Source organism: Candidatus Pantoea soli, from assembly GCF_007833795.1.
In the GTDB taxonomy this organism is placed as follows: domain Bacteria; phylum Pseudomonadota; class Gammaproteobacteria; order Enterobacterales; family Enterobacteriaceae; genus Pantoea; species Pantoea soli.
Genome location: NZ_CP032703.1, coordinates 229453 through 344196, shown reverse-complemented (window position 1 = coordinate 344196; position 114744 = coordinate 229453). Strand labels below are relative to the sequence as shown.

Below are 114744 nucleotides of genomic sequence, written 5' to 3'. Positions count from 1 at the left end.
GCGTATCTGCGTGCAGGAGGAGTCCGCGCTGGCGCAGATGTTCATTACCATCACCCTGCAACTCTGCCAGGCCGCAGTGCTGGAGAGTCTGGCCGCGGCCGGGGTGCTGGAACGCGAAGCGGGCTACGCCACGCTGCGCCAGGCGCTGGAAAACACCCTGGATCGGCTGGCGCGCGAAGGGGTGGAGACCGCTTACGCCCGGCAGCAGCTGTTTGCGTCACCGACGCAGCCGGTGAAGTACCTGCTGCTGAGCGGCAGCCTGCTGAGTAAACAGGCCTCCGGCGCGGCAGACATCAACAAGTTTTACGGTCAGAGCGGCCCTAACTTCCTGCAGCGGGAGAGCAACTGATGCGCAGCACGCTGGTGGTGGTGCTGGCCTGTCACTTTCTGGCGGCATTTACCGTACTGGGCGTTCCGCTCTATCTGCCGCGGCTGCTGCAGGCGTTTGGCCTGGCTGAACAGAGCCCGTGGGCCGGCGTGCTGTTCAGCCTGCCAGCGGTGATGACGGCGCTTTCCGCCAGCGGGTGGGGACGCTTTGCCGATCGCTACGGCCGGCGGCTGTCGCTGCAGCGTGCGCTGGCCGGCCTGACGCTGGCGTTTCTGCTGGCGGGGGCCGCGCCCTCGCTGCCGTGGCTGGTGCTGGCACTGGCGCTGCAGGGGCTGGCCGGCGGCACGCTGGCGGCCGCCAATGGCTACCTGTCGCAGTATCTGCACGGCGATGCGCTGGCAAAAGCGCTGAACTGGACGCAGTTTTCTGCCCGTCTGGCGCTGCTCAGCGCACCGCCGCTGATGGGCGCCGTGCTGATGGTGCTGCCGCATATCGGCCAGCGCCTGTGGCTGGGGCTGGCGCTGCTGCCACTCGCCGGGCTGCTGCTGTCGTTACGGTTGCTGGATGAGGTGACGCCGTCACAAACACGGAGCTCTGCCCGGGGAGCACCGGCCGAAAAGGCCGCGCCGCTGTGGCCGCTGTGGCTGATGCAATTTTTGTTCAATTTCGCCATGGTGGTGACCTTTCCCTATTTCCTGCCTTATGCCGCGCACTGGCTGCATCAGCCGGTGATCGTTGGCGTGTTTTACAGCTGGCCGCATCTGATTTATCTGCTGCTGCTGCCGCTGTGGCATCGCCTGCCCGGACGCGGCCTGTGGTTTGCGCCGGGCATGCTGCTGCTGGCGCTGGCGGCGCTATGGCACACGCGGCTGGAGACGCCTGCCGCGCTGCTGGCGGCGCGCACCCTTTTTGGTCTCGGCATGCTGCTGGCCTATAGCGGTGCCAATCAGCTGCTGAGCAACGCCATCCGCCAGCACAGCGCCGGAAAGCAGTTCGGTCAAATTGACGCCGCCGGGAAATGGGCCGGCGTGGCGGCCGGACTCAGCGCGGGCTGGCTGGTGGCGCATACCACGTTGCAGACGCCGTATCTGGCGTCCGCCCTGGCCGCAGTGATGGCCGTTTTCATCTTTGTTACTTCATCTTTACGAGGATCAGGTTATGTCCGTATCACTCGCAGTTCGTGAACATCCGCTGACGGCCGCGAAACGGCCACTGCAGCGTGAGCAGGCAGAGTTTGCCGCGCTGACGGCGCTGCTCAACTGCTACATCCGCGAGTTTGCCCGCCCGGCAGGGCGCGTGCGCCTGGCGCGACAGGGCAATATTCCGCTGTCGCTCGCCAGCCGGGTGGTGAGTGGCGACGTGGTGCTGCTGTCGCTGGATGTCAACGGGGAGACGCTGCTGGCGCTGCGCGCCACCCGCTGGAGCCTGCTGGATCGCGGTGATTACAGCGGTTCGCCTTTTATCAAGCAGTTTGGCACGCCGTGGCGCGCTGTACCCTGCAGCGAAGCAATAGCGCTGCTGGTGCATGTGATGATGCGCGAAAGTGGCCAGCAGCCAAATCAGGAGCTGCAGCAGCAGATTGAAAACAGCGTGCAGGTGATGACCGCATTCCTGCAGCAGCTGCCGCCACCGGCCACCACGCACAGCTATATCCGCAGCGAAGAGAGTCTGCTGTGGGGCCATCCGATGCATCCCAGCCCGAAAAGCCGTCAGGGCGTGACGCCACAGGCGCTGCTGGCCTGCTCACCGGAGGTTTCTGCACGCTTTCCGCTGTTCTGGTTCCGCATCGATCCCTCGCTGTTGCAGGTGCGCGGCAGCGCACCGATCAAAGACATGCTGGCAGGATTGCAGGGCGAAAACTGCTATCCCTGCCACCCGTGGGAAGCGCGCCATATCATGGATTCGCCGCTGTATGCCCGCGCCCGTGACGCCGGGCTGATTACGCCGCTCGGCGAAACCGGGCCGGCGTTTGCCGCAACCTCGTCGGTACGCACGCTCTGGCGCGCCGATTTACCCTATTACCTGAAATGCTCCATTCACGTCCGGCTGACCAACTGCGTGCGTAAAAATGCCTGGTATGAACTGGAAAGCGCGGTTGCGCTGAATCAGCGACTGAAGGGGGCATTTACCCGGCTTGAAACGCAGACGCCAGGGTTCCGCATCATGCGTGAGCCGGCGGCCAGCAGCCTGGATTTCTCATCGCTGGCACGCGCTGATGAAGCCGAAGAAGTGCGCCATCTGCAGGAGTGCTTTGGCATTCTGTACCGTGAAAACCTGCACGATGCGCAACCGTGGCTGGCTGCCTCGCTGTTTGCTCTTGATCACGCGGGACACAGCCCACTGCAGGCGATAATCCGCCAGCTGGCGCAGGCGCGCGGGCTTACGCAAGCACAGGCCAGCCGGTTATGGCTGACGCACTATCTTGAGGTGCTGCTGCCTGGCGTACTGGAGGCCTTTTTCGCCGAAGGGCTGGTGTTTGAGCCGCATCTGCAGAATGTGCTGCTGGCGCTGGAGGATCATCTGCCGGTGGCCGTATGGGTGCGCGATCTGGAAGGCACCAAACTCACCACTGAACGCTGGCGCGAAGCGGATCTGGCCGGGATGTCAGACCGGGCACGGCAGTCGGTGTGGTACAGCCGCGAGCAGGGCTGGTGCCGGGTTGCCTACTGCCTGCTGGTTAACCATCTCTCCGAAACGCTGTTCCGCCTGGCGGATGGCGACCGGACGCTGGAACAGCAGCTGTGGGATGTGCTGGCACAGCAGCTGACACGCTGGCGGACGCAGCCGGAAATCGCTGCTGTGCTGGCGGGCGGCACGCTGCCTTCCAAAAATAACCTGAAAACCCGCCTGATGCAGAAAGCCGATCGGCATGCCGATTACACCCTGATGCAGCATCCGCTAAGGAGCCAGCCGTGACCCCGCAGGTATTACACAAACTTCAGCAGTTACAACAGCAGCGCACCGAACCTTTTTGTGCCTATGTTTACGATCTGACGGCGCTGCGCCAGCACACCCAGGCCATGCGCCGCGCCTTACCGCCGGGATGTGAACTCTTCTATGCCGCCAAAGCTAACCCGGAAGCGGCGATCCTGCGTACGCTGAGCGCCGACGTGGACGGCTTTGAAGCGGCATCCGGCGGGGAGCTGAACTGGCTGCGCCAGCAGGTAGCGGACAAGCCGCTGATTTTTGGCGGGCCGGGCAAGCTGGAGAGCGAACTGGCGCAGGCAATTGAGCAGGGCGTAGAAGTGCTGCACGTGGAAAGCCTGACGGAGCTGAACCGTCTGCAGGCGGTGGCCCGCCGCAGCGGCCAGCCGGTCGCGGTGCTGCTGCGGATGAATATTGCGCTGGAGGGCATCGGCGGCACGCGTCTGATGATGGGCGGGAAACCCACGCCTTTCGGGCTGGATGAACAGGAGCTGCCCGCCGCCCTGCGCGCCATAGCGGCATCGCCGCACATCAGGCTGCGTGGTTTTCATTTTCACCTGATGTCTCACCAGCTGGACGTCGATAACCACCTGGCGCTGATACGCCTTTACCTTGATAAAGTGCATGACTGGTGCCAGCGCTGGCAGCTGACCATTGATTTGATCAATGTTGGTGGCGGTATCGGTATCAACTACCAGCAGCCGGAATGTCACTTTGACTGGTCACAGTTCTGTCAGCGCTTACCCGATATCACCCAGCGCAGCCAGGCGCACGGCTGGACCCTGCGCTTTGAGTGCGGCCGGTTTATGACGGCCGCCTGCGGCTATTACGTGATGGAAGTGCTGGATGTGAAAAAGAATCTCGGCGAGTGGTTTGCCATCGGCCGCGGCGGTACGCACCATTTCCGCACGCCGGCGGCGCAGAGTCACAATCATCCGTTCAGCGTGCTGCGCCGCGCGCAGAATGAACCCTGGCTGCGCGACCAGCCGGTGACGCTGGTCGGACAGCTCTGTACGCCGAAAGATGTGCTGGCACGACAGCAGCCGGTCGCCGCGCTGGCACCGGGCGACTGGCTGGTGTTCAGTCTGGCCGGCGCCTATGCGTGGAATATTTCCCATCAGAACTTCCTGATGCACAGCCCGCCGGAGGTATTCTGGCTGGACGATGACGCGGCTTCTGCCTGAACGGCGCACCCCCAGGTTTAGGACTGCGCACCTGCCAGGCGCAGCAGTCCGGCACCCGCATCGTGTCAGGGACCGGATGACGCACATAGCCCGCGTGGTGAATACGCGCGGGCAGCGTGACTTTCTCGCACTCCGCCGCTTCATAAGGCACCTGCTGCAGCAGATGGGTAATGCAGTTGGTTCCGTTGAGTGTGAAGACATTTTTGTTATCCCTGTTGCAATCATCATTAAAGCGCGGAAAAAAGCCAGTAAAGCGTGGCGGAAAGCAGGGCCGCCGCCGGGAGCGTCAGCACCCAGGCCAGCACCATGTTACGCAGCGTGCTGAGCTGCAGGCCGCTGCGGTTCGCCGCCATGGTGCCGGCAATGCCGGAGGAGAGCACGTGAGTGGTCGATACCGGCAGGCCAAATCCACTGGCTGCGCCGATGGTGCCCATGGTCACCAGCTGAGCGCTGACGCCCTGGGCGTAGTTCAGCGGCGCTTTGCCAATTTTCTCGCCCAGTGTGCTGACGATGCGACGCCAGCCGACCAGCGTACCGAGCCCCAGCGCCAGCGCGACGGCGATTTTGACCCATGCCGGAATGAACCGGGTCGCACCTTCCAGCGCTTTGCGCAGCGCCTGCAGGGTTTGCGCGGTTGCCGCCGGCAGCTGCAACGTGTTGTCCGCCTGCAGACGTTTAATGGTTTCCGCGCTCAGGTACAGGGCATTACGCACGCCGGCGACCCGATCGGCAGGCAGCTGGCTCAGCGATCCGTAGCGGGCCAGGGTGTCGCCCGCTGTGCCAGTCAGCTGCGCCAGCGCAGGCAGCACGCGGGGATCGGGTTCACCGGTTTGCAGGTAGGTCGTCAGCACCGCCCGGGCATCCTCCACAACACCAACCGGTGCCAGTGCCTCCAGCTGCTGCTGTGCTTTGTGTGACAGCGTCACGATTTGTGCACTGTCGCCCTCCGTCAGCGTGCGGTTCAGTGAATAGGTCACCGGCAAGGCCGCTATCAGAATCAGCATGATTAAGCCCATGCCTTTCTGCCCGTCATTCGATCCGTGCGCAAAAGAGACGCCGCTGCAGGAGAGAATCATCAGGCCGCGAATCCAGCGGGAAGGCGCCGCCTGTGCGCTGGCGGTCTGGCAGAGCGCCGGGGATTTCACCAGTCGCTTGATCGCCAGCAGCAGCAGTGCCGCGCAGGCAAAGCCCACTACCGGTGAAAGCAGCAGCGCATTGCCGATGTTCAGTGCCTGACCCCAGTTAACCCCGCTCAGCGCACTGCGGCCCTGTGACACGGCATGTGCAACGCCGACGCCAATAATCGCGCCGATCAGCGTGTGGGATGAGGAGGCGGGCAGTCCACGCCACCAGGTCGCCAGATTCCAGAGGATGGCTGAAAACAGCAGGGCATAAATCATCACAAAACTTTCATGGCTGCCGGTCTGGACAATCAGCTCCACCGGCAGCAGCGACATCATGCCAAAGGCGACCGCACCGGAGGAGCATAAAACGCCGAGGAAGTTAAACAGGCCAGAGAGCACCACGGCCACCGTGGGCGAAAGGGAACGGGTATAGATAACGGTGGCGACCGCATTCGCGGTGTCGTGAAAACCATTGACGAACTCAAATCCCAGCGCGGCCAGCAGGGCCACCGCCAGCAACATCAGCGGCAGCAGACCGCTGAGGGTGAGGCCGGACTGCTGTATATCCTCCGCCAGTTTACTGCCGGCAAATACCAGCCCAAGCAGAATCAGCGCGATGAACAGCATAGGGGGGCGCAGACGGGATGTGTTGCGGGCGGTCATCCCGGACGCTACGCCCGGTGCAGAAACGTGAGCCGGCGGGACGTTGAGAGAGTCACTCATTAAAATTCTTCCTGTTGATCGCGAAGGCAGCATAAGCACAACGATTAGGGCGACTAACATATAAAGGATTTGTGAAAGATTTATGACAGCGTTGTCAAAAAAGCGTCATACGGCTGCAATCTGCTTGTGCAGCCCGCCGGATGAGTCGCAGCATTTGACTTAATCGCCTGATTGTTAAGACGAAGAAACGCCCGCTGGCAATTATCTTAAAACCGGTGGCGCACGGCGCTACGGCGGCCTGCAGGCTGCTGACAGCGCCCCAGCAGCGCCAGCCAGCGCCAGGAAACCCACCGTTGCGCTTATGCAGGTCACGCTGGCGTCACCGCGCGGCACGCTGACCGCCGTTAACGCGCCGCCACATTCTGCTCACACTTAAGCCTGATTTAATCTTTGCCGCGTAAGATGCGGCTGTAGTCAAACCATCTGTAAACGAAGAAACGATTGTGCTACGACGGGCGAACCTCTGCCCGTAACCGGCATCTACAGATGGCGTACTGCACTGTGCAATTTGTGTGGAGAGTTCCTTTGCTGCGATTACTGTTTTTGCTGATGGGCGGACCGGCGTTACGGGCCGGATGGGGCTATCTGCTGGCGCTGAGTGCCCTTTGCGCGGCGGCCAGCCTGGGCATTACCTGGGATTTACTGCAGCACGGACACTTATCTTTTCCGCTGCATGTGCTGGGGGCGCTGCTGGTACTGGAAGGGATCATGGAAGCGTTTCACGCTTTTCCGGTCAGACGCGGCATGGCCTGGGCTCTGCTGGCCAAAGCGGCCGGGCTGGTCCTGGCGGGCGTGGCGGTTTTTCTCGCCTCACACGACAACAGCGGCTGTGTTTCGTGGGGCTTTGCCCTGATTTTCTTACTGGATGGCGGCTTTCGCATTATCGCCTGCTGTCTGATGCGCTGCCGTCGCTGGACGCGCAAACTGCTGCTGGGCGGCGCGGAAATGCTGTTCAGCGTGATGATTGTGACGCACTGGCCGCTGGCGCCGCATGTGATTCTGCCGCTGTGCTTTGCTCTGCTGCTGGCGGGCTGGAGTCTCAACCTGCTGAGTATGGCACGGCAGATCCACGCGCTGCCGGAGAACAGCAGCGTGACCGGCTTACCGCTGTTTACCCGCAAGGGGCTGCGTGCGCCGCACGGACTGAACTATGCGCATCCGCCACTGGACAACGCGCTTCCGGCGGAGCCGCTGACAATCTATATCTGGACGCCGGTGGGCTCCGGGGATGTGGTGGGCCGCCGGCCGTGGTTTGATCGCTGGGTCGCGGCGATCGATCACCACGGCAAGGTGTCAACCGGCCATACCTCGCTGGAGATGGGCGAAGAGATCTATATCAGCCTTTATCCGGCGGACGATGTGTCACGGGATTTCCGCAGTTTCCTGCAAACCCTGCGCGCGAAAGAGGAGTTTGACGTAGAGGGCAGCTTCCTGCCTTCGCTGGAGCATGAGATTAAAGCCTGGTGCCGACCGGACAAGCGCCTGACGCTGACGCACTATAACCAGACCGCGCTGCGCAATTACTGGCGCCAGCATCATGCGCACACCCGGTATAACCTGACTTCACGTAACTGCTCGACCAGCGTGATCGAAGCGCTGGATGTGGCGACAGAAGGCTTGCTCGGCACGCGCGGCATGCTGGGCCTGCTGGTGTTGCTGAATCCGGATTTCTGGTTATTAAGCTTAGTGCGCAGTCGCGCGGAAGGCATGACGTGGACGCCGGGTCTGGTGATGGACTACTGCCTGCTGCTGCGGCGCGTGCTGGCACCGGCGCAGCGCTATCACCGCTATCGTACGCTGCTGCTTAGCCTTATTACCGCCTCTGCACGGAAAAAACCGGCGCCGGGCCGCTGAGTGCGCTCAGGAGGGTGGCTTCGCTCCGGCGGAATGTGCCTGGCGCGCTTCGCGCTTTTTCACCGCCGATCTCTGCCGCGTTATGCAGAGGTGGTGGTGAAATAAATCGATAAACAATAGTCTTACTGACGCTATATTAACCGCCACGCTAACGCGCTACCTTGCCTGAATTCCCTGCAGTCAACGAGGCTGGAAAGCGTGTTTTCATCGTCTGTAACCCCGACCCTGCGCGGGCTGCTGTTTTTGCTCTGCGCCGCGCTCACCGGCAGTAAGCTGAGTGTTGCAGCGATTTCTGCACGCGATAATCAGCAGTTCCCTGGCCTCATCCGTGAACCCCTGATGCTGCAAATCACGTTGCCAGACGGTCAGCCGGCGTTACTGGACGCCTTTGTCACCCGGCCTGACGGCCCTGAACGCTGGCCTGTGGCGCTGATCACGAACGGCACCACCGGCAACGCGGCATTCGATCGCTGGGAACTGAACCCGAATCGCATGTCCGGCACCGCCCTGGCTTTTGCCCGTCACGGCTATGCCGCAGTGGTGGTGTTGCGGGAAGGGTATGGCTATTCAAGCGGCGGCGCAGAGTACACAGGCGGAACCTGTACGCATCCGCAACATTCTCTGGCACGGCAAAAAGACACGGCGGATCTGCTGGGCGCGCTCAACGCCATCAGGCAGCAGCCCTGGGCCTCGCCCCATACCACCGTTCTTGCCGGGATGTCTGCCGGCGGATTTGGTGTGCTGGCCGCCGCTGCCGGGCATCCCGCCGGCGTTCAGGCGATTATCAATTTTGACGGGGGCAGAGGGGCCGCCGGCGGAGGCGCGTTGTGTGATGAAACCGGCCTGTTAGCTGCCTTTAGCGCGATGGGGCGCGCAACCCGTATTCCTTCACTGTGGCTCTATTCGCAAAATGACAAATTGTTCTCGCCGCAGACCGGCCAGGCTTTTGTTAAGGCGTATACATCGGCAGGTGGCCTGGCCCGTTTTATCGTGATGCCACCTTATGGTGACAATGGTCATGTGTTTATGGATTCTGCGCCGGAAGCATTCTGGTGGCCGCAGGTGGCAGACTTTCTGCGTAAACAGGGGCTGCCTGTTGAAGCGAAAGTGGCTGTCAGCATGAAGCCAATGCCGTTACCCCACACCATCAATAACGCGGCGGGGGCGGCAGCGTTCAGGGAATATGCCTCTGCGCAACGCGATGAGAAAGCCTTTGCAACGGATGATCACGGGGACTGGGGCATCGCTTACTGGGCACGCACCACCGGCGAAGCTGCGGCATTAGCACAACAACACTGCCTGAAGCATCAGCAGGATGCGCGGCAACCCTGCGCGGTTTACGCCATCAATAATAACGTTGTGGCGCGTTAGAACGCGGCCGGACAACATGACCTGAGCCACAGAGGGAAACCCTGAGCGGTCAGGTAAGCAGCCTCAACACCTCCGCCAGCATCCTGCCGCGCCGCCCGCGAAGCGAGCCGCATCGCGCCTGCCGCCGCAGGCCGGGCACCGTCTGTGCGCCCGGCAGTTTTTCTCTCCCTGACTAGGCGGGTTGCCCGCCTTTTTCATAAACTGATGTGCGACATGCTGTCATCCGCAGCTAACCGGCGAATAACGGTTACTGCGTTGTCACTCATCAGGCAACGGGAAGGGTTGCCTTAACATAAGGGAAAATGATGCCGTTAGTTATTAGTGAACTCTCTGGTGCACCGGTGTGGGTGCCCGCGGTATTGCTGGTCACGCTGTCATTCGCCGTGGGGTTTCTGGCGAGATTTATTATTCTGCGGTTTGTGCGCTATGAGCAGAGCCGTGACAAAAAACTGTTTAAATCGCTGGAAAAGCATCTGCGCGGTTCGCTGTTTCTGTTTCTGCCGCTGATATTGATTAACGCCGGGTTCAACTACATCAACATCCGCCCGAATGCGCTCTATTTCATCACCACAACGCTGAATATCTTTATTATTCTTTCCGTCTGTTCGGTGCTGATTCGTCTGATCAACGTCGCGCAGGATATGCTGTTTATCCGTTATGACATCAATCTTTCCAATAATCTGCGCGCGCGCAAAATCCGCACCCAGTTAATGTACGTGAAGAAGATCGCCATCGTGCTGATTGTGATTCTGGGCCTGTCGATGATTCTGCTGAGTTTTCCCGGCGTGCGGAAATTTGGGACCACTATTCTGGCCGGTGCGGGCGTGGCGGGTATCATCATTGGTTTTTCGCTGCAGAAAACCCTGGTTAACCTGTTTGCCGGTATCCAGATTGCCTTTACCCAGCCGATCAAAATTGACGATGCCGTGGTGGTGGAAAAGGAGTGGGGCTGGATCGAGGAGATCAACCTCACCTATGTGGTGGTGCGCCTCTGGGACTTGCGCCGGCTGGTGCTGCCCATTACCTACTTTACCGAAAACGCGTTTCAGAACTGGACGCGTAACAACGCGCAGATACTGGGCTCTGTGTTTCTCTATCTTGACTACTCGATGCCGCTGGCGCCGCTGCGTCAGCATTTTGAAACCGTGTTGAGTGAAACCAAACTCTGGGATCGCGAAACGCAGGTACTGCAGGTGACCGACACCAGTGAAAAAACCATGACCATTCGCCTGCTGATGACGGCGCAAAATTCACCCACCGCGTGGGATCTGCGCTGCTACGTGCGGGAAAAAATGATTGAGTTTGTGCAGCAGAACTACCCGCAGAGCCTGCCGCGCTTTCGGGCCAGCCTGGATGAGGCTGAACGACCGGAGGCACCGGCTGACCGCTAAAGCCGCGACAGCGGCCGGCAGGAGCTGCTATTATCTGCCGCGCCGCGCAGCGGGATGGCTGCGCGGACTTCGTTCATTTCCTTTATTAAGAATCAACGCTTTCCGGCCAGATACGGGCCGGAAGGGCATGGGGTAGAGCAGTAATGTTTCATGATGCCGGCATTATCAATTTGTGGACTTTCCTGGCGGGTGCGCTGGTGATTATTTTATTACCAGGCCCCAACAGCCTGTATGTGTTGCGCACCGGCATGGGCCGCGGCGCCAAAGCGGCGAGCCGCGCCATCGCAGGCGTGATGCTCGGTGACCTGGTGCTAATCTTTCTCGCCTGGGCGGGGGTGGCAACGCTGATCCGCACCAGCCCGCATATTTTTATGCTGGTGAAATACCTCGGCGCGATGTTCCTGCTCTATCTTGGCGCGAAAATTATTATTGGTTCGCTGCGCCAGCGCGGCAGCACATCCCCTGCTGAGCCGGTAAAACAGGAGAACTATTTTCTGCGCGCGCTGCTGCTTGGCGTCACTAATCCGAAAGCGATTCTATTCTACGTGTCGTTTTTCATTCAGTTTATTGACCCGGCGGTGACCCATACCGCGCCCGCGTTTGCACTGCTGGGTATGCTGATTCAGCTCATCAGCTTCAGCTATTACACGCTGCTGCTGCTGGCCGGTGCGATGATGGTACGCTTCCTGCGCAGCCGCACGCGACTGGTGAAACTGGCGAATGTGCTGACCGGCATGCTGTTCTTTGGCTTTGCCGTGCGGCTGGTCAGCGCGCAGGGCTGATGCGGTTAACCGGCGCTATTCAGGACAACCGGCGTCGCACTTCAGCCTTGCTGGACGAGCGGGAAAACAGAGGAGTTAACCTGATGGCATGGATTCTGCTGATTGCGGCCGGATTACTGGAAGTGGTGTGGGCCTTTACCATGAAAATGTCTGAGGGTTTCACCCGGCCGCTCTATGCCGCCATCACGCTGGTGGCGGTCGTGGCGAGTTTTGTCATGCTCGCCTGGGCGATGCGTTCGCTGCCGCTGGGCACGGCCTATCCCCTCTGGACCGGCATCGGGGCGGTGGGATCCTTTCTGGCCGGATGGTGGTGGCTGGGAGAATCCGCCAGCCCGCTGCGTATTGCTGCGGCAGTGTTTATCGTGGCCGGCCTGGTCATGATGAAACTGGCGCCGTAGCGCCGCTCGCCTTAGCCAGTCCGGCGTCAGCCCCTCCCGGCGCAGCACGACCGGGAGATTAACTGCCCGCGGCTGTCAATGCCCCACCGTTTTTGAAAACAGCTGCATCACCACCACACCCGCAATAATCAGCCCCATACCGGCCAGCGCGGCCAGATCCAGCTTTTGCCCGTAAAGCACATAGGACGCCACGCTCACCAGAACAATCCCCAGTCCAGCCCAGGTGGCGTAGGCAACGCCGACCGGCAACGTCTGGACCACCAGCGAGAGCATCCAGAAAGCCACCGCGTACCCGCCGATCACCAGAACCAATGGCAATGGTTTACTCAGGCCCGCCATCGCTTTCATTGAGGTGGTGGCGATCACCTCTGCCAGAATGGCAATTGCCAGAAAAAGATAGCCGTTCATGCCTGTCCCTTTTCGTTCACCAGGTTATCAGTCTGGCAGAGGAATGCTGCAGGCGAAAACTTTCCCGCCAGTCAGGCTGTGTGTGGCTGCTTTTCTGGAAAGGGTGTTTAGCACTTTCCAATAGTTTCTGGTGCAGCGCTGCGTCATTTTTGTGCACCGCTGCCGCAGGCCACGCCCGCGCACAGCCATAAGTATTCCATCTTGTATCCAGGCGCGTATCCCGTCTGGCCTGGCCATCTGCGCCGCACGGTGAGCCGATAACTGGCACGCATAGTGCAATGTTTCCGATACCTTTCAGAATCGGGAAAACGCCCATGTTTGATGCACTACTGGATGAAGATGCCACCACGCTGGCGGGATTAATCCGCTGCGGCGATCTCTCTGCCCGCGAACTGACGCAGGCGGCCATCGACCGCATGGCGCAGCGTGAACCGCTGATCAAGGCTTTCTGTACCGCCACACCGGAACGGGCGCTGGCACAGGCGCAGGCGGTTGACGCAAAACGCGCGCGCGGTGAGGCGCTGGGGGCGCTGGCCGGCGTGCCGCTGGCGGTAAAAGATTTAATCTGCACCGCAGGCGTAACAACCACGTCCGGATCGGCGGCTTATGCCGGATTTGTACCGCAGGAGGATGATATTACGGTTGAGCGCCTGCTGGCCGCCGACGCCATTCTGCTGGGCAAAACCACCGCGCCGGAATTTGGTTACAGCGGAGTCGGGCATAACCCACTGTTTCCCTCACCGCGCAATCCGTGGGACACCGATAAAACCCCCGGCGGGTCCAGCGCCGGTTCCGGTGCCGCACTGGCCGCGCGGCTGTGTCCGATCGCGCTGGGCAGCGACGGGGGCGGTTCAGTGCGTATTCCGGCCGCGCACTGCGGCGTATATGGTCTGAAAGCCTCGATGGGGCGCGTGCCGCTGTGGCCGGGCTGTCGCGATGAACGTTATCCCGGCGTCTCCAGCTGGGCATCGCTGGAGCACATTGGCCCCATGAGCCGCACCGTACGCGACAGCGCGCTGATGATGTCGGTGATGGCCGGACCGGACATGCGTGACCGGCAATCGATTCCGTGCAGCGACATTGACTGGCTGGGTAGTCTGGACAAACCGCTTAGCGGATTGCGTATCGCCTTCAGCGCGGATTTTGGCTATATCGCGGTCGACCCGGAAGTCCGCCAGCTGATCGCGGCAGCGGCGCGCCGCTTTGCCGCCGATATCGGGGCAGAGCTGGAAGAAGTGGATCCCGGCATCAGCGATGAAAGCGCCGCCTTTGCAGCGCTGGTGGCGCAGGAGAGCGACCTCAGCGGGATGCGGCAGCTGGCGCAACAGCTGGGGGCTCGCATGTCACCGCACCTGCGTGCGCTGCTGCAGCGCGACTGGCGGGCGGAGCAGTTTACCGATGCCAGCACCGTACGCAAAAAGGTGTGCAATCAGCTGTGGCGCTTTATGCAGCGTTATGACCTGCTGCTTTCACCCACCCTCTCTGTGCCACCGTTTGCCCTGCATATGCAGGGGCCGGAAGTCATTGATGGCCGGATGGTGAGTAGCGATCACTGGCTCTCTTTCTGCTTCCCGTTCAACTTCACCGGCCAGCCGGCTGCTTCGGTGCCGGCCGGTTTCACCGCCAGCGGCTTGCCGGTCGGTATGCAAATCGTCGGGCGTCATCTGGATGACGGCCTGGTGCTGGCGGCAAGTGCCGCGTTTGAGCACACCCAACCCTGGAATCACCGTTACCCCGCTGTTTTCGGAGGCGTTCATGCATAATACCCCATCACCTGCGCTGGAGCAGGAGTTTGAACACGAGCCGGTACCGCTCAGCCATCGTCATTCCACCGGCGCGGTTGCTGCGGTGTGGTTTGGTTTTCCGATGATCCTGACCAACGCGCTGTTTGGCGGCATTATCACCTGGCATCTCGGCTTCTGGCCTGCGCTGCTGGCGATTCTGCTGGGCAACCTGGTGCTGTTTGCCTATGTCGGTGCGCTGAGCTGGTTTGCCGGCCACACCGGCATGAACTTTGCGCTGCAGGCCAGACGAACCTTTGGCAGCAAAGGCTACATACTGGTTTCCGGCTTTCTCTCAACCGTGGTGATTGGCTGGTATGCCTTCCAGACCGGCTTGACCGGCACGGTGATCGAGCAGACCTTTGGCTGGAACGCGCTGGCCGTGACCGCCTTCGCCATGGTGCTGTATACCGGGGTCACTTTCCTCGGCGTGCGCGCGCTCTCCGTACTCGGGATGATCGCCGCGCCGCTGTTTGTGGTGCTGGGGCTGGTGGCGCTCTGGCTGGTGGCGCAGCAGCACGATCTAAGTGTGATTACGCACTGGCAGGGCAGTACCACCGCGGCGGGCGTGATGAGTATGGGAACCGCCGTTACCATGGTGATCGCCGGCTTTGCTGATTCCGGCACCATGACCGCCGATTTCACCCGCTGGTCGGGAAATGGTAAATCCGCGGTCATCGCCGCCTTTTCCGCGTTTCCGCTGGCAAACGTGATCGCCTACCTCTTTGGCGTGGTGATTGTTGCCGCCGGTGCGGCGGTGGACCCGCTGACCAACGGCGGTAACTTTCTGCCGCTGCTGATGGGTCATGGCACGCTGCTCTCGGTGGTGGCGTTTCTGTTTGTGTTTATCAACCTTGGATCGGTGTGTACGCACTGCCTGTATAACGGAGCCGTGGGTTTTAGCCACCTGTTCCAGAGCAGGATGCGTTTATGGACGGTGATCCTCGGGGCCATCGGCGGCGCGCTGGCGCTGGCCGGGGTGTGGTCGTACTTCCTTGAATGGCTTAGCCTGCTGGGCATTGTGGTACCGCCGTTTGGTGCAGTCATGATTGTCGATCTGATTTTCATGGCGCGCAGCAGTGAGCAGCGTCCGGCGCGCCGTCTGCGCGGCAGCGCCTTTGCCGGCTGGGCGATCGGCAGCCTCTGCGCAGTGATCGCGCATGTGGCCTTTCCACAGGCGGGTGAAGCGGTGATCGGGCTGCTGACCGCCGGACTGAGCTATACGCTGATCGTTAAACGAAAAGGTGAAAACCCCTTACCGCAGCTGGAGAAGAACAATGTCTGATTATCAGATCGATTCCACACCTTATGCCTGGCCGTTTGACGGCGGCTGCTCAGCAGACGACACCGCGCTGCTGATCATTGATATGCAGACTGATTTCTGCGGCAAAGGGGGATACGTTGACAGCATGGGCTACGATATTGCCCTGACGCGGGCACCGATCGAACCTCTGCAGCGGGTACTGGCCTGCCTGCGTGAGCGGGGCTTTCCGGTGATTCATACCCGCGAAGGGCATCGCCCGGATCTGAGTGACCTGCCTGCCAACAAGCGCTGGCGCTCCAGGCGCATGCACGCCGAGATCGGCGCAGCCGGGCCGTGCGGGCGAATACTGGTGCGCGGTGAACCGGGCTGGGAGATCATCCCGGAGCTGGCCCCATTACCGGGTGAGGTGATCATTGATAAACCGGGTAAAGGATCGTTTTACGCCACCGATCTGGAGCTGATTTTGCGGAGTCAGGGAATCCGCAACCTGATCATCACCGGGATAACCACGGATGTCTGCGTGCACACGACGCTGCGGGAAGCTAACGATCGCGGTTTCGAGTGTCTGGTGCTGTCCGATTGCTGCGCAGCCACCGAGCGGCATCATCATGAAGCCGCGCTCAGCATGATTCATATGCAGGGCGGCATTTTCGGTGCGGTTGCCTCGTCGGCAACGCTGCTGGCCGCGCTCAATCCGCAACCTGCGGTGCGGGTCGGGTAGAGACAGAGGCGGCCCGGGTGGGTCGCCTGCTTGCACTTGTCGGTAAGGTTAACTGACCTGATGCAGCGCTTCGCCCACGGCGTCAAACAGCCGATCCAGTTCGGCAGGCTGGGCATTGAACATCGGGCCGAACTGCAGCGTATCGCCACCAAAGCGTACGTAAAATCCGGCTTTCCACAGCGCCATACCGGCTTCAAACGGGCGTACCGTCGCGTCGTTGTCGCGCGGTGCCAGCTGAATGGCACCGACCAGGCCACAGTTGCGAATATCCACCACGTGCGGGCAGGAACGCAACCCATGCAGCGCGCGTTCAAACGGCGCGGCCAGCTCCGCCGAGCGGGCGATGAGCGCGTCCTGCTCCAGCACATCCAGCGTGGCCAGCGCGGCGGCGCAGGCCACCGGATGCGCTGAATAGGTATAACCATGCGCAAACTCAACCGCGTGTTCCGGCAGCGACTGTGACATAAAGGTGTGATAAATCTCCGCGCTGGCTACCACACCGCCCAGCGGAATCGCACCATTGGTGATCTGCTTGGCGAAGTTCAGCAGATCCGGCGTTACGCCGAAATAGTCCGCGCCGCTCCAGCGACCCATGCGGCCAAAACCGGTGATAACCTCATCAAAGATCAGCAGGATATTGTGCTGCGTACAAATCTCTCGCAGCCGCTGCAGATACCCTTTGGGCGGGACAATCGCGCCTGCTGAACCGGAGAGCGGTTCGACGATCAGCGCGGCGATGTTTGCCGCGTCGTGCAGCTCAATCAGTTTAAGCATCTCATCCGCCAGCGCCACGCCGCCGCTCTCCGCCTGACCTGGCGTAAAAGCAAGATGGCTTTGCAGCGTATGGGGCAGATGGTCAACTTCCATAAACTGACCGAACATTTTACGGTTACCGCCAATGCCGCCAAGACTGGTGCCGCCAATGTTCACGCCATGATAGCCACGCGCGCGGCCAATCAGCCGGGTTTTGGCAGGCAGGCCTTTGGCTCGCCAGTAGGCCCGCGCCATTTTTACGGCCGTATCCGCCGACTCTGAACCCGAACCGGTAAAAAATACGTGATTAAGATCGCCCGGCATCAGTTGAGCAATGCGATCTGCCAGACGAAAGGAGAGGGGATGGCCATACTGAAAGCCGGGTGAGTAATCCAGCGTGCCGAGTTGTTTTGCCACAGCGGCCTGAATTTCACTGCGCGTATGGCCTGCGCCGCAGGTCCACAGACCGGACAGGCTGTCATAAATCTGACGGCCTTTATCGTCCGTCAGCCAGCGGCCCTCTGCCGCCACGATAAAACGGGGATCGCGCTGGAATTGCCGGTTAGCACTGAACGGCATCCAGTGCGCCTGCAGGTTTAATGAAGCCGTGTTGACGGAATCAGACATGATGTTTTCTCCGGTAAGCCTGCGGGCAGTTTGCAATCAATGCTTAGTTGAGTTAAATCCTTAACAACTCATGTTCAGTTATGGATTAACTCACCTATATGAAAGCGAAATCGCTGGGGCAGATCACGGATTTTGACCTTCGGCTGCTGAGAATGTTTAAAACCGTTGTGGAGTGCGGCAGTTTCACAGCAGCGGAAAGCGTGCTGGGCATTACCCGATCGGCCATCAGCCTGCATATGAGCGATCTGGAAAAACGGCTGGGCATGCGTTTGTGTCAGCGCGGCCGCGCCGGCTTTGCGCTCACCGATGAAGGGCGGGAGATTCTGCGTCACAGCGAAAGCATGATGGCGGCGGTGGAAAATTTCCGCCAGCAGGTGAATCAGATGCACAAACATCTGCGTGGCGAGTTCAACATCGGCATTATCAACAATCTGGTCACGCAGCCGCGGATGCAAATTACCGATGCGCTGGATGCCCTGCGCGACGACGGTTCAGAAATTCATATCAACATCAGCATGTTGACGGCGGCTGAGATTGAGCGCGGGCTGATGGATGGCCGGCTGCACGCCGGCGCGCTGCCGCTGACCGCACCGGTTTCCGGGCTGGTTTATACGCCGCTGTATGAAGAAATTTCCCAGCTTTACTGCAGCCGTGAGCATGCGCTGTTCGGCACAGCGGCCACCGCAAAGGCAGAAGCGCTGAGCCATTATGATGCGGTTGCGCCAGCATTTCGCACGCCGGCAGAAGCCATGCAGCTGCAGCAATCGCTGACGTGCACGGCGACCGCTTCCGATCGCGAGGGGATCGCCTTCCTGATCCTGACCGGTCGCTTTATCGGTTTTCTGCCGGACCACTACGCTGCGCAGTGGGTGGAAAAAAAGCTGATGCGCGCTATTGCACCCGAACAGCTGCGATATAGCAGCACTATTGCACTGGTAAGGCGTCAGGGGCAGCGTCACAACGCCATTCTTGAACGATTTATGCAGGCGCTTACCTTACCGTCCACAAGCCTGACCGGCTGATCTGGTTTTTGTAGTTACAACATACTATTAATGTATCAATGAAACTCTGGGACAGTGCGGCCTGTGGGCTAGCCAGAAAACGCAGGGGCGGCGGGGCAGGATAGAAACAGTGAAGCAGGGCAGAGACAGCAGGCAGGGCAGAACAAAGCAGGTGCGAGCAGAGGCAGAAACAGCAGGCAGGGCAGAAGCAGCAAAGCAGGTACGAGCAGAGGCAGAAACAGTCAGGCAGGGCAGAAGCAGTAAAGCAGGTGCGAGCAGAAGCAGAAACAGCCGGGCAGGGCAGAAGCAGCAGAGCAGGGGCAGATTTTATAAAACAACAAGAAGCAGGTTGCATCACAGCGCTCGCTCAGCGTGAGGCTGGGGAAACATCCGGCTGAAAAAAAGCAGGGCAGCATAAAGCTGCCCTGAAATACGTTATGCCCGCATCGGCTCACCGCGTACCGGACGATCGCCGGCAACGAAGTAATCCGCCGTGCTGCGAGGCAGCGGCTGGCGCCCGCGGATGTTATCCGCAATCTTCTCGCCAATCATAATGGTGGTGGCGTTGAGATTACCGGTGATGATCAGCGGCATGATAGAGGCATCCACCACGCGCAGGCCTTCCACACCGTGCACCCGACCTTCGCCATCGACGACGGCCATCGCATCATTGCCCATTTTACAGGTGCCGCACGGATGATAGGCGGTTTCAGCGTGGTTACGGACAAACTCATCCAGCTGCTCGTCGGTCTGGCAATCAATGCCCGGGCTGATTTCGCGACCGCGATATTTGTCCAGCGCCGGCTGATTGATGATCTGGCGGGTGATGCGAATCGCATCACGGAATTCATGCCAGTCCTGCTCATGCGACATGTAGTTGAACAGAATCGCCGGATGACGGCGCGGATCGCGCGATTTAATCCGCACGTGGCCGCGGCTGGGTGAGCGCATTGAACCGACGTGGCACTGGAAACCGTGCGCTTCCACCGCATTGGAGCCGTTGTAGTTAATCGCCACCGGCAGGAAGTGGTACTGAATATTCGGCCAGGTAAACTCTTCCCGGCTGCGGATAAATCCACCGCCTTCGAACTGGTTGCTGGCACCAATACCGGTGCCTTTGAACAGCCACTCCGCACCGATTTTCGGCTGATTCCACCACTTCAGCGCCGGATAGAGGGACACCGGCTCTTTACATTCATACTGCAGGTACATTTCCAGGTGGTCCTGCAGGTTTTCACCCACGCCAGGCAGGTCGTGCACCAGCGGGATATCGAATTTTTTCAGCAGTGCAGCATCACCCACACCGGAACGCTGCAGGATCTGCGGCGAGGCGATAGCACCGGCGCACAGCAGCACTTCGCGACGCGCATGCACGGTATGTGAGGTGTCGCTGCCGCCCTGCAGATACTGAACGCCGACGGCGCGTTTGCCGTCGAACAGAATCCGATCGGTGGTGGCATGCGTAATAATTTTCAGATTCGGGCGCGTTTTTGCCATGTCCAGATAGCCACGCGCGGTGCTGGAGCGGCGACCCTGCGGCGTAACAAAGCGGTCCATCGGCCCAAACCCTTCCTGCTGATAGCCGTTCAGATCCTCGGTGCGCGGGTAACCCGCCTGAACACCGGCTTCAATCATGGCGGCAAACAGCGGGTTGTTGTCCGGTTTGCAGGTGGTAATGCTGACCGGACCGTCGCCGCCGTGATAATCGTTCGCGCCAATGTCGCGCGTTTCCGATTTACGGTAGTAGGGCAGGCAGTCGAGATAGCTCCAGCGCTCCAGCCCCGGCTGCTGCGCCCAGTTATCCAGATCCATCGCGTTGCCGCGGATGTAGCACATACCGTTGATCAGCGATGAGCCGCCCAGGCCTTTGCCGCGTCCGCACTCCATCCGGCGGTTATTCATGTAGGGCTCAGGTTCGGTTTCATACGCCCAGTTATAGCGTTTTCCCTGTAATGGGTAAGCCAGCGCCGCAGGCATCTGCGTGCGAAAATCGAAACGGTAATCCGGGCCGCCAGCTTCCAGCAGCAGCACATTAACGTTGCTGTCTTCGGTCAGTCGGGTAGCCAAAACGTTGCCTGCGGATCCGGCTCCGATAATGATGTAATCAAATTCCATTCGTCGCTCCTCAGGTTTAAGCGTGATTAAAATACTGACTGGAAACGGGTCATCTCGACCTGTACCGATTTCACCTGGGTATAGTTTTGCAGTGTCATTACGCCGTTTTCACGGCCGATGCCTGAATGCTTATAGCCGCCCACCGGCATTTCAGCTGCGGATTCACCCCAGGTGTTGATCCAGCAAATGCCGGCTTCCAGCTGATGAATCACGCGATGCGCGCGGTTAAGGTCGTTGGTCACAATGCCGGCGGCCAGTCCGTATTCGGTATCGTTGGCGCGGCGTACCACTTCGTCTTCGCTTTCGTAGGTCAGGATGGACATCACCGGGCCGAAGATCTCTTCACGCACAATGGTCATGTCGTCGCGGCAATCGGTGAACACGGTGGGTTCCACCCATGCGCCTTTGTCGAACGCGGCACCCTGCATGCGCTTGCCGCCGCACAGCAGGCGTGCACCTTCACTGATGCCGGTTTCGATATAGCGCATAACGTTATCCCGGTGCGGGAAGCTCACCAGCGGGCCGAAGTTGGTCGCCGGATCGTTCAGATCGCCCGCTTTGATACGCGCCACGCGAGCGGCAATTTTCTCTTCAAACACCGCCTGCCATTTTGCCGGCACAAACACGCGGGTGCCGTTGGTGCACACCTGGCCCGAACTGTAGAAGTTGGCCATCATCGCAATGTCTGCTGCCAGATCGAGATCGGCATCATCAAAAATAATCAGCGGTGATTTGCCGCCCAGCTCCATCGTGACCTCTTTCAGCGTCGAGCTGGCCGCATTTGCCATCACCTTTTTCCCGCTGGCCACGCCACCGGTGAAAGAGACTTTATCGATGCCCGGGTGATCCGTCAGCAGCTGGCCTGTCACCGCGCCGCGTCCGTTCAGCACGTTAAATACGCCGTCGGGAACGCCCGCTTCGCTGTAGATTTCCGCCAGCTTCAGCGCCGTCAGCGGTGTAACTTCGCTGGGTTTAAAGATCATCGCGTTACCGGCCGCCAGCGCAGGCGCAGATTTCCACAGGGCAATCTGAATCGGGTAGTTCCATGCGCCGATACCCGCCACCACGCCCAGCGGTTCACGGCGGGTATACACGAATGAGGTATCACGCAGCGGGATCTGCTGACCTTCCAGTGACGGAATCAGCCCGGCGTAGTACTCCAGCACGTCAGCGCCGGTGACAATATCCACTGCCTGGGTTTCGCTGAAGGGTTTACCGGTGTCCAGCGTTTCCAGCTCTGCCAGCTCATCGTTGCGCGCACGCAGGATGTCCACAGCGCGACGCAGAATGCGTGAACGCTCCATTGCCGTCATCGCCGCCCAGATTTTCTGGCCTTTTCTGGCTGCGGCAACCGCGCGATCAACATCCGTCTGTTCTGCTTCGTGCACCTCGGCCAGAACGTCGCCATTGGCCGGGTTGATGGTCTGAAAAGTGTTGCCCGCAGCGGACGGAACGTATTTACCATCAATGTACAGCTGCTGTTCGGTGAATCGGGACATGGTTTCTCCTTCCTCAGTGATTCGGTGTGCCAGCCAGTTGCTGACGAATGAATTGGGTGGTGAGCGTTCTGGCTATCGCCAGATTGAACGGCTTACCGCTCAGCGCGGCGCGCAGCCACAGGCCATCGATGAGTGAGGCCAGGCCGTGCGCCGCCAGCCGGGCCTGTTCGCGCGGGATTTCGCGGCGAAACTCTGCCACCAGCGTGGAAAACAAGCGGCGGCTGCTGACCCGTTCCAGGCGACCAAGCTGCGGCTGATGCATGCTGCTTGCCCAGAAGTCCAGCCAGGCCTTCATCGCGGCGCTGTGTACCTGGGTTTCATCAAAGTTACCCTCAACAATGGCCAGCAGGCGCGCTTCGGTGCTGGCGTTCGCCAGAGGTTTCAGTCGGGCGGCAACGGCATCACGCAGCTGACGCGTGACGTCACGCATGGTGGCCTCCAGCAGCCCGTTCTTATCCCTGAAATAGTGGCTGATGATGCCGGTCGAGACCCCGGCACGGCGCGCAATCTGCGCAATCGTCGCGTCGTTGATCCCCACCTCGTTAATCGTGCTCAGCGTTGCATCAATCAGCTGCCGACGACGAATCGGCTGCATTCCCACCTTTGGCATGACTCCAGCTCCACCTCAATGTTAGAACACTATTAAAACTTTTTTTGATTGCACGTTCAATATAAAAAAGAAAGTTGTTAGAGTACTGTGCTTCGTTTGTTACAAAAGCCAAACGGTGCGCTACGCTTGCTAGCGATTTATCACCGTGCTTAACCGCCCTGAGGAGAAAACAGGAAGTAAAACAACAAGGCCTGATGCACAGGTCGTCTTATTTTTATGTGTTATTACAGGAAATTAACCAGAGGTAACCGATGATTAATCCACCTGCCAGTGAAAAAGACAGAATCAATCCCGTGGTGTTTTTTACCTCGGCCGGACTGATTCTGACGTTTTCACTTGTCACCATTCTCTATAGCGATCTGGCCGCGGGCTGGATTCAGACGGCGGTCAACTGGGTGTCGTCCACCTTTGGCTGGTATTACATGCTGGCCGCCACGCTCTACATCGTCTTTGTGATTTACATGGCCTGTTCGCGCTATGGCGCGATCAAGCTCGGGCCGGAACAGTCCAAACCGGAGTTCAGCCTGCTGAGCTGGTCAGCGATGCTGTTCGCGGCCGGCATCGGTATCGATTTGATGTTTTTCTCCGTGGCAGAGCCGGTCACGCAGTATATGCAGCCGCCGGAAGGCGCCGGGCAGACGCTGGAAGCCGCCCGTCAGGCCATGGTGTGGACGCTGTTCCACTACGGCGTAACCGGCTGGTCAATGTACGCGCTGATGGGCATCGCGCTGGGTTATTTCAGCTACCGCTACAACCTGCCGCTGACGATTCGCTCCGCGCTTTACCCGATTTTTGGTAAGCGCATTAATGGGCCGATTGGTCACACGGTGGACATCGCCGCCGTGATTGGCACCATCTTCGGTATTGCCACCACGCTGGGTATTGGTGTGGTACAGCTTAACTACGGGCTGAAAGTGCTGTTTGACGTGCCGGAAGGGCTGACGGCGCAGATGGCGCTGATTGTGCTGTCGGTGGTCATCGCTACGATTTCCGTCACCTCGGGTGTGGATAAGGGCATCCGTATTTTATCGGAACTCAACGTCGCGCTGGCGCTCGGGCTGATTCTGTTTGTGCTGTTTATGGGCAAAACCGATTTTCTGCTCAATGCACTGGTGCTGAATGTCGGCGATTACATCAACCGTTTTATGGGTATGACGCTGAACACCTTTGCCTTTGATCGTCCGGTGCAGTGGATGAACAGCTGGACGCTGTTCTTCTGGGCCTGGTGGGTGGCATGGTCGCCGTTCGTGGGGCTGTTCCTGGCGCGTATCTCGCGTGGCCGTACCATTCGCGAATTTGTGCTGGGTACGCTGATCATTCCGTTTACTTTCACCCTGCTGTGGCTGTCGGTGTTTGGTAATGCCGCGCTGTACGAAATCATTCACGGCGACGCCGGTTTTGCTCAGGAAGTGATGGCGCATGCCGAACGTGGCTTCTACAGCCTGCTGGCGCAGTATCCGGCGTTTAAGTTCAGTGCATCGGTCGCCACGATTACCGGTATGCTGTTTTATGTCACCTCGGCGGATTCCGGTTCGCTGGTGCTGGGTAACTTCACGTCGAAACTCAAGGATATCAACAGCGACGCGCCCAACTGGCTGCGTATCTTCTGGTCCATCGCCATCGGGGTGCTGACCATGGGCATGCTGATGACCAACGGGATTTCGGCGCTGCAGAACACCACGGTGATCATGGGCCTGCCGTTCAGCTTTGTGATTTTCTTTGTCATGGCTGGACTGTATAAATCGCTGAAGGTGGAAGATCATCGCCGCGCCAGCGCCAGCCGCGAAACCGCGCCTTATATCGCCGCCAGTAACGACCGCCGCAGCTGGAAAAAACGGCTGTCGCGCCTGATGAACTATCCCGGCACGCGCTATACCCAGCAAATGATGGAGACGGTGATCTTCCCGGCGATGCAGGATGTGGCGAAGGAGCTGGAACTGCGCGGAGCCCGCGTTTCGCTGGAGAACGTAGCAGCCGCAGAGGGCCAGCCGCTGGGCCATCTGGACCTGCGCGTGGATCTGGGCGAGGAGCAGGACTTTGTCTATCAGGTCTGGCCGCAGCAGTACTCGGTACCGGGCTTTACCTATCGCGCCCGCAGCGGTAAATCGCATTATTTCCGTCTGGAAACCTTCCTGCTGGAGGGCAGCCAGGGCAATGATCTGATGGATTACAACAAAGAGCAGGTGATCATCGATATTCTCGACCAGTACGAGCGTCATCTGAACTTTATCCATCTGCACCGTGAAGCCCCGGGCAGCAATATTACTTATCCGGGCATCTGAACCTTCGGGCAGCCGCCAGCCGGCTGCCCGCGCTTTTTCCCGCGCCTTTCCGCGCACAATGCGCAACGGCAGCTAGACTAGTTAGTCAGTCTGAAGGGGAAAGAGATGAAATTAGGTTTCGCGTGTAAGTATTTCGATCACGAGGCTAAACAGCCTTATCCATTCAAAAGCACCACCCGCACGCGCTTTCTGGGCATGGAAACCGATGCCGCCACAACGCTGTTGTTTGAGCTGGCGCGTAATAACCTGCAAAACCTGTATCGCACGCTGGAACAGCTGGCCACGGAGCCGGAAGCGTTGCGAATGATGCGTATTGGCAGCGATCTGCTGCCGCTCTATACGGTGCCGCAGGCCACCCAGCTCTACGGCGACATGCTCAGCGATCTGCAACCGTTGCTGCAGCGCTGCGGTGAGTTTGCCCGGCAACACGCTATCCGGTTGTCCTTCCATCCCGGCCAGTACACGGTGCTGGCCTCTGATAATGACGGCGTCGTCGACAGAGCGATTGAGGATGTGGAGTATCATGCCACCTGCGCCGTGCTGATGGGCTACGGTCGGCAGTTCCAGGATTTCAAAATCAATATTCACATGAACGGCAAAAAAGGCATTGACGGCTTTACTGCGGCGTTTCAGCGCCTGAGCCCGGAAGCCCGTAACATGCTGACGGTGGAGAACGATGAGATCTCCTGTGCGCTGGATGATGTGCTGCAGGCGCGCCAGCTGTGTCCGGTGGTGCTGGATATCCATCATCACTGGGTAAAGGAGAATCAGCACATTATGCCGGATGACCCGCGTATCGCGCTGATCCTCGAATCCTGGCGCGGCGTCCGGCCGGTTCTGCACTACTCGATCCCGCAGGAGGGGTTGATTCCGGAAAGCGGCTTCCCTGACCAGAATGCGCTGAGTGCGTCAAAGCCGAAGCTGCGCGCCCATTCGGATTACTTCTTTAATCCGACGCTCAATGACTGGGCGCTGTCCTTTACGCCTTTCGATATCATGTGTGAAGTGAAAATGAAGAATCTGGCGCGCGACCAGCTGTATGCATACAGTCGCGCGCGGGCAGCGTAACGCGGCTCAGGGCGCGGTGATGACAATGGCAACGCGACGATTCTGCGCCCGTCCCTGTGCGGTGCTGTTACTGGCAACCGGTTCGCGCATGCCGAGGCCGCGCGTAACAATATTCGCGCGCGGAATGGCCGCGCCGTCGGCCCACTGGCGGGCGACCGCATCGGCGCGCTTCAGCGACAGCTGCTGATTGTAGTCAGGCTTACCGTAATTATCGGTGTGGCCGTCAATGCGCAGGTGGGTAATCCCCGTGGCGGCGAGGTTACGGGCCATCGTGCTGATGCTGACTTTACTGGAGGGCGTCAGGTCCGCTTCGTTAACGCCAAACAGAATTTTATCGGATAACCCCAGCCCCCAGCCTTCGGCATTCTGTGTGAAACCCGCCTGCTGCATAGCGGCAATTTGCGCCGCGTTAAAACGGCCTGATGACTGACAGCCGGCACACGCCAGCACCAGCATCAGCAGAGACATTTTCAGTTTCATATCCGCTCCTCTCGTATCCCTTTGTTTTTATACATATGCATATCGGCGCGCTCCAGAATGGAGGCCACCGAATCTCCCTGTTGCGACCAGGCATAGCCGATGGTCACTGACGTGGTAATTGGTTTCTCTTCCGCAATATGAATGGGCTGAGCGATGGCAGCGTGAATATCTTCGATTAACTGCTGTAATTCGCCCTGATCGGTGCGGCTGGTGATCAGCATGGCAAACTCATCGCCGCCCAGCCGTGCCACCACATCCTGCGGGTAGGTCAGCGCCAGCAGGCGTCCGGCGATAGCTTTCAGCACCTCATCACCGGCGGCATGGCCCCAGCTGTCATTGATACATTTAAAGCGATCGCCATCCAGAAACAGCAGCACAAAGCCGCGCGGCGCGTGCTGCTGCTCCAGCAGCTGCGCCAGACGGGCAATAAAAGCGGAACGGTTAGCCAGCCCGGTCAGCGGATCTTCCAGCGCTTTGGCGGCCAGGGAGCGGTTGTCACGCAGCAGCGAGGCTTTCAGCGTCTGCATCTCGCTCAGCAGGGAGTTCAGATCCTCCGAGAAAAGCTGGAACTCGCGCGTCGGATTGCGCGGAATGCGCTGCGAAAAGTCGCCGGTGCGAATCACGTAGTGGATGGCGCTGGTGATATTGCGCAGCGAGACCAGAATCCCCCGGTGCAGAAACTCGCTGATCAGGAAAGAGATCACCAGCACGCAGACCATGCCACAGCTCAGAATCAGCACGGAATAACGGATAAAATCGGCTGCGCCATTCACCGTGCCAGCCAGCGTTAAGGTGCCTACCTGATTCTCGGCGTGATTGATGGGCACCGACAGCGGCCGGACATAGATCCAGCGACGTAACTGATCCTGATACCAGCCGCTCGGCTCCTGACGGTCCTGCCAGTTGACCAGCACGGTATTCTCATCCGTCACCAGCCGGGCAGAGGCGAACATGCCCTGATCGCCCAGCAGCGCAATCTTGTTATGCGCGTCGTAGCTGTCTTCAAAGACGGTGGCGGCGGTCAGGCTGGTGCTCAGCGTGGTGGCGATCAGTTCGAGATTACGTTTTTCATAGCGCTTAATGAATAACAGCGACGTTGACGTCAGCAGCAGCCAGCACAGCAGTAAAATCACCGCGGCATTAATGGTGCTGATTTTACGCAGCTTGTTGCGGATTGACGTTTTATTGTTGGGGGTTATAGCGGAATTCATCTTATTTGCTTCCTTTACGGGACAGCAACAGCACATCCGGGCTGACTCTGACGCCACTGCGCGCCAGCGAATCCAGATTCACCGCAAAGCCGGTATGTCCACCGCTGAACAGCAGACAAAATGCGGCACCACGGGTACAGTCCGGATTCTGCTCGGCGAAGGTCAGCACCGCTTTACCCGGCAGGCTGGCGAGCAGCTCGGTTTGTTGCTGCGGCGACTCGTCGCCGAAATAGAGCGCATCGCAGCGGTGCTGTGCGGCCTCACGGCGGTCATTCAGCCAGACCACGCTAAAAGGAACGGCTGCGGTGCGGGTGTCGTGTGGAAACGAAAGATGCTGCGCAGACGGGAATACGCAGAGCTGAGGATCCTGCTGTAACGCAGGCCAGCGGGTAAAACTGATAATCCCGCTGACAATCCGGTTCGCCTGGTCGTCTTTTATTACCTGCTGTGCCGCTGCCGAAACCGGCAGGTACGAAAATAACCCCAGCAGGAAGAGGGTACGCACCAGCCGGCACAGGAGGTGAAAATACAACCGGAGGTCGGGTACAGGTGCGGAAAACGATTTACGTAACATAGCGCCATCTCTGAACAGCAGGGCGCAAATAGTACCATCACGGGGCTAAAAAGAGTATTGACGGGGCGGGGCGAGCGGCGCATCGCGCCAGCGATGACGGGCATTGCAGCCGCTTAACAGCATAAAAAGGCAGCGCAGTGCGCTGCCGGGATGTCACTCACTGTGCAGATTGCTGCCGTTGCTGGCAATCACCTGCTGATACCACCAGAAGGACTTTTTGCGGATGCGCTCAAGTGTGCCGCGACCCAGATCGTCGCGATCAACATAGACAAACCCGTAGCGCTTGCTCATCTCGCCCGTGGAGGCGGCCACCAGATCAATACAGCCCCAGGTGGTGTAGCCGATAACCGGAATGCCATCGGCAATGGCTTCGCCCATGGCCTGAATATGCTGTCGCAGATAATCAATACGGTAATCGTCATTGATCTGCCCGTCTGCCGTCAGCTCATCGCGGGCACCCAGGCCGTTTTCTACCAGAAACAGCGGCTTCTGATAGCGGTCATACATCATGTTCATGGTAATGCGCAGGCCGAGCGGGTCGATACCCCAGCCCCAGTCGCTGCGCGTAAGGTGCGGGTTAATCAGCGATTTCACGACGTTGGCGGCGCTGCTGTTCTGTGCCGTCATATCCGCAGATGCGCAGCGTGAGGCGTAGTAGCTGAAGGAGATAAAATCGACCGTATGGCGCAGGATATCCGCGTCTTCCGGCTGCATGGCTATCTCGATACCCTTTTCGCGGAACAGGCGCGCGGCATAAGCCGGGTAGCTGCCGCGCGCCTGCACATCAATAAAGAACAGATTTTCCCGATCCTTCTGCAGGGCGGCCCAGACATCCTCCGGCTTGCATGACCACGGATAGAAGTTGCCACCGGCCAGCATGCAGCCAACCTGGTTGGCCGGATTGACCTCGTGGGCGATTTTCGTTACCAGCGCACTGGCCACCAGCTCATGGTGCGCCGCCTGATATTTAACCTGTTCAGGATTTTCGTCCGCTTCAAACACCAGGCCGGCACCCGAGAACGGGCTGTGCAGCAGAATGTTAATCTCATTGAACGTCAGCCAGTATTTTACCAGCCCGTCAAAGGCTTCAAAGCAGGTGCGGGCGTAGCGGGCAAACAGCGCGATCATTTTGCGGTTACGCCATGAACCGTATTCCGTCACCAGATGCATCGGCACATCAAAATGACACAGCGTGACCAGCGGTTCGATGCCATATTTGCGGCACTCTTCAAATACGCTGCGGTAAAAGGCAATGCCTTCTGCATTCGGCTCCGCTTCATCGCCGTTGGGGTAAATTCGACTCCATGCGATAGAGGTGCGAAACACGGTAAACCCCATCTCTGCCATCAGCGCGATATCCTGTTTGTAGCGCTGATAAAATTCGATGGCGTCATGGCTGGGATAATATTCGTCGTCGCGCAGGGTGAAGCGCTTTTCCAGCCCCAGTTTCACCGGCATGCGGTGCGCGCCCAGCGGGATCATATCTACGGTGGTCAGGCCCTTACCGCCGGCGCGATAACTCCCCTCTGACTGATTGGCGGCCAGTGCGCCGCCCCATAAAAATCCCTCAGGAAATGTCACTTCAGACATACATCACCTCAATTGCCGTCCATAAATTGCGCGGGTGCTGACCGGCTTAGCCGCTTCGGCCGGCGTGGCCGGCTGCGCCACCGGAATATCTTCAAAACCAAGAATTAACGTCAGCACAAATGACAGCACCACCGAAAGCAGCATGACGCCGCCTACCCAGACAATGCTCATCGGGTTAGCCGGATCAAAAAACTGCACGCTGGTGAACAAACCGGGCGACGCCATAGAGTGGCTGGCAAGGCCGCCCACACCGGCCACCGCGCCGCAGATAAAACCGCTGATCAGGCTGGCAATCAGCGGACGTTTCAGCCGCACCGCGACGCCATACAGCGCCGGTTCTGAAATGCCCGCCACGATAGCCGATGCCGCCGCGGCAAAGGCGGTCTGACGCAGTTCCGGATTCTTAGTACGGATCGCCACTGCCAGCGATGAACCGCCCAGTGACAGATTGGCTCCAATTTCCGAAGGCATCACCATGCCCTCTTTGCCGGTTTCAGCGATGGTCTGAATAATGGTCGGCGTGAACACGCGATGCATCCCGGTCATCACCAGCAGCGGCCACAGGCCGCCCATAATTGCCACGGATAGCCAGCCGAGATAGCCGTGAATGGTATACACCAGCGCGGAAATCCCGCTGCCGATCCAGATCCCCAGCGGCCCAATCAGCACAATGGCAATCGGCGCGGCAATCAGCACGATTAACATCGGTTTCAGGAAATTTTTGGTCACGGCGGGCGTGAAGCGATCTACCCAGTATTCGATATGCGACAAAATCCATGTCATCACCAGCGCCGGAATCACGGTATAAGTGTACTTCACGGCGGTAACCGGAATGCCGGCAAAGGTCACGGCCTGGCCCTGCGCCGCTTTGGCCATCAGATCGATAAAGGCCGGATGCACCAGCACACCGGCGATGGCGATGGCCAGTGACAGGTTGGTTTTAAATTTCAGCGCGGCAGAGGCGGCCACCATCACCGGCAGGAAGAAAAAGGCACCGTCGCCGATGGCATTCAGAATAATCAGCGTGGAGGAGCTTTTTTCCAGCACGCCGCTCATCAGCAGCACCATTGCCAGCAGCTTCACCATCGACCCGCCAATGATCGCCGGAATCAGCGGAGACATGGTGCCCACCAGCGAATCCAGAATACCGGCACCGATGCTGCGCAGGGTGAGCTTGCGCTTTAGCGGTACATCAGGCGAGCCGCCGCTTTCCGGCATGCCAAGCTGCAGCACGGCCTGGTACGCCAGGTTAACGTTATTTCCGATAATCACCTGACACTGCGTATCAGTATGTACCACGCCCATCACGCCGGGGATGGCCTTCAGGCGGGCGTTATCAACACGCGCGCTATCTTTGAGCACAAAGCGTAACCGCGTCATGCAGTGGGTTACCGCCTCAATATTATCGAAACCGCCGAGTGCCGCCACGATCGCGGGCGCGGTCTGAGCATAGTTGTTCGCCATAAAGGGGTATCTCTTTTTGCAGGGGAGAGGCAACTGTTATGAGTTTATGAGAAACCGGTTTCACAAAATCATGAACAACACAGAGATGGCAGACAAGCAATTTAAAATGAAAATAACGAAATTGTGATCGAGGTCGAAAGTGGTCGCTGCGGCAAAAGCGAAAAAATTCCCGCCATTTTCATTGCTTAGGTACACTGACTGGCATTGCAGGTTAATCAGAGTGAAGCATGACAACCATACTTGAGGTGGCAAAACGGGCGGGCGTATCAAAAGCGACAGTGTCACGCGTCCTGTCCGGCAACGGTTATGTCAGTGAAGAGAAGCGTCAGCAGGTCTATCAGGCGATTGCTGAAACCGGCTTCCGGCCCAATCTGCTGGCACGCAATCTGGCCACCAAATCCAGTCAGACCATTGGACTGGTGATCACCAACACCCTGTATACCGGCAGCTATTTTACCGAGCTGATGCAGCACTCCGCGCGTATGCTGGAACAGCAGGGCCGCCAGCTGTTACTGGTGGATGGTAAACACAGCGCCGAAGAGGAAAAGGCGGCTATTCAGTTCCTGCTCGATCTCCGCTGCGACGGCGTAATCATCTATCCGCGCTTTCTCACCACCGATGAGATGGACAGCATTATTGCGCAGCACAAACACCCGATTCTGGTCATCAACCGTCGGCTGCGCCAGCATGACAGTTACTGTATTTATTCCGATCAGCAGCAGACCAGCACCGCTGCCGTTGCCGAACTGATCGCGCGCGGGCACCGTGATATTGCCTTTATCACCGGTTCACTTGATTCTCCGACCGGCCGCGAGCGGCTGGCGGGCTATCGCGCTGCGCTGACGCAGCATCAGATTCCGGTAAAGGAATCACTGATTATCGGCGGCAAATGGCAGGCACAGCAGGGCGTGGCGGCGGTGGAAACCTTACTGGCGCAGGGCAGTCGCTTCAGCGCCATCGTGGCGAGCAATGATGATATGGCGGTTGGCGCGCTGAAGGCGCTGGCTGCACACCACATCCGCGTGCCGCAGCAGGTATCGGTGCTGGGCTTTGACGATATTCCGCTGGCACCCTATACCGTGCCGGCGCTCTCCAGCGTGAAGATGCCGGTGACGGCCATGATTCAGGAAACCATAGAACGTCTGATCTCCATGCTGGACGGCGGTGAAATGCGCAACCGGAAAACCTTTACCGGCGAGCTGATCGTGCGGGAATCGATCGGACCGGGCCCGGCATCGGCGCCGGGCCCGCAGCCAATCAGTAGTTAAGCAATGCCTGCTTAAAAGACAAAATATGTGCGCGGGCTGCTGCCTCTGCCTGGGTACTCTCTCCCTGCTCCAGCGCCGCGATAATCGCTTCATGTTCCGCGATCACCGCCTGCATATGCTGCGCGCTGGAGAGCGTCGTGGCCCAGAAGCGCTGTGCCTGGGCATGAATGATGCTGAGGATATCAGACAGACGGCTGTTGCCGGCGATGTCGGCCAGCATCTGATGAAATTCCCGGTCCAGCAGCATCATTTGTTCGCGATCGCGCGCGTTGCCGGCGGCAGCAATGCGCTGGTTCAGCGCGCGCAAAGCGGTGATCTGCACCGGATTGACGCGCTGTGTCGCCAGTCGCACACACAATGCTTCATTTACCAGCCGCACTTCGGTTAACTCCAGCGCATCATCCATCGACAGCGGTGCCACCATCACCCCTTTGCGTGGAATAATGCGCAGCAATCCTTCCGTGGCCAGCCGATGCACCGCCTGATTCACCGGCGTGCGGCCCATCGCCAAATCCTCCATCACCTGTGCCGTATTGAGATACTCCCCTGGCTTATAGCGCAGCGTAATCAGACGGTGCCGGAAGGCCAGATAGGCCTGTTCATTCAGCGACACGTTTTTAGGCAAGGTTGTCTGGCTCACATTTTCAGCAATTGAATCACTCATCACGCAAATCCTTTGTGGGGTACTGAGACATCTTACACAAAAACCTGGCATGAAAATGGCTATCTTGAAATTGCAGTGAAATTTCACACGAATTTTTCAAACGGGAGCCCATGCTATGCATTTACGCTTTAACACCGACAGTAACGGCGCGGCCGTGCTGGATTTCGAGGTGACTCAACTGGTGATCGCCGGCTGGGTCGGGCGCGATCGGGACGCCGTGCTGCACCATATCAGGGAACTGGCAGCGCTGGGCGTGCCCGCGCCTGGTGCAGTACCGCTGTTCTACCGGGTTGCTGTTCAGCAGCTTAGCCAGCAAAGCGCGCTGGAAGTCGTGGGTGACCAGACGTCGGGTGAAGCCGAGCCGTTCGTCTTTTTTCATCGCGGTGAATACTGGGTTTCGCTGGTATCCGATCACACCGACCGCCATCTGGAAACCTTCAGCGTGGCGCTGTCGAAGCAGGCCTGCGTCAAGCCGGTGGCGCAGCAGGCGTGGCGGATGGCTGACGTGCGGGCGCACTGGGATCGGCTGGAGCTGCGCGCGTGGATTCATGTCAACGGCGACTGGGTAACTTATCAGCAGGGGACGCTGGCTGCACTGCTGACACTGGATGATTTACTGCAGCGCTATTTTGCCGGGCAGCCCGTCCCTGAAGGTTTCGCGATGTCATGCGGCACCCTGAGCGCGCTGGGCGGTATCCGGCCCGCCAGCCAGTTCCGGATGGCGCTGCACGATCCGGTGCTGAACCGCACGCTGGAACACGCTTACACCACAACCGCACTGCCGGTTGTTGCCTGAGGAGCGCGCGATGACAACTTTATGGCAGGCCAGCCAGCAGTTACGCGCCGGAGAAACCGATGCCCTGACCCTGACGCAGCAGGCGCTGCGGGCGATTGACGACGCCGCAGGCGAGGGCGTACGCGCCTTTACGCAGGTTTATGCCACGCAGGCACAACAGCAGGCGCAGCAGGCCAGCACCCGCTGGCAACAGCAGCACGCCCGCAGTGCGATAGACGGGCTGCCGATCAGCATCAAGGATCTCTTTGATGTGGCAGGCGAAACCACGCGGGCCGGTTCGCGCCTGCTGGAAGCGGCTCCCGCCGCGACCCAGGACGCCCATGTGATTATGCGGTTAAAGCAGGCCGGCGCGGCCATCGTCGGCAAAACCACGATGACAGAGTTTGCCTTCTCTGGCCTCGGTATCAATCCGCACTATGGCACCCCGGCGAATCCGTGGCGACGGGAGGAGGGGCGCATACCGGGCGGCTCTTCCTCGGGTGCGGCGGTGGCCGTCGCTGACGGCATGTGTCTGGGTGCGGTAGGCACGGACACCGGCGGTTCGGTGCGTATCCCGGCGGCACTGTGCGGGCTGACCGGCTTCAAACCCAGCGCCAGCCGGATTCTGCAGCACGGCACGCTGCCGCTGGCGACGTCGCTTGACAGCATTGGCGTCATTGCCCACGACGTGCGCAGCTGCGCACTACTGGACAGCGTGATTGCTGAGCAGCCGCTGAAGCTGCAAGGCCGCGATCTCCGACAGGCGCGTTTTGCGGTTCCGCAAACCCGGGTGCTGGATGGGCTGGACACCGATGTGCGCGCCGCATGGCAGCGGGCGCTGGCCATATTGCAGGCGCAGGGCGTCAGGCTGGAGGCACTGCCGCTGCCTGAGCTGGCAGAACTGGACACCCTGAACGCGCGCGGCGGCATTACCGCGTGGGAAGCCTGGCAGTGGCATCAGGCGCACGTGCAGCGCGCCGCTGCGCAGTACGATCCGCAGGTGCTGGTCCGCATCCAGCGTGGCAGCGCGCTGAGTGAGGCTGACGCACAGCAGTTGTACGCGCAGCGCGCGCACTGGCGACAGCGCGTGGAGCAGGCCATCGCCCCCTTTGACGGCGTGCTGATGCCGACCGTACCGATGGTGGCGCCGCGCATCGCCGAACTCGACGATAGCGAACGTTATCGTCAGGTCAACCTGCTGATGCTGCGCAACACCAGCGTGATCAACATGCTGGATGGCTGCGCCATCTCCTTACCCTGCCATCAACCCGGCTCTGCGCCGGTGGGGCTGATGCTGGCCGCCGCCCACGGCCATGATGCGGCGCTGCTGAGCTGGGCCGTTACCCTTGAATCCACCCTGCAACGGAGTCTCTGTTCATGACTATTCCTCACGGCATGTTATTTGTCGCTACGCATATCGCCGCCGAAGACGAAGCCGATTTCAATCTCTGGTATGACCATGAACACGTCGCGGAGCGCGTGGCGATCCCGGGGTTTCTCAGCGGGACGCGCTATCAGGCGCTGTCAGCGGAACGCCGCTATCTGGGGCTGTATGAAACGGAATCGCTGGACACCTTTACCGGGGCTGATTATTTCGCGGCCTTTACCCGACAGACCGCGTGGTCTGTGAATAACCTCGACAAGATGGTGAATCCGATGCGCCGCGTCTGCGCCATCAGCCATCAGCATGGCCAGGGCACCGGCAGCCATCTTGCCGTGCTGACGCTGCAGGCTGGCATGGAGCGTGCAGCGCTGCAGCAATGGCAAAGCGGGGTACAGCAGACGCCGGGCTATATTGCCTCGCGCCTGCTGACGCCGGATGTCACGCTCAGCACACCGCTGCCGCGTGAGCCCCGCGCGCCCCGCGCCATGCAGCCGATGCTGCTGCTGCACTGTTCGGATGCGCAGACGTGTCAGACGCTGGCTGCGCAGGCGGCAGACGCGCTGAACGGCGATGCGCAGCTGTATGCGCTGAGCTGGCAGTTAACCAAACAGGAGATGGCCCATGGCGAACACTGATTCTACGCTGCAGACCGCGGCACGCGGGCAGGTGAGCAGCAGCAAAACCGGCCGGCTGGCGGCGGCCAGTTCGATTGGTACCGCGCTGGAATGGTACGACTTCACCGTCTACAACATTATGGCGGCGCTGGTGTTCAACCACGTGTTTTTCCCCAGCTTTGATCCGCTGGTGGGGACTATTCTGGCGTTCTCTACTTATGCGGTCGGCTATGTGTCGCGCCCGGTGGGCGGCTTTGTCTTTGGCCATCTGGGGGATGTGGCGGGGCGCAAAGCGGTGCTGGTCACCACGCTGGTGATCATGGGGATTACCACGGCGCTGATGGGGCTGCTGCCGGGCTATGCGGTGTGGGGCATCTGGAGTCCGGTACTGCTGGTGGCGCTGCGCTTTATTCAGGGCATTGCGCTGGGCGGCGAGTGGGCAGGTGCGGTGTTGTTATCGATGGAGCATGGTGACGCCCGCAAGCGCGGCCGTAATGCCTCGTTCGCGCAGGTCGGGCCATCCTGCGGCACGCTGATCGGGACCGGTTTTATCACGTTAGTGACGGTGTCACTCAGTAGCGAGCAGTTTCAGGCATGGGGCTGGCGTATTCCCTTTCTGCTCAGCCTATTACTGGTAATGTTTGGACTCTGGCTGCGGCGTGGCGTGGAGGAAACCCCGACCTTTGTTGCCATGCAGCAGGCGGAAAAAACCACCCACACGCCGCTGAAAGAGGTGTTTTTACGCTATCCGCGCGAACTGCTGATTGCCGGCGGATCGCGCATCGGTTCCGATGTGCTGTATGCGCTGGTGGTGGTGTTTACGCTGACGTATGTGACCACGGTACTGCAGCTGCCGCGCCCGCTGGCGCTGATGGCCACCATGCTCGGTGCCATCGGTAATGCGCTGACGGTGCCGCTGTTTGGCGCGCTGTCGGACCGCCTCGGGCGTCGTCCGGTATACATCGCCGGTGCGCTGCTGGCGATTGTCTGGTCATTTGTCTTTTTCGTCTTGCTGGATAGCACGCAGCCGGCGCTGATTGTGCTGGCGGTGGTGGCGGGCCTGCTGATTCACGCCATGATGTACGGACCGCAGGCAGCCTTTGTGACTGAACAGTTTCCCAGCCACGTGCGTTACGCCGGTTCGTCGCTGGCCTATACGCTGGCGGGGATTATTGGTGGCGGTTTTGCGCCGCTGATTATCACCTCGCTCTACCGGGAACTGGGCAGCACGCTGTGGGTATCGCTGTATGTCAGCCTGGCGCTGGGCATTACCCTGTTTGCGCTGTGGAAGGCGCGCGAAACGGCGCATAAACCGCTGTAACCTCCGGTCATTACCTTTCAGCGTCAGTGTCTCAGGCGGCAGCGGCTGGCGGCCGCCTGAGAATATGCAAAATTGCGCTGCGTTTGTTTCAGCTGTCTGTGCCGCGTGCAGGGAGAAACCCGTTGCCATACATATACTGCAGCCGGCAGGTTACTGCGGGGAGGGAGGGGGTGAACCGGGACCAGCGGAACAAACCGGGAGAATGCGGACGCGCATGAAGGTAAACACAGGAACAGCGGACGGCGCAAAATGTTTATAACCTGCCGGCGACCCTTATGTCGCCGGAGAAATCGCCTCAGGCTGGAATGCGCTGCCATCACAGCGCATTCCGCGCAACAACCTGGCCGGGGATAATGGCGGAGTTAAAATTTTTCCCAGTTCACATCACTGACGCCGGCTGCCGTAGCCAACGTGCTGTTCGGAAGACGCGGCGTTCTGCCTGACGGCACGTTTACAGCAACCGCCGCCTGAGGCGCGCGCTCGTGTAAGGTAAAGGTTGCAACCAGCTGTGACAGCGTTACAGCCTGTTCCTGCAATGATTTCGATGCAGAAGAGGCTTCTTCGACCAGCGACGCGTTTTGCTGTGTCACTTCATCCATTTGTCCGATAGCCTGATGAACCTGCTCAATGCCTTTACTCTGTTCAGACGTAGCCGCAGCGATCTCATTCACTAAATCGGCAACCTGCCGGATGGCGTTGCTGACGTTTTCTGTATTGCCGCCCACGTGCGTGGCCTGCATCACACCCTGTTCAACCTGAGAAACAGACACGGAGATCAGCTCTTTTATCTCCCGGGCAGCAGAAGAAGAACGCTGCGCCAGATTGCGCACCTCTGACGCCACGACGGCAAACCCGCGCCCATGCTCGCCTGCGCGCGCTGCCTCTACGGCGGCGTTAAGCGCCAGGATATTCGTCTGGAAAGCAATACCTTCAATAAGCCCGGTGATCTCTGAAATCCTGGCGGAACTTCCGCGAATATCGGACATGGTTTCCAGCATCTCGCTGACTGCGCTGCCGTTCTGGCGGGACAGATGGTTCGCATTATTTGCCAGCTCGCTTGCCTGAACAGCACCCTCCGCATTCTGGCGCACGGTATCACTTAAGGTGGCCATACTGGCTGACGTCTGCTCAAGCGATGCTGCCTGCTCTTCGGTACGTGAAGAAAGGTCTTCGTTTCCTGCTGCAATCTGCGTCGAGCCGGTGCTGACGGACTGGGCTGCATGATTGACGGATAACAGCGTTGCTGAGACTCTGCTTAGCAGGTTATTAAAGGCGGTCGCTGTCTGGCCGATTTCATCATCTCTCAGCACGGAGGCGGTACGCGTCAGATCAAGGCTGTTACTGACTTCGGACATGGTTGCTCTCATGCCAGACAGGCTTCGCCGGATGCCAAGAATAATCCTTACTGAAAAAGCCCCCAGCAGAATAATAACCAGCGCCGAAGCAAGTGACATGATCCAGATAGTCTGCGAGAAGATGCCCGTATTTATTTTCCTTAAATCATCGCTGACTTTAATGTTTAAATCTATCTGATCGGTGAAGGCGGACTCCATATGACGGGTTGCGGCACCGACGCCTTCTTTACCTCTCAGTAAAGAGAGTGATAATCCGTTATCATGACTTTTAGCCGCGGCGTAAAAAGCGGGCAGTGCAGCACGAACCGCATCGATATTACGATATGCCTGTTCGGTCATACTTTTATCTTCGTCATTCGAGATATCATTCGCCATATAATAGTCAGTTAACGCTTTGAGCTTGCTCAGCAGGGCGTTGATTCTTTCTTCCGCTGCTTCCTGCTCAGCACTGTCTACTGCCGTCTGGTAACGATAAAGCGCAATGCCTAATTGATTAGTATCGCTGATTGATTTATTCAGGTCTTTGATACTCGGTATTGCATTAACCTGAACATATTCAAATCGCGACTGGAAACCTGAAATCACCGTAAGTGATACGGCGACAAGCGAGACCAGTGATAAAGCCAGCAAAGAGAATGCCAGCAACAAACGCTGTGTAATAGTCATAAGAAACCTGATGGGATGTTGAAATTAACGAAGTGACTATCGACGTTGTTACGGATGACTTTAATGTATCCCCAGCGAAATATATTTAGCTGACCACCTTGATAGATTGGAAATATGCACTACCCAATGTGGTGTGCTTATAATGTTATGGGTTTGTTGAATAGATAATATTTAAGTCTTTGAGGGACATGCGCATGGATTTGAGATAAAGGCATCAGGACTTTATCCTGGGATGTAACACAAAAACACATTTAAAACGCCGGCGTTGCGATTAACGTTAATCGTAAGCAAACGTGTCTGTGCCTGTTTATTTCCCGCCGGTCGGTCGGGTTTATACGCAGGTCAGACGTTGCCGTCGCAGCAGGCGCTGTAACGCTACAAGCGCCCCAGAAGGCCGGGGCGCTTATGACAGTTAATGTTGAAATGGCTGGCACCGTGCATGGCCCTGCGACCGCCCGGTTATCTGTCCTTTGTCAGCGCATCTTCCAGGAAACGTACCGCGTTGCGCAACGCCTGATCGGCTTCTGGTAGCGTGCCTGCCAGTAAATGCCATACGTGAAACATGCCAGGCCAGACCTCAAGTGTCGTCCGAACGCGTGCTTCGCCTAAATTCTCAGCAAGTTTTATTGCCCCGCTCAGCATGACCTCGTTTTCGCCAATCTGGATAAGGGTAGGTGCGAGCCCGTGCACATCTGCATAAACCGGAGAGGCATCAGGATGGGCAGGACGCTCACCCGCCAGAAACGTTTTAGCCAGTTTGTTGAGGAACGCGACGCTGCAAAGCGGATCAATTCCTTCACGGGTCGTTGCTGAAAAGCCACTGTGGGTGAGATCCGCCCACGGGGAAATGGCCACGGCCGCTGCAGGTAAAGCAATACCCGCATCGCGTGCTTTGCGCATTACCGTCACAACCAGCGCGCCGCCCGCTGAATCTCCCGCAAGAACAAGCTTTCCGGGTCAATACCGCTATCGAGAAGTGCCCGATAAGATGAAAAGACGTCATCAATTGGCAGCGGAAACGGAAACTCAGGTGCCTGCCTGTAATCGGGCGTATAAACACGGGCCTGTAAATCTCTGGCTATACGGCCTGTGAATCCTTTATAGGCTTCAACGCCGCCATGCACATAACCGCCACCATGGATATATAAAACGACTCTGCCTTCAATACCATCGCGCGTTTCGCTGATCATTGCCGGGGTATTACCTGCCGGGAGGTTTCTGTAAGTGACACCCTCGATGGGGGGGAAAATCGCTTCCATACCCTGCATATATTTTTTACGAACCTGCGGCCAGCTATCTTCAGACGCTGCAAACACTTTCTGAATAACCGGACCAGCAGCCTCTAACCATCCCGCTAAAGCGTTCTGTGCCTTTTGCGACAACATCGTTGAGCCCTCATCGATTGAAATTCTACAATGCGACTTTAAAAGATAAATTGACGAAAACGGTTCCCCAATGACTGGAAGGAAAATCGCTTCTCCGACATTCCCGGGATCGGCGCTGGATATGAATACGTTACGCATCTTTGTTGCTGTTGCCGATGCAGGGAGTTTTGTGGCGGGCGGTAAAGCCATGGGGTTAACGCGCTCTGCAGCAGGTAAGGCGCTGACGCGCCTGGAAACCTACCTGGAAACGCGGCTGTTCCAGCGCACTACACGTCGCTTATCACTTACCACGGAGGGGCTCGATTTTTACCATCGTTGCTGCAGGATTCTTGAGGATATCGAAGAGGCTGAAGCCGTTGTTCGTCAACATCACCCCCTGCCGGGAGGCATTCTGAGACTGACGGTGTCAGAGGGGTACGGCAAGATGGTAATATTGCCGTTTGTTGAGCAGTTTTTACAGCATTTCCCCGGCATTAACCTTGAAGTGAGCTTCAGCGACAGGATTGTCGACCTGACCGAAGAGGGGTTCGACCTGGCTATTCGGGTAGGCAATGGCATCACGAGCTACCAATACATCACCCAGGTGATTGACAGAACTTCGCCACTGCTTTTTGTCTCGCCTGACTATCTTAAACTCCGGGGATGGCCCGCCTCACTGGCAGACCTGAAAGATCATCGTCGCCTCGTTTATGGCCTGGGGCCCGCTTCTGCGGCATGGACATTTTCTGCTAAGGATCGCAGACCGGAGACGATAAACGGCAACAACCTTATACGGTTTGACAGTGGTGATGCGATTCGCCAGGCCGCCATAGCCGGACTGGGGGTAGGTTATTTGCCGTCGTTTATGGTTAAGAACGATATTTCAGCAGGCCGGCTGGTTCAGCTGTTCCCTGAGATACAGGGCGAGACCGTGGCTATTCATGCCATTTACCCCAGCCGCAGGCATCTCTCTTTGCGGGTACGCACCTTCATAGAGAAGCTTAAAACTTTTCTGGCTCCCCAGTAAGACGCGGAACCCGTCCCTGTTCCGCTGCAAAAGTCCGCTTTCCCGCGCAGCGCACCCTGGCCTGCGCCGCTGGCGATGTTATTGCTCAGGATGCATCGGGTGTTCGCGGTCCGCTGGCAGTGCCGCCCGGATTCTTTCTGCGCTTTTCCGAATACATCACAGTGTCACTCTCTTTGATCATCTCCATCAGTGAACCATAGGTGCCGGCGCTGCTGCTTAATACGCCGTAGGAGAAGTTGATGTTGTAGGGCTTACCTGAACTGGCGTTATAGGCATTTATGCTGTCGCGCAGTTTTTGCTGAAACGCCACCGCTTCATGGCTGTCGGCAATCAGCACGGCAAACTCATCGCCGCCAATGCGGCCGGCCACGTCCTGCGGCCCCTGCAGCTGGCGCAACTGGTCAGCAAACACCTTCAGCACCGCGTCGCCTTCCGCATGTCCCCAGAGATCGTTAATCGGCTTGAACTTATCGAGGTCAAAATAGAGGATGCTGAAAGCCGTACCGGCCTGCTGAAGCTCACGGAATCGCTTTTCACCGATATTATAAAAACCGCGCCGGTTACGAAGCTCCGTGAGACTGTCAGTCATCGCCATATTGATGACTTCAAATTCATCTTCAACAATGGAGGCAATGTCCTTCATCGCCGCGATATCCTCTGCGCTGAAATCGCGGGGTTCACTGCCCGCCAGGCATAATGTTCCGGCCACTTCGCCATCCGGCAGACGGACCGGATAGCCTGCGTAAAACCGGATAAATGGAGCCTGGGTGACCAGCGGATTATCGCTGAAACGCGCATCCTGACGCGCATCGTTCAGAATAAGCGGTTCATCCTGCAGAATGGCATGGGCGCAAAAAGAAATATCGCGCGGCAGCTCCCGCCCGGCCAGCCCCTGACAGGCCAGCGCCCATTGCCGCTCACGATCGATCAGGTTAATCACGGCGATGGGCACCTGAAACAGTTTCTGGCTGATACGCGTCAGTCTTTCAAACCGCTCATCATCCCGCGTATCAAGCAGATCGATCATATAAAGTGATTTCAGTCGCGCTTCTTCATTTTCCGGTAAACCTGGAAGTTTCATCTCTACCTCAGCATCAGCAGATACAAAATTATTGTCAGTAATGTCATTGCTTTTAAAAAATATAACCCTCTTTGCTTCCGCCTGCTGTGCAGAATGAAGCCAGTAACGCATGGTTATTACCTAAGAATTATGGGGGTAAGCGCGGGGCAAAAGGGGAGATCACCCCCGCTGACATTTTCTGTCGCTGCGCATCAGCATTATTCCGCTGAACAGGTGAGACGATATCCGCCCGCCATAGCGTTTTGCCACCAGCAGTAAAAGGTGATAGCACAGCAACACCGTGGGGCGTATTCTGGCGCCAGCGGGTTAATTTTTTAAGGATGAACAAAATGCCGTTACCAGAAAGGATGAGAGCGCCAGAAGTAAGTCTTAAAAAGATCAGCGAACTTGCCAAAAAGGCTGAAGGGATACTGGCGAAAATCGAACAAGGTTCAGCTGATGACGATCCCGCGCTGGTCGCTATGATCAACGAATGGAACAGTCAGACGGTAAACCCGTGGCATTTTGCGGATTTCAGGGATTTTCCTTCCTCGACAAGCGCCATTGATTTTACCCGGACGGCCCTGAATCAGGCGCGGCTGTATCCGGATTTTACGTGGGCAGAGTTAATTCAGACGGTCAACTTTATCTGCGACTGTGAAGGCGCTGAATCTGAGCAAGACTACGCCCTCTCATTGCTGGAGTGTAATTTTGACGCTAATGCATCCGATCTTATTTTCTGGCCAGATAGCTGGTTTGATAATCCGGAATTAGCCGATGACGAACTGAGTGCGGAAGAGATTGCCGGCTACCTGCTGGCCCGTTCGGGCCGGCACTTACCCGATGCACCGGCATTAACCTTAATGTATCCGATACCGGGTCATAAACGCTGATGCCAGCGCGGTGTCTTAAGGTTTACCGGCTGCGGCTTATTCCCCGCGGGTAAACAGTGACAGGCGTTGACCGCGCCAGACGGACATCGTGTCAGCAGTCTGACCCGCAGCGGGGTGGCGCTAACGGCCGGTGTCGTGCCGCCGCGACGCGTATGTCAGAATTTCTGTAACGGGTGCCGGCAGTCATGCCGGGCCCGATTTCTCCTCAGCGCCGCCTGCGATTTCAGACCGATAGAGGGTTTATTGTGAGCAGGCTAATTAATTTATTGCGCTGTTTAATTCCGCTGCGCGAATTAAGAATTAGTCTGATTGATTGTAAATCTATGTCAATGCTAATTTGGCTTTACTCATTCTGTTCATTATTCCTGAGGGAATTATGCAACCACGTATTACGCATCTTGACGGGATGCGCGGATTAGCGATCCTGATGGTCATTGCCTATCACGCTTATGCGCGCTGGCCGGAACTCTTACCCTTTGTTGCCGCAACGCAGCATATCCCCTTATTTTCATTTGGCTGGGTGGGCGTGCAGTTATTTTTTATGATCTCCGGCTTTGTTATTTTTATGACGCTGGACAAATCCCACAGCTACAGCAGTTTCCTGCAAAAGCGCTGGCTGCGGCTGTTTCCGGCGATGCTCATCGCCAGCGTCTTACTGTTTATTGCCGATGGCTTTTTCCCGGAATGGTCGCTGATGACGCCGTATGTAAAGAACCTGCTACCGGGGCTGATCTTTATTAATCCGGAAACGCTGACTCAGCTTACCGGTATTGAGTTTCACTCTATGGCGGGTTCATTCTGGTCACTTTACGTTGAGGCAATGTTTTATCTGATCGTCGGCGCAGTCTATTTCACCTGCGGGCGGAAATATTGCCTGCCCGCGCTGATTGTGCCAATGCTGGCGCTCTCAGCCTCCTCGGTATTAAAATCGCTGGGATATCCACTGCTGATTGACATTATTTCCAAGTTTGGATTTATTCATTATGCCTGGTTTATGGTGGGCTGTCTGGTATATGAACGGTTGCATGGCCGCGACAGGATTTATCATTATGCGCTGACGGCGCTCGCGGTGGTGATTAATCTGAGCTATTACGTCAAAAATACCGGCGCGCTGGCAATTGTCCCGCTGATGACAGTGATGCTGTTCTTTATTGTCAGCTTTTATTCAAAACGCATTGAATCCTTCCTTTCACTGCGCTTTTTCACCCTGGTCGGCTTTGTCAGTTATGCCCTGTATCTGATTCACGAAAATCTGATGATTGCGATGCTGATCAAAGTCAACCGCTACGTGAAGAGTGAGGCGCTGATGCTGCTGATGCCGGTGCTGATTGCCAGTGCGCTCTGTGCCGTGGCCTGGCTGATCACCCGCTATGCGGAACCGGCGGTGCGCGCTGCACTGAAGGGAAAACGCGCACCGGCGGTGCAGGCAAAACCAGAAGGGTAATGCCCGGCTTCCGCCAGCGCCTGTGCTGTCAGTTCCGGCACGGTGGCTGACGTGAGGCAAGGTGACAGCCCGGCAGGCTGCCGGGCTGTGCGTTACACATCCAGCCGGTGAATCACATTCACAAAATCGTGTACGCCGCTGTTAATCTCCTGCAGGCTGCGTGACAGTACGCTGATCTTCTCCTGTTCGGTCATCACAAACTGCCGTACCTCATCCATCTGCTGATACATCTGCTGAATCAGCGTGGTATTTTGCTCCACCACTTCGGATATCTGGCGGGTCGCGCTGGAGGTTGACGCCGCCAGACGGCGTACTTCTCCGGCTACCACGCTGAAGCCGCGTCCCGCTTCACCCGCACGCGCCGATTCAATCGCCGCGTTAAGCGCGAGGATGTTGGTCTGTGAGGCGATCAGGTTGATGGTTTCGACCACTTCACCGATGTTTTTGGCGGACGCCGTCAGCTGCGCACCGATCTGAGACGCGGCTTTAACCTGCTCAGCCACCAGTCCGGAGTTGCGAATGGTGTCTTCCAGCACTTCATTGGCATTGTCGGTGATTTGTGAGGTCTCTTCCGATGTCGTCAGCGCAATGTCGGCGACCCGTTTTGCTGCCTCGACGCGCGCGGTAATATCCGAAGCAATCTTAATGACCTTATACACGTTGCCATCGGCATCCAGCACCGGGTTATAGCTGGCCTCCAGCCAGATGCGTTCGCCGCTGGCCGTTTTGCGTTCAAAGCGCCCGACAAAGTGCTGACCACTGGCGATTTTGCGCCAGAAATCGGGATTCTCACGGTAAAAGTTATCGTAGCAAAACAGGCGGTGATGCTGGCCGGCAATCGCTGACAGGCTGTAACCCATGTGCGCCAGAAAGTTGGCATTGGCAGTGATAACATGGCCGTCCGGCATAAATTCAATCACCGCCATTGAGCGGTCCAGTGCGGTGATGACCGCTTCTTTGTGTTCCAGCTCCTGATGGCGTTGGGTGATATCGCTCGCCACTTTGATCACTTTAAACACTTTGCCTTTTTCATCGCGCACCGGGAAATAGGTGGCGCTGAGATAAAAGCGCTGATGCTGTTTATTAAAGCGCTCAAAGATGCCGGTCACGGATTCACCGGCCGCCAGCTTTTGCCAGAAGGTAAAATAGTCGGCCGATTTGCTGTAGGCCGGACTGCAGAAAATCCGGTGATGCTGTCCCTGAATCTCCTGTAGCTGATAACCCGTGACGTCGAGAAACAGCGGATTAGCGCTGAGTATTTCACCGCCCGGCGAAAACTCAATCCAGGCGACGTGCTGTTTAATGGCATGAATATCTTTGGCTGGATCTGCGGTTTTAGTAAACGGCAGAAAATGGCTGGATTTTTTCACCCCGAACATGAGAGACCTCAGGCGATGGTTGTATTTAACAAACGCGCGGGCACGCTGTGCTCCACGCAAACGGGTTAGCGCGTCTGATGACAGCGCGGATAGTTTCCCCTGTTGGCCATTCACCGGTGAAGATGGAGGCTCTCTGCCTGTCGCAACAGGCAGGTCGGAGTATTATGTAAATAACGAACCTGGTGGCGTCGCAGCAGGAGCGAAAATGCTGTTCGCTCTGCAAAAAGATTATCGACACCGGTGTAAGAAACATGAGTAACAATTATGTGATGTGCGCAGGGGTTTGGCGGAAAGCGCCGCAAGGCGGCACTCAGCGGTATCGTATCGGAGGGGAAGGGTTACTCAGTCAGCCGTGTGATGCACCCGAGGCGGGATGACGGACGTTGAAAGAGCTGGCCGGACGGAAAAGCGCCGCTGCCCGCGTGCAGGCGGGCAGCGGCGTGGCAGGCGACTTCAGACAATCCGGCTGCGGAACATTACAGCTCCAGCGCCCGCGTCACGGCTTCCGGCATGCTCGGGCGGCCGTTTTCCAGGCAAGTGGCGATAAAGGTCGCCTCCGCGTAGACCACGCCTTCTACCTTGATCTGTTGCACAAAATTAACGCGATTACGCTTTTCATTGCGTACCAGCTGACAGGTCACTTCAACCTTATCGCCTTTCACCAGGCTCTTACGGAAGCGCAGTGAATACTCCAGCACCATGTAAAGCCGGCCGTGGCGGAACTCCTCTTCGATATCAATACCGAGCGCTTCACGCATGTAAGCATGGCGCGTCCATTCCATATAAAACGGATAGTAGAGGCCGTCTACCACACCTTGAAAGTCGATATGGTTTTCATCTACATCATAATGCTTCGAGAACATCATCGGTTTCCTGTTGCGGAAAGGGGCTAAGGGATCAGAGCACTTCGTCAAACAGCTGGAACATCCGGCGGAAGGCGCGCTGGCTCACTTCCGGATGGTACTGCGCCACGCCTGCAGCGCTGGCGTGCGGGTCAGTGAATGAGTGCACCGCACCGGCGAAGCTCACCAGCTGCCAGTCCACGCCTTTGCCGTTCATCTCGCTGGCAAAGGCCGCAAGCTGCTCACGCGGCACCAGCGGGTCGTCAGCTCCGTCAAGCACCAGCAGCGAAGCGTAGATAGTGTTGCCAGCATACTGGCCTTTGCTATCCAGCGTGCCGTGGAACGAAACCGCGGCTTTGATATCTGCGCCCGCGCGCGCCAGCTCCAGTGCACAGTGACCGCCGAAGCAGAACCCCACGGCGGCGACGCGCTCTTTTGTCACGGCAGCGTTCGTTTGCGTGCGCAGCGCTGCCAGCGCCGCCTGCATGTGGGCCACTTCTTCAGGCGTATCTTTTACCGCCATCATCATGGCACCGGCTTCTTCAGCGCTGGCAGGACGCTGGCCCTGACCATACAGATCGGCCACCAGTACCACATATCCCTGGGCAGCAATGGCTTTCGCCTGTTCAGCGGCCGCCGCCGTTGCGCCCATCCAGTTCGGGGCGATCAGCACGCCAGGCAGCGCGTGTACGGTATCAGAAGGGTAAACCAGCGTGCCTTCGAAAACCGCCTCTCCGGCAGTGTAGTGTAAGGGTGAAGTGTGAATTGCGCTCATTTATCAGGCTCTTATCAGTATCAGGTGAACCTGAAAACTGACAGACTCGCGTCGGTGAGGCAATGCCCTTTATGTTACAGAGCATAAAATGTTTAGCCAGCCGGGGAGCGCAGCGGCGCGGATGGGTACGGTACCCGCTGGCAGGGACGTGGCGGGTATGCCTGAAGAAGCGGCCCTGGTGCGTCAGGGCGTTTGCAGCCGGTAGTGCCGGAAGGCGTGAGCCATTCAGCGTTACTCTCCTGACTCTCCCGGTCGCCGGCAGCACACCGCGGCCTTTATCGCCTTGCCGGAGGCAGGCAGCTACCGCGGCTGAGATAAAAAAACGGCCAGTGACAGGTCACTGGCCGTGAGTCAGAGCGTGTTACGGCAGATTAACCGCTTACAGCGCCATATCCTGTTTGGCTGACTCAGCGCGCGGCTTCGTCTGCGCCGGTGCGTCCTGCTGATCGCCCATGTTGATAACCGGCGGTTTGGTCAGCTGCAGCACCGATGCGGTGTTATCCCATACCTGCTGGGTCAGCGCGGTGTTACCGTTCAGCTTCTGACCAAAGCTGGGCACGATGGTGCGAATCTTCTGCTGCCATTCCGGCGACGCAAACTGCTCCGGGAACAGCTTCTGCATCACATTGAGGGTGATGGGCGCGGCCGTTGACGCACCCGGTGACGCACCCAGCAGGGCTGCCACGGTTTTCTGCTGATCGGTCACGATTTCGGTGCCCAGTTTCAGCACGCCACCTTTCTCAGCGTCTTTTTTGATGATCTGTACGCGCTGACCAGCCTGAATCAGTTTCCAGTCCTCTTTACGCGCGTTCGGATAATACTCTTTCAGCGCCGCAAAGCGGTCATCGTCGCTCAGCATCACCTGACCGATCAGGTATTTCACCAGGTCAAAGTTATCAATACCCACGTGCGTCATCGGCATGATGTTGCTGGTGGTGGTCGCGCTCAGCAGATCAAACAGCGAACCGTTTTTCAGGTATTTGGTGGAGAAGGTCGCGAACGGCCCGAACAGTACCACTTTTTTACCGTCGAGGTTACGCGCATCGATGTGCGGAACCGACATCGGTGGCGCGCCGACGGAAGCCTGACCGTACACTTTCTGCAGGTGACGGCTGGTGATTTCCGGGTTCTCGGTCATCAGGAAGGAGCCGCCGACCGGGAAGCCGCCGTAGTTGTCCGCTTCAGGAATGCCGGTTTTCTGCAGCAGTTTGATGGCTGCACCGCCAGCACCGATGAACACATATTTTGCGTCCACTTCGCGATCCGCGCCGGTTTTCACATCTTTAATCGTGACGTGCCACGAATTGTCGCTGTTGCGCTTGAAGTCAGTAACTTCTGACGAGGTTTCCAGCGTAAAGTTCTGATCTTTTTTCAGGCTGCCGATCAGCTGACGGGTAATTTCACCGTAGTTCACATCGGTGCCGACCGGTGTCCAGGTCGCGGCGACTTTCTGGTTTGGATCGCGGCCTTCCATTACCAGCGGTGCCCACTGCTCGATCTGCTTGTGATCGGTAGAGAACTTCATGCCCTGGAACAGGGTGGTTTTCTGCAGCGCAGCGTAGCGTTTGGTCAGGTATTCAACGTTTTTATCGCCCCAGACAAAACTCATGTGCGGGGTGGAATTGATAAAGGAGCGCGGGTCATGCAGCACGCCACGCTGAACCTGGCTGGTCAGGAACTGGCGCGTAATCATGAAGGCTTCGTTGATTTCCAGCGCTTTGCTGACATCAATGGAACCGTCTGCACGCTCTGGCGTGTAGTTCAGCTCCATGTTGGCCGAGTGACCGGTACCCGCATTGTTCCAGCCATTGGAAGATTCCAGCGCGACGCCGTCCAGACGCTCAACCATCAGCTGTTTCCAGCCCGGTTGCAGTTCCTGCAGCCAGGTGCCAAGCGAGGCGCTCATAATACCGCCGCCAATCAGCAGCACGTCGGTTTTTTCTGGTGCGTTTTCAGCGTGAACCGCTGAAGAAACAAGCAGTGCCGTCAGCGAAAGTGCGGACACCCATTTTTTGGTCTGATTCATGCCAGTCCTACTTTTATCAATCTTGTGCAGATGAACGTTAAAAATTCGCTGAGCAAATTAAAAGATTGTTACGAAAAGATTAACCTGTTTTTAGTTACTAAAGTATTGAAGCAGGTTAATTAACTTATATAACAGCAGGGTGGGCAAATAACAGGCAGTCAGGCAGGGGCAGAGGCGAAATAACCGTCACGCCAGCGCGGTTAATATTTATAACGGGCGGCTGTACTTAAAGCAAATAATTCCTGCAGGGAATGCGCTGACAGGATGCCGTGGCCGATCGCGGGCGATAAAACCTGGCTTCGCGTCATGCGGGCGCCGGCATTCTCTCTGCGGAAATGAGTCTGGCGCAGGCGCGGGGTTGACAGGTAATACACCGCCGGGTGGGCTGTATGGAAACCTGCCCGCAACGCCGGGCAGGTATCAGGAGCGCGACGGCACGGTATCACCCTCAGCCGAAGGCGACTTTGTCATTGATATGGTAAAGGGTGGCAGTGGCCGCCATAACCGGCTGACCATCATGGCCAGGCTCGTGGGATTCCACATCGGTAATGTGATAGCCCACCGCGCCGGCTGCCTGCGCCTTTTTCACAATCGCATCGGTCAGCTCATCCATGGAGGTGGCCCAGCTTACCGAGGTGACGCCCGCCGGATGCAGTGAGGATAATTCGCGATGCGTTAAGTCGGTGCGAATTAATACCGGTTTAACATTTTGCGGCGTAAATATAGAGATAACGTCATTAATTAAGGCTTTCATGGTCTGACTCCTCATAAATAAAATGCGCGATCTGCGAAAACACGGTCTGGATTATTAAGTGTGACCCCGGCGTGGCGTACAGGCGTGCCGCTGCGCTGGTAGCGTTAATAAACACCCTGCGGCGTTAATCGTTTTAGCTTTAATTGCTAATTAGTTGTTAAGAAAAACATCGCCACAACTGAGATAAGATTTCACGAGAGTTTTTGCATTTGCTTACATGCCTGACGAAATCCTGATAAAAAAGCCGCCACAAAGGGCGGCCGGAAAGAGGCAGTATCGCGGCTTGCGGCATCAGAATTCGCGCTGCCCGCCCAGTTCAATAACGCGATTGGGCGGGATATTAAACTGCTCATGCGCGCGCAGCGCGTTACGCTGGCAGAAGTGAAAAATACCGCCGCGAATACGTGCCAGCCCTTTGCGCTTTTTCATTACCAGCGTGTCATGCGACGTAAAGAAAGAGGCTTCGTTGACGGTGCAGCCAAAGCCCAGCAGGCCGCACAGGTGCAGGATTTCCGCCATTGGCGGCACTTCGCGCCAGCCATAAGCCGCCGTTACCTGCCAGAACGACGAAGAGAGCTGATTCAGGGTGATGCGCTGCTGATTATGGACGCGCGGCGTCTCGGTGGTGCGAATATGCAGCAGCATCACGCGCCGATGCAGGACGCGATTGTGTTTCAGGTTATGCAGCAGCGCCTGCGGAATTTCAAACTCCCGGCGCGCCAGGAAAATAGCGGTGCCGTCCACGCGATTGGGCGGATGTTTTTCCAGCGATTTGACCAGGGCATACAGGCTTTCCTGATCGTTATTAAGACGCCGGATCAAGCGGTTGCGCTCTGTGCTCCAGATCAGCATCAGCCCCATCATGGTCAGCGCCAGCAGCACCGGCACCCAACCGCCGGAGAGCAGCTTCATCAGGTTGGCGGCAAACAGCGGCACATCGATCACCAGCATACACAGCAGAAAAAGCAGCGCGAGCGGCAGCGGCCAGCGCCAGTTACGCAGCGCAACAACCCCGGCAAGGCAGGCGGTGATCACCATGGTGCCGGTGACCACGATACCGTAAGCCGAGGAGAGGGCGGACGACTGGCGAAACGCCAGCACAATCACGGTGACGGCAACAAACAGCAGCCAGTTAACCACCGGAATGTAAATCTGACCCGACTCGGTGTGTGAGGTAAAGATGATGCGCATCGGCGGCAGAAAGCCCTGACGAATGGCCTGATGCGTCAGGGTGTAAACGCCGGAAATCACCGACTGCGCCGCAATGACCGTCGCCAGCGTCGAGAGCACAATTAACGGGATCTGCCCCCAGCCCGGTGCCAGGTTAAAGAAGGGGTTGTTGAGCGCCTGCGCATCTGCCAGCACCAGCGCGCCCTGGCCAAAATAGTTCAGCACCAGAGCGGGCATTGCCATCACCAGCCAGGCCAGACGGATGGGGGTTTTGCCAAGGTGGCCCATATCCGCATAGAGCGCTTCGGCACCGGTGACCGCCAGCACCACCATGCCCAGCGCGGCGAACGCCAGCGCTTTGTGGCCAAGCAGAAACGTCACCGCCATGGCCGGGTTCAGCGCCTGTAACACCTGCGGATTCAGCAGGATGCCGCGCACGCCCAGCACGCCAATCGTCAGGAACCACAGGAACATGACCGGACCAAACACCCGGCTGACCTTCTCTGTACCGTGTTTCTGGATCATAAACAGCAGTGTCAGGATCACCACCGCCAGTGGCACCACGTATTTCTCCAGTTCCGGTGATACCACCTCAATCCCTTCAATGGCAGAAAGCACCGAGATCGCCGGCGTAATGATGCCGTCGCCATAGAAAAACGCGCCACCAATCAGGCCGGCCAGCATAATCACATGGCCGATGCGGGCACTGACGTGACGGCGCGCCAGCGACATCAGCGTCAGAATGCCGCCTTCACCGTCGTGGTCCGCTCGCATCACAAAACAGACATATTTCAGGGTGACGATCAGCGTCAGCGCCCAGAAGATCAGCGATAAAAAGCCCATCACCGCCACCGGTGAGGCGCCGTTGCCGGGCAGAATCGACAGGCACTCTTTCAGGGTATAAAGCGGGCTGGTGCCGATATCACCAAAAACGATCCCGGCAGCAGCCAGCATACCCGCGGGCAGCGACGGCTTCTCTGTTTGACTCATAACATTCCTGCTAAATGGCAAGTGAAGGGGGTGCCGGGCGGGCGAAAGGCGATGGCCTGCAGCACAGCGATAAATGCTGGCAAACATAGCGCTTTCACGGCGTTGCGCCTAGATTATGGCGTTTTTCTGACCACGATTTTTATACCAACCGCTGATATTTTTACACCATTTTTACACCGCTGCGCATTTTTGCTGCGGACGGCAGCCTGCACCTGGCGCGCTGCGCGGTTACACATTTACACAGAGTTAAACCGCGCCTCACCAACCTGCAAGAACCCGGGGTGTCCGCCGGGACGATTTAATCGTCATTTAAGCAGCGCCGCTTAGAGTCGATGCCAGCCATTACTGCTACTGCGGATCGCTCTATTAAGATGATGAAAACCATTCTGATCACCGGTGCCACCGGTTTCCTTGGCGGTGCCGTCACTGTCAATCTGTTAAAAAAAGAGGAAGCGCACACGCTGTTGCTGCTGGTGCGCAGCCGATCAGCGGAAGAGGGGTTAGCCCGCGTGCGCGCCAACCTGGCAAAATTTGGCCTGAGCGCGCAGCAGCTGGCGCAACTGACGCCGGAAAATATTTTGTCAGGCGATCTGGCCGCCCCGGCGCAGTTTCTGGACGATGCGCGCCTTGATAGCGTGACGCACGTGCTTAACTGTGCGGCGGTGGCCTCCTTTGGCAACAATCCGCTGATCTGGAAAGTGAATGTGGAAGGCACCTTCCGCCTCGCCAGCCGGATGAGCCGGGTTGCCGGTCTGCAGCGTTTTATTCATGTCGGCACCGCCATGTCCTGTGCGCCGCAGGCCAACACGCTGGTCACGGAAAACGAGCTGGATACGCTGCGCGATCAGCATATTGTCGAGTACACCTGGAGCAAGGCGACGGTAGAAAAGATGATGCTGGAATCGCTGCCAACGCTGCCGCTGGTGATTGCGCGGCCGTCGATTGTTGTGGGCCACTCCCGGCACGGCTGCTCGCCATCGCCCAGCATTTTCTGGGTGTTCCGCATGGCGCTGGCGCTGGGCGAATTTATGTGTGAACTGGAAGACCGTATAGACGTAGTACCGGTGGATTACTGCGCCGATGCACTGGAGCTGCTGCTGAACGCAGAGCAGATTGAAAAAACCATTATTCATATCTCAGCGGGTGAGAACAGCAGCGTCACTTTCGCGGAGATTGATCGGGCGATGGCGCGCGCGTCAGGCCAGCTGCCGCTCGGCGATCGCTATCAGAAGGTGAATTATCGCCAGCTGAGCGAAAGCAAAAGCCGTTTCCCGGCACTGTTCGGGCCGTGCAACGAGCGCATCGTGCTGCGGGCGATGAAGCTGTATGGCCATTTTTCCCGCCTGAATGTGGTGTTCAGCAACGAAAAGCTGCTGGCGCTGGGCATGCCGCCTTCGTCGAAATTCACCGATTATCTGCATCATTGTGTGGCGTCAACGCGTGACGCTACGCTGGCGGAACTGATGGAAGTGGATTTTAAATAGCGCACAGACCGTGCAAAACGGCCGCCTGCAGAGGCGGCCGGTGCGTGGGCGGCAGCGTCAATGCGCCGCCGCTCCAGACGATTACCAGCCTTTGATGATATCGCCTTTATAAAGCTCGTTGGCCTTATCCAGCACGGCCTGCGAACGGAATGCCTCTTTCAGCTTCTGCACGTTTGCGCTGTCTTTGTTGTCTTCACGCGCCACGATGGCGTTGACGTACGGCGACGCTTTGCCTTCCATAAACATGCCGTCACGCGAAGCGGAGAGGTTCACCAGCGCCGCGAAGTTGTTATTGATGATGGAAATATAGACCTGCGGATCGTCCAGCGTGCGCGCCAGCTGCGGCGTATCCACCTCGACAAATTTAAGCTTTTTCGGGTTGTCGGTGATATCCAGCGTCGTCGGCAGCAGGCCCGCCTCCGGTTTCACTTTGATCAGTCCCTGCGCCTGCAGCAGCAACAGGCTGCGTCCGAGCGTCGTCGCTTCGTTCGACAGGGTGATGGTTGCCCCGTCTGGCAACGCTTTCAGGGATTTGATTTTGCGCGAGTAGCCGGCAATCGGGAACACAAACGTATTGGTGATGACGGCGAATTTATAGCCGCGCTCTTTTGACTGCATCTCCAGATACGGCAGGCTCTGGAAGGCGTTGGCATCCACGTCTTTATTGAACAGCGCTTCGTTGGGCTGTACGTAATCGTTAAACGCAATGACATCCACATCCAGCTGATACTTGTCATGCGCAACCTGCTTCACCGTTTGCCACAGGGCTTCATCCGGCCCGGTGTTGATGGCCACTTTTATTTTACTGTCGTTATTCTGGTCGCACGCGCTGAGCAATGAAACAGAGGCAGCCAGCAGGGCAGTGAGCAGTATGTTCTTCATTGGGTCCGTGTCCTTTTTAAGCAGAGAACCGGACTATATTATACGTCTGGACGTCTGTACATCCGTTTGCGGTGCGACTGCTGCTTATTCAACCAGCGGCGGGGGTCAGCAGTGCGGATCTTCCAGACAGGCCAGATAGCGTTGCGCGGATGCGCGCACGCGTGATTGCGCGTTGCCGATGATTTCACGCCCGGCGAAAGCGCCATACAGGCGCTGATAAGACAGTGGCTCCAGCCGCGTCATCATGTCACGCACCGTTGCGGCCGCCAGCGGCAGCATATTGGGATAGCTCCACATAAACGAGACGCGATCGGCGCCGGGCGTGACCTGCAGGATATCGCCGGTCAGCAGCACGCCTTCGTCGCGCGCCCAGTGCAGCACGGTGCCACCGGCAAAATGCCCGCCAGCGCGCAGCAGCGTTACCTCCGGCATCAGCGCCATGCTATCGCCGTGCCAGAGCCGGATATGCGCGCCCGGAGACATAATCCACTGGCGATCGTCAGCGTGCAGCCAGACCGGCGCGTTAAAAGCCGCCGCCCACTCCCGCTGCGTGGTGTAATAATGCGGATGCGAGATAGCAATGGCGGCAATGCCACCCAGCGCCTGAATCAGGGTACAGGTGGCGTCATCAAGGTGGGCGATACAGTCCCACAGTACATTACCGTGCGCGGTCTGAAGCAGGAAGGCACGCTGGTCAATGGCGAAAGCCGGCACGGTCTGCAGGCTAAGCAAGCCCGGTTCCGGCTGCTGCCACATGTTGCGATGGGTCGCCCGCAGCGCGTCCGGAGAGGTCCACTGCTGGCCGCTGGCGGGGACAAACTGGCGCGCGTCTTCACAGATGGCGCAGTGTTCAATGATGCGATCCTGCTCTTCGTAAGCCGTCCCGCAGGCGGTGCAGATTTTAATCATGGCGTATCCTCAGGGTGATGAAGATAAGCGTAGAGGATTCAGCAGGATTCTGCGCTGCGCAGCGGTCAGGCGCTGCGCGGCTGCAGCTGGTAGATCCAGGCCGCGATGCGCTCACCGGCGGTGGTCGTAACCGTGACTTTGACGCGATCGTAACCCGCCTCAAACTCATCCAGCATTGGCCAGTGCTGCTCCAGCTGCGGTGAACTAAACAGATAGCCGCGCACGTCTGCTGCCTCGTCATCCAGCACAATACCGGGGAAATCTGCGGCGGCGCCCCAGCCGCGGGCATAATAGGTGCCGCGCACCGTGCCTGCCTGCCATTCGCCGCCCAGCTGTTCCAGAATATGCGCATTGGCATGTCCGGGTTGCAGGGTGCCGTAAACAAATAAGCGTTTCATTTTCCCTCGTATCACGTTGTAAAAGTCCAGTAAAAGCTGTGTAACCGTCAGCGAAATCGCCCGTATGGCGATGTTGTTGCGGTGCGGAGCGGCTATTCTGGACTACCCATCCCGTCAGGTAAAATAGCAATGTTTAATGATGCAGACACCGCCGCCGGCCAGCTGCCCGGTGATGCGCAGCCAGCGCATTTTGATGGCAAACGGTTTCACAATGCCAGGCCGCGGCAGCAGCCGGGACTGGCGGGCTTCAGCAGGATCATGTGGGATTTTTTCTTCAACAAGCCGGCCGATACCGTGCCGGACAGGGCGTTGCCGGTACAGCCCATTACCACGCAGGCGCTGGCTGACGCCGCCGCGCACAGCGTTTTCCGCCTGGGACACTCCTCGCTGCTGTTGAAACTCTCCGGTCGCTACTGGCTGGTTGACCCGGTATTTGCAGAGCGCGCGTCGCCGTTTCGCTGGCTGGGGCCGAAGCGCTTTCAGCCGGCACCGATTGCGCTGAGTGCGTTGCCGCCGCTGGAAGGCGTGATTCTGACGCACGATCATTACGATCATCTGGATCGCCATGCTCTGCTGCAGCTGAACGATCGGGTTAACCATATTATTACGCCGCTGGGTGTGGGCGATCTGCTGGTGAAGTGGGGCATCGCGGCGGCAAAAATCACGCAGCTGGCGTGGTGGCAGGCGCAGGACATTGCCGGGATTCGCTTCGTCTGTACGCCGACTCAGCACTTTTCCGGGCGGGGATTATTTGACGGCAATAAGCACCTCTGGTGTTCGTGGACGCTGCTGATGCCCGGGCTGAAACTGTTTTTAGGCGGCGACTCCGGCTACTTCGACGGGTTCAAAACCATTGGCCGCCGGTTTGGTCCATTTGATGCGGTGTTTCTGGAGAATGGTGCCTATGACCCGCGCTGGGCCGATATTCATATGCAGCCCGCCGATACGCTGCAGGCATCAGTGGATCTCAACGCCCGCTGGCTGTTTCCCATCCATAACGCCACGTTCGATCTGGCTTTTCATCGCTGGGACGATCCGCTGCAGCAGATTGTCCGGCTGGCCGCGGCGCGTAATGTTGCGCTCTGTCTGCCAATGCTGGGCCAGGGCATCGATTTGCTGCAGCCTCAGACACAGCCCGACTGGTGGTCAGCGCCGGATCTGACCGCGCGCGGCAGCGGTGACCCGGCAGGTTAAGGCTGCCGCCGGTTTATTGGCTAGAGTGGGGCGGCAAGCGATTGCGTTCTGGCTTCAGCAGGGCAGATATTCTCTCTGCCTGCAATACCGGTTTCTTTCGACACGCTCCCGGCGGTGAGGCCGCCATGCGGGAAGGGAAGCCGGTCAGCCGAACTTTTCTGCGCCATGCGGTACATCACCGCTGCGCACTGTCAGTTATCTTACTGTGAGCCTGTCTATGCATAACACTCCGCTGTCAACGCGCCAGCGATTAGTTCGTCTGGCGCTGGTTGGTCTGATTCCGCTGTTCGTTACTGTTTTTTTCCTGTGGGCCGGGGGCTGGTTAACCCCTCAGCGCCTGAGCGCCGATAAGCTGGTGGATGTGCTGCAGCAGTCGGGCGGCAAACATGCGGGTTTCCGGCGCAACCATGCCAAAGGGATATGCGTGGTCGGAGAATTTGACGCTAACGGTAACGCCAGCACGCTCTCTAAAGCTGCGGTGTTTGCCGCGGGACGGATACCGGTGACCGGGCGCTTTGCCATTGCCGGGGGAAATCCGCAGGCGCCGGATTATGCGGTGCCAGTCCGCAGCCTGGCGCTGGCTTTTCAGCAGCCGAATGGTGAGCAGTGGCGTACCGGCATGAACGCGATGCCGTTTTTCCCGGTGGCGACACCGGCAGGCTTTTATCAGTTACAAAGCGCCACCCGGCCCGATCCCGCCACCGGAAAACCGGACCCGCAAAAACTGCAGGCTTTTCTGGCTGCGCATCCGGAAGCACAGCCCTTTTTTGCCTGGGCAAAGCAGTTCGTGCCTTCCTCCAGCTGGGCCAGCGACCGGTATAACAGCTTAAACGCGTTTGTCCTGGAGGATGCAGCAGGCCATCAGCAACGCGTCCGCTGGAGCATGGTGCCGCACACGCCGGCCAGCGCCATCACGGCCGCTGACCGGCAGGATGCAGATTTTCTCCAGCATGATTTGCAGCAGCGTCTGGCGCACGGCCCGCTGAAGTGGGATTTAATCCTGACCCTTGCCGCCCCCGGCGATGCCAGCAATGATGCCAGCAAAGCCTGGCCTGCCGACAGACCCACGATCAATGCGGGAACGCTGGTGCTGAACCAGGCGGAAGCGCAGCAGCAGGGCCCCTGCAATGACATCAATTACGATCCGCTGATCCTGCCGAACGGCATCGCCGCGTCGGATGATCCGCTGCTCAATGCCCGATCGGCAGCCTATGCCAAATCCTATAATGCCCGCACCGCAGAACAGGCCCGTCAGGGAGAGCGCACACTATGAAATCCGTAACCACCTTTCATCCGGCGCTGCGTGCATTGCACTGGCTGATGGCCATCGCCATCATTGCCATGCTGTTTATCGGCGTGACGATGGTCTCCACCGTCTCTTCCTGGCACGGCCTGCTGGTCGCCATCCATAAACCGCTGGGTGTAATGATTCTGCTGCTGGTCGTGGTGCGCCTGTGGCTGCGCTTTACCACGGATCAGCCGGCGCTGCCTGCCTCGATTCCCGTCTGGCAGCGCGCTGCTGCGCATCTTTCGCACTGGGTGCTTTATCTGCTGATGCTGGCGCAACCGCTGATAGGCTGGGCCATGCTCTCTGCTGCCGGTTACCCTGTCACGCTGGGCGGTGGGCTGGTGCTGCCGCCGATTACCGCGGTCAACAACACGCTTTATGCGTTACTGCGACCGCTGCATACCTGGCTGGCGCTGCTGCTGTTTGTCACGGTCATGATGCATCTGGCCGCCGCGTTACTGCATGCGCTGGTGCGCCGGGATGGCGTATTCAGCAGCATGACAGGGGCCGGCAAGCGTTAATACTCAGCTGCGGCAGCGTAGCGAAGCCTGCAACGCTGCCGCACCGGATGCTGAAGGGAACCGCGCTGGCGCAGGGAAACGATGCCGGTGTTGGTATTCTGCGCATCTCTGCCTAACCTTGTTACAGCCTATTCGCATATCACTGATAACAGGGAGTCACGATGGATATCATTAAACGTACGATTCAGCTGGCGCTGGACAATGTCGAGCAGGGCGGCCGGCCGTTTGCCACGGTGATCGTGCGCGGCAATGAGGTGATTGCGGAAAGCGCCAACCAGGTGGCGCAAACCTGTGACCCGACCGCACACGCTGAAATCCTTGCGGTGCGCGCGGCCTGCCGTCATCTGGGGACCGAAAACCTCAGTGACTGTGATATTTACGTGCTCGCCAGTCCCTGTCCGATGTGTCTCGGCGCCCTCTATTACTGCAGCCCGCGCAAAGTGGTTTATCTCACCACGCGTGAAGCCTATGCGCCTTACTACCGCGACGATCGCCAGTATTTTGAACTGGAAACCTTTTACGACGAATATGCGAAGCCCATCGCCCGGCGGCGTTTACCGATGGAGCATCACGCCGATCCCGCAGCAATTGATGTCTATAAGCGCTGGCAGGCGCTGAATGCCTGATGGGTTGCCGGGGTGTGTTTGCTGCCGTTATCGCCTGGAAGCCCATCGCCTTAAATTCTCAGAGATTGGCTAACATCTTATAAGCCTGTTGATCGGCGCGCGGAAATAGGCCAAACGTGAGTGGCTGAATGCGTTTTACCGCTGCGAACACCCGCAGGTGAAAGATGGTTTATCTGACAGCCAGCGTAAACGGGTGCTGGCTGCGCCGCCTGACCGTAAAAGGCGCACTCCCCGTGCGGTTTGCGCGGTCAGCCGCCCGCAGCAGGATTAAAAATAATGGCGGAATAACAGCGAAAATAAGCCCGAAGACGAAATTAAGTAATTAAGCCAAATGTAAGGATTGCGTAGCGGTTTAGCGCCTTTTCGCGCAGCTAAAAAATATTTACTCTTTTTTTGAAATAAATACCTGTGCTTAATTCAGCCGGCATGCTAAATACTCTGGTAGTAATAGATTATCGATGCTGACTGGCCTGCTGAAACCGTTCTGTCTTCCGCTCCATTGATCAACGTTCTTCAATATCATCGTAACGGCATTCAGGCCGGGGCGGAGGATTTATGCTGTTTAACCTGAGCGGCGATAGCGATCGTCGCATTCGTGCGCTCCAGGCACTGCGCGAGCCGGATGAAAGTCGAGATGATGTTCTGCGCAAATTTACCCGCCTGACCAGCCAGGTGCTGGGCATACCCGGTTGTTTTGTTTCCGTACTGGATGATGATGCGCAATATATCCGCGCGTCCTGCAATTTCTCTCTGAAATATTCGTCGCGTGAAGATTCACTCTGCCGGCACGTGGTGGATGGTGAAACGGCGATGATTGTGCCCGACACCTGGATGGACGCGCGCTTTGTGACCCATCATTTTGTCACCGGCGATCCATTTATCCGCTTCTATGCCGGAGTGCCGCTGCGTAACCGGGAAAACGTGATCCTCGGTACGCTGTGCGTGACCGACAGCCAGCCGCATCCCTTCAGTGATATGCAGATTGCCACGTTGCAGCTGCTGGCTGAAATCGTCATGTCGTTTCTGGAAGCCTGGCATTCCGCAGGGGATACCGACCCGGTCACCGGCTTGCCGAACCGGCATCGTCTGCTGCGCGATCTCCAGACGCTGGCAACGCAGGGCGATACCACACCGCGCCGCCTGGTGCTGATTGACTGCATTGACATGCCACGTGCCTATGAGCTGGCACGCAGCATGGGCATGGGGCCGGTGGAAGAGTTACTGAAAGATGTCGCCACATTGCTGCCGCTGCGTCTGCGTCCCGGCATGGGCGAAATGCTCTATACCGTGGCCACCGGGCGGTTCGCCATACTGACGCCCGATCACAGCCGCCTCAGCGCGTCGTGGATCGCCGGACGGATGGAAGGCATCAGCGCGGATATGGGCGAGGGCCTTTCCGTGGCGCTGACGACCCATACCGGGCAGGCGGATTTTACCAGCGGCGCGTTCCCGGCCCCCGAAATCCTGCGCCGTGCCCTGAGCGCGGTCAACGAGGCCGTTGGCCGCGGCGTGCCGGCCGTCGCATTCAGCGAAACCGAAGACATTCGTCATACCCGCGATTTTACGCTGATGCATGAATTTGCCGCCGCGCTGAAAACCGGGGAGGGCTTATACCTGGTGTATCAGCCTAAAATCTGTCTGAAGACCGGGCAGCCGCTGGGGCTGGAGGCGCTGATTCGCTGGCGTCATCCGCTGCGTGGCGAACTGCCGCCTTCCGCGTTTGTGCCGCTGGTGGAACAGACAGAATTGCTGCATGTCATGACAGAGTGGGTCATCGATACCACCCTGGCGCGCATGGTGCGGCTGCGCAATCAGCCGATCCAGCTGCCGATCACCGTCAATGTCAGCCTGCATGATTTCGCCCGCGAAGGCTTTGCGGCGGCGCTGCAGGAGAAAATGCTGGCGAAGAAATTGCCACCGTCGCTGCTGGGCATTGAGTGCCTGGAGACTGAACGTATTCTGGAGAGTCCGGCGGCGATGCGCGGGCTGGAAGAGCTGAAGCAGCGTGGCTTTACCATTTCGCTGGATGACTTCGGGGCCGGCTACAGCAATATCAGCTACCTGCGCCGCATGCCGCTCGATATTATCAAGCTCGATCGCTCGCTGATTCAGGGGCTTTGCACCGACACCTCTTCGCGCATTATTGCCCGCAGCATTGTGGGGATGCTGAAAGAGCTGGAATACGTGGTGCTGGCAGAAGGGGTGGAAAACGCTGAAACCGCCCGCGCGCTGAATGAGTTTGGCTGCGATCAGGCGCAGGGCTACTATTATGCCCGGCCCCTGGCGGATAAAGACCTCGATCTGTGGCTGCTGAGCAAGCGCGGTATCGGATTTGCCGCCGGCCTTTGACGCACTTTTGCGATCCCCCTGCCGCAGTCATACCGCGGCGGTCTCGCTTATTCAGAGCGTTCCGAACCTGACATTTTCCGGTCCTGATCTATAGTTATAACCCAGCCGGTGAGCACGCCGTCAGGCTGCTGCCCACCCGCCGTGATATCATCCAAAAATCAGATTTTGCAGACGTGATGTAGCCGACGCAAGATCGGAAATTTGAAATCCAACCCTGCGCCCGGCAATGACTCCCCGGGCGTTTTTTTATGCGCTGTTCACTGCGTCAGGTGCCGCTCCCGCCACCGGGAACGGCACCGAATGCCGTCAGACGGTTTCCGGTAGTCCCTGCAGCAGCTTATCCAGCGTGACCGGATAGTCCCTGACCCGCACGCCGGTGGCGTTGTAGATGGCGTTGACGATCGCCGCGCCGACGCCGCACAGACCCAATTCCCCCACGCCCTTGGCTTTCATCGGTGAAGAGACCGGATCGGTGTCGTCCAGGAAGATCACCTCCTGACGCGGTATATCGGCATGCACCGGCACTTCATAGGTCGCCATATCGTGATTGACGAAATAGCCATGACGGGTATCCACCGCCAGCTCCTCCATCAGCGCGCCGCCCAGGCCCATGGTCATGGCACCGATCACCTGGCTGCGCGCGGTTTTCGGGTTCAGTATCCGGCCCGCGGCGCACACCGCCAGCATCCGCCGTACGCGGACTTCACCGGTGGCGGTATCAACGGCGACTTCCGCAAAATGGCCGGCAAAGGTGGATTGCTGATATTTCTGATCGAGATCGCCAAACTCAATGGTGTCCTCGGCGCTGAGCGCTCCCTGTGCCGCGGCTGCGGCAATCGGCACGCGGCGGCCTGCGGCGCGGATTTCACCCTCGGCAAATTCCGCTTCATCTGCATTGAAGCCCAGTTCAGCGGCGATGCGTTCACGCAGTTTGACGCAGGCAGCATAGACGCCGGAAGTCGAGGTGTTGGCACCCCACTGACCGCCTGAGCCGGCGGAAACCGGATGCGCCGAGTCACCCAGGCTGACGCGCACCTGCGACACGGGCACGCCGAGCATCTCTGCGGCGGTCTGCGCGATGATGGTGTAACTGCCGGTGCCGATATCTGTCATATCGGTTTCTACGGTCACGATACCCTGCGCATCAAGGTGCACGCGGGCACCCGAGGCTGAGAGCAGATTATTGCGGAAGCCGGCGGCCATGCCCATGCCAATCAGCCAGCGGCCGTCGCGTACCTGCGCAGGCTCAGCCTGGCGCTGCTGCCAGCCAAATTTATCTGCGCCGGTTTGCAGACACGCAATAAGCTGGCGGCGGGAGAAGGGACGGCTCGGATCGGCGGGATCGACCTGGGTATCGTTGAGAATGCGGAACTGCACCGGATCCATGCCCACTTTCGCCGCCATCTCATCGATAGCAATTTCCAGCGCCATCAGGCCGGGCGCTTCGCCCGGCGCACGCATCGCGTTGCCTTCCGGCAGATCCAGTTCCGCCAGGCGCAGGCCGGTCAGCCGGTTTTCCCCGGCGTAAAGCAACTCAGTTTGCTGCACGGCGGTTTCCGGCGTGCCGCCAGGCAGGTTGCCTGACCAGCTGATATGGGAGATCGCGGTGATTTTTCCGTCTTCATCGGTACCTATGCGAATATGCTGATTTGTTGCCGGGCGATGCGTGGTATTGTTGGGGATCATCGGGCGCGGCAGCATCACTTTCACCGCGCGTTTCACCACGCGCGCGCCCAGCGCCGCCAGCACGGCATCGCTGCGCAGGAACAGCTTGCCGCCAAAGCCGCCGCCAATATAGGGCGAAAGCACCCGCACTTTTTCTTCTGGTATCACCAGCGTTTTGGCCAGATCTGAACGACACCAGTTAATCATTTGATTAGAGGTCCACACCGTTAGCGCATCGTTGTCCCAGATAGCCATAGAAGCATGCGGCTCCATGGCCATATGGCTCTGATCTGGCGTGGTATAAACGGCGTCCAGCGTATAGCGCGCCTGAGCCAACGCCTGGTCAACGTCACCCACCACTTTATCCGGCGTATCTTCCGGGGCCGCAGTGACGGACGGTTTTTCGCTGGCAAGATCGTACGCGCCGGCTTCCCGTTCATACTGCACGTCCACCAGTTTTGCAGCCGCGCGCGCCTGTTCAAAGGTTTCAGCGACAACCAGCGCCACGGCCTGGTGATAATGCTCAATATGGTATTCAGCCAGCAGGCGCGCGGTATTCATCTCGCCAATTTCCAGCTTGCCAGCATTTGCTGCGGTCACCACGGCGAGCACGCCCGGTGCGCGACGGGCGGCTTCCGTCTCCAGTGCGGTAATTTTTCCTTTGGCTACCGGACTGGCCACCACATAGCCATAGGTGACATCCGGCGCTTCATCATGCCATTCGTAAGCATAAGGGGCGCTGCCGGTGGTTTTCAGCGGGCCATCAATGCGATCCAGCGGTTGCCCGATCACGCGCAGCTGGTCAATCGGGTTGGTTCCGGCGGGTTGTTCAAATTTCATGGTTGCGCCCTCGCTTCTGCCAGCACTGAAGCGAGGGTGCGCTTCGCCAGCACTAATTTAAATTCGTTTGACGCGGTCGGATGAGCATCGCTGAACAGCTGCTCATACACCGCCTGCGTGCCGTTGACCATCTGCTGATCCGCCGCTTCGCGCCGCCACGGCTGATGGGCCACGCCTCCCAGCGCAACCCGGCCGCTGTGGTCAGGCTGTACAATGGCGGCCACCGAGATCAGCGCAAAGGCGTAGGAGGCGCGATCGCGGACTTTGCGGTAGATATGTCTGCCGCCCTGCGGCGGGGGCAAAATCACCGCAACAATCAGCTCACCGGGTTGCAGCACTGTTTCCAGATGAGGCGTATTGCCCGGGGCACGGTAGAAATCCGCAATCGGAATGCTGCGGCCGCTGCCGTCAGGATTAATGGTTTCAATGGTGGCATCCAGCAGGCGCATCGCCACCGCCATATCGCTGGGATGGGTGGCAATACAGTGCTCACTGGCGGCCACTACCGCCAGCTGACGGCTGTAGCCGCCAATCGCCGCACAGCCACTGCCAGGTGTGCGCTTATTACAGGGCTGATTGGTGTCATAGAAGTAAGGACAACGGGTGCGCTGCAGCAGGTTGCCGGCGGTTGTCGCCTGGTTGCGCAGCTGACCGGATGCGCCCGCCAGCAGTGCGCGGGCCAGTACCGCATAATCCTGCCGCACGCGCATATCCGCAGCCAAATCGGTATTACGCACCAGCGCTCCGATGCGCAGCCCGCCATCCGGCTCCGCGCTGATGGTGTCCAGCGCCAGGCCGTTAACATCAATCAGGTGCGTGGGGGTTTCGATTTCCAGTTTCATTAAATCCAGCAGGTTGGTGCCGCCGGCGATAAACCGGGCGCCAGGCGTTTGCTGTGCCTGGCGTGCCGCTTCCTGCGGTGAGGAGGCTTTTTCATACGTAAAGGCTTTCATGATGGCTGACCTCCGGCATAGTCTTCAATCGCGGCGAGGATGTTGGCATAAGCGCCACAGCGGCAGATGTTACCGCTCATGCGTTCGCGGATTTCGTCCGGCTGTAGCGCCGGCTGGGCCAGCAAATCTTCTGAAACGTGGCTGGGAATGCCCTGAGCAATCTCCTGCAGCACAGCAACCGATGAGCAGATTTGGCCGGGCGTGCAGTAACCGCACTGGTAACCATCATGGCGAATAAAGGCGGCCTGCAGCGGATGCAGATTATCCGGCGTGCCCAATCCCTCAATGGTGGTGACTTCGGCATTATCCTGCATGACAGCCAGCGTCAAACAGGCGTTGATACGCCGGCCGTTAACGATGACCGTACAGGCGCCGCACTGACCGTGATCGCAGCCTTTTTTGGTGCCGGTAAAATGCAGGTGCTCACGCAGTGCATCCAGCAACGTGGTGCGGGTATCCACCTGCAAAGTATGCGCTTTGCCATTCACGTTCAGCGTCACCGGCATACGTTGCGGAGCCGGCGTAGCCGGCAGGGAAGCGTCAGCCGTGGCGTGAGAAACAGATTCCGCCTGACGGGTGAGGGCGGAAAGGGGTTGCTGATCATTTTCCTGATGCAAATTACCGTTATGTGGGTTGCTCATACCCGTCTCCAGTTAATCATCGGTACCAGTAGCACCGCGGTTTATAAGGTTTTTGGAAGCTTTAAGCATAGACGGCATATCGGCCTGGTGAAGGGAGACGCAGAAAAGGGTACGCTTTCGCTTCATTGTGCAGCAGGCAGGCAGGCATGCTGCGCAGCGGCAGGATGGGCGTTTTTAATCAGGCTGTCTGCCTCTGCTGACAGCGCACCGTGCGGGAAAGGCAGGGGATGCGCTTGCTTATCCGGTGAGGCTGTGTGCTATTCTCCCTGACCTTCATTCCTGCCAGGCTTTTGCTGCCATGCGAAAAAACGCAATACGCACCTCTGACTCATCTTTGCTGAAAACGTCGCTCGGCCGGAGCATGGCGCTGTTCATCGTGCTCACCAGTTTGTTCGTGGTGGCGATCAATGCGTGGTCGCTGTGGAACGGCTGGCAGCAGACCATGAGTGAAAGGAAAGATGATGCGCGCAACCTGTCGATTTCGCTGGCGCGCCAGGCCGAAGATGCCTTTCTGCAGGTGGATATCACGCTGGCGGACGCTGTCAGGCAGCTGCGGCAGCGCGGCAATGCTTACGCGGCCACGCCGGAATTTCTGCGCCAGCTGAAAGAGCAGCAGAGCAAACTGCCGCAGCTGCATGGCCTGTTTGTGTACGACACCGAAGGCCACTGGATTGCCTCATCGGGCAATTTTATTCCCACTAACGCCAGCAACGCGGACCGGGACTATTTTCAGTGGCATCTTCACCACAATGACACCAGCCTGTTGATCAGCCGCGTCATACGCAGCCGCTCAACAGGCGATCTGGTGATTCCGGTATCGGTACGCCTGAACGATGAGAAGGGCAACTTCGCCGGCGTGGCGCTGGCCACGGTGCGGGTGGACTATTTCCGCCAGCATTACGGTTATTATGCGCTGGGCGCCAAAGACACGCTTGGGCTGATTCTGGCGGACGCCTCCGCGCTTTATATTCGCCCTTTCCCTGACAATGTCATCGGCAGGGTGCTCTCGTCGAGCCCGCTGTTTAAAACCGAGCTGAAGGCCGCCTCCAGCGGCAATGCGATATGGCGTTCCTCGCTGGATGGCGTGCAGCGGGTCTTCGGTTATGCGCGGCTGGAGCGCTATCCGCTGATTGTGACAGCCGGATACGATCTGGCGACGATCCGCGATGCGTGGATGAAGAGCAATCTGGTCAATGTGCTGCTAAATCTGCTGCTGCTGATTGCGATTGCCGGCATGGGCATTGTGGTGTTCCGTCAGGTTGGCACCAATGTCCGCAACCAGGTAGAACTGACGTTTGTGCGCGATGAACTCACCAGTATCAATCACACCCTGCAATCCCTGGCGCTGGTCGACGGGCTTACCGGGCTGGCTAACCGGCGGCAGTTTGACGCGCTGCTGGATCAGGCGTTGATGAAATCGCAGAAAACAGGCGATCCCCTTGCGCTGGTCATGGTCGATATCGACTATTTCAAACGTTACAACGACACTTACGGCCATGTGGCGGGCGACGAATGTCTGCAGGATGTGGCGAAAGCGCTGAAAAGCTGCGTGCAATATCACGGTGACGTGGTGGCGCGTTACGGTGGCGAGGAGTTTGCCATCATCCTGCCAAATACCGACTTTGCGGAAGCAAAAATTGTGGCTGAACAGGCGGTGGGCGCGGTGAGAGAGCGGGGGATTGCGCACGAAAGTACAGAACTGGCATCCGGCCTGGTGACGGTCAGCGCCGGTTATTTTGCGCTGCTTTCCCACGGTAACGCGGCCGAGGCGGAACAGCTCAAACGCGAGGCTGATCAGGCGCTCTATATGGCGAAGCGCAGCGGGCGCGATCGGGCTTATGGCCAGGGCTGAGGCGGTGGACAGTCACGCGCCTCCGTCTTTGCCGCTCTGCTGCAGCGCGGCCGGCGATTCGCAGAAGACAGGCGAGACAACCGCCAGCCTCTGCCCGGCAGCATACGGAGCCGCACCGTAGCGCCTTACTGTATGCTGTTGATAAATCGGGCGTTGCTTAACTGCTTCGCGCTGGGCTGTGCGGATTGTCCAGATATAACGGGAACGCACTGCCTGCGCTGGAAATCACGTGCCCGCCGCGCCGGGCGTTTATGAAGCGGTCAGGGACGTAACGCCATGTCGATCGCCGCTTCACAGTGAATCAGTGTGGTATCGAACACCGGCACGCTGACGTTATCCTGATTGAGCAGCATGCCCACTTCGGTACAGCCGAGTATGATGCAATCCGCACCGGCATCGATTAAGCGCTGCGCAATTTCAACGTAAAGCGCGCGGCTGGCTGGCACCACGTTTTCTTTGCACAGCTCTTCGTAAATGATGCGATGCACATCGGCCCGGTCCGCAGCTTCAGGCACCCGCGGCTGCAGCGCAGCGGCTTTGAGACGATCAAGATAGAAGGGCTGTTCCATGGTAAACGCGGTGGCCAGTAAACCGGGCGTTTTAAGACCCTGTTTAACCACGCGGCTGGCAGTGGCATCAGCAATATGCAGTAACGGGATAGTGACGTTGACCATCATCTGATCGGCCAGTTTGTGCATGGTGTTGGTCGCCAGAATGATAAAATCTGCGCCGCCGCGCTCCAGTGCCAGTGCTTCGGCGTTCAGGATTGCACCTGCCTGGTCCCACTGACCGCTGGCCTGTAACTGCTCAATACGGCTGAAATTGAGCGAACGGATAAGTAACTCCGGGGAATGCAGTCCACCGAGGCGCTGGCGCACTCGTTCACACAGCTGCCGGTAATAAATTTGCGTTGAGGCGGCGGACATGCCACCCAGTATGCCGATGGTTTTCATCTGGTTTCTTCGCGGTCAAAGGTGAACGGAGTCAGCAACGCGCACATTGCGGATGCCATAAAACGACAGCAAACCGGCTGCGTAAGCTGTCAGAGCTATACCGCATAGCCAATGCCGGTACGTGTTGCCGGCAAACCCGTGGCGTAGCCGAAGCTGCCTCAGTCTGCTAAAAGCGCCTGAATTTGCAAAACGTCTTTTCCTCAGCTGGATGGGTAAACTTATCGCGAACGAGGTTAAGAAGAAAGTCGCTGATAAAGCCAGGTTTAGGTATCTTTCTTCTTAACAATTTCCTGGCTGCGGGCCTAAGATTGGAGTCTGCCTTAAGTGCGCATAATCATGATTATGTTAAATAATTATCTTAAATGACTTTTCACCCTCTCACCTTTTCATTTACGTCGAAAAGCCACTGGGCAGCGGATTTTGGGTTCAATACCGGTCAGAGGATCAAAATGTTCCCGGAGGCGGGTCAGTTGAGTATCCTGCTGGCTGAAGAGTGATTGGCAGATAAAAAATCCCGTGAACACTTTTCGATTCATTAATTGTTCACGGCTTATATGTCGGCTATACCAGCATCCGTCATGAATTTCGTACCGATATCACCGCGATATGGTACAGTCGCTTCCATCCATAAGCTTGAATGACAAATATCTGAAATAATTGAGATTTACAACTGATACGCCTGTTAATTTTTCCCTGAGGCGCTTTTTCAGCTCATTATGCCATTTTACCCAATGGTATCAAAGAGCCACCGCAATAACCGCTGTAGTCTTCGGGACGGATACATCTGCCACAAAAACCATCGAGCACGGACAACTGGTCATACGGCCGCTGGCTGAACGACAGGTAAAAACATCCCAGCACGCTTGAGCCGGGATCTTTGTTCATTCAATAGGAGTTGCTATATATCCATCAAGGATATAAACATCTTCAACCTTACAGTCCGGATATATCCATTTAACCCAGTTGGTAATAACCCATTCTGTACTTAATGCTCTACCTTCAATTGACGCGCTTTCGATTGGTAAAGTTATTAAAATCAGGCCAGCTTTGTGACCAGAACATACAACTATGCCATGAGTTTCAAATAAATCTATGACCATAAAATCAACCCATTCTTCATATGGCCAAACAGCAGGTAACCTAAAGATAGTTCCTCGCTTGATAGATTTATTTTTATAATCAATAAGTTTCATTATTTCACCTTCAAATCATGACCACCTGATTTATCTACACTGTTAGGAATTTTTTGCATAGAGAAATCAACTTCGCCCAAATGCTTACTTTCGGGCTCACAGCTTCAAATCGGCCATGCTGGGTATCAAGTGACCTGCTCCCCGTTGATTAATACACCGTGATGTTAGTAATGTCTTCATAAGTCACATGAGGACGTCCCCATGAAGAAGCGATTTTCCGACGAACAGATCATCAGTATTCTCCGCGAGGCAGAAGCCGGGGTTTCGGCCCGGGAACTCTGCCGCAAGCATGCTATTTCAGACGCCACCTTCTACACCTGGCGCAAGAAGTTTGGCGGCATGGAAGTCCCCGAAGTGAAGCGGCTCAAGTCGCTTGAAGAGGAGAATGCCCGCCTCAAGAAGCTGCTCGCTGAAGCCATGCTGGATAAGGAGGCGCTTCAGGTGGCTCTGGGCCGAAAGTTCTGACGACAGACCAGAAGCGGGAAGCCGTGGAAGTCATGTGTGAGGCCGCAGGTCTGTCGCAACGTCGTGCCTGCAGGCTGGCAGGCTTGCCCCTGTCGACCTGCCGTTATTCGGCTCAGCGTCCGGCTGCTGACGCGTTGCTGTCCCTACGCATTACAGAGCTGGCACTTGAACGCCGCCGCTTTGGCTACCGGCGCATCTGGCAGTTACTGCGCCGGGAAGGCCTTCACGTCAACCACAAGCGGGTATACCGCATCTATCATCTCAACGGCCTGGGTGTAAAGCGCAGGCGACGCCGCAAGGGGCTGGCGACTGAGCGGCTTCCGCTTCTTCGTCCGGATGCGCCGAACCTGACATGGTCAATGGATTTTGTCATGGATGCTCTTGCCAGCGGCCGCCGGGTTAAGTGTCTGACCTGCGTGGATGATTTCACGAAGGAGTGTCTGACGATCACCACGGCATTCGGGATTACAGGCGTTCAGGTGACACGCATTCTGGACAGCATTGCGCTGTTTCGTGGCTATCCTGCAACGATAAGAACTGATCAGGGTCCGGAGTTTACCTGCCGTGCGCTGGATCAATGGGCCTTTGAACATGGTGTTGAGTTGCGCTTAATCCAGCCAGGCAAGCCAACGCAGAACGGATTTATTGAGAGCTTCAATGGCCGCTTCCGGGATGAATGTCTGAATGAACACTGGTTCAGCGATATTCTTCATGCCCGGGAAATCATTAATGACTGGCGGCAGGATTATAACGAGTGTCGACCACATTCATCTCTGGATTACCAGACGCCAGCTGAATTTGCAGCAGGCTGGCGAGACGGGAAATATGAAGAAAAACCAACCGACATTACTAACTGAAGGTTGTATCTAATCCTGGGGGCAGGTCACAAGTGCATATAAATTGCCATCTGCTCCTCGATAGACATCTCGATTATTTAGTTTGGTCAGCTTATTATCTTTCACCATACCTTGTTCAACGACAACCTTGTTAACTGTTTCTTTTATAATAGCTACTTTTGGAACGCTTACATGCAGCGTTGCCTGCGCGTTTTAAGGGCACTTTATTTTTTGCGCTTATTACTGCGCTTCCGCTTACTCCAACCGCTTTCGTCTTTGGGCCTTGTGCCGCCTGCGCTGAGGCCGGTTTTTCATCCTCCAACTTAGCACCAACATGACCGCAACCTGGGGGCAACTGGCTCTGCGTATCATCCAACTTGCGGTGGCTACCTTCGCCATCCTCTACATTCAGCAGCCCGCACAGGTGGTTTTCCTCGCCGCTACCACCGTCCCACAGCAGCTCATAACGCAGCAGGTGGCCCCGGCTACCGCCATGTAACAGCAGATATTCCAGCTCAGTCAGTCGCATACAGTGCACCTTAAGCTGGTTATCACTCCAGTTCGTCCGTGCAAGGATATCACGCCGGGTGAACCGTACCTCTGACGGCTGGCAGTGCTGCTGCTCGGCCATTTCCTGCACCATTTCTTTTATCAGCAGTAATAACTTTCGCGTCTGTGGCGGCATCTCGTCCAGCGTCCGCCCCAGCACCTCATGTGCCAGCCGGTTCGCCAGTGCGATATCCGACGGCACCACCTCGATATACTCCAGCCACTGCCCGCGATGCTCAACCCGCTTCACCTCACGCTGATACTGGTACAGCAGAGCGACACTTTGTATCAACGTCAGGTACTTCATATGGTCTCGCCGGGTGCGTGTTTTGTCACTCAGGAAGGTAAGCTGCTCTGCGTAAGGATTGACCACCTTTACGGCCGTAACAGCCGCTGTGCGTTCTGGTGCAACTTCGTAAAGTATCCTCTGTCATTCGACTGCAGCAGCCCTTCCAGTGTCTGTGCCCGCCGCTGCATCGCATGTATCGCCTCGGTCTGCGCCCTGGATTCGTTCACCGTCAGCACCAGACAGCGATTCAGCAGCTCTTCGTCCACATCGCTGGCCGTGGTGGTTAGCATCAACATCACCGCCCCTTGAACGCGAACTCCCGCGTCACCAGCTCGCCGCTGGCTTGATCCTTTCCCGTACTGGCGATTTTCAGTTCCCCGTCCGACTGCAACAGCTTCAGCGCATAAGCTGCCTGCCTGACGCCCTCCTCCTCTGCTATCGCCAGGATTTTAGGAAGGTTGAGGTACTGTGTGAGCAGGGGGAGTTGATCATCCGGCTGGCTGAGGAGTGATAGACAGGTAAAAATATCCCGGCCAACAGAGCCGGGATTTGCGTATGTCACTTGGGATTTAAAGACGAGGCCGGTTTCTCTTTCGACATAAGACATTGCCCCACGCCAATAATAATCCCGTTTCCGATTGATATTTCGGTCCCTCTGATTAAGTCATTTCGATCAAAATCAAAATCACCAACTAAATAATAGGATGCCAGAGATAAAAGTAATCGACCACCCACAAGAATAATGAAAAGGCCAACTGTCCATGAAGTGACCAATAATAATAATAGTTTAATTTTCTTATTCTGCATCACTCTTTTTCTCCAATTTCTGCTGAAATTTTTCGGCCAGATTCTGTGCGAAATTTCCAGGATATTCAGAACCAGCAGATTCAGCTACTGCTCCTGTTATTTTAGGCATTGTAAATTGAGGAATTGTGGCTTGCAGTTTCTCAACTCCTTTACCTATCGTTGCGCCTCCAGGGGTTCCTAAACCTGCTCCGATCATCGGCGCTACAGCATCTTTCCCCTGCAATTTAGCTCCTGCATAGGCACCAGTAACACTTGCTACTTCAGTAAACCAGAACCCTTTACCCTGAGTTAATCCACTGATCCCTGTGGCTATAAGCGCATCTGTGGCACTGAATGGTCCCCCGCTGTTCAGCTGATTAAATACATTAGCCGAACCACCGATTGCACCTGCACCGACAACACTTCCCGCTGTGGCTGGCAAAAGAACAGGAGCCACAACTGTAGTCATGCCTGCACCCCACGCCGTTAATAAGCCGGTTGCCGCATTCTGTCCGGCAGGTAATTCACTCGTCACCAGCTTGTCAGAAGCATACTTAATTTGCTCTGGCGTTGCCGGGTTCAGCACTTTGCCATTCTCATCAGTGAGGTTGGTATTATACACCAGCGAACCCTGAGCCTGAACATTATTCCAGAAGCCAGTGCCAAAACTATCCAGGCCACTCAGCGCATTATTCTCAACTACCTATTACAGCCGCTGTCCCAGCCTTAACCTCAAGGGTAACTGGCTGGAAGAGGCGGGGTTTGCGACCGATACGCCGGTTACCGTCACCGTTGAGGGCGGAGGGCGGACAGCTGATAATACGACCTGTTGAGTAACGGATAAAATATCCCGGCTCATATTAGCCGGGATATTTATTAAGGCCCTTGCCATAACAGCCTGGCTCTTAAACTATCGGGTGCCATTTTAAACAATGACTTAATATATTCTATGTGCTGATTATAATTAGGCGATATGTCCGCGTTACATTTCTCAAAATAATATTTAGCCTGGTTATTTAAAAAACATAAATCATGCTCACTAAAGTCTGAGGTAAGCAGCGTATGCATAAGGTTATGCACTAACTCAGCTTCAAAATAGCATGATATATCTCGCCCCTTGTCTTTCTTACCCAATGACTGGATATTTCTAATGTAAGGCAGAGCAAGAGATAGCATTTTTACATATATCTCATTCTTTTTCATAGGAATAAATCCCCCATAAGATCATCAATTCCTTGTCGGCATAGGTTTAGCTCCTACTGGAGCATTCTTTGTCTGAGTCCATGATCCGTTTTGCAATAATTTGTCTATGTAAGATTTATCTCCTGTCTTTTTATATATTTCCTGAGCGGCTACCATCCGATGGTTACCTTCCGATATATAATGATTTGCCTTACTATGTTTACATCCAGCGATACGGCCTTCAGGAGCATTAAATCTATAATTAGCCTTGACTTGATTTGGCACTTCCCAACGTTCAGTCATCCCATTATTCCTCAAAGCTTAATACTGCCTTAACGCCTGATTTTTAGCTTTTTGTTGTTACAACTGATATTTTCCTATCGATCACAACATTACCATCAAAACTATCAAATGGAACTGGTCTGTTTTTCCAGCCTCATCAATTCGCTCGATCGTTGGAGCCTCTGGAAGTCACCGCTGCGCCCGGTATGCTCCGGTTGCAGCGGCGGGAACTGGATGTTTTCAAAGCGTAAAAGCAAAAATACCGGCCAGTTGGCCGGGATTCATCATCTGGTTTTGAAAAAAGTAACTTAGCATCATTTAAACCAGGTCTATTAGCCCCACCTGCAAAATCAGGATCTTCAGACTGAACAGGATCATCTTCCCATTCACAGATCGGGCAGATCTCGTAACTGCCTAATTCCCCGATTGTCTTATTACCACAACAAGGGCAAGGGTAAAGTTCATTTTCCGTCATTGTTTGCTCCAGTACTCCATACCTTTTTCCGGCTTAAACATTGTTCCTGGAACACCGCTGGCATCTTTAGACGCAAACGTATTTGTTGCAGGATTGTAATATAAAGTGTCTCCGTTAGGGCGAGTTTTTATCAACGTATCAGAAGGAGGTTTAGTTACAAAAGAATGTGCTGCTTCTACCTACTGCCTGGAGTTCTGATATTGAGGGAATTCCTTTTTATCTTTGTCCCAGTGATCATAAGCATTTGAAACAGGTTCTTTTTTCTTAGTTTAGACGCTTCAGCGAGATCACCCTTAGCCAACGCATCCTCTGCTGCTTTTAAACACGCCCGAGGCAATACGCTCGCCCGGTATCAGAGAAGCGGCCACGTTGAGATAATCCAGCGCTGACTGTGCCTCCGCTGCACTTTTTATAGTACCCACTACAGGCACAAAGTCAGCAGCCGTTGATACCGTGTCTTTCAACGCTTCACGCCGTTCCGTGTACATCTGCACCGAGCAGGCTTCAGCGCTCATTCCGGAGCAGTTTTCCTGCTTATAGCGTTCGTTTTCGGCTGCCGCTATGAGGCGGGGTCTGCACAACCTACCTCAAATTTTTTTGCATCAACTACAGAATTAGATATCGTCTGTGTGGCAAGAGCATCGGGCATTTTCTTTCCTGGCAGGAACATACCTGCCAGCATTCCGCCCGTTGCCTCCAATGCAAGCTGGTTACCTTGAGCGGCTTCTTTCATCTGCTCAGCAACCGCTGTCCAAGTATCACTCTTCATCAACGCAATAACAGTACTGCCGCTGCTTGGTTCTTACCTGGCAAGCCATTTGGCGCTTTATCGCAGTAAATGTCTCCCGTTGCACAGGCCGCCAATGCCATAGCACCATCAACAATGTAATCCGCCCCACCTAATGCCGCATCGCCGGTATCAGCAAGAGCATTAATAATACCGATCGCAATAGAAGATGTTGTACCCTCGCCAGGTTTATCCCTGAGCTGATTTTTCAGGGATTCAGCGGCTTGTTTAACGGTTTCACGCGCTGCATCACCGTTCAGCGAGTTATTCTCCACGCCTATCAGACTTGCTGAACATTCAGTTTCGGGGAGTCGTCCGGCGACTCCCTCCGCGAGTCATGCGGGAGTCATCACTTTAAAATACACGACTCTCCTGACGACTCAGTAATATTTAACCTTATGATTTTTAGAAAGATAGTCATGTGTGACTCTACGGCGAGTCACTGGCGAGTCGTCACAGAGTCGCAGACGACTCTGATTGACACATTAAAAAATTTTACTTTGCAATTCAAAAAACCTAACACACTGATTTTAAAAACTAATCAGAAAAATGTCTATTTTGCGTGGGGTGTGGAGATTTTGAGGTGAGAAGCAAGCTATCGTAAAATAGCCTGCCGGGGTGGATTCAGTATTTACAGCTAAAAAGGCGGCAATAAAAAAGCCTCTATAATAACCAGAGGCTATTTTAAAGATGTATATTACTTATCGTTCCTTTCGGATCAAAGAATCATACTCCCCAAACTCAGGGAATATATCATAATTCCCTGTCACATCGACTGTTGTTTGACTCTCTTCTAGTTTATAGGGGTTAAACTGTTCTTCCCTTACCACAGCACTACCATCTTCTTTAAAGATATATGTAGTACCATGCGACACATTTAATATACCTGCACCTTCGCCTTCGTGTTCAGCAAACTCTCGATAAACAGCCATTGATAGAAAAAGACCTCCACTTTCTAACAATTGAAACTGATACATTAGATACTCTTTTTGCTGCTCATCCAAGAAGCCAACCCCTACCATTTTTTTGTTTTTTATCACTTCTAAAAAACACGTTGGCTCTTTATCTGAATCAATAAGCACTGTATATGGAAGGCCGCGAGAATGTAGCTTCCTGGCCTCATTTTCAGTCAATGGGGTTATTGGTTCTTTGTAACCAACAGACCATTTTTTGCAATAAAAAATCTTATGCCTCATTTATATACCTTTCCGTTAGTATCACGAATTATCACGTTAGCTTGCTTAGCTGAGTCAAGAACAGATTGTGGAATTGGCTTAATTTTCGGGGGGATTTTCAGAATATTTGGACTCTGTAATTTTTTACCACCTAACCTCTTCATTTCTTAAGAAAGTTGATTAGTACGATCTAATATGCGATACGAGCCGCACAACGCGGCGAAGAAGAGCTTTGCAGGCGCGCGGCGAGCTTCGCATTCAGAAGGTTCTGTTGTAACGGCCTGCTATTTTGCGGGATGTATGCAGCACACGCAGGATACGAACCACGGTTTCTTCTGCAACATAGATAATGATGAACGGGAAGCGGGGGACAACCAGCTTACGCTGTTTCGCAGTTTTTCCGGCCTTGACGCCTGCCTGCGGGTTTTCCCTGAGGATATTAACCATGCTGACAAGCCTGTCATCTGCCATGCTGGCTACCGACACCCCGGCTTCCTGATACAGATAACGGAAGATCGCTTCTCTGTCTGCCTTTGCCTGGATCTCCCACTGAACGTCTGGTGTCACAGCTTACCTCGCGCTGCCTGCGCTTTCAGTTCATCCATGTGGCTGTTCATTTCATCATCGCTGATGAACTGGCTTTCACTTGCATCATAGCGACTGAACGCCTGCGTTATCTGCTGTTCCAGCCAGACATCGTGCTCACTATCCTGATACTGCCGTTCTTCTTCTGCAAGTTCTTCGGCTCGCTGGCGCATAAGTTCAGTCAGACTCATTTTCTGACGTTCTGCTGCCTGCATCGCCAGGCGCTTCGTTTCATCATCTATTCTGAAGTGGATTGTGCTCATCTTACACGCCTTTCTGTGGTGTCGTTTGTGGTGTCATTATGACCTTTATTTTTTTACCTGTCAGGCTTTTCTTCTTCCCGCTGCTCCGACGGATGCGTACTCCCATGCAGCGCCTGAAGCGCTTTTATACTCATCTGCGTACTTTCCACGCTTCTATGCCCCAGCATCGCCTGGATCCATCTCAGATCTGCGCCGTTCTCCAGCATCTGCGTCGCCATCGCATGGCGGAACAGGTGGCAACCCCCCTTCTTTATTCCCGCCGCTCTCAGGTAAGGCACGAATGCCAGAGTGATACCGTTCGCCGTTAACCCTGCCAGCCCATCCATCGCCAGGAACAGTGCCCGACAGTCTGAACTGCCAGGATGTTTGGGCGAACCTGATGCAGATAACGGTTCAGCCATCCTAACGCACGCTCACCCACCGGGATCACCCGGTCTTCCTTGCCTTTGCCTTGCACGATGGTCAGGATTTTTCGGCTGAAGTCCGCACTGTAGATCTCAAGGTTGGCAACCTCGCCACGCCTTATTCCCGTTGACCACAGTAGTTCAGGTAACGCCCTGTAATGTGCTCAAGTCGCACAGGGTCACGATCTCCTCTACCTGCTCTACGCTCAGTATCGTGCGCGGCAGGCGTTTTTCCAGTCGCGGCAGCTCAAGGTCCGCCGCCGGGTTTGCCAGGAAAATGCCCTGTTTCGCCAATCAGCTGAACCACACCTGTAGCGGCTGGAGCGTGGTGCGCTGGGTGCGGCTGGTCAGCGGCTCACCGTTTGGCTTGCGGTACTGATACAGATAACGCTGGCAACTTTCGAGTACTGGCCAGGTCACTTCTGCGGCATAGCCGATACCCCGTTCCGTTGCCCAGCAGAAAAAGCGGTAGCTGTGATGGGTCTGTACTATGGAATCAGGTGTCGGGGCGCAGCCCTGACCTGGCCGTTTTGGAGTACCGTCACGGACGGCGGTACTCCAAAAACACATCTTGTCTGATTGTAAAAACGTAGGGTAGAAAAATCCCGCCAACGATAGGCGGGATATCCGGGTTAACCTTTGCAGCGACTCAGTGCATGGCGAAGGCCTGCACCGATTTCTGCGGGGGAACTGTCTGCAGGAAGAATAACATCTTCAATGCCATCTCCTTTTGTACTTCCCCATGCTTCCAGTTTTTCATGGCGAGTGGGCCGTATGATGATAACTCCATTCACACAATGAATAATGCAATGTTTCATATATTTGAATAAAGCGCGTTTGGTTTTATAACCGTATTTATCCATCAACATGGCTATCCAATACGCATACTTCTCCTTACCTTTCTCAAGATCAAAAAAAGCAACACGATCCTCTAAATTATTCAGTGTCCGGCTATTGGATAAAGCCTGTAATATAGTTTCACCGACACATTCGTCGTCAGCTTCAGGTAGTAGTAAATGGGGAGGGAATAGTGGATCTGCACTAGTTATTCCTAATCCTGATTGAGTTTCAATGAGTAAAAACTCATTAGTACAATAACAAGTTGCCCAATAATCCTGTTCTTTATTAAATTTCATCTATAGACACTTCCCATTGTACCGATGTACTGATCATCAAGTTTCTCGTCGTAGCTGCGGCCCATCGCCGCCAATTCCTGACGCATTCCCTTACAGGCTGATGAAGAAAGATTCTTACACGCAGAGTCCAGAGCAACATCAAACGCATCACTTTTGTTCTGCAAGTCGCTTACCAGTTGTTCTGCTTGTGCCTTCCTCTCACCTTTCAGATACGGCAACGACCATTGTGCATCCTGTCGTTGCTTCTCATCCTTGGATCGTAACGCATTATTCTCAACCGCATTCTTACTCGCCATCGCTCCGGCGCCTGAGCCCATTTAACTGCCCCATAAAGTGAAAATCCCGGCTCGATAGCCGAGTTTGTTATTTAGGAAAGAAGCTTGAACAGGTCATTTCTGAGCTGATCTAATTCATCATTTTCACTCATCAAGACCTGTCCGTTTCTATACAGCACGAGATCGTTTAAAGATCCCATACCGGCATAGAGATTTCGAAACATGTGCCTGGTATCATCAGGATTAATTGTGTATTTTTTAGCCAGCCTAAAAATACTGGCTGACCATTCTGCATAACCACCTGGCTCTAACAAAGTAGCCATGCGCTCCAGTGTTGTTTTCTCAATAGTCATTTTAATGCCTTAATCTCAATAAATTCAGCACCTTTAATCACCCACGCCTTTGGAATAACAATCTGCTGAGTTCCACCAACGTATAAACCATTTTGGGAACCAACCTCTCCTGTAAAACGAGGTAGTTACTTTGGCTGGACGCGATTCCAAGTCAGAACTCCGCGCAACTGAAGCAAAAGAACCCCAACGGCATGAAGGGCAACCCGTCGCAACTCACACTGAAGGGCCGCTGGATGGAAGATCTCGGCTTTAACACCGGACAGCCCGTTATCGCGGCTGGTGATTGAGGCGGAGCTTAAGATCTGACAAGCAGATAAAAATGTCGGCCTGTTAAGGACCGAGGTTTTTTAATTAAACGCACTCAATATAGGAGTTCGTCATTAAATAACACCGTTCAATTCATTCAAGAAAAAATTGAAATTTTTTTCTGCCCTTTACCCTGATCTCTATCTTTATTTTTCTCAAATAGTTCAATGATAATATCAAAAGCAGATCCCGATTTTTTCCGGGAAACGACTGATTTTTTTTCAATGGAAACACAAATCGCAAGCCATCCCTGAACTTAACATGTCCCAAAGGGCATCAGTATTATTACCGTAACATGCCCCAAAATCTAAAGCGTTCGCTAAAATCGGACTCTTAAATCCACTTCATCACCATCTATTGCGACATTGTGGCACATACATGCCCAAGATTATTTCCATTTTCCTGTTGATGTCGCCGTTACATAATGATCTGTAGTGATTTACAGTAATCCATCGTTAGAATACAACAAGCGTGTACCTGCTTGCTCTTCTCTTGAAACGGTATTATTTAATCCAATCTCAGCTTCATATCAATACCGGCCTGGAGCTGAAGATAGCAAATTTGTTGTATCATGGAATACATCATCTCCTGTCTGCCCACCAGAAACCTAATTGTAAGCGAGATGATGCAGGAAACGTTTACGTCATTACCGGCCCCGCGCCGTTTTGCACCGGGACCGGATAACACGGGGTTATTGCTGCGCCAGCTGTTTCAGCAAACGCTGCGCGGTTTCTGCTGAAGAGCCCGGGTTCTGGCCGGTAATCAGCAGGCCATCCTGCACCACATAAGAGCCCCAGTCTTCCCCTTTTGAATATTCACCGCCTTTGGCGATCAGTTCATCTTCCACCAGGAATGGCACCACTTTAGTCAGACCGACGCCCTCCTCTTCGCTATTGGAAAAGCCGGTGACCCTTTTACCCGCTACCAGCGGCTGGCCTGAGGATGCGGTAACATGGCGTAGCACGCCTGGCGCATGACACACCAGCGCAACCGGTTTTTGCGCGGCGATAAAGGCTTCAATCAGCGCAATGGAGTGAGCATCTTCGGCCAGATCCCACAGCGGGCCGTGCCCACCGGGATAAAATACTGCGTCATAGTCCGCGGCAGAGACCTGATCCAGCGGAACAGTCGCGGCCAGCTGTGCTTTCGCTTCTTCGTCCCGGGAAAAACGCCGGGTTTGTTCCGTCTGCGCATCTGGCGCATCGCTCTTGGGATCCAGCGGTGGCTGACCCCCTTTCGGTGAGGCCAGCGTCAATGTGGCGCCCGCGTCTTTAAAGGCGTAATACGGCGCAGCCAGCTCTTCCAGCCAGAAGCCGGTTTTGTGTCCGGTATCGCCTAACCGATCGTGTGACGTCAGCACTAACAAAATCTTCATGGTTCCCCTCCGTATGTTATTGGGCCGTATTAAACGTAGCCCATGAACGCGGCTTCGGGGAGCGAACTCATCAGTTGAGCACACAATGCGCGGCGTTTCGCTTAGCAGGAGAGAAATCAGCTACGCTGGCCGATGGAGCCGCGCACCACCATCCAGCTGTCGAACGCCGGTAGCGCACCGGCTGGCTGCTGGCGGATGTGACAAATCAGGCGCCGCGCCGCCTCACGGCCCATCTCGTACACCGGCTGCGCCACCACCGTCAGCGGCGGCGTCATCAGCTCTGTCCAGGGAAAATCATCGTACATTACAAAAGAGATATCGTCCGGCACACGCAGGCCGCGCCGGGCCAGGCCGCGCAGCATGCCCATGGCAATCAGGTTATCTGAAGCGATCAGCGCACTGGGGGGGGCTTTTAGCGTTAGCAGCGCGGTGAGGATCTGCTCAATATGCGCTTCGTTAATGGCATTCAGACGAACCAGCGCCGGGTCCAGCGTCCGGCCCGCTTCGTTATGTGCATCAATCATGCCCTGCACGCGCTGCGCCACTGGCGTCGGCCCCAGCGTCATGCCGTGCGTATAGGGAGCCGCGATACGCATACTGGAGATGTAAGCGATACGTTCGTGACCGGCACGCAGCAGCCGTTGCGTTGCCTCTTTGGCCACCGGCAGAAAGTTGGCCTGGATGGTCTCAACCGGCAGGCCTTCCACGGCGCGGTCAAAGGTCATTAACGCCCGGCCCTCGGTCAGCACCTGATTGAGATGGGCGTTATCCTGCGCCAGTGAACTGCAGGGCGCGACGATAATGCCATCCACGCGCTTGGCCAGCATCACGCGCACGGCTTCCCGCTCCTCTTCCACCGTCTCATCACTGTTACTCAGCAGCAGATGAAACCCGGCCTGACGGGCAACATCCGCCATGCCACGCAGCGCCAGGCCAAAGTGTGGGTTTTCAATGTCACCGACGATCACGCCGATGGTGTTGGAACGCCCGGTATTCATGCTGCGCGCCAGTTCATTCGGTCGGTAACCCAGCGCCTCCGCCGCCTGCGTTACGCGGGCGAGTACATCCTCGCTCACGGAGCCATAACCGCCCAGCGCTCTGGCCGCCTGGGCTTTTGATACCCCTGCCACGCGCGCGACATCGGCCACTGTCGGCCCCCGTAATGGCTGTTTTTTTGTTGTCATAATTATTTCGAATCACAAGTTGATAACATCGTAATTGACGCTGCAGAACGCGTGTGCTTAATATCAGTATATCCATTTGAGACCGGTCTCACAACCAGCACCGGTTTCATTTTGACCTTCATTGAGACCGGTCTCAACTCTAACTCACCGGCTCAATGGACTCTGAAGTTTCACCTGCAAAGACGGAAGAGCCTTATGACATCGCATACACGTTTTACCTCTCTGACCGCCGCACTGTTTGGCACCGCAGTTATGCTCACGGCCAGTTTTAGCACCCTGGCGGCAAGTGATAACAATCCATATGGGCTGATTGAACCGGGACACCTGCGCGTGGCCAGTCTCGGCGATGCCAAACCTTATACCTTTACCGACAAAAGCGGCAAATTCACCGGCTTCGACGTCGAGTTTTTTAAAAATGTGGCTCACCGCATTGGCATCGATCAGGTGGATTTTGTCGGCCAGGATTTCTCCGCCATCCTGCCCGCCGTGGCTAATGGTCAGTACGATGCCGGTGTGGCCGCTATTGGCATTACCCCGGCGCGCGAAAAGACGGTGGATTTCTCAACCGGCTATCTGGCGGGCTATCTGACGGTGCTGACCCGCAGTGATTCCGGCGTGAAAGACGTCGCGACGCTGACCCATAAACGACTGGGCGTGATTCAGGGCACGCTGCAGGAGAGTTATGCGCTGCAGCATTTTAAGCAGACCGACCTGGTGCGTTTTCCGGATAACAACGCTGCCGTTTCGGCGCTGAATAACGGTACGCTGGATGCGATGTTCCTTGATTACGAAGCGGCGAAAGATTATGCCACCCGCTTTAAACTGGCGACAGCGGCGAATATCCCGTCGTTTGATGCGCCGGCCGGCGTCGCCATCGCCAAAAACAAGCCGGCTTTTAAAGCGGCGCTGGATAAAGCCATCAAAGAGGCGATGCAGGACGGCACCTGGAAACAGCTGTATGAAAAGTGGTTCCCCGGCTCGCCGATGCCAGAGCAATATCTGCCGCATCATCCGTAATGTCCGCGCACGCTGTGCGCATGCCTGCATCCGGTGATGGGGAACGCCTGTCACCCGTACAAGAGAAACGGCTATGGATCTGATCACTGTTCTTTCGCGTACCTTCTTTGATATTCCGGCAATGATGGATGTCCTGCCGCAGTTGCTGGCCACCGGCCTGGTCAACACCATCATTATTTCCGTTGCCGCCACGATACTGGGCACCTTTTTCGGCCTGATCCTGGCGCTGATGGGTATCTCTCCTTCGCGCTGGCTGCGCGTGCCGGCCCGGCTGTATACCGACCTGTTTCGCGGCCTGCCTTCCATTCTGACCATTCTGCTGATAGGTCAGGGACTGGCGCGATTCAGTTACCAGCTGTTTGGCCCGACGCCCTATCCGCTTGGCATCTTTGCCCTGAGCCTGATCGCCAGCGCCTATATGGGGGAGATTTTCCGCTCAGGTATTCAGAGCGTGGAACAGGGCCAGATGGAAGCCTGTCGTGCGCTGGGCATGAGCTATGGCCGGGCGATGCGGCTGGTGATCATTCCGCAGGGAATTCGCCGCGTGTTACCCGCCATCGTTAACCAGTTTATCGCCATCATCAAAGACTCCTCGCTGGTGTACCTGCTGGGGCTGATGACCGGACAGCGTGAGCTGTTCCGCGTCGGTCAGGATGCCGCAGTGCTGAGCGGGAATCTCTCTCCGCTGATGCTGGCAGGACTGTTTTATCTGGTCATCACCGTACCGCTGACGCACGCGGTCAACTACATCGACATCCGCTATCGCACCGGACGCCGGCGCGCCTCGGCACCACAAAGCGGCCTGAAAGAAGTGGATGAAGTTGAGGTAAAACGCGCGATTGCGCCGACCGCCTCCCTGAGCAGCGAACGAGGACACTAAGATGACATCTGCTTCTGCCTTTCACGGTGCCAGCCTTGAGCTGCGCAATCTGACGCTGGCCTACGGCCCGATTGAGGTGCTGCGTAATGTCTCGCTGAATATCGCACCCGGCACCACTACCTGCATTATCGGGCCTTCCGGTTCCGGCAAGTCGACGCTGCTGCGCGGCATCAACCGCCTGCATGAGCCCAAAAGTGGCGATGTTCTGCTGGCGGGGCGCTCGGTGTTAAAAGACAAACCGGACGCACTGCGGCTGCGTATCGGCATGGTGTTCCAGCACTTCAATCTGTTCCCCGATCACAGCGCGCTGGAGAACGTGGCGCTGGCACCGTGGAAAGTTAAAGGCCGGCCAAAAGCGGAAGCGCTGGCTATCGCCCGGCAGCGGCTGGCCGAAGTCGGCCTGGCGCAGCGCGCCGATCATCGTCCGCGCGATCTCTCCGGCGGACAGCAGCAGCGCGTGGCGATTGCCCGGGCGCTGGCCATGGAGCCGGAGGTCATGCTGTTTGATGAAGCCACTTCGGCACTCGATCCCGAGCTGGTAAAAGGCGTGCTGACGCTGATGGCCGACCTCTGTCAGCGCGGCATGACCATGGTGGTCGTCACGCATGAGATGGGCTTTGCCCGGCGCGTTGCTGACCAGGTGGTGTTTATGGATGAAGGCGAGATTGTCGAAGCGGGACCGCCCGACCAGCTGTTTGAACGGCCGCAATCTCCTCGTTTACAACGTTTTTTATCGGAGGTGCTGTGATGGCACATCGCACCCTTTCAGGCCCTGTGCGCACGGCGCTGGTGGGATTTGGTATTGCCGGGAAGGTCTTTCACGCGCCGCTGATGGCGCACAATCCCGATTATCAGCTGGCAGCAATCGTCACGCGCGACGAACAGCGCGTGGCTGCCGCCCGGCAGCTGTATCCGCAGGCGCGGATCGTGCCGGACTGGTCCACGCTGCTGCAATTAATTGATAACGGGGAGATTGCCCTGGATCTCATTGTGCTGGCTACGCCGCCGGCGCAGCACCGTGAACAGGCGCTTGCGGCCAGCGCGCGCGGTCTTCATCTGGTGGTAGACAAACCTTTTGCCCCGGCAGTGCAGGATGCGGAAGCGATGATCGCCGCCGCCCGCCAGGCCGGTACGCTGCTGACGGTGTTTCATAACCGCCGCTGGGACGGGGATTTCCTTACCCTGCAGCGCCTGATTCGCGAAGAGGCGTTTGGCACCGTCAGAAGTTTTGAATCCCGCTTCGAGTGGTGGCGTCCCGCTGGCTTTGGCAACTGGCGTGACACCGTCACACTAGCCGAAGGCGGTGGCCTGCTGCTGGACCTGGGCAGCCATCTGATCGACCAGGCGATACAACTTTTTGGCCCGGTAGAGACCGCCAGCGCTGAGCTGGCGCGGCATTCGGGCAGCGCATCTGACAGTGATGAAGACTGTTTCGTCTCTCTGCTGCATCGCAGCGGCGTGCGCTCACGGTTGTGGATGAATGGCCAGGCTGCACTCAATGCACCGCGCTTTCACCTGTTGGGCAGTCGCGGCGCGTTTACCCATTTTGGCCTGGATAACCAGGAGCCGCAGCTCGCCGCCGGGATGTCACCGGATGACAGCGAGTATGGCGTCACGCCAGCGGCCGGCGCTGCACAGGCAGGCACGGCGGAGTCACAGCATGCTGTCCCGCTGCAGCGCGGCAACTATCCCGCTTTTTATCAGCTGCTGGCCGGTGCGCTGAAGCACGGTACTCCCCCGCCGGTCGAGGCCGAAGAGGCACTTGCCGTGCTGGCGCTGATTGAACAGCTTCATCAGCATCATCGCGTACGCCGTGCCTGATCGCCTGACTTTCAACAGAAGGAAGTAAAGAATGAGTGACAAATCTGCAGTAAAAACCGTTGTGGTGCTGGGTGGCGGCATCCTGGGGATTTCAACAGCGTGGCAGCTGGCTAAAGCCGGTGCGCGCGTGACGCTGGTAACTGAAGCGGAACTCTGTTCCGGCGCGTCCGGCCGTTCGCTCTCCTGGCTGAACTCAGCCGGCGAACGCTCGCAGCCTTATCACGCGCTGCGCATGGCGGGTATCGATCGCTATCGTACGCTGTTTGCCCGGCACCCCGATCTGCCGTGGCTGCGTTTTGATGGCGCGCTGTTCTGGGCCGCGGACGATGCCGCAGGCACCCGTGCGCGCCACGCGTATGAAAAAGCGCAGGGCTACGATTCACGCCTGGTCACGCAGGATACCGTGAGCCAGATTGATGCGCAGGTCAACCGCACCGCGCTGGCAGAGGTCGCCATTGCTAACCCGGGTGAAGGCTGGGTCAGCCTGCCGCACCTGGCGGAACATCTGGTGCAGGCATTCCGGGCGGCGGGCGGTGAGGTGATTGAACATGCCGGTCGCGCCAGCGTGATAACCACCGACGGGCGGGCCACTGGCGTGCGCAGCGAGCAGCGCGGCGAGTTTACAGCGGATCGGGTTCTGGTGGCCTGTGGCCCGTGGACGCCGCAGGTGGTCGCCCCGCTGGGCGTGCACATCCCTGATGGCTCCCCGGTTTCGATGCTGGTCACCAGTACGCCACAGCTGCATGCGGTGAAAGTGGTAATGAACACGCCGCGTGCCGCTATCCGTCCCAATCCAGGTAACACGCTGGCGGTGGATCATGACTGGTATGAAGAGGATATCGTGGCGCACGCCGATGGTCAGTACAGCATCGACGAAGCCGTGATTGACAAACTGATGGCGGAAGCGGGACATCTGGTTGGCGATGGCCAGCCACTGACCGCCGCCGGCTGGAAAATCGGCCTGAAGCCTATCCCGGGTGACGGTGAGCCCGTCGCCGGCGAACTGAGCCGAGTGCCAGGCTGCTTTGTGGCGTTTACCCATTCCGGTGCCACCCTGGCGCTGATTCTCGGTGAGATTCTCGCGGAAGAGATGCTTTGCGGTACGCGACATCCGATGCTCGCCAGTTTCCGTCCGGAACGCTTCCACGCTTAACCTGTGCTGCGCCACCGCTGTGTGGCGCACTTTTTCTGCCCGTTTCTGCCCCTCTGTTTTCGCCGCTGCCGTCACGCGCAAAAAAATCCTTTTTTTGTGTAAGAAATCCGCCGCTGTACCGACTTAACCGGTACGAAGCGCGTATGGCTTCGGTTATCCGATTTCAACCCAACCCCACTGTAAGAAAAGGAACTTAGCATGAAGAAGAACTCCACTGCGGCTTTACTGGCTCTGACCGTTAGCAGCGTCCTGGCAGGCGCAGCGACCCCGGCAATGGCCGCTTCAGCGGCACAAACCGAGAAGTGCTACGGCGTTTCGCTGAAAGGCAAAAACGACTGTAAAGCCGGGGCCGGCACCTCCTGCGCTGGCACCGCGAAAATGGATTATCAGGGTAACGCCTGGAAAATGGTGCCGGCCGGCACCTGCGTCACCCTGAAATCCCCGACCTCTGCGACCGGTTTCGGCCAGCTGGATGCGTTCAAAGAGAAAGCCTGATCCGCTGATACAGGAGTAGTCATCATGAATCTTTCCCCTCTGGCTGCTGACGTGAATGCCGCTGCGGTAGCTGCTCCTGTGAACCGATGCCTGCCCGCTCAGGCAGGCATCGGCCTGAAGCCGGCGCACATCGCAGAGCTGCTCCGGCAGCCTGCCGCAACGGGCTTTGTTGAAATTCACGCAGAGAACTATCTGGTGGCCGGCGGCCCGCTGCACAGCGGCCTGCGCGCAGTTTGCGAACATTATCCGCTCGCTGTGCACGGCGTCGGGCTGTCGATTGGCGGCGAAGCACCGCTGGATCGTGATCACCTGAAACAGGTGGCAAGCCTGGTTGAACGCTATCAGCCAGCCGTCTTCTCAGAACATCTCGCGTGGTCCACGCACAGTCACGCTTTTCTTAATGACCTGCTGCCGTTGCCATACACCAGGGAAACGCTGTCGCGGGTCTGCGATCACATCGATCAGGTGCAGGAGGCGTTACGCCGCCCGATGCTGCTGGAAAACCCGTCAACTTACGTGGAGTTCAACGCCTCAACCCTGAGCGAAACCACCTTCATCAGTGAGATTGTGCGCCGCACCGGCTGCGGTTTACTGCTGGACGTTAACAATCTCTACATCAGCGCAGTGAATCATCATCGCGATGCGCAGCACATGTTGTCTGAGCTGCCGCTGGATCGGGTAGGCGAAATCCATCTTGCAGGCTACGCCGAAGCTGTGGATGACGCCGGTGACCGCCTGCTGATTGATTCGCACGATCGGGCAGTAAGCGATGCGGTGTGGGCGTTGTACGAACAGGCGCTGGCCGGCACCGGCGCGGTCGCCACGCTGATTGAATGGGATGGCAACGTGCCTTCGCTGGCGCGTTTGCTGCAGGAGGCTGCCCGCGCGCAGAGCGTAATCGATCGGGAGGCGTGCCATGCAACGCGCCTTCGCTGAAGCCCTGCTCAACCCGGAAGCCGCCCTGCCAGCGGGATTAACGGTCTGGAATGGCAGCGATCCGGCTGTGCGTTTTGCGATCTACCGTAATAACGTTATGGCGTCGCTGGTTGATGTACTTGCGGATAATTTTCCGGTGTTACAGGCGCAGGTTGGCCGCGATTTCTTCCGCGCCATGGCTGCCGCGTTTATCCGCCAGCATCCGCCCGCGTCGCCGGTGCTGGCATCCTATGGCGGACAGCTGGCCTCGTGGATGGCGACTTTTGCGCCCCTGGCGTCCTGGCCCTGGCTGGCCGATATGGCCGCGCTGGAGTTTGCCTGCGTGGATGCACTGCATGCCGCTGATCGCGACAGAGAAACCGTAACGCTGTGCGCGGGCTTCGATCCGGAGAGCGACGGGCTGGTGCTGGATCCGTCGCTTCGGGTGGTGACCTCGTCCTGGGCCATTTTCAGCATCTGGTGTGCGCACCAGACGGAGGATGCACAGGCTGCGGTCGATCCGCTGCAGGCAGAAAACGTGCTGCTTTTCCGCCTGCAGGATGACGTCAGGCTGATGCCGGTCAGTCGCGGTCAGGCAGCGTTCGTCCGCGCCCTGCTTAACGGCAACACGCTGCTGGCCGCGCTTGACGCGGTGGTAGCGACCGGAGAACCGGCCGATGCAGAGCCGCGTCTGCTGGCGCTGCATCAGCATGGGTTAATAATAAAAACACAGGAAAAACAATGTTAAATACACTTCACCAGGGAATTCACTTTAGCGAGCGGCTGATTAAAACCGCACTGCTGCCGCTGGCCGCGCGTCTTGGCCTGGCCGCGACCTTCTGGCTCTCAGGGCAGACCAAAATTACCGGGCTGCAGATTGATATCCTCGGCGGGTCGCCGCTGCAGTTCGGTATTCCGCAGGTCACCGACGGGGCCATCGCGCTGTTTCAGCAGGAGTATCGTCTGCCGCTGCTGGACCCGGCGCTGGCGGCAACGCTGGCCGCCGCCGCGGAACACATCCTGCCGCTGCTGCTGCTGATCGGGCTGGCAACGCGCGTCTCCGCGCTGGGATTACTGGGCATGACGATGGTGATCCAGCTATTTGTCTATCCCGATGCCTGGCCGCTGCACCTTACCTGGATCGCCGCGCAGCTCTATCTGCTGATCTACGGCGCCGGCAGGCTATCGCTGGATCAGCTGCTGCCGCGCCGCCGTTAACGCTATTTGTCCTGCGGACGGTCCGCATCCCGCTGCGTGAAAGCCCGGGAGACCGTCCGCAGGTCGGCCAGCTGCTGCCGGAAGTGGCGGCAGCCCTGACATTTCAGCAGATGCCAGCGCAGGGCCAGGCGTTCAGCGAGGGCGAGCGGTCCGTCCTGCGCCTGCGACATCAACCGCGTGGCGTGAATACAATTAAGCATCCTGTTCCCTCCCGCTGGCAAACCAGCGCTGTGACAGACATTCGCGCAGGCGCATCCGGGCGCGCCAGAGCATGACGTTAAGATTGCTGACGCTGATATCCAGCGCCAGGCAGATTTCGGGCGTCTCCAGCCCGATAAACTCACGCATCATAAAGGCGCGGGCCGGCTGCTGCGGGAGGTGCGAAAGACATAATTCAAAGATGCGCCAGAACTGCGCCTGCTCCATGGCGTGGTCAGGCTGCTGCCAGCGTACCGGCCGTTCGCCTGCCGGCCAGTGGCCGGTCTCATCAAACAGCGCGTCAAAATCTTCCTCACCCTCGTCCTGCAGTGAAACCGGTGCGTGATAGCGGTAGCGCAGCGCGTCGGCAATTTTGTGGCGCAGGATGGCAAAAACCCAGCTTCTCCAGGCGGCTTTGCCGTGAAAGGAAGGGGCATTTTTCATCGCTCCTTCGAGGGCCTCCTGCACCACATCTTCAGCCTGACAGCCATCGCCGAGCTGCAGCCGGGCAAATTTCAGCATCTGCGTGCGTAATGCGGTGAAAAAGTCGTGCTCATCCACCCCCTGTGGAAAGTCCGTCATCGTCTGCATCCTGTTCTCTGTGGGTGATCGCTGTGCGGTAAACAGGCAGGATTGCCGCTACGGGAAACCGCTGTTTTGGTGACAGCCAGTCTTGCCTGCTCAGGCGCGTGATTATCCGCAGCGGTGGGAGAAAGCTGAATACGACGGGTCTTGTTTTCGCTGGCGCGTCAGCCCGGAGTCCGGCAGGACAGGCTGACGCGCGGAGGGAAGGGATAATTTAAAACGACATGCCGGCGTGTTACAGCAGCTGGCTCAGATGTAACTGGCTCATCAGTAACGGGTTGTCGCTGTAATCGACCGGCAGCGCCAGCACCGCCGGGCCGTCCACGTCCATGGCTTTGCGCAGCACAGGTTCCAGCTCCGCCGCGCTGTTCACCGTAAAACCGGCCGCGCCAAAGGCTTCCGCATAGGCTTTGAAATCGACCGGGCCAAAGTTAACCCCCGATACGCGCTGGTATTTTTTCTCTTCCTGAATTGCCACCATGTTGTAAGCGTTATCCACCCAGATAATGTGCAGGATATTGGCTTTCAGCCTGACCGCGGTTTCCAGTTCCATACTGGATTGCAGAAAGCCGCCGTCACCCGATACTGACACCACCTTGCGCGACGGGTCCACCAGCCAGGCACCAATCGCCCACGGCAGCGCAACGCCCATGGTCTGCTGACCGTTGGAGATCATGATCTGCCGCGCGCGGAAACTGTAAAGATAGCGGGCAATCCAGATGTGGAAGCTGCCCATGTCTACCGTCAGGCTGACATCGCTGTTGATGATATCCTGCATCGCCCGGACAATGCGCAGCGGATGCAGCGCGAACTGATCCAGCCGGGCACCCTGCAGCGCCAGCAGCTGCCGCTGTTGCTGACGATCCTCCAGAATCGCTGCCGCTTCATCGCTGAGTTGCAAGGGCGCTTCCACGCAGGCAGCAATTTTACGCACCGTCTGAGCGATATCGCCGACCAGTTCTGCGTCCGGCAGGTAGCAGTTATCGGTCTCGGCCGGTAACACATCAATGTGAACCAGCGTGGCGGAGCCGCGATTCCACATCGCCGGTTCATATTCCACCGGACTGTAGCCGATGGTGATAATCAGATCGGCCTGCTGCAGCAGCCGGTCACCGGCCTGATTGTTAAACAGGCCAATACGTCCGGCGAAACGGGAAAAGTGCGCCTGCCGTACTGCACCCGCAGCCTGATAGGTGCTGGTCACGGGGATGCGGCTTTTGCTCAGCAGTTCATGGATTGCCGCGCTGTTCTCCGGCTGACTGGCCATCAGGCCGAGCAGAATCACCGGATTTTTCGCCCCGGCAATTTCGCGGCTGACCGCCGATACCAGATCATCGGGTGCGGCTCCCAGCGTGATCTGCCCTTTTGGCGGCAGCAGATTACCGGCTACCGGCTGGTCGACAATATCCTGCGGCAGGCTGACAAACGCGCTGCCGCCGCGCCCGTTTTCCGCATGGCGAAACGCATTGGACACACATTCCGCCAGGGCAGAGGATTCGTTTACTTCCACCGCAAACTTGGTTACCGGCCGGAACATCGAAACGGTATCCATGCTCTGATGCACCTGGCGGTTGCTGTCGGAACGCTTCACCGCACCGCCCAGCGCCACCACCGGATCGCCTTCGCTGGTGGCAGTTGCCATGCCGGTGACCAGATTGGAGCAGCCCGGTCCGGAGGTCACCAGCGCCACGCCAGCCCGCCCGGTCAGTCTGCCGACGGCGGCGGCCATAAACGCGGCATTGGCTTCATGCCGGACCGGTATCAGCTGAATCGGCGAATCCACCAGCGAATCAAAAACTTTATCAATCTTGGCGCCAGGGATGCCAAAGACATGCTCCACGCCCTGCGCTTCCAGCTGTGCGACCACCAGATCGGCGCCGCTATTCCATCGTGTCTCGGTTTTGTCTGCTTTCATCGTGACCTCAGTTAGCTTTCAACAGAACGGATGGCTTCATCCAGATTGTCCGGGTTCAGATCGGCCTGCAGGAACTCGCGATCCTGCGGTAAATCGATCACCAGTTTGCTGATGGCCCCGAAGCTCAGGGTGCCCTCTTCCAGCACGTAATCGAGAATGTGTCCGCCTCCCTGACGATCGTCAGTGATAAAGTGCTCGTGATAGCCCGCCACGTTGATGCCCTGCATATATTGCGGTGTTCGGAAGCCGATCAGTTCGCCCTGCCGCGCCTGAAAATCAAACACCGGCTGGTTACCCAGCACCTCCGGCATGCTGCGGTAAGGGCGGCACTGGCATGGCACGGTGCGCGTCTGCACGGAGCGGAACTGGCCGCGGATGCGCAATGCGCAGAACTGATTATCGGAACGGATGATGCGATCAATGACGGCATGAACTTCCTCGCGCGTCGCTGTGCTGCTGAAGCGGTGCTCATACTCCGGCGCGAAAAAGGTCATGACGGCAAAGGGGGTTTTCTGCTCCGGGCTGGCGGGTCGGGCGCTGCCGTCTGCGCGTAGCTGATACACTTCCCGGTCAAACGCCACCAGTTCACCATCCAGCTGATTGAACGTCCCCAGACCGAAATCGCCTTTTTTCAGCAGGTCTGCAACCGTGGTGGAACCGTCGTAGACGCCGTTGAGCAAGGCGCTCATCAGCGAGGTCTGATAGATAACCTTTTCTGCTGAGTTTTCTGCCAGCAGGCTAACGGTTTCCCTTAGCTGATCCTCACATGAACAATCAGATACAAAATCACACATTTGCTGCCTCACAAACTGATAGTTAAGCCGTGTTAATATCAGGATGAGCTACCTGGCTCACAGAATCCAATAGCGAAAGCTGCAAACTTTGAGACGTTTTTGATATGGAACTTCGCCATCTGCGTTATTTCGTTGCCGTAGCCGAGACGCTGCACTTCACGCGTGCCGCGGAAATGCTGGGAATTTCACAGCCGCCGCTGAGTCAGCAGATTCAGCGTCTGGAGCATGAGATTGGCACGCCGTTACTGAAGCGTATGACGCGCGGCGTGGAGCTGACCGACGCGGGCAGCGCGTTTCTGCCGGATGCCCGCGCTATCGTGCAGCTTGCCGATCATGCACTGGAGAAAGCACGCGGCGTGGCACGCGGCATCAGCGGCCAGATGTCGCTGGGTTTTGCCAGTTCAGTGGCGTTCTGCGCGCCGGTTTTTACCCTGATCCAGTGTTTTCAGACGCGTTATCCGGCGATGGAACTGATCACCCGTGAAGAAAATATGGCGCTGCTGATGCAGGATCTGCATGAGGGACTGCTGGACGCCGCCTTTATCCGCCTGCCGTGTGAAAGCAGTAAAGCGTTCAATCTGAAAGTGGTGGCAACGGAACGGATGATGATTGCCCTGCCTGCCGGGCATCGGTTAAGCCAGCAGCGCACGATAGCGCTGTCGCAGCTGGCGGAGGAGACGCTGATTATGTTTCCGCGGGAAGTGGCGCCCAGTCTGTATGAGCTGATTGTCAGTACCTGTCTGCGGGCAGGTTTTTCTGATACCGGTTTTCGTCAGGCGCCGCAGATCGCCTCGTCGCTGGCCATGGCTGGCGCGGGCTGTGGCATCGCGCTGGTGCCGGCCTCACTGTGCTGCGTCAGTCATCCGCAGCTGGTGTTTTGTGAAATCGAAGACAATACCCTGTTTACGGATATTGCCTTCGCCTGGCGGCGTAACCATCCGGCGAAACCGGTGCTGCACCTGCTCAGCCTGATCGGCGAAGCCAGCGATTAACGCCGCCATGTCATTCACATCAGGGTTAGCGTTCCGCTGAAAGCTTCTGCAGCACTTTCAGCTCTGCCACCGCTTCCTGCATGGCGTCCATGCCCGCGGTCAGCGTGCGCAGACTCTCAAGCTGCGCGGCGATGTCGGCCCGCTCATTGCGCGTCTGCTGGCTCATCGCGGCAATGGCATCGGCAGCGTGGATGCTGCGTTCCGCCATGTCGTTGGCTGTCTGCACGGTGCTGGTCGCGACGCTGCGGATACGGGTAATGGTGCTGACCGCATCGTTGATGTTGCCGGCGGTCGCTTCGGCCTGCTCCTTAGAGGAGTGGGCCAGACGCCGCACTTCACCCGCGACGACGGCAAAGCCGCGCCCTGCTTCTCCGGCCCGCGCGGCTTCCACCGCGGCATTCAGCGCCAGGATGTTGGTCTGAAAAGCGATATTACTGATGCCAAGCGTAATCACATTGATGCCGTTGGAGATGCGCTCCAGATCGTCCAGCCCTTCCCCCAGATGGCTCTGCGCCTGCTGGCTTTCAGTGGCGATAGCGCTGATCGCACGGATACTGCTCTCCGCCATACTCAGCATCTCGCCCTGCGTATGGGTGGCGGCTTCCAGCGCCGGCAGCGCCTGCACAATGGGCGTCAGTTCCTGCTGATAGTTCACCACGCGCGCCAGCACGCGGCTCTGAATGCTGTTCAGCGCCTCCCAGCGGCGCAGCGCGCGCTGCGCATAGTGCGCCGCGTAGCTGGCATACTCTACCGGGAAATCGGTCATCGCTTTGACATCGCGATTGAAAAACACCAGTGCCGACAGCGTCTGGTTAATGGGCACCCCGAGAATTTCACCAAAGCTGGAGAACCCCGCTGCCGGAATCCCTTTAAAGAAATGCGCGGACGATAACTGGCTCAGGTTCCCCTGACGGCGCAGTATACAGTCGTTCATCATGATGGCGGCGGGCTTGCCGTAGCGGCCGGTGAAGGTTTCCCAGTCGCGCAGCGTGGCGGCTTTAAAATCCGTCTCCTTCATCAGGTAAAGGCGGTCGCCAAACTCCAGATCGCAGAAAAAGTGCACGCGACCCTGCTCAATTTTTGCCACCGAGCGAATGAAAAACGCATCGCCAACTTTTACCGCAAAGGTCAGCCCCTGCAGACGCTGCTGCACCTGCTGCTCATCACAGCCCAGCTGCGCCGCCAGCGCCTGGGTAAAGCGCTGCTGCTGCCCCTGAGCGTTGAAAACCGAGCTGACGGTACGCGTCAGCGGATCGGCCTCAGCGATCAGCCAGCTTTTATCCAGCGGCGTAAAGTTCTGGCTTTTAAACGGGGCGAAAGATTTACCCGGCGCCATGCGGCAGAACACAATAACGGCTTTGCCCTGCAGGACGCGACCGCCCGCGCCAATCCAGGTGCCGTCAAAGGTCACGCGACCGCCGGCAGATCCGCCAATGGCCAGACAGGGAAAACGCCCGGTGTTATACCAGGCCTGCATCAGGAACCCTTCCGAGGCGGAGAGGCCATCGCAGTAAATCATGGCGAAAGTGCGATCGGCGGACAGCGGCATGCGCAGCTTCAGCGCCGCCAGGTCTCGCTGAATGGCACCGATACGCTCGGTGACGGTGTGGGTATCGCTGAGATGCAGATCGACCACATGGGTTTCGTGCTCCGCAATCAGACTGTCCGGCAGCCAGAGCCAGCTGCCCTCCTGCCCGTTGCCGTCGCAATAGGTGCTCTGCTTGCCGCTGGCGCTGAGCGCACCGTTAGAAGAGAGTGTAATAACCGTTAAATCTGCCGACGTGAAACGCTGCCACGCCTGACAAACGCGGTGAAAATCCGCTTCCGGCGGAACAAAGGTGAGTAAGATGCCTGAAGCCCGTGACGACAGGCCCAGCGCAGAAAGCGACTCAGGGGGCTGATGACAGTGATAAATGCCTTCTGAGGGATGCGATGCACCGGTCAGACGGCTGCGTGCCATCATTGTCTTAATAAAAGACATAGGGATGTCCTCCTGCAATTATTGTAATGCGTGCGCGTGGTGCGCGTGCTGGTGTAGAAAAGAGGGCTAAAAGCAGGGTCCGTTCGCTATCAGAACTCGTGAAACAGTCACCATCAACACGCTAAGGCACGTGCTGATGTAAAGACGTTATCGACCGGCGCGGCCTAAGCTTCAGTGATTGCTGCTATCGGCATAACCGGTGATACAGACTTGTTAAATTCATGAAAAGAAAGGATTAAAACCCGGCGCTTTTTGCACGCCTTTTGCACTATGCGCGCCGCCGTGAACAGCAAAAGGTGCGGTGACAACGGAAACTTCGCGCGTTTTTGCGATCCCGCTCCATACTTTCGATGTCGAAAAGCGGAGCCCGTCAATGAAAAAACCAACCCTGTTACAGGCATTTCACTGGTATTACCCTGAAGGTGGTCAGCTCTGGCCAGAGCTCGCCGAACGTGCCGCCGCCCTGGGCGAGGCGGGCATCACGATGATCTGGCTGCCGCCGGCCTATAAAGGCGCTGGCGGCGCGGCCTCGGTAGGCTATGACACCTACGATCTGTTTGACCTGGGCGAGTTCGACCAGAAAGGATCGGTTGCCACCAAATATGGTGATAAAGCGCAGCTGCATGCAGCGATAAGCGCGCTACAGCAACAGCAGATTGCCGTGCTGCTGGATGTGGTGGTGAATCACAAAATGGGCGCAGATGAAAAAGAAGCGATCCTGGTGAACCGGGTTGATGAGCAGAATCGCGACCAGATTCACGAAGAGGTGATCAACTGCGAGGCCTGGACGCGCTTCACCTTCCCCGCCCGCGCCGGGCAGTATTCCGCCTTTATCTGGGATCATCACTGCTTCAGCGGGGTCGATCACATCGAAAATCCGGACGAAGACGGCGTGTTTAAAATCGTCAACGACTATACCGGTGACGGCTGGAACGATCAGGTCGATACCGAGCTGGGCAATTTTGATTATTTGATGGGTGCCAATATCGATTTCCGTAATCGTGCCGCCACGGAAGAGATCAAATACTGGGCGCGCTGGATCCTCGACACCACCGGCTGTAACGGGTTTCGTCTGGATGCGGTGAAACATATTCCGGCATGGTTCTACAAAGAGTGGATTGATCACGTGCAGGAGGTCGCCAGTGAACCGCTGTTTATCGTGGCGGAATACTGGTCATTTGAGCGGGAGAAACTGCAGCAGTATCTCGATCAGGTCGAGGGTAAAACCATGCTGTTCGACGCGCCACTGCAGTTGAACTTCCACCTGGCGTCAACCCAGGGCAGCCGCTACGACCTGAGCCAGATCTTTGCCGGCACGCTGGTAGAGGCGGATCCGTTCCATGCCGTCACGCTGGTTGCCAACCATGACACGCAGCCGCTGCAGTCGCTGGAAGCGCCGGTGGAGGCCTGGTTTAAGCCGCTGGCTTACGCCCTGATTCTGCTGCGGGAGAACGGCGTGCCCTGCGTATTCTGGCCCGATTTGTATGGTGCGACCTATGAAGATGCCGGCAGCAATGGTGAGATGCAGCGGGTGGAGATGCCGGTTATCGATAAGCTGGAACAGCTGATGATCGCGCGTCAGCGATTTGCGCACGGCGTACAGACCACCTGGTTCGATCACCCGAACTGCATCGCTTTCAGCCGCAGCGGTACCGAAACTGAGCCAGGCTGTGTCGTGATCATGTCAAACGGCGACAGCGGTGAAAAAACCCTCGCACTGGGTGAAAACTATGCCGGGAAAACGTGGCGGGATTTCCTGGAAAATTGTGACGAAACCATCACCACCAATGCGCAGGGCGAAGCCGTGTTTATCTGCAAGGGCGGCAGCGTCAGCGTTTGGGTGATGGCGTAACGCTAAGCGGCGCGTGCAGGAAACGGCCCGGCACATCGGCGGCTAACGGATGCAGCGTGTCATAGCGACCGAACCAGCGGTAGCGGTGCCGGGCAATGATGTTGTAAACCGCATCGCTGACCGGCGCCGGCAAAAAGCGTAGCAGGGACGCCAGCCGCCACGGCCAGGGTAACAGACGCAGGATGCGGAAAATGGCCGCCGAGCGAAACCAGTGGTGGTCCCCCTCCAGCAGCACAAGGGTGTGCACATTTTCCGGTGACTGGCCGATGCGACGCAGCAGTGCGGCGCCCGCCGGGCTTTGCACCGCCGCAAAGTGAACATGCTGCGGCAGGCGATGCGCCAGCAGAAAGCGCACCCAGGCATTGCACAAGCGGCAGACGCCGTCATAAATCACTATCGGTTGTTCTGCGGTCAGCGCCGCTGCTGTCTCTGTCATGTCGCCCCCTGCTGACGGATATGCTGTGAGTGTAGCAGGCGGGCGCGGCTGGCCGCGCTGTCAGGGGGCGCGGGCTGATGGCTGGCTCAGACGTAGCCCATCAGTTTCAGCATAGATTGCGCCTGGTGCATCGCTTCCGCACGATGTGATACGCCCAGCTTCTGATAAAGGTTACGGATGTGGGTTTTGATGGTGGTTGCCGCCACGTCCAGTTCACCGGCAATTTGTTCATTGCTGTAGCCCGAATAAATCAGCCCCAGCACCTGCCATTCCCGCTGCGTCAGCGGGCTGGTGCGGATCAGCTCCGGTACGTCAGGATGATTCAGCAGGCGGCTGACAAACCCCTCGTCAAAATGCGCAAACTTGTGGCGGTGATATTTATTGATTTCGCTAAGAATGCGCCGCGCCCGATGCTGATCCAGTTCATTCAGCGTATTGAGCTGAATCAACTGCCGCAGCTGCTGCGCCATCATCTCGCCTTCGATCACGAAATGGCTGACGAAACCGGTGCTGCGCGCCAGCGTCAGGGCCTCCATCAGCGCCTGCTGCGCCTGCGCTTTACGCCCGGTTTGCCAGTAAATCTGATTGAGCAGCAGCAGGTTCCGGTTCAGATCGCTCATCAGCCGCAGCGATCGCGCGTTGTCATTCAGCTCATCCAGTATCACTTCCGCCTCGCCGGCATTGCCCAGCAGAATTTGCGCGCGCGCAACGTTGCGCCACTGTCCCTGCAGAAAATGGTTATTGGCAGAGGCGGGTTTCGCCGTCTGTCGCATCCAGTGGCTGGCGCTTTGCGTATCCCCGGTCATCTGCCAGTAAATCAGCCGCACTTTATCGGCATTGGCAATCCAGTCACTGTGCAGGACACCATTGCTGAGCAGGTTTTCCAGCCGGCTGAGGTAGCTGCGGGCATTATCCAGATTGCCGCGCGCCAGCGAGCACTGGATCAATAGCCCCAGGCACTGAATCTGCTGCTGTGGCGGATAGCCCTTCAGCACTTTCATGCCTTCACGTGCCGCATGCTCCGCCTCATCCAGCCGTCCCCACGCCCACATTAACTGCGCGCGGATACGCAGCAGAAATTCATGCAGCGGAAAATGTGCCAGATGCTGCTCACTGACCAGCACAAACGCCTTTTCCTGGATCTCCCACGCGGCCTGCAGAAAGCCCTGCGCAAACAAAATCTCGCTCTGCTGGATCAGACTCCACAGCGCGTAATGCCAGGCGTCTTCCCGCCGCGCCATTTGTTCAGTCTGACGCATCAGCGCCAGCGAGTTGGTGAGTTCGCCTTTACAGTGCATCACTTCACCGTGGACCGACGTTGCGACGATACGACTGTAGCGACGCGTCTCCGGCAGGGTTTCCAGCGCCAGCCGCGCCAGCCGTTCCGCCTCATCCGCGTTACCGTGATTGATCGCCACCTGCGCGCGCACCGCATTGAATTCCCCCTGCAGCGCCGCATCAATGACGCAGCTGCAGCCCTGCTCAAACCGCGCCAGCAGCCGGTTAACTTCAGAAAAGCGGTGCTGGCTCTGCATCAGCCATGCCTGCAGCAGCACCAGCGCGGGGTTCTCCAGCAGCGTTGCCCACGGCAGGCTATTCAGCGACTGCTCCAGCAGCGCCAGCTCGCTGCGGTTAAACAGCGTCCAGGCATGTTCCAGCAGCACATCGCGCAGCATGTCGGTGTCACCGGAAGCCAGCGCATGATGAATGGCTTCGCCAGGAAAGCCCTGCGCCATCCAGCTTTGGGCCGCCGCGCGATGGATAGCTGGCAGCTCAGCAGCCAGCTCCCATTCACAGCGCTGACGCAGAAAAGAGCCAAACAGCGGGTGATAACTGAACCACTGGCCGGAATCATCCATGCGCTGCAGAAACAGCCCCTGACGCTCAATCTCCTCCAGCCGCATCCGCCCGTTGGCTTCGCCGGTGACACAGGCGACCAGCGCATCATTCATGGACTGCAGTAGCGCGCTTTTCAGCAGGAAATGGCGCGTCGCGGCATCAACGTTATCCAGCACTTCTTCCACCAGGTAATCAGACAGATGGCTGGCATTGATGCCGGAGAGGCGGCGTGCAGAATCCTGCGCCGACCCCGCGCCCTGACGTGCGGAGAGCGCAATCAGCTGCAGGGCGGTCGCCCATCCCGCCACGTCATCACAGATACGCCCGCTCTCATCGGCGGCCAGAGGCGCGGCCAGGCGACCATCAAAAAACTGTTTCGCCTCATGATGGGTAAACGCCAGCTGCTGACTGCCCAGCTCCAGCAGCTGCTCGCGCACGCGCAGATTGGCAATGCCCAGCTGCGGCAGGTTGCGCGACAGCACCACCAGCGTCAGGTTATCGGGCTGATGGCGCAGGAAAAAGCGCATGGCTTCATGAATGGCGGGATTGGTGATGTGATGATAATCATCGATGATCAACCAGAGCGGGGCGCGCCACTCGTTCAGCTCGATAAACAGCTGCGCAAACAACGCGTTCAGGTTGACGTACTGCCGCTTCTGCGCCAGCGATTCACTGCGACTGCAGGCACCTTTGGTGGCCTGCTGCAGCGCGGCAATCAGATAATCGGCAAAGCGCTCCGGCTGATTGTCACCTTCATCTAATGAGTACCAGCCGAGGTCATGTTTATCCGCTGCCCACTGCGACACCAGCGTGGTTTTACCGTAGCCCGCCGGACTGGTGATCAGCACCAGCCGGTAGTTGGCGGCTGCGCTCAGCTTCTGCAGCAGGCGGTCCCGGGTTACCGTGGTGTCCGGACGCACCGGACGACTCAGTTTCGAGGGTATCAACATGGGCGCACGCTTCTCCGTTAACGTTTAGCGCATCATTATTTTACGCTTCGTAATTAATCTTCATACACGTTCATAGATTCGTTACCTGAATGCAAGCGAACGTATAAGTCAGCCTTTACAAAAGCGAGGGGTATCACACTCCTGCCGCGCTTTCAGATTTACCTCAGCCTCTCCTCCCTCTCTGTCCTCCCTGCTCTATTTGCGCCAGGAGGAGGCACAGCCGCCACGTCAGCGGCACACTGCGCAGCATAACCCTCACTGTTTTACAGGACACCTGACCATGACCCAGCCTACGTTTGACCCGGACCGTTTTTCCGCTGCCCTGACGCGCCAGTGGCGGCGCATTGGCCTGCAGCGCGCGCAGGAGATGACCCCTGACCAGTGGTGGCATGCCGTCAGCGGCGCGCTGGCGGAACTGCTGGCCGGGCTGCCTGCCCGGCCGGTGGCCGTCGCGGGTCAGCGCCACGTTAACTATCTTTCCATGGAGTTTCTGATTGGCCGCCTGACCGGCAATAATCTGCTTAACCTCGGCTGGTATGACGGCGTTAACGCCGTGCTGGCGGAATCCGGCGTGGCGCTGAGCGCGGTACTGGAACAGGAGACCGATCCGGCGCTGGGTAACGGCGGCCTGGGGCGACTCGCTGCCTGCTTCCTGGATGCCATGGCCACCACCGGGCAGGCCGCCACCGGCTACGGGTTGAATTATCAGTACGGGCTGTTTCGCCAGCAGTTTGTCGATGGTGCGCAGCACGAGCAGCCGGACGACTGGCAGCGCGAGCATTATCCGTGGTTCCGGCACAACAGCGCTCTGACGGTTCAGGTCGGACTGGGTGGCAAAGTGGTCACTGAACAGGGCGTGCCCGTCTGGCAGCCCGCGTTCAGGCTACAGGGCGAAGCCTGGGATCTGCCGGTGGTTGGCTTTCGCAATGGCGTCACCCAGCCGCTGCGCCTGTGGCAGGCAAAGCATGCGCATCCTTTCAGCCTGCAACGTTTCAACGATGGCGAATTCCTGCGCGCAGAGCAGACGGGTATCGACGCGGAAAAGCTGACCAAAGTGCTCTACCCCAACGACAACCATCAGGCCGGGAAAAAACTGCGCCTGATGCAGCAATATTTCCAGTGCGCCTGTACGCTGGCCGATATTCTGCGCCGCCATCAGCAGGCCGGGCGCAGCATTGAAACCCTGCCGGATTATGAGGTGATCCAGCTTAATGATACCCATCCGACGCTGGCGATTCCGGAACTGCTGCGGCTGCTGCTGGACGAGCACGGGCTGACGTGGGAAGCAGCCTGGCACATTACCCGCCGCACCTTTGCCTATACCAATCATACCCTGATGCCGGAAGCGCTGGAGTGCTGGAGTCTGCGCCTGGTCCGCACCCTGCTGCCGCGCCATATGATGATCATTGAGACCCTGAATGCCCGGCTCAAAGCCCTTGTCTCCGCGCGCTGGCCGGGCGATGACGCCGTCTGGTCCCGACTGGCGGTGGTGCATAATCAGCAGGTACGCATGGCCAACCTGTGCGTGGTCAGCGGCTTTGCCGTGAATGGCGTTGCCGCGCTGCACTCCCGTCTGGTGGTGGAGGATCTGTTTCCGGAGTATCACGCGCTGTGGCCGGAAAAATTTCACAATGTCACCAATGGTATTACGCCGCGCCGCTGGATCAATCAGTGCAACCCGGCACTGGCGGCGTTGATCAACAAAACGCTGCAGCGTCCGTGGCTGAACGATCTGGATGCGCTGCAGGATCTGGCTCCACTGGCCGATGACGCGGCATTCCGCGCGGAATATCGCGCCATTAAGCAGCAGAATAAACTGGCGCTGACGCACTGGATTCGCGAGAAAACCGGCATTCAGGTCAGCCCGGATGCGCTGTTTGATGTGCAGATCAAACGCCTGCATGAGTACAAACGTCAGCACCTGATGTTATTGCATATGATTGCGCTGTGGCAGACGCTGGTCAGCGATCCGCAGGCCAACCTCGCTCCGCGCGTGATGCTGTTTGGTGCCAAAGCCGCACCGGGCTATGCGCTGGCGAAAAATATCATTTATGCCATCAATAAAGTGGCGGCGACCATTAACAACGATCCGCGCGTCGGTGACCGGCTGAAAATTGTGTTTATCCCGGACTATAACGTCTCGGTGGCCGAACGCCTGATTCCGGCGGCGGATCTCTCCGAGCAAATCTCCACCGCCGGGAAAGAGGCGTCGGGCACCGGTAACATGAAGCTGGCGCTGAACGGTGCGCTGACCATCGGAACGCTGGATGGCGCTAACGTTGAGATTGCAGAGCAGGTCGGCGACGGGAATATTTTCATCTTTGGCCACACCGTTGAGCAGGTCAGCGCGCTGAAGCAGGCGGGCTATGCGCCGGCGGTCTGGCGCAAAAAAGATGCGCAGCTCGATCGCGCGCTGACCGCGCTGGAAGATGGCACCTTCAGCGACGGCGACACCTGTGCTTTTAGCGCACTCACCGACAGCCTGGGCGCGTTGGGCGGCGATCCGTATTTGGTGCTGGCCGATTTCCGTCACTACCTGAATGCGCAGCAGCAGGTGGAAGCCCTGTGGGCGGATAGCGAAGCCTGGACGCGTGCCGCCATTCTGAACACGGCGCGCTGCGGTATGTTCAGCGCCGACCGCGCGATTCGTGATTATCAGCAACGTATCTGGCAGGCGACACGCTGAGGAACACCATGAAAACCAAAGAGTATGCCACACCTCATGCCGAAGGCCTGATCGCCCCGGAATACATTGATGCACACGGTCGGCCGCAGCGTATTTCACCCCAGACGCACCAGCGCCTGGCACGTCTGATACAGGCGCCGCCGTCGCAGGCCTTGCCGCTGCCGCCGGTGGCGATTTTCGCCCATGGCCAGCCGGCCAGCCTGATGCCGGCGCTGGAGGGGCTGTCCTCGTGGCAGCTGGTGGAAGAGAGCGGTCAGCAATGGTCAGGTGAATGTGCACCTGGCCAGCCGCTGCTGCTGCCGGCGCTGCCGGCGGGTTACCATCGGCTGACGCTCAGCCTGCCATCGGGAACGCACCCATGTTCCATTATTATTGCACCGGCGCGCTGCTATGAACCGGCCGAACTGCTGGCGGGCGAATCGCTGTGGGGCAGCTGTATCCAGCTCTACACGCTGCGATCCGCACGCAACTGGGGCATCGGTGATTTTGGTGATTTACGTCAGATGGTGAAGGAAACGGCGCGCCGCGGCGGCGCGTTTGTCGGCCTTAATCCGCTGCATGCGCTGTTCCCGGCCGCGCCGGAAAGTGCCAGCCCGTATAGCCCCTCTTCGCGGCGCTGGCTGAATATTCTCTATATCGACGTCAGTGCGATCGAAGATTTTCAGCAGAGTGACGCGGCGCAGGCGTGGTGGCAGCAGGCAAGCACGCAACAGGCGCTGCATGCGGCGCGCGAAAGCGCATGGGTGGATTACGCCGCCGTGACCGCCCTTAAGCTGGCCGGGCTGCGGTTTGCCTGGCGGCAGTTTCGCCGCCGCGATGCAGAGGATGCGCAGTTCGCGGCGTTTGAGTCGTTTGTTCAGGCGGGCGGAAGCAGCCTGCTGCATCAGGGATTATTTGATGCCATGCACGCTGAGCGCCGCCTGCGCGACGGTGAGGGCCACGGCTGGCAGCGCTGGCCGGAGGCCTGGCAGCAGCCGGACAGCGCCGCCGTGCTGGCGTTTCGCATTGAGCACAGCGATGACGTTCGTTTTTACATGTGGCTGCAGTGGCTGGCGGCAGAGCAGTTTGCCGCCTGCTGGCAGCTGTGCCAGCAGCAGCAGATGCCCATCGGGCTGTATCGCGACCTGGCGGTTGGCGTGGCGGCGGACGGTGCGGAGACCTGGCGCGAACGTGCGCTCTATTGCCTGGAAGCCAGCGTTGGCGCCCCACCGGATATCCTTGGTCCGCTGGGCCAGAACTGGGGGCTGCCGCCAATGGATCCGCAGGTGATGGTGGCGCGTGGCTACGAGCCGTGGATCACCCTGCTGCGGACAAGCATGCGCGACTGTGGCGCGCTGCGTATCGATCACGTGATGGCGCTGCTGCGTCTGTGGTGGATACCGCAGGGCGAAACCGCCGCCCAGGGGGCCTACGTGCACTACCCGGTGGACGCCCTGCTGGCCATCCTCGCGCTGGAGAGCCAGCGACACCGCTGCATGGTGATTGGCGAAGATCTCGGAACCGTGCCGGAAGCCATCGTTGCAAAGCTGCGTGATGCCGGAGTCTACTCCTACAAAGTGCTTTACTTTGAGCAGACCCATCAGCGCCGCTTCCGTGCGCCGGCGGACTGGCCGCGGCAGGCGATGGCGGTGACCACCACGCATGATATGCCAACGCTGCGCGGCTGGTGGCAGAGCGATGATTTACGGCTGGGCAGCCGCCTCGGGCTTTACCCGGATGCGGATATTCTGGCCGGGCTTTATCGTGACCGACGCGCGGCGCGCAAAGCGCTGCTGCAGACGCTGCTGCGCAGTGGCGCACTGCCGCCGCGTCAGCGCTTTCAGCGTGACGGTGCACGCATGACCCGCCAGCTGAGCCGCGCCATCCACCGCTATCTGGCCAGCACCGGTTGTGCATTGCTGGGGCTGCAGCCGGAAGAGTGGCTGGATATGGCTCAGCCGGTGAATGTGCCCGGCACCGTTGACCAGTACCCAAACTGGCGGCGTAAACTCAGCGTCACGCTGGAGGAGATGGCGCGCGATCCGCGGATAGAGGCGCTGCTGGACGCCGTGGCGTCGCGCAACCATCCGGCGCGCTGAGGCACGCTTACCCGGCCCGCCCTGGCGGGCCGTTTTTATTCTGGCTTTTTGAAGGCGTAAAAAAGGTGCGCCGAAGCGCACCAGGTGGGGCAACTCAGCACTGTCGGGGCAGCTTCACCCCTTGCCTTTAACACTGCTGATAAAGGTGTTGCGCGCCGAGGTCGACCCAAGACGCTCGGCTTCATTCAGCAGTTTCAGCGCTTTATCAATATTGCCCTGATCCACTGCCTGACGGATGCTCTGGTTAAAATAGTGCTCGGTATCCTTTTCCAGCGGTGCCGGTTTCGCGGCAGGCGCTGGATGGCTGACTGCGGTGGCAGGCTGCGTATTGCCGACCGTCACCGGGGCGGGCCGTGAGGAGCCAAACAGCGGGCCAACGAGGATCGACGAGGCAGAACTGGTGGAGACTTTCAGTTTGATTCGGCCATCCGGCGCATGACGCGCGATCGGATCGGGAATATCCGGTACGGCATTACCGGTGCCTTTGGCATAGGCCTTCGCCGGATCCAGCAGCGTGGTGGTCTGCGTCAGGTCCTGCGGCGTGGTAAACACCAGCAGATAGATTTTCTGCTGTCCCAGCGCGGGCGTCAGTTTCATTACCCCTTCCAGCCGATCGGCGCTCATGACGCCAGGCTGCTGATAAGTAAAGAAGCGGCTCGGAAACCAGGCGGCAGGCTGCAGGTTTTCATCCAGCACCAGCACGTTTGGCGCAAAAACCTGGTTATTCACCACTTCGCTGCTCAGCGTCACCGTCAGCTCACCCTGATTCGCCGGCAGGCTGTAGCCCACCACGGAACCAGTGATGCCTCTGACATCCAGCGTGCTGCCGCTCTGTGAAAGCGTCGTGGTCAGGGCGCGCGAGGTGTCAGCCGGCTGCCAGCTCAGGTGCTGCAGGCGCGCGGTGGGGATGGCGGGCGCAGCGGAGAGATCCTGCGGCACCAGATTAATATCCGCCTGCGCCGGCAGGACGAAGCCGGTCAGCAGCACGCTGCTCAGGCAAAAGGCAATAAGGTTTTTTTTCATTGTCATGTCCCAACTTGCTGTCAGGCTGCGGCACTGGCCAGGCAATGGCCGTCACAGCCCGGAAAAACGCCGTGCACACAGGCACGGCGGCTGTTTAATTCAGACCAGCGCGGGCCTTACCACCAGATTTCCATCTGTGCACCAAAGGTCCACTCATCGTTATTGCCGCGGCTGTTGGTGAACAGGCCGTTACCGGTGCTGTCCGCAGCGGCCAGCGTGGTGATACCGCCTGAGCTGTCTTTGCTGTAACCCCACTTCTCATCCCATTTTGCATAAGTAGCAAACAGACGCAGCGCCGGACGAGACCAGATGCTGTCACCCGCCTGCCACTGCTGCGCCAGGGTAATTTTGTACTGACCGTTACGCTCGCTGACTTCCTGCGACTTCACGTTGTCGTAGCCCACTTCCAGCAGGGTGCTCATGATCGGCGTCCATTTGTACATCGGACGGACACCCACGGTGTACCACTCGGTGCCGCGGTTATTGTCGAGATCGATGTTCTGATACATGGCGACGTACATCAGATCCCAGCGATCGGCCAGCGAAATTGCGCCGTGGTCCAGCACGCGATACATGCTGCCGTTGTTGTTGATGTTGCTGCCCTGTGGCAGCCCTTTGCCCTGTGACGTCAGCGCATCGGTGGCGTACTGCAGCACAAACTTGTTGTAGCCCTTCAGCATGCTTTGCGTGTGTTCTGCGGTGAACAGCCAGCCATCTTTCGACGCGCCGTCTTCTAAGCGATAGCCATCGCGCGCGTTGGCGCGGCCATAGTCAACGCCCAGTTCCAGCACGCCGTTCGGGTTGGTTTCCAGCCCGGCGAGGCGCACATCGAACACGTCGTCTGCCGTACTGGTGGCATAATCACGAATACGATCGCTGGAGAAGGTGTAGGAACCGCCGGCTTCAGAGGAGCGCGTCGCGGCGAAAGAGAGCTTGCCGAAACCCAGGTCGACATCTTCCAGACCGGCACCCGGCCCGGAAATATCCCAGTAATAGAAGTCGATCATGTGCACATCATGGCGCTGGTAGAAGCGTTTACCGGCCCAGATGGTGGAACCCGGCAGCGCATCAATCAGGTTTTTGCCCTTAACGTTGGCTTCACGGAACGCGGGCGAGGTGGCTTCCCAGTCATTCTGCTGCGATACCGAATACGCCACATTGGTGTCGAAATAGAAGCTTTTATCGCCCTCTTTCCACACTTCCTGGCCCAGCTTCAGTTCAGCGTAGGTTTCACATTCGTTACCCAGACGGTATTTGCTTTGCGCCCCGGTGGCCTGGAAGCATTGCTGCTCCCCGCCGCTGCCGGTCCAGCCGATGCCGGAACGGGCATAACCGGTAAAATCCACCGCCATCGACGGAGCGGAGAGCGTACCCGCAGCGATGGCAATCGCGACGGGGAGTTTGCGCAGAGTTAACATTTTCTATCTCCTGAGGTCATTGCTTTTATTGTTTTGCAGGGCTAAACACCGGGTTCCTGATGTAGCCTGCGGCAGGCGCTCCCGTCCTCACGGAACAGGTGACAGCGCTCCGGCGGCAGGCCAATGCCCATCAGGGCGCCCTCTTCTACCAGCACCACGTCTTCCTGGCGGTAGACCAGGTTCTGACGAATTGCGGGGATCTGAATATGGATTTGCGTTTCGTGACCAAGCTGCTCAACGACCTGGACTTCGCCTTCCAGCGTGACGTCGGCAATATCGCTGGAGAGCAGATGCTCGGGGCGGATGCCCAGCGACATGTTGCTGCCTGGCTGCACGCCGGTGCTTTCTACTGGCAGCCAGACGAGCTGGTCATTCGGCAGGCGAACCTGTACCTGATCAATGGCGGTGGCCGTGACTTTCACGGGCAGGAAATTCATGCGCGGTGAGCCAATAAATCCGGCCACAAAGCGGTTAGCGGGATAGTGATACAGCTCCAGCGGCCGGCCGACCTGCGCAATGCGGCCGGCCTCCAGCACCACGATTTTATCGGCCAGCGTCATCGCTTCGATTTGATCGTGGGTGACGTAAATCATGGTGCGTTTCAGGCGCTTATGCAGACGTGAGATCTCAATGCGCATCTGTACGCGCAGCGCGGCATCCAGATTTGACAGCGGTTCATCCAGTAAAAACACGCGGGGTTCCGCTACCAGCGTGCGTCCGATAGCCACGCGCTGACGCTGGCCACCGGACAGCGCCTTTGGTCGCCGATCCAGCAGATGCGCCAGCTGCAGCACTTCTGCCACCTGATTGACGCGCTGCGCGATCTCGCCGCGTTTGACACCCGCCAGCTTCAGCCCGAACGACATGTTTTCCGCCACCGACAGATGCGGATACAGTGCATACGACTGAAACACCATACCGATGCCGCGCTCAGCGGGTGGCACGTCGTTCATGCGCTGGCCGCCAATCAGCAAATCGCCACGCGTGATGGTTTCCAGTCCGGCGATCATGCGCAGCAGCGTCGATTTGCCGCAGCCGGACGGGCCGACGAACACCACGAACTCCCCTTCGCCAATCTCCAGATTGATGTCTTTTGATACTTCGGTATCGCCCCAGCTTTTGCTGACATGGTGTAACGCGACGCTCGCCATGATGCTTTCCTCTTCGCATGCTCATGCTTGCCTGCTGCCCCGCAGGCAGACTCCGGGGTTCACTATGGGCGGCCGGACACGGGTGAACATCCTCCGCCTGCGCGCTTTTTTACGGGGGATGAGACGGGAGGAGGAGACGATGAGGCAGCAGCGCGTGGCGGACGCCGTCACGCCATTTTTGTGAGCCACCACGCAGAGCTGGCGTACTGATAGTGTGCGCCAGCGCGGATTCCAGCGTGATTTTGCTAGCGGGGTCACGGCTTTGCCGCCAAAGGCGTAGCGTGCGGGAGGATGAGAATAATGGCGGACCGGGCACACTGTGCCGACCAACGATTTCCGTTTCCGTTTACAGGATGGAGTTATGACAATGAAAACCGGCACACGCGTTCTGGCCCTTTCCGCTCTCACGGCACTGCTGTTTTCCGCTTCAGCGATGGCAAAAATTGAAGAGGGCAAACTGGTTATCTGGATCAACGGCGACAAAGGCTATAACGGCCTGGCCGAAGTCGGTAAGAAGTTTGAGAAAGATACCGGGATCACCGTGACCGTCGAACATCCGGACAAAATGGAAGAGAAGTATCCGCAGGTGGCGGCCACCGGTGACGGGCCGGACATTATTTTCTGGGCGCATGACCGCTTTGGTGGCTATGCGCAATCGGGCCTGCTGGCCGAAGTCTCGCCGGATAAAAGCTTTCAGGACAAACTCTTTCCGTTTACCTGGGACGCGGTGCGCTTCAATGGCAAGCTGATTGGCTATCCGGTGTCGGTTGAATCGCTGTCGCTGATTTATAACAAAGATCTGCTGCCCACCCCGCCGAAAAGCTGGGAAGAGATCGCCGCACTCGACAAGCAGATGCGCGCTAAAGGCAAGAGCGCCATGATGTTTAACCTGCAGGAACCCTACTTTACCTGGCCGCTGCTGGCCGCAGGCGGCGCCTACGCCTTTAAAAAGACCGACACCGGCTACGACGTAAAAGACACGGGTGTGGATAACGCCGGGGCCAAAGCCGGCATGCAGTTCCTGGTTGATCAGGTCAAAGCGAAAACCCTGAATGCCGATACCGACTACTCGATTGCCGAAGCGGCGTTTAACAAAGGCCAGACCGCCATGACCATCAACGGTCCGTGGGCGTGGAGCAACATCGATAAGAGCGGCATTCACTACGGCGTTACGCTGCTGCCAACGCTCAACGGCAAACCGTCGAAAACCTTTGTCGGGGTACTCAGTGCGGGCATCAACGCCGCCAGCCCGAATAAAGAGCTGGCAAAAGAGTTTCTGGAAAACTATCTGCTGACCGATGCGGGTCTGGATGCCGTCAATAAAGACAAGCCGCTGGGCGCGGTGACGCTGAAATCGTTCCAGCAGACGCTGGAGAAAGATGCGCGTATTGCCGCCACCATGAACAACGCCCGCAACGGCGACATCATGCCAAACATCCCGCAGATGGCCGCCTTCTGGTATGCGATGCGCACCGCCACGCTTAATGCGCTGAGCGGTCGTCAGAGCGTGGACGCCGCGCTGAAAGATGCGCAGGCGCGTCTGAACAAGTAACTCTGTCACCGGGCCGGCCCCCGCCGGCCCCTCACCGGCTGTAAAGGAACACCGTATCATGTCAGGAATACCGCAAAAGAGGCGGCCCGGTCCGGTGCTGCGCAACGTGCTTGTCGGGATCTGCTGTCTGCTGGTCGGCTACCTTCTGGTGCTGATGTACGCCCAGGGTGAATACCTGTTTGCCGTGGTGACGCTGATTGTCAGCGCTACCGGCATCTGGATTTATGCGAACCGCCGCGCCTATGCCTGGCGCTATGTCTATCCGGGATTAGCCGGAATGGCGCTGTTTGTGCTGTTTCCGCTTGCCTGCACCGTGGCCATTGCCTTTACCAACTACAGCAGCACCAATCAGCTGAGTCAGGTGCGCGCGCAGGAGGTGCTGCTGAGCCGTCAGTATCAGGATGGCGCGGGCATGAATTTTGCGCTCTATCCCGCCGGCGATCGCTGGCAGCTGGCGCTCAGCAGCGAGAGCGAAACCTTTGTGTCCCCGCCTTTCACGCCGGGCGGCGCGCAGACGCTGTCGATGACGCCTGCCGCTGTGCCTGCCGGGCAGCGCGCCACGCTGAAAGTGATCACCACTCAGCGTCAGGCGCTGAGCCAGCTGCGCGCCCGCCTGCCGGATGGCCGCGAGCTGGTGATGAGCTCGCTGCGTCAGTTCTCCGGCACCCGTCCGCTGTATGTGCAGGTTGATGACGGCGTGCTGAAAAATCAGCAAACCGGTGCGCGCTACCGGGCCAATGCGGAGAGCGGTTTTTATCAGCGCATTCAGGCTGACGGCAGCTGGGACAGCGAACAGCTCAGCCCTGGCTTTACCGTCAGCGCGGGCTGGAAGAACTTCGTCCGCGTTTTTACCGATGAAGGCATTCAAAAACCTTTTCTGGCGATATTCGGCTGGACGCTGCTGTTTTCGCTGCTGACCGTGATCCTGACGGTGGCAGTCGGCATGGTGCTGGCCTGTCTGGTGCAGTGGGAAGCGCTGAAAGGCAAGGCCGTTTACCGCGTGATGCTGATTCTGCCGTATGCGGTGCCGGCTTTTATCTCCATCCTGATTTTCAAAGGATTGTTTAACCAGAGTTTCGGCGAGATCAACGTCATGCTCGACGCGCTATTTGGCTTTAAACCGGCGTGGTTCAGCGACCCGACGCTGGCGCGCGCGATGCTGGTGATCGTCAATACCTGGCTGGGTTATCCCTACATGATGATCCTCTGCATGGGGCTGCTGAAGGCGATCCCGGACGATCTGTATGAGGCTTCGGCGATGGACGGCGCGGGGCCGTTGCAGAACTTTTTCCTGATCACCCTGCCGCTGCTGCTGAAGCCGCTGATGCCGCTGATGATCGCCAGCTTCGCGTTTAACTTTAACAACTTTGTGCTGGTACAGCTGCTGACCAATGGCGGCCCGGACCGGCTGGGCACCACCACGCCAGCGGGCTATACCGATTTGCTGGTGAATTATACGTGGCGTATCGCGTTTGAGGGCGGCGGCGGACAGGATTTTGGTCTCGCGGCGGCGATCGCCACGCTGATCTTCCTGCTGGTGGGCGCGCTGGCGGTGATTAACCTGAAAGCGCTGCGCATGAAGTTTGATTAAGGAGGCGTTATGGCTATGGTTCAACCCAAATCGCAAAAGCTGCGTCTGCTGCTGACGCATCTGCTGCTGCTGCTGTTTATCGCAGCCATTCTGTTCCCGCTGCTGATGGTCATCGCTATTTCGCTGCGCAGCGGCAACTTCGCCACCGGCAGCCTGATTCCGGAGCAGATCTCCTGGGAGCACTGGCGTCTGGCGCTGGGCTTCAGCGTTACGCACGCTGATGGCCGCATCACGCCGCCGCCGTTCCCGGTGCTGCTGTGGCTGTGGAATTCAGTGAAAATCGCAGCGATCAGCGCACTGGGCATTGTGGCGCTCTCAACCACCTGCGCCTATGCTTTTGCCCGCATGCGCTTCGCCGGACGCGCCACCCTGCTGAAAGGTATGCTGATTTTCCAGATGTTCCCGGCGGTGTTGTCACTGGTGGCGCTTTACGCTTTGTTTGATCGGCTG

Annotated in this window: 102 protein-coding genes and 4 pseudogenes (2 of these 106 cut by a window edge); 49 read left to right on the top strand and 57 right to left on the bottom strand. The window is 57.7% G+C overall.

Annotated elements, in window-relative coordinates:
- The 4 genes in view from D8B20_RS18960 to D8B20_RS18945 are tightly spaced (each overlapping or abutting the next) and all read left to right on the top strand, a layout consistent with a single transcriptional unit that may run on beyond the window.
- On the top strand, positions 1–349 hold the 3' portion of the coding sequence (locus tag D8B20_RS18960; RefSeq protein WP_145891212.1) for an IucA/IucC family protein. Its footprint begins 1364 nt before the window's first position; 349 of the gene's 1713 nt are visible here — the last part of the coding sequence; its start codon lies off the left edge, out of view; its stop codon occupies positions 347–349.
- Positions 349–1512, top strand: a complete 1164-nt coding sequence (locus tag D8B20_RS18955) for an MFS transporter (RefSeq protein WP_145891210.1) — start codon at positions 349–351, stop codon at positions 1510–1512. The genes D8B20_RS18960 and D8B20_RS18955 overlap by 1 nt, the downstream gene beginning before the upstream one ends.
- Positions 1487–3244, top strand: a complete 1758-nt coding sequence (locus tag D8B20_RS18950) for an IucA/IucC family protein (RefSeq protein ID WP_145891208.1) — start codon at positions 1487–1489, stop codon at positions 3242–3244. The genes D8B20_RS18955 and D8B20_RS18950 overlap by 26 nt, the downstream gene beginning before the upstream one ends.
- On the top strand, positions 3241–4437 hold the full coding sequence (locus tag D8B20_RS18945; protein ID WP_145891206.1) for a type III PLP-dependent enzyme: 1197 nt from the start codon (positions 3241–3243) through the stop codon (positions 4435–4437). Before D8B20_RS18950 ends, D8B20_RS18945 begins: the two co-directional genes overlap by 4 nt.
- 227 nt (positions 4438–4664) lie before the next feature.
- Here D8B20_RS18945 and D8B20_RS18940 read toward each other — a convergent pair whose 3' ends face one another.
- Positions 4665–6224 carry an inorganic phosphate transporter gene (locus D8B20_RS18940; protein WP_261388125.1) on the bottom strand — a complete coding sequence of 520 codons (1560 nt, stop codon included), beginning with the start codon at positions 6222–6224 and terminating at the stop codon, positions 4665–4667.
- 585 nt (positions 6225–6809) lie between these two features.
- Between D8B20_RS18940 and D8B20_RS18935 the strand changes: the two genes are divergently transcribed.
- The 5 genes from D8B20_RS18935 to D8B20_RS18915 all read left to right on the top strand — a co-directional run bounded on the left by D8B20_RS18935 (position 6810) and on the right by D8B20_RS18915 (position 12080).
- On the top strand, positions 6810–8138 hold the full coding sequence (locus D8B20_RS18935; RefSeq protein WP_145891204.1) for a DUF4105 domain-containing protein: 1329 nt from the start codon (positions 6810–6812) through the stop codon (positions 8136–8138).
- Positions 8139–8336: 198 nt separating this feature from the next.
- Entirely contained in the window at positions 8337–9509 is a 1173-nt protein-coding gene (locus D8B20_RS18930) for a dienelactone hydrolase family protein (RefSeq protein WP_145891202.1), read from the top strand.
- A 305-nt stretch (positions 9510–9814) separates the two neighbouring features.
- Complete coding sequence (locus D8B20_RS18925) at positions 9815–10900, top strand: mechanosensitive ion channel family protein (RefSeq protein ID WP_186454467.1); 1086 nt, start codon at positions 9815–9817, stop codon at positions 10898–10900.
- A 143-nt stretch (positions 10901–11043) separates the two neighbouring features.
- Positions 11044–11682 (top strand): leucine efflux protein LeuE, encoded by a 639-nt coding sequence (gene leuE, locus D8B20_RS18920; protein ID WP_145891198.1) that lies wholly within the window; start codon positions 11044–11046, stop codon positions 11680–11682.
- Positions 11683–11765: 83 nt separating this feature from the next.
- Positions 11766–12080 (top strand): DMT family transporter, encoded by a 315-nt coding sequence (locus D8B20_RS18915; RefSeq protein WP_145891196.1) that lies wholly within the window; start codon positions 11766–11768, stop codon positions 12078–12080.
- Between the two features lie 75 nt (positions 12081–12155).
- On the opposite strand, the gene D8B20_RS18910 is transcribed toward D8B20_RS18915, so the two are convergent.
- Positions 12156–12488: a DMT family transporter gene (locus D8B20_RS18910; protein WP_145891194.1), complete on the bottom strand. Its 333-nt coding sequence runs from the start codon at positions 12486–12488 to the stop codon at positions 12156–12158.
- Positions 12489–12802: 314 nt separating this feature from the next.
- Between D8B20_RS18910 and D8B20_RS18905 the strand changes: the two genes are divergently transcribed.
- From D8B20_RS18905 to biuH, 3 genes are read left to right on the top strand one after another with little or no spacing between them, the layout of a single operon-like run.
- Complete coding sequence (locus D8B20_RS18905; protein ID WP_145891191.1) at positions 12803–14251, top strand: amidase; 1449 nt, start codon at positions 12803–12805, stop codon at positions 14249–14251.
- Positions 14244–15554: a purine-cytosine permease family protein gene (locus D8B20_RS18900; RefSeq protein WP_145891189.1), complete on the top strand. Its 1311-nt coding sequence runs from the start codon at positions 14244–14246 to the stop codon at positions 15552–15554. Before D8B20_RS18905 ends, D8B20_RS18900 begins: the two co-directional genes overlap by 8 nt.
- Positions 15547–16254, top strand: coding sequence for a biuret amidohydrolase (biuH, locus tag D8B20_RS18895; RefSeq protein WP_145891187.1), 708 nt, complete (start codon positions 15547–15549; stop codon positions 16252–16254). The genes D8B20_RS18900 and biuH overlap by 8 nt, the downstream gene beginning before the upstream one ends.
- Before the next feature lie 48 nt (positions 16255–16302).
- Here the strand turns inward: biuH and aptA are convergent, their stop codons facing one another.
- On the bottom strand, positions 16303–17634 hold the full coding sequence (aptA, locus tag D8B20_RS18890) for an omega-aminotransferase AptA (protein WP_145891185.1): 1332 nt from the start codon (positions 17632–17634) through the stop codon (positions 16303–16305).
- A gap of 98 nt (positions 17635–17732) precedes the next feature.
- Between aptA and D8B20_RS18885 the strand changes: the two genes are divergently transcribed.
- Entirely contained in the window at positions 17733–18656 is a 924-nt protein-coding gene (locus tag D8B20_RS18885; protein WP_145891183.1) for a LysR family transcriptional regulator, read from the top strand.
- Between the two features lie 414 nt (positions 18657–19070).
- On the opposite strand, the gene betA is transcribed toward D8B20_RS18885, so the two are convergent.
- The 3 genes from betA to betI are packed head-to-tail and all read right to left on the bottom strand — an operon-like array spanning position 19071 to position 22859.
- On the bottom strand, positions 19071–20750 hold the full coding sequence (betA, locus tag D8B20_RS18880; RefSeq protein WP_145891181.1) for a choline dehydrogenase: 1680 nt from the start codon (positions 20748–20750) through the stop codon (positions 19071–19073).
- A 26-nt stretch (positions 20751–20776) separates the two neighbouring features.
- Positions 20777–22249: a betaine-aldehyde dehydrogenase gene (betB, locus tag D8B20_RS18875; RefSeq protein ID WP_145891178.1), complete on the bottom strand. Its 1473-nt coding sequence runs from the start codon at positions 22247–22249 to the stop codon at positions 20777–20779.
- A 13-nt stretch (positions 22250–22262) separates the two neighbouring features.
- Entirely contained in the window at positions 22263–22859 is a 597-nt protein-coding gene (gene betI, locus D8B20_RS18870) for a transcriptional regulator BetI (protein ID WP_145891176.1), read from the bottom strand.
- 251 nt (positions 22860–23110) lie between these two features.
- On the opposite strand from betI, the gene D8B20_RS18865 reads away from it, so the two are divergent.
- Complete coding sequence (locus D8B20_RS18865) at positions 23111–25141, top strand: choline transporter (protein ID WP_145891174.1); 2031 nt, start codon at positions 23111–23113, stop codon at positions 25139–25141.
- Positions 25142–25246: 105 nt separating this feature from the next.
- Positions 25247–26209: a UV DNA damage repair endonuclease UvsE gene (gene uvsE / locus D8B20_RS18860; RefSeq protein ID WP_145891172.1), complete on the top strand. Its 963-nt coding sequence runs from the start codon at positions 25247–25249 to the stop codon at positions 26207–26209.
- 6 nt (positions 26210–26215) lie between these two features.
- Here the strand turns inward: uvsE and yfiB are convergent, their stop codons facing one another.
- The 5 genes from yfiB to ascF all read right to left on the bottom strand — a co-directional run bounded on the left by yfiB (position 26216) and on the right by ascF (position 31528).
- Positions 26216–26689: an outer membrane lipoprotein YfiB gene (gene yfiB / locus D8B20_RS18855; RefSeq protein ID WP_145891169.1), complete on the bottom strand. Its 474-nt coding sequence runs from the start codon at positions 26687–26689 to the stop codon at positions 26216–26218.
- Positions 26686–27900: a diguanylate cyclase DgcN/YfiN gene (dgcN, locus tag D8B20_RS18850; RefSeq protein WP_145891167.1), complete on the bottom strand. Its 1215-nt coding sequence runs from the start codon at positions 27898–27900 to the stop codon at positions 26686–26688. Before dgcN ends, yfiB begins: the two co-directional genes overlap by 4 nt.
- A gap of 1 nt (position 27901) precedes the next feature.
- Positions 27902–28405, bottom strand: coding sequence for a regulatory sequestration protein YfiR (yfiR, locus tag D8B20_RS18845; protein WP_261388105.1), 504 nt, complete (start codon positions 28403–28405; stop codon positions 27902–27904).
- Between the two features lie 222 nt (positions 28406–28627).
- Complete coding sequence (locus D8B20_RS18840; RefSeq protein WP_145891163.1) at positions 28628–30064, bottom strand: 6-phospho-beta-glucosidase; 1437 nt, start codon at positions 30062–30064, stop codon at positions 28628–28630.
- A 3-nt stretch (positions 30065–30067) separates the two neighbouring features.
- Positions 30068–31528, bottom strand: coding sequence for a PTS cellobiose/arbutin/salicin transporter subunit IIBC (gene ascF / locus D8B20_RS18835; RefSeq protein WP_145891162.1), 1461 nt, complete (start codon positions 31526–31528; stop codon positions 30068–30070).
- Between the two features lie 227 nt (positions 31529–31755).
- Between ascF and D8B20_RS18830 the strand changes: the two genes are divergently transcribed.
- Positions 31756–32796, top strand: coding sequence for a LacI family DNA-binding transcriptional regulator (locus tag D8B20_RS18830; protein ID WP_145891160.1), 1041 nt, complete (start codon positions 31756–31758; stop codon positions 32794–32796).
- Here D8B20_RS18830 and D8B20_RS18825 read toward each other — a convergent pair.
- Entirely contained in the window at positions 32786–33460 is a 675-nt protein-coding gene (locus D8B20_RS18825; protein WP_145891158.1) for a GntR family transcriptional regulator, read from the bottom strand. The two genes, D8B20_RS18830 and D8B20_RS18825, sit on opposite strands and share 11 nt — an antisense overlap.
- 115 nt (positions 33461–33575) lie before the next feature.
- On the opposite strand from D8B20_RS18825, the gene D8B20_RS18820 reads away from it, so the two are divergent.
- From D8B20_RS18820 to D8B20_RS18805, 4 genes are read left to right on the top strand one after another with little or no spacing between them, the layout of a single operon-like run.
- Positions 33576–34256 carry a DUF2848 domain-containing protein gene (locus D8B20_RS18820; RefSeq protein ID WP_145891156.1) on the top strand — a complete coding sequence of 227 codons (681 nt, stop codon included), beginning with the start codon at positions 33576–33578 and terminating at the stop codon, positions 34254–34256.
- A 10-nt stretch (positions 34257–34266) separates the two neighbouring features.
- Positions 34267–35616, top strand: a complete 1350-nt coding sequence (locus D8B20_RS18815) for an amidase (protein WP_145891154.1) — start codon at positions 34267–34269, stop codon at positions 35614–35616.
- Positions 35613–36254 carry a DUF4286 family protein gene (locus tag D8B20_RS18810; RefSeq protein WP_145891152.1) on the top strand — a complete coding sequence of 214 codons (642 nt, stop codon included), beginning with the start codon at positions 35613–35615 and terminating at the stop codon, positions 36252–36254. The genes D8B20_RS18815 and D8B20_RS18810 overlap by 4 nt, the downstream gene beginning before the upstream one ends.
- Positions 36241–37554 (top strand): MFS transporter, encoded by a 1314-nt coding sequence (locus tag D8B20_RS18805; RefSeq protein ID WP_145891150.1) that lies wholly within the window; start codon positions 36241–36243, stop codon positions 37552–37554. The genes D8B20_RS18810 and D8B20_RS18805 overlap by 14 nt, the downstream gene beginning before the upstream one ends.
- A gap of 362 nt (positions 37555–37916) precedes the next feature.
- Here D8B20_RS18805 and D8B20_RS18800 read toward each other — a convergent pair whose 3' ends face one another.
- Together D8B20_RS18800 and D8B20_RS18795 are read right to left on the bottom strand one after the other, a co-directional pair.
- The gene (locus D8B20_RS18800) at positions 37917–39575 is read right to left on the bottom strand and encodes a methyl-accepting chemotaxis protein (protein WP_145891148.1); all 1659 of its coding nucleotides are present in this window, start codon (positions 39573–39575) and stop codon (positions 37917–37919) included.
- 459 nt (positions 39576–40034) lie between these two features.
- Positions 40035–40960: pseudogene (locus D8B20_RS18795) on the bottom strand (alpha/beta hydrolase).
- A gap of 70 nt (positions 40961–41030) precedes the next feature.
- Here D8B20_RS18795 and D8B20_RS18790 point away from each other — a divergent pair.
- On the top strand, positions 41031–41966 hold the full coding sequence (locus tag D8B20_RS18790) for a LysR family transcriptional regulator (RefSeq protein ID WP_145891146.1): 936 nt from the start codon (positions 41031–41033) through the stop codon (positions 41964–41966).
- An 85-nt stretch (positions 41967–42051) separates the two neighbouring features.
- Here the strand turns inward: D8B20_RS18790 and D8B20_RS18785 are convergent, their stop codons facing one another.
- Complete coding sequence (locus tag D8B20_RS18785) at positions 42052–43047, bottom strand: sensor domain-containing diguanylate cyclase (RefSeq protein WP_145891144.1); 996 nt, start codon at positions 43045–43047, stop codon at positions 42052–42054.
- 329 nt (positions 43048–43376) lie between these two features.
- On the opposite strand from D8B20_RS18785, the gene D8B20_RS18780 reads away from it, so the two are divergent.
- Together D8B20_RS18780 and D8B20_RS18775 are read left to right on the top strand one after the other, a co-directional pair.
- A complete protein-coding gene (locus D8B20_RS18780; RefSeq protein WP_145891142.1) occupies positions 43377–43919 on the top strand; it encodes a hypothetical protein in 543 nt (180 codons plus the stop codon).
- A 376-nt stretch (positions 43920–44295) separates the two neighbouring features.
- Entirely contained in the window at positions 44296–45363 is a 1068-nt protein-coding gene (locus tag D8B20_RS18775) for an acyltransferase family protein (RefSeq protein ID WP_145891140.1), read from the top strand.
- Between the two features lie 92 nt (positions 45364–45455).
- Here D8B20_RS18775 and D8B20_RS21980 read toward each other — a convergent pair whose 3' ends face one another.
- From D8B20_RS21980 to kup, 6 genes are all read right to left on the bottom strand, one after another.
- Entirely contained in the window at positions 45456–46742 is a 1287-nt protein-coding gene (locus D8B20_RS21980; protein WP_145891138.1) for a methyl-accepting chemotaxis protein, read from the bottom strand.
- 476 nt (positions 46743–47218) lie between these two features.
- The gene (locus D8B20_RS18765; protein ID WP_145891631.1) at positions 47219–47605 is read right to left on the bottom strand and encodes an acyl-CoA thioesterase; all 387 of its coding nucleotides are present in this window, start codon (positions 47603–47605) and stop codon (positions 47219–47221) included.
- Between the two features lie 34 nt (positions 47606–47639).
- Positions 47640–48359, bottom strand: coding sequence for a dienelactone hydrolase family protein (locus tag D8B20_RS18760; protein ID WP_145891135.1), 720 nt, complete (start codon positions 48357–48359; stop codon positions 47640–47642).
- A gap of 379 nt (positions 48360–48738) precedes the next feature.
- Positions 48739–50385: a malate dehydrogenase (quinone) gene (mqo, locus tag D8B20_RS18755; protein ID WP_145891133.1), complete on the bottom strand. Its 1647-nt coding sequence runs from the start codon at positions 50383–50385 to the stop codon at positions 48739–48741.
- 448 nt (positions 50386–50833) lie between these two features.
- Complete coding sequence (locus D8B20_RS18750) at positions 50834–51139, bottom strand: YdgH/BhsA/McbA family protein (RefSeq protein WP_145891131.1); 306 nt, start codon at positions 51137–51139, stop codon at positions 50834–50836.
- A 291-nt stretch (positions 51140–51430) separates the two neighbouring features.
- Positions 51431–53299: a low affinity potassium transporter Kup gene (kup, locus tag D8B20_RS18745; protein ID WP_145891129.1), complete on the bottom strand. Its 1869-nt coding sequence runs from the start codon at positions 53297–53299 to the stop codon at positions 51431–51433.
- Between the two features lie 374 nt (positions 53300–53673).
- Between kup and D8B20_RS18740 the strand changes: the two genes are divergently transcribed.
- On the top strand, positions 53674–54783 hold the full coding sequence (locus tag D8B20_RS18740) for an SDR family oxidoreductase (protein WP_145891629.1): 1110 nt from the start codon (positions 53674–53676) through the stop codon (positions 54781–54783).
- Between the two features lie 81 nt (positions 54784–54864).
- Here D8B20_RS18740 and D8B20_RS18735 read toward each other — a convergent pair whose 3' ends face one another.
- The 3 genes from D8B20_RS18735 to D8B20_RS18725 all read right to left on the bottom strand — a co-directional run bounded on the left by D8B20_RS18735 (position 54865) and on the right by D8B20_RS18725 (position 56972).
- The gene (locus tag D8B20_RS18735) at positions 54865–55665 is read right to left on the bottom strand and encodes a MetQ/NlpA family ABC transporter substrate-binding protein (protein WP_145891127.1); all 801 of its coding nucleotides are present in this window, start codon (positions 55663–55665) and stop codon (positions 54865–54867) included.
- 105 nt (positions 55666–55770) lie between these two features.
- Complete coding sequence (locus D8B20_RS18730; RefSeq protein ID WP_145891125.1) at positions 55771–56574, bottom strand: MBL fold metallo-hydrolase; 804 nt, start codon at positions 56572–56574, stop codon at positions 55771–55773.
- 65 nt (positions 56575–56639) lie between these two features.
- A complete protein-coding gene (locus D8B20_RS18725) occupies positions 56640–56972 on the bottom strand; it encodes a gamma-glutamylcyclotransferase family protein (protein WP_145891123.1) in 333 nt (110 codons plus the stop codon).
- A 129-nt stretch (positions 56973–57101) separates the two neighbouring features.
- Here D8B20_RS18725 and D8B20_RS18720 point away from each other — a divergent pair, with 129 nt between their 5' ends.
- The 5 genes from D8B20_RS18720 to D8B20_RS18700 all read left to right on the top strand — a co-directional run bounded on the left by D8B20_RS18720 (position 57102) and on the right by D8B20_RS18700 (position 62950).
- Positions 57102–58166 carry an MBL fold metallo-hydrolase gene (locus tag D8B20_RS18720; RefSeq protein WP_145891121.1) on the top strand — a complete coding sequence of 355 codons (1065 nt, stop codon included), beginning with the start codon at positions 57102–57104 and terminating at the stop codon, positions 58164–58166.
- A gap of 217 nt (positions 58167–58383) precedes the next feature.
- Positions 58384–59439, top strand: coding sequence for a catalase family peroxidase (locus D8B20_RS18715; protein ID WP_145891119.1), 1056 nt, complete (start codon positions 58384–58386; stop codon positions 59437–59439).
- Positions 59436–59975 (top strand): cytochrome b, encoded by a 540-nt coding sequence (locus D8B20_RS18710; protein WP_145891117.1) that lies wholly within the window; start codon positions 59436–59438, stop codon positions 59973–59975. Before D8B20_RS18715 ends, D8B20_RS18710 begins: the two co-directional genes overlap by 4 nt.
- 161 nt (positions 59976–60136) lie before the next feature.
- A complete protein-coding gene (locus tag D8B20_RS18705; RefSeq protein ID WP_145891115.1) occupies positions 60137–60601 on the top strand; it encodes a nucleoside deaminase in 465 nt (154 codons plus the stop codon).
- Between the two features lie 555 nt (positions 60602–61156).
- Positions 61157–62950, top strand: coding sequence for an EAL domain-containing protein (locus D8B20_RS18700; protein WP_145891113.1), 1794 nt, complete (start codon positions 61157–61159; stop codon positions 62948–62950).
- Positions 62951–63256: 306 nt separating this feature from the next.
- On the opposite strand, the gene paoC is transcribed toward D8B20_RS18700, so the two are convergent.
- From paoC to paoA, 3 genes are read right to left on the bottom strand one after another with little or no spacing between them, the layout of a single operon-like run.
- Entirely contained in the window at positions 63257–65455 is a 2199-nt protein-coding gene (gene paoC, locus D8B20_RS18695) for an aldehyde oxidoreductase molybdenum-binding subunit PaoC (protein WP_145891111.1), read from the bottom strand.
- The gene (locus D8B20_RS18690) at positions 65452–66408 is read right to left on the bottom strand and encodes an FAD binding domain-containing protein (protein ID WP_145891109.1); all 957 of its coding nucleotides are present in this window, start codon (positions 66406–66408) and stop codon (positions 65452–65454) included. The genes paoC and D8B20_RS18690 overlap by 4 nt, the downstream gene beginning before the upstream one ends.
- Entirely contained in the window at positions 66405–67049 is a 645-nt protein-coding gene (gene paoA, locus D8B20_RS18685) for an aldehyde dehydrogenase iron-sulfur subunit PaoA (RefSeq protein ID WP_145891107.1), read from the bottom strand. Before paoA ends, D8B20_RS18690 begins: the two co-directional genes overlap by 4 nt.
- 361 nt (positions 67050–67410) lie before the next feature.
- Here paoA and D8B20_RS18680 point away from each other — a divergent pair, with 361 nt between their 5' ends.
- The gene (locus tag D8B20_RS18680) at positions 67411–68901 is read left to right on the top strand and encodes a sensor domain-containing diguanylate cyclase (RefSeq protein ID WP_261388119.1); all 1491 of its coding nucleotides are present in this window, start codon (positions 67411–67413) and stop codon (positions 68899–68901) included.
- 260 nt (positions 68902–69161) lie between these two features.
- On the opposite strand, the gene D8B20_RS18675 is transcribed toward D8B20_RS18680, so the two are convergent.
- Both D8B20_RS18675 and imm45 read right to left on the bottom strand, forming a co-directional pair.
- Positions 69162–69854 (bottom strand): aspartate/glutamate racemase family protein, encoded by a 693-nt coding sequence (locus tag D8B20_RS18675; RefSeq protein ID WP_145891103.1) that lies wholly within the window; start codon positions 69852–69854, stop codon positions 69162–69164.
- 881 nt (positions 69855–70735) lie between these two features.
- On the bottom strand, positions 70736–71047 hold the full coding sequence (gene imm45, locus D8B20_RS18665) for an Imm45 family immunity protein (RefSeq protein WP_145891099.1): 312 nt from the start codon (positions 71045–71047) through the stop codon (positions 70736–70738).
- Positions 71048–71248: 201 nt separating this feature from the next.
- On the opposite strand from imm45, the gene D8B20_RS18655 reads away from it, so the two are divergent.
- Positions 71249–72369 (top strand): IS3 family transposase gene (locus D8B20_RS18655; RefSeq protein WP_145886803.1). Its coding sequence is split into 2 segments (ribosomal slippage): positions 71249–71507 and positions 71507–72369, totalling 1122 coding nucleotides; the frame shifts between segments, so codons are not numbered across the junction.
- 130 nt (positions 72370–72499) lie between these two features.
- Here D8B20_RS18655 and D8B20_RS18650 read toward each other — a convergent pair.
- Positions 72500–73637 (bottom strand): annotated as a pseudogene (locus D8B20_RS18650) (DNA primase); the annotation flags it as partial.
- Positions 73638–73982: 345 nt separating this feature from the next.
- Positions 73983–74594 carry a hypothetical protein gene (locus D8B20_RS21900; protein WP_261388118.1) on the bottom strand — a complete coding sequence of 204 codons (612 nt, stop codon included), beginning with the start codon at positions 74592–74594 and terminating at the stop codon, positions 73983–73985.
- Between the two features lie 37 nt (positions 74595–74631).
- On the opposite strand from D8B20_RS21900, the gene D8B20_RS18635 reads away from it, so the two are divergent.
- The gene (locus D8B20_RS18635; RefSeq protein WP_145891095.1) at positions 74632–74805 is read left to right on the top strand and encodes a SymE family type I addiction module toxin; all 174 of its coding nucleotides are present in this window, start codon (positions 74632–74634) and stop codon (positions 74803–74805) included.
- A gap of 43 nt (positions 74806–74848) precedes the next feature.
- Here D8B20_RS18635 and D8B20_RS21895 read toward each other — a convergent pair whose 3' ends face one another.
- The 13 genes and pseudogenes from D8B20_RS21895 to D8B20_RS18570 form a co-directional block, all read right to left on the bottom strand.
- Positions 74849–75175 (bottom strand): zinc ABC transporter substrate-binding protein, encoded by a 327-nt coding sequence (locus tag D8B20_RS21895; protein ID WP_145891093.1) that lies wholly within the window; start codon positions 75173–75175, stop codon positions 74849–74851.
- Positions 75176–75199: 24 nt separating this feature from the next.
- Complete coding sequence (locus D8B20_RS18625) at positions 75200–75457, bottom strand: ParB N-terminal domain-containing protein (RefSeq protein ID WP_145891091.1); 258 nt, start codon at positions 75455–75457, stop codon at positions 75200–75202.
- 286 nt (positions 75458–75743) lie between these two features.
- Positions 75744–75911, bottom strand: a pseudogene (locus tag D8B20_RS21890) (CPCC family cysteine-rich protein); the annotation flags it as partial.
- 293 nt (positions 75912–76204) lie between these two features.
- Positions 76205–76426, bottom strand: a complete 222-nt coding sequence (locus D8B20_RS18610) for a hypothetical protein (RefSeq protein WP_261388117.1) — start codon at positions 76424–76426, stop codon at positions 76205–76207.
- Positions 76427–76470: 44 nt separating this feature from the next.
- A complete protein-coding gene (locus D8B20_RS21975) occupies positions 76471–76680 on the bottom strand; it encodes a hypothetical protein (RefSeq protein WP_315901195.1) in 210 nt (69 codons plus the stop codon).
- On the bottom strand, positions 76680–76973 hold the full coding sequence (locus D8B20_RS21970) for a hypothetical protein (protein ID WP_315901193.1): 294 nt from the start codon (positions 76971–76973) through the stop codon (positions 76680–76682). Before D8B20_RS21970 ends, D8B20_RS21975 begins: the two co-directional genes overlap by 1 nt.
- A 426-nt stretch (positions 76974–77399) precedes the next feature.
- Entirely contained in the window at positions 77400–77894 is a 495-nt protein-coding gene (locus D8B20_RS18600) for a lytic transglycosylase (protein ID WP_145891087.1), read from the bottom strand.
- Positions 77895–78131: 237 nt separating this feature from the next.
- Positions 78132–78440, bottom strand: coding sequence for a type II toxin-antitoxin system RelE/ParE family toxin (locus tag D8B20_RS18595; protein WP_145891085.1), 309 nt, complete (start codon positions 78438–78440; stop codon positions 78132–78134).
- Positions 78437–78721 (bottom strand): damage-inducible protein J, encoded by a 285-nt coding sequence (locus D8B20_RS18590; RefSeq protein WP_145891083.1) that lies wholly within the window; start codon positions 78719–78721, stop codon positions 78437–78439. The genes D8B20_RS18595 and D8B20_RS18590 overlap by 4 nt, the downstream gene beginning before the upstream one ends.
- Positions 78722–78774: 53 nt before the next feature.
- Positions 78775–79614, bottom strand: a pseudogene (xerC, locus tag D8B20_RS18585) (site-specific tyrosine recombinase XerC); the annotation flags it as partial.
- Positions 79615–79757: 143 nt separating this feature from the next.
- Positions 79758–80261 carry a contact-dependent growth inhibition system immunity protein gene (locus D8B20_RS18580; RefSeq protein ID WP_145891081.1) on the bottom strand — a complete coding sequence of 168 codons (504 nt, stop codon included), beginning with the start codon at positions 80259–80261 and terminating at the stop codon, positions 79758–79760.
- Positions 80258–80557: a DUF6862 domain-containing protein gene (locus D8B20_RS18575; protein WP_145891079.1), complete on the bottom strand. Its 300-nt coding sequence runs from the start codon at positions 80555–80557 to the stop codon at positions 80258–80260. The genes D8B20_RS18580 and D8B20_RS18575 overlap by 4 nt, the downstream gene beginning before the upstream one ends.
- A 71-nt stretch (positions 80558–80628) precedes the next feature.
- The gene (locus tag D8B20_RS18570; protein ID WP_145891077.1) at positions 80629–80889 is read right to left on the bottom strand and encodes a DUF6966 domain-containing protein; all 261 of its coding nucleotides are present in this window, start codon (positions 80887–80889) and stop codon (positions 80629–80631) included.
- Positions 80890–81080: 191 nt separating this feature from the next.
- On the opposite strand from D8B20_RS18570, the gene D8B20_RS18565 reads away from it, so the two are divergent.
- Entirely contained in the window at positions 81081–81176 is a 96-nt protein-coding gene (locus D8B20_RS18565) for a SymE family type I addiction module toxin (RefSeq protein ID WP_145891075.1), read from the top strand.
- Positions 81177–81416: 240 nt separating this feature from the next.
- Here D8B20_RS18565 and D8B20_RS21885 read toward each other — a convergent pair whose 3' ends face one another.
- The 3 genes from D8B20_RS21885 to D8B20_RS18550 form a co-directional block, all read right to left on the bottom strand.
- Entirely contained in the window at positions 81417–81521 is a 105-nt protein-coding gene (locus D8B20_RS21885) for a barstar family protein (protein ID WP_261388123.1), read from the bottom strand.
- A 365-nt stretch (positions 81522–81886) separates the two neighbouring features.
- On the bottom strand, positions 81887–82570 hold the full coding sequence (locus tag D8B20_RS18555; protein ID WP_145891072.1) for a type 1 glutamine amidotransferase domain-containing protein: 684 nt from the start codon (positions 82568–82570) through the stop codon (positions 81887–81889).
- A 116-nt stretch (positions 82571–82686) separates the two neighbouring features.
- A complete protein-coding gene (locus D8B20_RS18550; protein WP_145891070.1) occupies positions 82687–83754 on the bottom strand; it encodes a LacI family DNA-binding transcriptional regulator in 1068 nt (355 codons plus the stop codon).
- Positions 83755–83949: 195 nt separating this feature from the next.
- On the opposite strand from D8B20_RS18550, the gene D8B20_RS18545 reads away from it, so the two are divergent.
- From D8B20_RS18545 to D8B20_RS18505, 9 genes are all read left to right on the top strand, one after another.
- On the top strand, positions 83950–84771 hold the full coding sequence (locus tag D8B20_RS18545; protein ID WP_145891068.1) for an ABC transporter substrate-binding protein: 822 nt from the start codon (positions 83950–83952) through the stop codon (positions 84769–84771).
- Positions 84772–84844: 73 nt separating this feature from the next.
- On the top strand, positions 84845–85651 hold the full coding sequence (locus D8B20_RS18540; RefSeq protein WP_145891066.1) for an amino acid ABC transporter permease: 807 nt from the start codon (positions 84845–84847) through the stop codon (positions 85649–85651).
- Between the two features lies 1 nt (position 85652).
- Positions 85653–86399 carry an amino acid ABC transporter ATP-binding protein gene (locus D8B20_RS18535; RefSeq protein ID WP_145891064.1) on the top strand — a complete coding sequence of 249 codons (747 nt, stop codon included), beginning with the start codon at positions 85653–85655 and terminating at the stop codon, positions 86397–86399.
- Positions 86399–87472, top strand: coding sequence for a Gfo/Idh/MocA family protein (locus D8B20_RS18530; protein WP_145891062.1), 1074 nt, complete (start codon positions 86399–86401; stop codon positions 87470–87472). The genes D8B20_RS18535 and D8B20_RS18530 overlap by 1 nt, the downstream gene beginning before the upstream one ends.
- A gap of 31 nt (positions 87473–87503) precedes the next feature.
- Positions 87504–88625, top strand: coding sequence for an NAD(P)/FAD-dependent oxidoreductase (locus D8B20_RS18525; RefSeq protein ID WP_145891060.1), 1122 nt, complete (start codon positions 87504–87506; stop codon positions 88623–88625).
- A gap of 198 nt (positions 88626–88823) precedes the next feature.
- Complete coding sequence (locus D8B20_RS18520) at positions 88824–89120, top strand: BufA1 family periplasmic bufferin-type metallophore (RefSeq protein ID WP_145891058.1); 297 nt, start codon at positions 88824–88826, stop codon at positions 89118–89120.
- Between the two features lie 24 nt (positions 89121–89144).
- The gene (gene bufB / locus D8B20_RS18515) at positions 89145–90056 is read left to right on the top strand and encodes an MNIO family bufferin maturase (RefSeq protein ID WP_145891056.1); all 912 of its coding nucleotides are present in this window, start codon (positions 89145–89147) and stop codon (positions 90054–90056) included.
- Positions 90037–90783, top strand: a complete 747-nt coding sequence (locus D8B20_RS18510) for an HvfC/BufC N-terminal domain-containing protein (RefSeq protein WP_145891054.1) — start codon at positions 90037–90039, stop codon at positions 90781–90783. Before bufB ends, D8B20_RS18510 begins: the two co-directional genes overlap by 20 nt.
- On the top strand, positions 90777–91253 hold the full coding sequence (locus D8B20_RS18505) for a DoxX family protein (protein WP_145891052.1): 477 nt from the start codon (positions 90777–90779) through the stop codon (positions 91251–91253). The genes D8B20_RS18510 and D8B20_RS18505 overlap by 7 nt, the downstream gene beginning before the upstream one ends.
- Before the next feature lie 2 nt (positions 91254–91255).
- On the opposite strand, the gene D8B20_RS18500 is transcribed toward D8B20_RS18505, so the two are convergent.
- The 4 genes from D8B20_RS18500 to budA all read right to left on the bottom strand — a co-directional run bounded on the left by D8B20_RS18500 (position 91256) and on the right by budA (position 94745).
- Positions 91256–91453: a zf-HC2 domain-containing protein gene (locus tag D8B20_RS18500; protein WP_145891050.1), complete on the bottom strand. Its 198-nt coding sequence runs from the start codon at positions 91451–91453 to the stop codon at positions 91256–91258.
- The gene (locus D8B20_RS18495) at positions 91446–92033 is read right to left on the bottom strand and encodes a sigma-70 family RNA polymerase sigma factor (protein WP_261388116.1); all 588 of its coding nucleotides are present in this window, start codon (positions 92031–92033) and stop codon (positions 91446–91448) included. Before D8B20_RS18495 ends, D8B20_RS18500 begins: the two co-directional genes overlap by 8 nt.
- Positions 92034–92271: 238 nt before the next feature.
- On the bottom strand, positions 92272–93951 hold the full coding sequence (gene alsS / locus D8B20_RS18490; RefSeq protein WP_145891047.1) for an acetolactate synthase AlsS: 1680 nt from the start codon (positions 93949–93951) through the stop codon (positions 92272–92274).
- A gap of 11 nt (positions 93952–93962) precedes the next feature.
- Positions 93963–94745 (bottom strand): acetolactate decarboxylase, encoded by a 783-nt coding sequence (gene budA, locus D8B20_RS18485; RefSeq protein WP_145891045.1) that lies wholly within the window; start codon positions 94743–94745, stop codon positions 93963–93965.
- A 104-nt stretch (positions 94746–94849) separates the two neighbouring features.
- Between budA and D8B20_RS18480 the strand changes: the two genes are divergently transcribed.
- Positions 94850–95737 (top strand): LysR family transcriptional regulator, encoded by an 888-nt coding sequence (locus D8B20_RS18480; protein ID WP_145891043.1) that lies wholly within the window; start codon positions 94850–94852, stop codon positions 95735–95737.
- A gap of 25 nt (positions 95738–95762) precedes the next feature.
- On the opposite strand, the gene D8B20_RS18475 is transcribed toward D8B20_RS18480, so the two are convergent.
- Positions 95763–97718, bottom strand: coding sequence for a methyl-accepting chemotaxis protein (locus D8B20_RS18475; RefSeq protein ID WP_145891041.1), 1956 nt, complete (start codon positions 97716–97718; stop codon positions 95763–95765).
- Between the two features lie 373 nt (positions 97719–98091).
- Between D8B20_RS18475 and amyA the strand changes: the two genes are divergently transcribed.
- Entirely contained in the window at positions 98092–99570 is a 1479-nt protein-coding gene (amyA, locus tag D8B20_RS18470) for an alpha-amylase (RefSeq protein WP_145891039.1), read from the top strand.
- On the opposite strand, the gene D8B20_RS18465 is transcribed toward amyA, so the two are convergent.
- Positions 99548–100006 (bottom strand): thiol-disulfide oxidoreductase DCC family protein, encoded by a 459-nt coding sequence (locus D8B20_RS18465; RefSeq protein WP_145891037.1) that lies wholly within the window; start codon positions 100004–100006, stop codon positions 99548–99550. The two genes, amyA and D8B20_RS18465, sit on opposite strands and share 23 nt — an antisense overlap.
- Positions 100007–100092: 86 nt before the next feature.
- Positions 100093–102795 carry an HTH-type transcriptional regulator MalT gene (gene malT, locus D8B20_RS18460; protein ID WP_145891036.1) on the bottom strand — a complete coding sequence of 901 codons (2703 nt, stop codon included), beginning with the start codon at positions 102793–102795 and terminating at the stop codon, positions 100093–100095.
- A gap of 280 nt (positions 102796–103075) precedes the next feature.
- Between malT and malP the strand changes: the two genes are divergently transcribed.
- Both malP and malQ read left to right on the top strand, forming a co-directional pair.
- Entirely contained in the window at positions 103076–105481 is a 2406-nt protein-coding gene (malP, locus tag D8B20_RS18455) for a maltodextrin phosphorylase (RefSeq protein ID WP_145891034.1), read from the top strand.
- 8 nt (positions 105482–105489) lie between these two features.
- Complete coding sequence (malQ, locus tag D8B20_RS18450; protein WP_145891032.1) at positions 105490–107559, top strand: 4-alpha-glucanotransferase; 2070 nt, start codon at positions 105490–105492, stop codon at positions 107557–107559.
- A gap of 114 nt (positions 107560–107673) precedes the next feature.
- On the opposite strand, the gene malM is transcribed toward malQ, so the two are convergent.
- The 3 genes from malM to malK form a co-directional block, all read right to left on the bottom strand.
- A complete protein-coding gene (gene malM, locus D8B20_RS18445; protein WP_145891030.1) occupies positions 107674–108588 on the bottom strand; it encodes a maltose operon protein MalM in 915 nt (304 codons plus the stop codon).
- A 110-nt stretch (positions 108589–108698) separates the two neighbouring features.
- Positions 108699–110000, bottom strand: a complete 1302-nt coding sequence (locus tag D8B20_RS18440; RefSeq protein ID WP_145891028.1) for a maltoporin — start codon at positions 109998–110000, stop codon at positions 108699–108701.
- Between the two features lie 41 nt (positions 110001–110041).
- A complete protein-coding gene (gene malK / locus D8B20_RS18435; RefSeq protein ID WP_145891026.1) occupies positions 110042–111151 on the bottom strand; it encodes a maltose/maltodextrin ABC transporter ATP-binding protein MalK in 1110 nt (369 codons plus the stop codon).
- A gap of 361 nt (positions 111152–111512) precedes the next feature.
- Here malK and malE point away from each other — a divergent pair, with 361 nt between their 5' ends.
- The 3 genes in view from malE to malG are tightly spaced (at most 58 nt apart) and all read left to right on the top strand, a layout consistent with a single transcriptional unit that may run on beyond the window.
- Entirely contained in the window at positions 111513–112703 is a 1191-nt protein-coding gene (malE, locus tag D8B20_RS18430) for a maltose/maltodextrin ABC transporter substrate-binding protein MalE (protein WP_186454463.1), read from the top strand.
- 58 nt (positions 112704–112761) lie between these two features.
- Positions 112762–114294: a maltose ABC transporter permease MalF gene (gene malF, locus D8B20_RS18425; protein WP_145891024.1), complete on the top strand. Its 1533-nt coding sequence runs from the start codon at positions 112762–112764 to the stop codon at positions 114292–114294.
- Between the two features lie 9 nt (positions 114295–114303).
- Positions 114304–114744: the start of a maltose ABC transporter permease MalG gene (gene malG / locus D8B20_RS18420; protein WP_145891022.1), read on the top strand. The gene runs 450 nt beyond the window's last position; only the first 441 of its 891 coding nucleotides appear in the window; it begins with the start codon at positions 114304–114306; its stop codon lies beyond the right edge, outside the window.

What these genes read in the sequence shown, in the direction of transcription:
- D8B20_RS18955 (WP_145891210.1), top strand. Translation starts at nt 349, where the DNA reads ATGCGCAGCACGCTGGTGGTGGTGCTGGCCTGTCACTTTCTGGCGGCA.
- D8B20_RS18950 (WP_145891208.1), top strand. Translation starts at nt 1,487, where the DNA reads ATGTCCGTATCACTCGCAGTTCGTGAACATCCGCTGACGGCCGCGAAA.
- D8B20_RS18940 (WP_261388125.1), bottom strand. Translation starts at nt 6,224, where the DNA reads ATGACCGCCCGCAACACATCCCGTCTGCGCCCCCCTATGCTGTTCATC.
- D8B20_RS18925 (WP_186454467.1), top strand. Translation starts at nt 9,815, where the DNA reads ATGCCGTTAGTTATTAGTGAACTCTCTGGTGCACCGGTGTGGGTGCCC.
- leuE (WP_145891198.1), top strand. Translation starts at nt 11,044, where the DNA reads ATGTTTCATGATGCCGGCATTATCAATTTGTGGACTTTCCTGGCGGGT.
- D8B20_RS18915 (WP_145891196.1), top strand. Translation starts at nt 11,766, where the DNA reads ATGGCATGGATTCTGCTGATTGCGGCCGGATTACTGGAAGTGGTGTGG.
- D8B20_RS18910 (WP_145891194.1), bottom strand. Translation starts at nt 12,488, where the DNA reads ATGAACGGCTATCTTTTTCTGGCAATTGCCATTCTGGCAGAGGTGATC.
- D8B20_RS18905 (WP_145891191.1), top strand. Translation starts at nt 12,803, where the DNA reads ATGTTTGATGCACTACTGGATGAAGATGCCACCACGCTGGCGGGATTA.
- D8B20_RS18900 (WP_145891189.1), top strand. Translation starts at nt 14,244, where the DNA reads ATGCATAATACCCCATCACCTGCGCTGGAGCAGGAGTTTGAACACGAG.
- biuH (WP_145891187.1), top strand. Translation starts at nt 15,547, where the DNA reads ATGTCTGATTATCAGATCGATTCCACACCTTATGCCTGGCCGTTTGAC.
- aptA (WP_145891185.1), bottom strand. Translation starts at nt 17,634, where the DNA reads ATGTCTGATTCCGTCAACACGGCTTCATTAAACCTGCAGGCGCACTGG.
- D8B20_RS18885 (WP_145891183.1), top strand. Translation starts at nt 17,733, where the DNA reads ATGAAAGCGAAATCGCTGGGGCAGATCACGGATTTTGACCTTCGGCTG.
- betA (WP_145891181.1), bottom strand. Translation starts at nt 20,750, where the DNA reads ATGGAATTTGATTACATCATTATCGGAGCCGGATCCGCAGGCAACGTT.
- betB (WP_145891178.1), bottom strand. Translation starts at nt 22,249, where the DNA reads ATGTCCCGATTCACCGAACAGCAGCTGTACATTGATGGTAAATACGTT.
- betI (WP_145891176.1), bottom strand. Translation starts at nt 22,859, where the DNA reads ATGCCAAAGGTGGGAATGCAGCCGATTCGTCGTCGGCAGCTGATTGAT.
- D8B20_RS18865 (WP_145891174.1), top strand. Translation starts at nt 23,111, where the DNA reads ATGATTAATCCACCTGCCAGTGAAAAAGACAGAATCAATCCCGTGGTG.
- uvsE (WP_145891172.1), top strand. Translation starts at nt 25,247, where the DNA reads ATGAAATTAGGTTTCGCGTGTAAGTATTTCGATCACGAGGCTAAACAG.
- yfiB (WP_145891169.1), bottom strand. Translation starts at nt 26,689, where the DNA reads ATGAAACTGAAAATGTCTCTGCTGATGCTGGTGCTGGCGTGTGCCGGC.
- dgcN (WP_145891167.1), bottom strand. Translation starts at nt 27,900, where the DNA reads ATGAATTCCGCTATAACCCCCAACAATAAAACGTCAATCCGCAACAAG.
- D8B20_RS18840 (WP_145891163.1), bottom strand. Translation starts at nt 30,064, where the DNA reads ATGTCTGAAGTGACATTTCCTGAGGGATTTTTATGGGGCGGCGCACTG.
- ascF (WP_145891162.1), bottom strand. Translation starts at nt 31,528, where the DNA reads ATGGCGAACAACTATGCTCAGACCGCGCCCGCGATCGTGGCGGCACTC.
- D8B20_RS18830 (WP_145891160.1), top strand. Translation starts at nt 31,756, where the DNA reads ATGACAACCATACTTGAGGTGGCAAAACGGGCGGGCGTATCAAAAGCG.
- D8B20_RS18825 (WP_145891158.1), bottom strand. Translation starts at nt 33,460, where the DNA reads ATGAGTGATTCAATTGCTGAAAATGTGAGCCAGACAACCTTGCCTAAA.
- D8B20_RS18820 (WP_145891156.1), top strand. Translation starts at nt 33,576, where the DNA reads ATGCATTTACGCTTTAACACCGACAGTAACGGCGCGGCCGTGCTGGAT.
- D8B20_RS18815 (WP_145891154.1), top strand. Translation starts at nt 34,267, where the DNA reads ATGACAACTTTATGGCAGGCCAGCCAGCAGTTACGCGCCGGAGAAACC.
- D8B20_RS18810 (WP_145891152.1), top strand. Translation starts at nt 35,613, where the DNA reads ATGACTATTCCTCACGGCATGTTATTTGTCGCTACGCATATCGCCGCC.
- D8B20_RS18805 (WP_145891150.1), top strand. Translation starts at nt 36,241, where the DNA reads ATGGCGAACACTGATTCTACGCTGCAGACCGCGGCACGCGGGCAGGTG.
- D8B20_RS18800 (WP_145891148.1), bottom strand. Translation starts at nt 39,575, where the DNA reads ATGACTATTACACAGCGTTTGTTGCTGGCATTCTCTTTGCTGGCTTTA.
- D8B20_RS18790 (WP_145891146.1), top strand. Translation starts at nt 41,031, where the DNA reads ATGACTGGAAGGAAAATCGCTTCTCCGACATTCCCGGGATCGGCGCTG.
- D8B20_RS18785 (WP_145891144.1), bottom strand. Translation starts at nt 43,047, where the DNA reads ATGAAACTTCCAGGTTTACCGGAAAATGAAGAAGCGCGACTGAAATCA.
- D8B20_RS18780 (WP_145891142.1), top strand. Translation starts at nt 43,377, where the DNA reads ATGCCGTTACCAGAAAGGATGAGAGCGCCAGAAGTAAGTCTTAAAAAG.
- D8B20_RS18775 (WP_145891140.1), top strand. Translation starts at nt 44,296, where the DNA reads ATGCAACCACGTATTACGCATCTTGACGGGATGCGCGGATTAGCGATC.
- D8B20_RS21980 (WP_145891138.1), bottom strand. Translation starts at nt 46,742, where the DNA reads ATGTTCGGGGTGAAAAAATCCAGCCATTTTCTGCCGTTTACTAAAACC.
- D8B20_RS18765 (WP_145891631.1), bottom strand. Translation starts at nt 47,605, where the DNA reads ATGTTCTCGAAGCATTATGATGTAGATGAAAACCATATCGACTTTCAA.
- D8B20_RS18760 (WP_145891135.1), bottom strand. Translation starts at nt 48,359, where the DNA reads ATGAGCGCAATTCACACTTCACCCTTACACTACACTGCCGGAGAGGCG.
- mqo (WP_145891133.1), bottom strand. Translation starts at nt 50,385, where the DNA reads ATGAATCAGACCAAAAAATGGGTGTCCGCACTTTCGCTGACGGCACTG.
- D8B20_RS18750 (WP_145891131.1), bottom strand. Translation starts at nt 51,139, where the DNA reads ATGAAAGCCTTAATTAATGACGTTATCTCTATATTTACGCCGCAAAAT.
- kup (WP_145891129.1), bottom strand. Translation starts at nt 53,299, where the DNA reads ATGAGTCAAACAGAGAAGCCGTCGCTGCCCGCGGGTATGCTGGCTGCT.
- D8B20_RS18740 (WP_145891629.1), top strand. Translation starts at nt 53,674, where the DNA reads ATGAAAACCATTCTGATCACCGGTGCCACCGGTTTCCTTGGCGGTGCC.
- D8B20_RS18735 (WP_145891127.1), bottom strand. Translation starts at nt 55,665, where the DNA reads ATGAAGAACATACTGCTCACTGCCCTGCTGGCTGCCTCTGTTTCATTG.
- D8B20_RS18730 (WP_145891125.1), bottom strand. Translation starts at nt 56,574, where the DNA reads ATGATTAAAATCTGCACCGCCTGCGGGACGGCTTACGAAGAGCAGGAT.
- D8B20_RS18725 (WP_145891123.1), bottom strand. Translation starts at nt 56,972, where the DNA reads ATGAAACGCTTATTTGTTTACGGCACCCTGCAACCCGGACATGCCAAT.
- D8B20_RS18720 (WP_145891121.1), top strand. Translation starts at nt 57,102, where the DNA reads ATGTTTAATGATGCAGACACCGCCGCCGGCCAGCTGCCCGGTGATGCG.
- D8B20_RS18715 (WP_145891119.1), top strand. Translation starts at nt 58,384, where the DNA reads ATGCATAACACTCCGCTGTCAACGCGCCAGCGATTAGTTCGTCTGGCG.
- D8B20_RS18710 (WP_145891117.1), top strand. Translation starts at nt 59,436, where the DNA reads ATGAAATCCGTAACCACCTTTCATCCGGCGCTGCGTGCATTGCACTGG.
- D8B20_RS18705 (WP_145891115.1), top strand. Translation starts at nt 60,137, where the DNA reads ATGGATATCATTAAACGTACGATTCAGCTGGCGCTGGACAATGTCGAG.
- D8B20_RS18700 (WP_145891113.1), top strand. Translation starts at nt 61,157, where the DNA reads ATGCTGTTTAACCTGAGCGGCGATAGCGATCGTCGCATTCGTGCGCTC.
- paoC (WP_145891111.1), bottom strand. Translation starts at nt 65,455, where the DNA reads ATGAAATTTGAACAACCCGCCGGAACCAACCCGATTGACCAGCTGCGC.
- D8B20_RS18690 (WP_145891109.1), bottom strand. Translation starts at nt 66,408, where the DNA reads ATGAAAGCCTTTACGTATGAAAAAGCCTCCTCACCGCAGGAAGCGGCA.
- paoA (WP_145891107.1), bottom strand. Translation starts at nt 67,049, where the DNA reads ATGAGCAACCCACATAACGGTAATTTGCATCAGGAAAATGATCAGCAA.
- D8B20_RS18680 (WP_261388119.1), top strand. Translation starts at nt 67,411, where the DNA reads ATGGCGCTGTTCATCGTGCTCACCAGTTTGTTCGTGGTGGCGATCAAT.
- D8B20_RS18675 (WP_145891103.1), bottom strand. Translation starts at nt 69,854, where the DNA reads ATGAAAACCATCGGCATACTGGGTGGCATGTCCGCCGCCTCAACGCAA.
- imm45 (WP_145891099.1), bottom strand. Translation starts at nt 71,047, where the DNA reads ATGAAACTTATTGATTATAAAAATAAATCTATCAAGCGAGGAACTATC.
- D8B20_RS21895 (WP_145891093.1), bottom strand. Translation starts at nt 75,175, where the DNA reads ATGAAAAAGAATGAGATATATGTAAAAATGCTATCTCTTGCTCTGCCT.
- D8B20_RS18625 (WP_145891091.1), bottom strand. Translation starts at nt 75,457, where the DNA reads ATGACTGAACGTTGGGAAGTGCCAAATCAAGTCAAGGCTAATTATAGA.
- D8B20_RS18610 (WP_261388117.1), bottom strand. Translation starts at nt 76,426, where the DNA reads ATGAGCGCTGAAGCCTGCTCGGTGCAGATGTACACGGAACGGCGTGAA.
- D8B20_RS21975 (WP_315901195.1), bottom strand. Translation starts at nt 76,680, where the DNA reads ATGAAGAGTGATACTTGGACAGCGGTTGCTGAGCAGATGAAAGAAGCC.
- D8B20_RS18600 (WP_145891087.1), bottom strand. Translation starts at nt 77,894, where the DNA reads ATGAGGCATAAGATTTTTTATTGCAAAAAATGGTCTGTTGGTTACAAA.
- D8B20_RS18590 (WP_145891083.1), bottom strand. Translation starts at nt 78,721, where the DNA reads ATGAGCACAATCCACTTCAGAATAGATGATGAAACGAAGCGCCTGGCG.
- D8B20_RS18580 (WP_145891081.1), bottom strand. Translation starts at nt 80,261, where the DNA reads ATGAAATTTAATAAAGAACAGGATTATTGGGCAACTTGTTATTGTACT.
- D8B20_RS18575 (WP_145891079.1), bottom strand. Translation starts at nt 80,557, where the DNA reads ATGGCGAGTAAGAATGCGGTTGAGAATAATGCGTTACGATCCAAGGAT.
- D8B20_RS18570 (WP_145891077.1), bottom strand. Translation starts at nt 80,889, where the DNA reads ATGACTATTGAGAAAACAACACTGGAGCGCATGGCTACTTTGTTAGAG.
- D8B20_RS18565 (WP_145891075.1), top strand. Translation starts at nt 81,081, where the DNA reads ATGAAGGGCAACCCGTCGCAACTCACACTGAAGGGCCGCTGGATGGAA.
- D8B20_RS18555 (WP_145891072.1), bottom strand. Translation starts at nt 82,570, where the DNA reads ATGAAGATTTTGTTAGTGCTGACGTCACACGATCGGTTAGGCGATACC.
- D8B20_RS18550 (WP_145891070.1), bottom strand. Translation starts at nt 83,754, where the DNA reads ATGACAACAAAAAAACAGCCATTACGGGGGCCGACAGTGGCCGATGTC.
- D8B20_RS18545 (WP_145891068.1), top strand. Translation starts at nt 83,950, where the DNA reads ATGACATCGCATACACGTTTTACCTCTCTGACCGCCGCACTGTTTGGC.
- D8B20_RS18540 (WP_145891066.1), top strand. Translation starts at nt 84,845, where the DNA reads ATGGATCTGATCACTGTTCTTTCGCGTACCTTCTTTGATATTCCGGCA.
- D8B20_RS18535 (WP_145891064.1), top strand. Translation starts at nt 85,653, where the DNA reads ATGACATCTGCTTCTGCCTTTCACGGTGCCAGCCTTGAGCTGCGCAAT.
- D8B20_RS18530 (WP_145891062.1), top strand. Translation starts at nt 86,399, where the DNA reads ATGGCACATCGCACCCTTTCAGGCCCTGTGCGCACGGCGCTGGTGGGA.
- D8B20_RS18525 (WP_145891060.1), top strand. Translation starts at nt 87,504, where the DNA reads ATGAGTGACAAATCTGCAGTAAAAACCGTTGTGGTGCTGGGTGGCGGC.
- D8B20_RS18520 (WP_145891058.1), top strand. Translation starts at nt 88,824, where the DNA reads ATGAAGAAGAACTCCACTGCGGCTTTACTGGCTCTGACCGTTAGCAGC.
- bufB (WP_145891056.1), top strand. Translation starts at nt 89,145, where the DNA reads ATGAATCTTTCCCCTCTGGCTGCTGACGTGAATGCCGCTGCGGTAGCT.
- D8B20_RS18510 (WP_145891054.1), top strand. Translation starts at nt 90,037, where the DNA reads ATGCAACGCGCCTTCGCTGAAGCCCTGCTCAACCCGGAAGCCGCCCTG.
- D8B20_RS18505 (WP_145891052.1), top strand. Translation starts at nt 90,777, where the DNA reads ATGTTAAATACACTTCACCAGGGAATTCACTTTAGCGAGCGGCTGATT.
- D8B20_RS18500 (WP_145891050.1), bottom strand. Translation starts at nt 91,453, where the DNA reads ATGCTTAATTGTATTCACGCCACGCGGTTGATGTCGCAGGCGCAGGAC.
- D8B20_RS18495 (WP_261388116.1), bottom strand. Translation starts at nt 92,033, where the DNA reads ATGACGGACTTTCCACAGGGGGTGGATGAGCACGACTTTTTCACCGCA.
- alsS (WP_145891047.1), bottom strand. Translation starts at nt 93,951, where the DNA reads ATGAAAGCAGACAAAACCGAGACACGATGGAATAGCGGCGCCGATCTG.
- budA (WP_145891045.1), bottom strand. Translation starts at nt 94,745, where the DNA reads ATGTGTGATTTTGTATCTGATTGTTCATGTGAGGATCAGCTAAGGGAA.
- D8B20_RS18480 (WP_145891043.1), top strand. Translation starts at nt 94,850, where the DNA reads ATGGAACTTCGCCATCTGCGTTATTTCGTTGCCGTAGCCGAGACGCTG.
- D8B20_RS18475 (WP_145891041.1), bottom strand. Translation starts at nt 97,718, where the DNA reads ATGTCTTTTATTAAGACAATGATGGCACGCAGCCGTCTGACCGGTGCA.
- amyA (WP_145891039.1), top strand. Translation starts at nt 98,092, where the DNA reads ATGAAAAAACCAACCCTGTTACAGGCATTTCACTGGTATTACCCTGAA.
- D8B20_RS18465 (WP_145891037.1), bottom strand. Translation starts at nt 100,006, where the DNA reads ATGACAGAGACAGCAGCGGCGCTGACCGCAGAACAACCGATAGTGATT.
- malT (WP_145891036.1), bottom strand. Translation starts at nt 102,795, where the DNA reads ATGTTGATACCCTCGAAACTGAGTCGTCCGGTGCGTCCGGACACCACG.
- malP (WP_145891034.1), top strand. Translation starts at nt 103,076, where the DNA reads ATGACCCAGCCTACGTTTGACCCGGACCGTTTTTCCGCTGCCCTGACG.
- malQ (WP_145891032.1), top strand. Translation starts at nt 105,490, where the DNA reads ATGAAAACCAAAGAGTATGCCACACCTCATGCCGAAGGCCTGATCGCC.
- malM (WP_145891030.1), bottom strand. Translation starts at nt 108,588, where the DNA reads ATGACAATGAAAAAAAACCTTATTGCCTTTTGCCTGAGCAGCGTGCTG.
- D8B20_RS18440 (WP_145891028.1), bottom strand. Translation starts at nt 110,000, where the DNA reads ATGTTAACTCTGCGCAAACTCCCCGTCGCGATTGCCATCGCTGCGGGT.
- malK (WP_145891026.1), bottom strand. Translation starts at nt 111,151, where the DNA reads ATGGCGAGCGTCGCGTTACACCATGTCAGCAAAAGCTGGGGCGATACC.
- malE (WP_186454463.1), top strand. Translation starts at nt 111,513, where the DNA reads ATGACAATGAAAACCGGCACACGCGTTCTGGCCCTTTCCGCTCTCACG.
- malF (WP_145891024.1), top strand. Translation starts at nt 112,762, where the DNA reads ATGTCAGGAATACCGCAAAAGAGGCGGCCCGGTCCGGTGCTGCGCAAC.